General features: G+C 65.9%; 108 protein-coding genes, 2 tRNA genes, 1 pseudogene and 1 riboswitch (2 of these 112 only partly in view). Of the genes and pseudogenes, 64 read left to right on the top strand and 47 right to left on the bottom strand.

Translation table 11 applies throughout. The annotated features are described in order from the left end of the window. The 3 genes from V5F78_RS08380 to V5F78_RS08390 form a co-directional block, all read left to right on the top strand. Positions 1–28: the 3' end of a cell envelope integrity EipB family protein gene (locus V5F78_RS08380; protein ID WP_394071462.1), read on the top strand. 800 nt of this gene lie to the left of the window's left edge; only the last 28 of its 828 coding nucleotides appear in the window; its start codon lies off the left edge, out of view; its stop codon occupies positions 26–28. Positions 29–62: 34 nt separating this feature from the next. After that, a complete protein-coding gene (locus tag V5F78_RS08385) occupies positions 63–359 on the top strand; it encodes an acylphosphatase (RefSeq protein ID WP_394071461.1) in 297 nt (98 codons plus the stop codon). A gap of 110 nt (positions 360–469) precedes the next feature. Then, on the top strand, positions 470–2,029 hold the full coding sequence (locus tag V5F78_RS08390; RefSeq protein WP_394071460.1) for an ArnT family glycosyltransferase: 1,560 nt from the start codon (positions 470–472) through the stop codon (positions 2,027–2,029). Between the two features lie 221 nt (positions 2,030–2,250). Here V5F78_RS08390 and V5F78_RS08395 read toward each other — a convergent pair whose 3' ends face one another. After that, on the bottom strand, positions 2,251–3,021 hold the full coding sequence (locus V5F78_RS08395; protein ID WP_394071459.1) for an MBL fold metallo-hydrolase: 771 nt from the start codon (positions 3,019–3,021) through the stop codon (positions 2,251–2,253). Between the two features lie 106 nt (positions 3,022–3,127). Between V5F78_RS08395 and V5F78_RS08400 the strand changes: the two genes are divergently transcribed. The 4 genes from V5F78_RS08400 to V5F78_RS08415 all read left to right on the top strand — a co-directional run bounded on the left by V5F78_RS08400 (position 3,128) and on the right by V5F78_RS08415 (position 6,898). After that, a complete protein-coding gene (locus V5F78_RS08400) occupies positions 3,128–4,021 on the top strand; it encodes a LysR family transcriptional regulator (protein WP_394071458.1) in 894 nt (297 codons plus the stop codon). A 107-nt stretch (positions 4,022–4,128) separates the two neighbouring features. Further along, on the top strand, positions 4,129–4,908 hold the full coding sequence (locus V5F78_RS08405) for a TatD family hydrolase (RefSeq protein WP_394071457.1): 780 nt from the start codon (positions 4,129–4,131) through the stop codon (positions 4,906–4,908). Between the two features lie 51 nt (positions 4,909–4,959). Further along, positions 4,960–5,508 carry a CoA-binding protein gene (locus V5F78_RS08410; protein WP_394071456.1) on the top strand — a complete coding sequence of 183 codons (549 nt, stop codon included), beginning with the start codon at positions 4,960–4,962 and terminating at the stop codon, positions 5,506–5,508. A gap of 106 nt (positions 5,509–5,614) precedes the next feature. Further along, positions 5,615–6,898 carry an O-acetylhomoserine aminocarboxypropyltransferase gene (locus V5F78_RS08415; RefSeq protein WP_394071455.1) on the top strand — a complete coding sequence of 428 codons (1,284 nt, stop codon included), beginning with the start codon at positions 5,615–5,617 and terminating at the stop codon, positions 6,896–6,898. Here the strand turns inward: V5F78_RS08415 and V5F78_RS08420 are convergent. After that, positions 6,891–7,793 carry a LysR family transcriptional regulator gene (locus V5F78_RS08420; protein ID WP_394071454.1) on the bottom strand — a complete coding sequence of 301 codons (903 nt, stop codon included), beginning with the start codon at positions 7,791–7,793 and terminating at the stop codon, positions 6,891–6,893. The genes V5F78_RS08415 and V5F78_RS08420 overlap by 8 nt on opposite strands. A 114-nt stretch (positions 7,794–7,907) precedes the next feature. Here V5F78_RS08420 and V5F78_RS08425 point away from each other — a divergent pair, with 114 nt between their 5' ends. Further along, positions 7,908–8,321 (top strand): CidA/LrgA family protein, encoded by a 414-nt coding sequence (locus V5F78_RS08425; protein WP_394071453.1) that lies wholly within the window; start codon positions 7,908–7,910, stop codon positions 8,319–8,321. Continuing rightward, entirely contained in the window at positions 8,314–9,012 is a 699-nt protein-coding gene (locus tag V5F78_RS08430; protein WP_394071452.1) for an LrgB family protein, read from the top strand. The genes V5F78_RS08425 and V5F78_RS08430 overlap by 8 nt, the downstream gene beginning before the upstream one ends. A 3-nt stretch (positions 9,013–9,015) precedes the next feature. On the opposite strand, the gene V5F78_RS08435 is transcribed toward V5F78_RS08430, so the two are convergent. Next, positions 9,016–10,125 (bottom strand): COX15/CtaA family protein, encoded by a 1,110-nt coding sequence (locus tag V5F78_RS08435; RefSeq protein ID WP_394071451.1) that lies wholly within the window; start codon positions 10,123–10,125, stop codon positions 9,016–9,018. Positions 10,126–10,270: 145 nt separating this feature from the next. Between V5F78_RS08435 and V5F78_RS08440 the strand changes: the two genes are divergently transcribed. Next, complete coding sequence (locus V5F78_RS08440) at positions 10,271–10,483, top strand: DUF2842 domain-containing protein (RefSeq protein WP_394071450.1); 213 nt, start codon at positions 10,271–10,273, stop codon at positions 10,481–10,483. 111 nt (positions 10,484–10,594) lie between these two features. Here V5F78_RS08440 and V5F78_RS08445 read toward each other — a convergent pair whose 3' ends face one another. Both V5F78_RS08445 and V5F78_RS08450 read right to left on the bottom strand, forming a co-directional pair. Beyond that, positions 10,595–12,055: a hypothetical protein gene (locus tag V5F78_RS08445; RefSeq protein ID WP_394071449.1), complete on the bottom strand. Its 1,461-nt coding sequence runs from the start codon at positions 12,053–12,055 to the stop codon at positions 10,595–10,597. Positions 12,056–12,148: 93 nt separating this feature from the next. Beyond that, complete coding sequence (locus V5F78_RS08450; protein WP_394071448.1) at positions 12,149–12,985, bottom strand: enoyl-CoA hydratase; 837 nt, start codon at positions 12,983–12,985, stop codon at positions 12,149–12,151. A gap of 113 nt (positions 12,986–13,098) precedes the next feature. Here V5F78_RS08450 and V5F78_RS08455 point away from each other — a divergent pair, with 113 nt between their 5' ends. The 4 genes from V5F78_RS08455 to rpsI all read left to right on the top strand — a co-directional run bounded on the left by V5F78_RS08455 (position 13,099) and on the right by rpsI (position 15,323). Beyond that, a complete protein-coding gene (locus tag V5F78_RS08455; RefSeq protein ID WP_394071447.1) occupies positions 13,099–13,512 on the top strand; it encodes a PaaI family thioesterase in 414 nt (137 codons plus the stop codon). Between the two features lie 82 nt (positions 13,513–13,594). After that, entirely contained in the window at positions 13,595–14,179 is a 585-nt protein-coding gene (locus V5F78_RS08460) for an NAD(P)H-dependent oxidoreductase (RefSeq protein WP_394071446.1), read from the top strand. 203 nt (positions 14,180–14,382) lie between these two features. Beyond that, positions 14,383–14,844 carry a 50S ribosomal protein L13 gene (rplM, locus tag V5F78_RS08465; protein ID WP_394071445.1) on the top strand — a complete coding sequence of 154 codons (462 nt, stop codon included), beginning with the start codon at positions 14,383–14,385 and terminating at the stop codon, positions 14,842–14,844. 2 nt (positions 14,845–14,846) lie between these two features. Further along, complete coding sequence (gene rpsI / locus V5F78_RS08470; protein WP_394043436.1) at positions 14,847–15,323, top strand: 30S ribosomal protein S9; 477 nt, start codon at positions 14,847–14,849, stop codon at positions 15,321–15,323. Between the two features lie 94 nt (positions 15,324–15,417). Here the strand turns inward: rpsI and V5F78_RS08475 are convergent, their stop codons facing one another. Then, entirely contained in the window at positions 15,418–15,768 is a 351-nt protein-coding gene (locus V5F78_RS08475) for a hypothetical protein (RefSeq protein ID WP_394071444.1), read from the bottom strand. A 127-nt stretch (positions 15,769–15,895) separates the two neighbouring features. Here V5F78_RS08475 and V5F78_RS08480 point away from each other — a divergent pair, with 127 nt between their 5' ends. After that, positions 15,896–16,795 (top strand): hypothetical protein, encoded by a 900-nt coding sequence (locus V5F78_RS08480; protein ID WP_394071443.1) that lies wholly within the window; start codon positions 15,896–15,898, stop codon positions 16,793–16,795. An 18-nt stretch (positions 16,796–16,813) separates the two neighbouring features. Here V5F78_RS08480 and V5F78_RS08485 read toward each other — a convergent pair whose 3' ends face one another. Continuing rightward, positions 16,814–17,239, bottom strand: coding sequence for a cupin domain-containing protein (locus V5F78_RS08485; protein WP_394071442.1), 426 nt, complete (start codon positions 17,237–17,239; stop codon positions 16,814–16,816). Between the two features lie 9 nt (positions 17,240–17,248). On the opposite strand from V5F78_RS08485, the gene V5F78_RS08490 reads away from it, so the two are divergent. Together V5F78_RS08490 and V5F78_RS08495 are read left to right on the top strand one after the other, a co-directional pair. Next, positions 17,249–18,994 carry a methyl-accepting chemotaxis protein gene (locus tag V5F78_RS08490; RefSeq protein WP_394071441.1) on the top strand — a complete coding sequence of 582 codons (1,746 nt, stop codon included), beginning with the start codon at positions 17,249–17,251 and terminating at the stop codon, positions 18,992–18,994. A gap of 255 nt (positions 18,995–19,249) precedes the next feature. Further along, complete coding sequence (locus V5F78_RS08495) at positions 19,250–20,521, top strand: sensor domain-containing diguanylate cyclase (protein ID WP_394071440.1); 1,272 nt, start codon at positions 19,250–19,252, stop codon at positions 20,519–20,521. Positions 20,522–20,580: 59 nt separating this feature from the next. On the opposite strand, the gene V5F78_RS08500 is transcribed toward V5F78_RS08495, so the two are convergent. Next, a tRNA-Lys gene (locus V5F78_RS08500) sits at positions 20,581–20,656 on the bottom strand. A gap of 157 nt (positions 20,657–20,813) precedes the next feature. On the opposite strand from V5F78_RS08500, the gene V5F78_RS08505 reads away from it, so the two are divergent. Further along, a complete protein-coding gene (locus V5F78_RS08505; protein WP_394071439.1) occupies positions 20,814–21,980 on the top strand; it encodes a M20 aminoacylase family protein in 1,167 nt (388 codons plus the stop codon). 22 nt (positions 21,981–22,002) lie between these two features. On the opposite strand, the gene V5F78_RS08510 is transcribed toward V5F78_RS08505, so the two are convergent. Further along, positions 22,003–22,281: a sulfurtransferase TusA family protein gene (locus V5F78_RS08510; protein WP_394071438.1), complete on the bottom strand. Its 279-nt coding sequence runs from the start codon at positions 22,279–22,281 to the stop codon at positions 22,003–22,005. Then, positions 22,278–23,693: a glutamate--tRNA ligase gene (gltX, locus tag V5F78_RS08515; RefSeq protein ID WP_394071437.1), complete on the bottom strand. Its 1,416-nt coding sequence runs from the start codon at positions 23,691–23,693 to the stop codon at positions 22,278–22,280. Before gltX ends, V5F78_RS08510 begins: the two co-directional genes overlap by 4 nt. A 126-nt stretch (positions 23,694–23,819) precedes the next feature. On the opposite strand from gltX, the gene V5F78_RS08520 reads away from it, so the two are divergent. Continuing rightward, on the top strand, positions 23,820–26,102 hold the full coding sequence (locus V5F78_RS08520; protein WP_394071436.1) for a ComEC/Rec2 family competence protein: 2,283 nt from the start codon (positions 23,820–23,822) through the stop codon (positions 26,100–26,102). Between the two features lie 42 nt (positions 26,103–26,144). Here the strand turns inward: V5F78_RS08520 and lexA are convergent, their stop codons facing one another. The 9 genes from lexA to V5F78_RS08565 all read right to left on the bottom strand — a co-directional run bounded on the left by lexA (position 26,145) and on the right by V5F78_RS08565 (position 35,232). After that, on the bottom strand, positions 26,145–26,864 hold the full coding sequence (gene lexA, locus V5F78_RS08525; RefSeq protein WP_394071435.1) for a transcriptional repressor LexA: 720 nt from the start codon (positions 26,862–26,864) through the stop codon (positions 26,145–26,147). Between the two features lie 137 nt (positions 26,865–27,001). Next, complete coding sequence (locus V5F78_RS08530; protein ID WP_394071434.1) at positions 27,002–28,213, bottom strand: molybdopterin molybdotransferase MoeA; 1,212 nt, start codon at positions 28,211–28,213, stop codon at positions 27,002–27,004. A gap of 38 nt (positions 28,214–28,251) precedes the next feature. Beyond that, positions 28,252–28,734: a cyclic pyranopterin monophosphate synthase MoaC gene (moaC, locus tag V5F78_RS08535; RefSeq protein ID WP_394071433.1), complete on the bottom strand. Its 483-nt coding sequence runs from the start codon at positions 28,732–28,734 to the stop codon at positions 28,252–28,254. Between the two features lie 4 nt (positions 28,735–28,738). Next, the gene (locus tag V5F78_RS08540) at positions 28,739–29,152 is read right to left on the bottom strand and encodes a DUF2147 domain-containing protein (RefSeq protein ID WP_394071432.1); all 414 of its coding nucleotides are present in this window, start codon (positions 29,150–29,152) and stop codon (positions 28,739–28,741) included. Positions 29,153–29,240: 88 nt separating this feature from the next. After that, positions 29,241–30,032, bottom strand: a complete 792-nt coding sequence (gene trpC / locus V5F78_RS08545) for an indole-3-glycerol phosphate synthase TrpC (protein WP_394071431.1) — start codon at positions 30,030–30,032, stop codon at positions 29,241–29,243. Beyond that, positions 30,029–31,063: an anthranilate phosphoribosyltransferase gene (trpD, locus tag V5F78_RS08550; protein ID WP_394071430.1), complete on the bottom strand. Its 1,035-nt coding sequence runs from the start codon at positions 31,061–31,063 to the stop codon at positions 30,029–30,031. The genes trpC and trpD overlap by 4 nt, the downstream gene beginning before the upstream one ends. Before the next feature lie 4 nt (positions 31,064–31,067). Further along, positions 31,068–31,673 (bottom strand): anthranilate synthase component II, encoded by a 606-nt coding sequence (locus tag V5F78_RS08555; protein WP_394071429.1) that lies wholly within the window; start codon positions 31,671–31,673, stop codon positions 31,068–31,070. 140 nt (positions 31,674–31,813) lie between these two features. Beyond that, positions 31,814–33,325, bottom strand: coding sequence for an anthranilate synthase component I (gene trpE / locus V5F78_RS08560; protein WP_394071629.1), 1,512 nt, complete (start codon positions 33,323–33,325; stop codon positions 31,814–31,816). An 11-nt stretch (positions 33,326–33,336) separates the two neighbouring features. Continuing rightward, positions 33,337–35,232 (bottom strand): peptidylprolyl isomerase, encoded by a 1,896-nt coding sequence (locus V5F78_RS08565; protein ID WP_394071428.1) that lies wholly within the window; start codon positions 35,230–35,232, stop codon positions 33,337–33,339. A 169-nt stretch (positions 35,233–35,401) separates the two neighbouring features. Between V5F78_RS08565 and tpiA the strand changes: the two genes are divergently transcribed. Then, complete coding sequence (tpiA, locus tag V5F78_RS08570; RefSeq protein WP_394071427.1) at positions 35,402–36,160, top strand: triose-phosphate isomerase; 759 nt, start codon at positions 35,402–35,404, stop codon at positions 36,158–36,160. Positions 36,161–36,251: 91 nt separating this feature from the next. Here tpiA and V5F78_RS08575 read toward each other — a convergent pair whose 3' ends face one another. After that, on the bottom strand, positions 36,252–36,746 hold the full coding sequence (locus V5F78_RS08575; RefSeq protein ID WP_394071426.1) for an outer membrane protein assembly factor BamE: 495 nt from the start codon (positions 36,744–36,746) through the stop codon (positions 36,252–36,254). A 173-nt stretch (positions 36,747–36,919) separates the two neighbouring features. Here V5F78_RS08575 and V5F78_RS08580 point away from each other — a divergent pair, with 173 nt between their 5' ends. From V5F78_RS08580 to V5F78_RS08605, 6 genes and pseudogenes are all read left to right on the top strand, one after another. Continuing rightward, on the top strand, positions 36,920–37,480 hold the full coding sequence (locus V5F78_RS08580) for a ubiquinol-cytochrome C chaperone family protein (RefSeq protein ID WP_394071425.1): 561 nt from the start codon (positions 36,920–36,922) through the stop codon (positions 37,478–37,480). Next, a complete protein-coding gene (locus V5F78_RS08585) occupies positions 37,473–37,988 on the top strand; it encodes a YceD family protein (protein ID WP_394071424.1) in 516 nt (171 codons plus the stop codon). Before V5F78_RS08580 ends, V5F78_RS08585 begins: the two co-directional genes overlap by 8 nt. 100 nt (positions 37,989–38,088) lie before the next feature. Next, the gene (gene plsX / locus V5F78_RS08590) at positions 38,089–39,162 is read left to right on the top strand and encodes a phosphate acyltransferase PlsX (RefSeq protein ID WP_394071423.1); all 1,074 of its coding nucleotides are present in this window, start codon (positions 38,089–38,091) and stop codon (positions 39,160–39,162) included. Beyond that, complete coding sequence (locus V5F78_RS08595) at positions 39,159–40,133, top strand: beta-ketoacyl-ACP synthase III (protein ID WP_394071422.1); 975 nt, start codon at positions 39,159–39,161, stop codon at positions 40,131–40,133. Before plsX ends, V5F78_RS08595 begins: the two co-directional genes overlap by 4 nt. Positions 40,134–40,219: 86 nt before the next feature. Then, complete coding sequence (locus V5F78_RS08600; protein ID WP_348845236.1) at positions 40,220–40,537, top strand: integration host factor subunit alpha; 318 nt, start codon at positions 40,220–40,222, stop codon at positions 40,535–40,537. A gap of 47 nt (positions 40,538–40,584) precedes the next feature. Then, positions 40,585–40,863, top strand: a pseudogene (locus V5F78_RS08605) (MerR family transcriptional regulator); the annotation flags it as partial. Between the two features lie 1,519 nt (positions 40,864–42,382). Here the strand turns inward: V5F78_RS08605 and V5F78_RS08610 are convergent. Next, entirely contained in the window at positions 42,383–42,865 is a 483-nt protein-coding gene (locus V5F78_RS08610; protein ID WP_394071421.1) for a septal ring lytic transglycosylase RlpA family protein, read from the bottom strand. A 443-nt stretch (positions 42,866–43,308) separates the two neighbouring features. Between V5F78_RS08610 and V5F78_RS08615 the strand changes: the two genes are divergently transcribed. Then, a tRNA-Pro gene (locus tag V5F78_RS08615) sits at positions 43,309–43,386 on the top strand. Positions 43,387–43,601: 215 nt separating this feature from the next. Further along, the gene (locus V5F78_RS08620) at positions 43,602–44,324 is read left to right on the top strand and encodes a ZIP family metal transporter (RefSeq protein ID WP_394071420.1); all 723 of its coding nucleotides are present in this window, start codon (positions 43,602–43,604) and stop codon (positions 44,322–44,324) included. Here V5F78_RS08620 and V5F78_RS08625 read toward each other — a convergent pair. Continuing rightward, positions 44,321–46,357 carry an AI-2E family transporter gene (locus tag V5F78_RS08625; RefSeq protein WP_394071419.1) on the bottom strand — a complete coding sequence of 679 codons (2,037 nt, stop codon included), beginning with the start codon at positions 46,355–46,357 and terminating at the stop codon, positions 44,321–44,323. The two genes, V5F78_RS08620 and V5F78_RS08625, sit on opposite strands and share 4 nt — an antisense overlap. Then, complete coding sequence (gene glgX, locus V5F78_RS08630) at positions 46,354–48,504, bottom strand: glycogen debranching protein GlgX (protein WP_394071418.1); 2,151 nt, start codon at positions 48,502–48,504, stop codon at positions 46,354–46,356. Before glgX ends, V5F78_RS08625 begins: the two co-directional genes overlap by 4 nt. Positions 48,505–48,707: 203 nt before the next feature. Between glgX and V5F78_RS08635 the strand changes: the two genes are divergently transcribed. From V5F78_RS08635 to V5F78_RS08735, 21 genes are all read left to right on the top strand, one after another. Further along, positions 48,708–49,502 (top strand): MBL fold metallo-hydrolase, encoded by a 795-nt coding sequence (locus V5F78_RS08635; RefSeq protein WP_394071417.1) that lies wholly within the window; start codon positions 48,708–48,710, stop codon positions 49,500–49,502. A 144-nt stretch (positions 49,503–49,646) separates the two neighbouring features. Continuing rightward, entirely contained in the window at positions 49,647–51,056 is a 1,410-nt protein-coding gene (locus V5F78_RS08640; protein WP_394071416.1) for a sensor histidine kinase, read from the top strand. Continuing rightward, the gene (locus V5F78_RS08645; RefSeq protein WP_394071415.1) at positions 51,053–52,060 is read left to right on the top strand and encodes an NADH-quinone oxidoreductase subunit B family protein; all 1,008 of its coding nucleotides are present in this window, start codon (positions 51,053–51,055) and stop codon (positions 52,058–52,060) included. The genes V5F78_RS08640 and V5F78_RS08645 overlap by 4 nt, the downstream gene beginning before the upstream one ends. Beyond that, entirely contained in the window at positions 52,057–53,535 is a 1,479-nt protein-coding gene (locus V5F78_RS08650) for a nickel-dependent hydrogenase large subunit (RefSeq protein WP_394071414.1), read from the top strand. The genes V5F78_RS08645 and V5F78_RS08650 overlap by 4 nt, the downstream gene beginning before the upstream one ends. Before the next feature lie 7 nt (positions 53,536–53,542). Further along, entirely contained in the window at positions 53,543–55,906 is a 2,364-nt protein-coding gene (hypF, locus tag V5F78_RS08655; protein WP_394071413.1) for a carbamoyltransferase HypF, read from the top strand. Positions 55,907–56,052: 146 nt separating this feature from the next. Beyond that, on the top strand, positions 56,053–57,135 hold the full coding sequence (locus tag V5F78_RS08660) for a hydrogenase small subunit (protein WP_394012385.1): 1,083 nt from the start codon (positions 56,053–56,055) through the stop codon (positions 57,133–57,135). Next, positions 57,132–58,946, top strand: coding sequence for a nickel-dependent hydrogenase large subunit (locus V5F78_RS08665; RefSeq protein ID WP_394012384.1), 1,815 nt, complete (start codon positions 57,132–57,134; stop codon positions 58,944–58,946). The genes V5F78_RS08660 and V5F78_RS08665 overlap by 4 nt, the downstream gene beginning before the upstream one ends. A gap of 12 nt (positions 58,947–58,958) precedes the next feature. Continuing rightward, a complete protein-coding gene (cybH, locus tag V5F78_RS08670) occupies positions 58,959–59,711 on the top strand; it encodes a Ni/Fe-hydrogenase, b-type cytochrome subunit (protein ID WP_394071412.1) in 753 nt (250 codons plus the stop codon). Positions 59,712–59,969: 258 nt separating this feature from the next. Further along, positions 59,970–60,593 carry a HyaD/HybD family hydrogenase maturation endopeptidase gene (locus V5F78_RS08675; RefSeq protein ID WP_394071411.1) on the top strand — a complete coding sequence of 208 codons (624 nt, stop codon included), beginning with the start codon at positions 59,970–59,972 and terminating at the stop codon, positions 60,591–60,593. 2 nt (positions 60,594–60,595) lie between these two features. Further along, positions 60,596–60,925 (top strand): HypC/HybG/HupF family hydrogenase formation chaperone, encoded by a 330-nt coding sequence (locus tag V5F78_RS08680; protein ID WP_394071410.1) that lies wholly within the window; start codon positions 60,596–60,598, stop codon positions 60,923–60,925. Next, complete coding sequence (locus tag V5F78_RS08685; protein ID WP_394071409.1) at positions 60,925–61,344, top strand: thioredoxin domain-containing protein; 420 nt, start codon at positions 60,925–60,927, stop codon at positions 61,342–61,344. Before V5F78_RS08680 ends, V5F78_RS08685 begins: the two co-directional genes overlap by 1 nt. Before the next feature lie 10 nt (positions 61,345–61,354). Next, positions 61,355–62,200, top strand: coding sequence for a hydrogenase expression/formation protein (locus V5F78_RS08690; RefSeq protein ID WP_394071408.1), 846 nt, complete (start codon positions 61,355–61,357; stop codon positions 62,198–62,200). A gap of 9 nt (positions 62,201–62,209) precedes the next feature. Next, positions 62,210–63,073, top strand: a complete 864-nt coding sequence (locus V5F78_RS08695) for a [NiFe]-hydrogenase assembly chaperone HybE (protein ID WP_394071407.1) — start codon at positions 62,210–62,212, stop codon at positions 63,071–63,073. After that, entirely contained in the window at positions 63,070–64,020 is a 951-nt protein-coding gene (locus V5F78_RS08700; RefSeq protein ID WP_394071406.1) for a nickel-dependent hydrogenase large subunit, read from the top strand. The genes V5F78_RS08695 and V5F78_RS08700 overlap by 4 nt, the downstream gene beginning before the upstream one ends. A gap of 1 nt (position 64,021) precedes the next feature. Continuing rightward, entirely contained in the window at positions 64,022–64,363 is a 342-nt protein-coding gene (gene hypA / locus V5F78_RS08705; protein ID WP_394071405.1) for a hydrogenase maturation nickel metallochaperone HypA, read from the top strand. Further along, positions 64,363–65,316, top strand: a complete 954-nt coding sequence (gene hypB / locus V5F78_RS08710) for a hydrogenase nickel incorporation protein HypB (protein ID WP_394071404.1) — start codon at positions 64,363–64,365, stop codon at positions 65,314–65,316. Before hypA ends, hypB begins: the two co-directional genes overlap by 1 nt. A 4-nt stretch (positions 65,317–65,320) precedes the next feature. Next, positions 65,321–66,781, top strand: a complete 1,461-nt coding sequence (locus V5F78_RS08715; protein ID WP_394071403.1) for a sigma-54-dependent transcriptional regulator — start codon at positions 65,321–65,323, stop codon at positions 66,779–66,781. A gap of 12 nt (positions 66,782–66,793) precedes the next feature. Further along, positions 66,794–67,120, top strand: coding sequence for a HypC/HybG/HupF family hydrogenase formation chaperone (locus V5F78_RS08720; RefSeq protein WP_394071402.1), 327 nt, complete (start codon positions 66,794–66,796; stop codon positions 67,118–67,120). Continuing rightward, a complete protein-coding gene (gene hypD / locus V5F78_RS08725) occupies positions 67,104–68,225 on the top strand; it encodes a hydrogenase formation protein HypD (RefSeq protein ID WP_394071401.1) in 1,122 nt (373 codons plus the stop codon). Before V5F78_RS08720 ends, hypD begins: the two co-directional genes overlap by 17 nt. After that, the gene (gene hypE / locus V5F78_RS08730; RefSeq protein WP_394071400.1) at positions 68,222–69,289 is read left to right on the top strand and encodes a hydrogenase expression/formation protein HypE; all 1,068 of its coding nucleotides are present in this window, start codon (positions 68,222–68,224) and stop codon (positions 69,287–69,289) included. The genes hypD and hypE overlap by 4 nt, the downstream gene beginning before the upstream one ends. A gap of 66 nt (positions 69,290–69,355) precedes the next feature. Then, positions 69,356–69,958 carry a HupE/UreJ family protein gene (locus tag V5F78_RS08735; RefSeq protein ID WP_394071399.1) on the top strand — a complete coding sequence of 201 codons (603 nt, stop codon included), beginning with the start codon at positions 69,356–69,358 and terminating at the stop codon, positions 69,956–69,958. 376 nt (positions 69,959–70,334) lie between these two features. Here the strand turns inward: V5F78_RS08735 and V5F78_RS08740 are convergent, their stop codons facing one another. Both V5F78_RS08740 and kdsA read right to left on the bottom strand, forming a co-directional pair. After that, the gene (locus tag V5F78_RS08740; RefSeq protein WP_509276725.1) at positions 70,335–71,681 is read right to left on the bottom strand and encodes a nucleotide sugar dehydrogenase; all 1,347 of its coding nucleotides are present in this window, start codon (positions 71,679–71,681) and stop codon (positions 70,335–70,337) included. Positions 71,682–71,824: 143 nt separating this feature from the next. Continuing rightward, complete coding sequence (gene kdsA, locus V5F78_RS08745) at positions 71,825–72,685, bottom strand: 3-deoxy-8-phosphooctulonate synthase (RefSeq protein WP_394071831.1); 861 nt, start codon at positions 72,683–72,685, stop codon at positions 71,825–71,827. A 220-nt stretch (positions 72,686–72,905) separates the two neighbouring features. On the opposite strand from kdsA, the gene cysQ reads away from it, so the two are divergent. The 4 genes from cysQ to cbiB all read left to right on the top strand — a co-directional run bounded on the left by cysQ (position 72,906) and on the right by cbiB (position 78,009). Further along, on the top strand, positions 72,906–73,742 hold the full coding sequence (cysQ, locus tag V5F78_RS08750; RefSeq protein ID WP_394071830.1) for a 3'(2'),5'-bisphosphate nucleotidase CysQ: 837 nt from the start codon (positions 72,906–72,908) through the stop codon (positions 73,740–73,742). 35 nt (positions 73,743–73,777) lie between these two features. Further along, positions 73,778–74,695 (top strand): sulfate adenylyltransferase subunit CysD, encoded by a 918-nt coding sequence (gene cysD, locus V5F78_RS08755; RefSeq protein ID WP_394071829.1) that lies wholly within the window; start codon positions 73,778–73,780, stop codon positions 74,693–74,695. Continuing rightward, positions 74,695–76,605 carry a sulfate adenylyltransferase subunit CysN gene (gene cysN / locus V5F78_RS08760; RefSeq protein ID WP_394071828.1) on the top strand — a complete coding sequence of 637 codons (1,911 nt, stop codon included), beginning with the start codon at positions 74,695–74,697 and terminating at the stop codon, positions 76,603–76,605. Before cysD ends, cysN begins: the two co-directional genes overlap by 1 nt. Positions 76,606–77,037: 432 nt before the next feature. Next, positions 77,038–78,009 (top strand): adenosylcobinamide-phosphate synthase CbiB, encoded by a 972-nt coding sequence (gene cbiB, locus V5F78_RS08765; protein ID WP_394071839.1) that lies wholly within the window; start codon positions 77,038–77,040, stop codon positions 78,007–78,009. Here cbiB and V5F78_RS08770 read toward each other — a convergent pair. From V5F78_RS08770 to V5F78_RS08810, 9 genes are all read right to left on the bottom strand, one after another. Next, positions 77,993–79,453 carry a cobyric acid synthase gene (locus V5F78_RS08770; RefSeq protein ID WP_394071827.1) on the bottom strand — a complete coding sequence of 487 codons (1,461 nt, stop codon included), beginning with the start codon at positions 79,451–79,453 and terminating at the stop codon, positions 77,993–77,995. The genes cbiB and V5F78_RS08770 overlap by 17 nt on opposite strands. Beyond that, the gene (gene cobO, locus V5F78_RS08775; protein ID WP_394071826.1) at positions 79,453–80,085 is read right to left on the bottom strand and encodes a cob(I)yrinic acid a,c-diamide adenosyltransferase; all 633 of its coding nucleotides are present in this window, start codon (positions 80,083–80,085) and stop codon (positions 79,453–79,455) included. The genes V5F78_RS08770 and cobO overlap by 1 nt, the downstream gene beginning before the upstream one ends. After that, a complete protein-coding gene (gene cobU, locus V5F78_RS08780; RefSeq protein ID WP_394071825.1) occupies positions 80,082–80,624 on the bottom strand; it encodes a bifunctional adenosylcobinamide kinase/adenosylcobinamide-phosphate guanylyltransferase in 543 nt (180 codons plus the stop codon). The genes cobO and cobU overlap by 4 nt, the downstream gene beginning before the upstream one ends. 118 nt (positions 80,625–80,742) lie before the next feature. Then, positions 80,743–80,933, bottom strand: a riboswitch (cobalamin riboswitch). A 39-nt stretch (positions 80,934–80,972) separates the two neighbouring features. Next, the gene (gene rfaE1 / locus V5F78_RS08785) at positions 80,973–82,412 is read right to left on the bottom strand and encodes a D-glycero-beta-D-manno-heptose-7-phosphate kinase (protein ID WP_394071824.1); all 1,440 of its coding nucleotides are present in this window, start codon (positions 82,410–82,412) and stop codon (positions 80,973–80,975) included. 51 nt (positions 82,413–82,463) lie between these two features. Next, positions 82,464–83,477, bottom strand: coding sequence for an ADP-glyceromanno-heptose 6-epimerase (gene rfaD, locus V5F78_RS08790; protein ID WP_394071823.1), 1,014 nt, complete (start codon positions 83,475–83,477; stop codon positions 82,464–82,466). 12 nt (positions 83,478–83,489) lie between these two features. After that, a complete protein-coding gene (gene waaC, locus V5F78_RS08795; protein ID WP_394071822.1) occupies positions 83,490–84,569 on the bottom strand; it encodes a lipopolysaccharide heptosyltransferase I in 1,080 nt (359 codons plus the stop codon). Between the two features lie 8 nt (positions 84,570–84,577). Next, the gene (gene waaF / locus V5F78_RS08800) at positions 84,578–85,600 is read right to left on the bottom strand and encodes a lipopolysaccharide heptosyltransferase II (protein WP_394071821.1); all 1,023 of its coding nucleotides are present in this window, start codon (positions 85,598–85,600) and stop codon (positions 84,578–84,580) included. A gap of 204 nt (positions 85,601–85,804) precedes the next feature. Further along, a complete protein-coding gene (locus V5F78_RS08805) occupies positions 85,805–86,263 on the bottom strand; it encodes a phasin (protein WP_394071820.1) in 459 nt (152 codons plus the stop codon). A gap of 174 nt (positions 86,264–86,437) precedes the next feature. After that, positions 86,438–87,001, bottom strand: coding sequence for a phasin family protein (locus V5F78_RS08810; protein ID WP_394071838.1), 564 nt, complete (start codon positions 86,999–87,001; stop codon positions 86,438–86,440). 219 nt (positions 87,002–87,220) lie between these two features. Here V5F78_RS08810 and V5F78_RS08815 point away from each other — a divergent pair, with 219 nt between their 5' ends. The 5 genes from V5F78_RS08815 to V5F78_RS08835 all read left to right on the top strand — a co-directional run bounded on the left by V5F78_RS08815 (position 87,221) and on the right by V5F78_RS08835 (position 93,815). Then, the gene (locus V5F78_RS08815; RefSeq protein ID WP_394071819.1) at positions 87,221–89,779 is read left to right on the top strand and encodes a hypothetical protein; all 2,559 of its coding nucleotides are present in this window, start codon (positions 87,221–87,223) and stop codon (positions 89,777–89,779) included. 206 nt (positions 89,780–89,985) lie between these two features. Further along, positions 89,986–90,222, top strand: coding sequence for a (2Fe-2S)-binding protein (locus V5F78_RS08820; RefSeq protein ID WP_394071818.1), 237 nt, complete (start codon positions 89,986–89,988; stop codon positions 90,220–90,222). Positions 90,223–90,326: 104 nt separating this feature from the next. Beyond that, the gene (gene bfr / locus V5F78_RS08825) at positions 90,327–90,809 is read left to right on the top strand and encodes a bacterioferritin (RefSeq protein WP_348848115.1); all 483 of its coding nucleotides are present in this window, start codon (positions 90,327–90,329) and stop codon (positions 90,807–90,809) included. A 266-nt stretch (positions 90,810–91,075) separates the two neighbouring features. Beyond that, positions 91,076–92,053: an extracellular solute-binding protein gene (locus V5F78_RS08830; protein WP_394071817.1), complete on the top strand. Its 978-nt coding sequence runs from the start codon at positions 91,076–91,078 to the stop codon at positions 92,051–92,053. 13 nt (positions 92,054–92,066) lie between these two features. After that, complete coding sequence (locus tag V5F78_RS08835) at positions 92,067–93,815, top strand: ABC transporter permease (protein ID WP_394071816.1); 1,749 nt, start codon at positions 92,067–92,069, stop codon at positions 93,813–93,815. A 105-nt stretch (positions 93,816–93,920) separates the two neighbouring features. On the opposite strand, the gene V5F78_RS08840 is transcribed toward V5F78_RS08835, so the two are convergent. Beyond that, positions 93,921–95,864, bottom strand: coding sequence for an acetoacetate--CoA ligase (locus V5F78_RS08840; protein WP_394071837.1), 1,944 nt, complete (start codon positions 95,862–95,864; stop codon positions 93,921–93,923). A 236-nt stretch (positions 95,865–96,100) separates the two neighbouring features. Between V5F78_RS08840 and V5F78_RS08845 the strand changes: the two genes are divergently transcribed. After that, complete coding sequence (locus tag V5F78_RS08845; RefSeq protein ID WP_394071815.1) at positions 96,101–98,029, top strand: AsmA family protein; 1,929 nt, start codon at positions 96,101–96,103, stop codon at positions 98,027–98,029. 2 nt (positions 98,030–98,031) lie between these two features. On the opposite strand, the gene V5F78_RS08850 is transcribed toward V5F78_RS08845, so the two are convergent. From V5F78_RS08850 to thrC, 3 genes are all read right to left on the bottom strand, one after another. Next, entirely contained in the window at positions 98,032–98,676 is a 645-nt protein-coding gene (locus tag V5F78_RS08850; protein ID WP_509276726.1) for a GNAT family N-acetyltransferase, read from the bottom strand. 66 nt (positions 98,677–98,742) lie between these two features. Further along, complete coding sequence (locus tag V5F78_RS08855) at positions 98,743–100,008, bottom strand: M16 family metallopeptidase (RefSeq protein WP_394071813.1); 1,266 nt, start codon at positions 100,006–100,008, stop codon at positions 98,743–98,745. Continuing rightward, positions 100,005–101,417, bottom strand: coding sequence for a threonine synthase (thrC, locus tag V5F78_RS08860; RefSeq protein ID WP_394071812.1), 1,413 nt, complete (start codon positions 101,415–101,417; stop codon positions 100,005–100,007). Before thrC ends, V5F78_RS08855 begins: the two co-directional genes overlap by 4 nt. Before the next feature lie 247 nt (positions 101,418–101,664). On the opposite strand from thrC, the gene purB reads away from it, so the two are divergent. After that, positions 101,665–102,972, top strand: coding sequence for an adenylosuccinate lyase (purB, locus tag V5F78_RS08865; RefSeq protein WP_394071811.1), 1,308 nt, complete (start codon positions 101,665–101,667; stop codon positions 102,970–102,972). Between the two features lie 80 nt (positions 102,973–103,052). Here the strand turns inward: purB and grxD are convergent, their stop codons facing one another. The 7 genes from grxD to purC form a co-directional block, all read right to left on the bottom strand. Then, on the bottom strand, positions 103,053–103,391 hold the full coding sequence (gene grxD, locus V5F78_RS08870) for a Grx4 family monothiol glutaredoxin (protein ID WP_394071810.1): 339 nt from the start codon (positions 103,389–103,391) through the stop codon (positions 103,053–103,055). 109 nt (positions 103,392–103,500) lie between these two features. Next, entirely contained in the window at positions 103,501–103,971 is a 471-nt protein-coding gene (locus V5F78_RS08875; protein ID WP_394071809.1) for a RidA family protein, read from the bottom strand. A gap of 120 nt (positions 103,972–104,091) precedes the next feature. Further along, positions 104,092–104,325, bottom strand: a complete 234-nt coding sequence (locus tag V5F78_RS08880) for a BolA family protein (RefSeq protein WP_394071808.1) — start codon at positions 104,323–104,325, stop codon at positions 104,092–104,094. A gap of 46 nt (positions 104,326–104,371) precedes the next feature. Further along, positions 104,372–106,579: a phosphoribosylformylglycinamidine synthase subunit PurL gene (gene purL, locus V5F78_RS08885; RefSeq protein WP_394071836.1), complete on the bottom strand. Its 2,208-nt coding sequence runs from the start codon at positions 106,577–106,579 to the stop codon at positions 104,372–104,374. A gap of 37 nt (positions 106,580–106,616) precedes the next feature. Further along, a complete protein-coding gene (gene purQ / locus V5F78_RS08890) occupies positions 106,617–107,318 on the bottom strand; it encodes a phosphoribosylformylglycinamidine synthase subunit PurQ (protein WP_394071807.1) in 702 nt (233 codons plus the stop codon). Positions 107,319–107,577: 259 nt separating this feature from the next. After that, positions 107,578–107,820, bottom strand: coding sequence for a phosphoribosylformylglycinamidine synthase subunit PurS (gene purS, locus V5F78_RS08895; RefSeq protein ID WP_394043361.1), 243 nt, complete (start codon positions 107,818–107,820; stop codon positions 107,578–107,580). Between the two features lie 71 nt (positions 107,821–107,891). Further along, a complete protein-coding gene (gene purC, locus V5F78_RS08900) occupies positions 107,892–108,686 on the bottom strand; it encodes a phosphoribosylaminoimidazolesuccinocarboxamide synthase (RefSeq protein WP_348848140.1) in 795 nt (264 codons plus the stop codon). Between the two features lie 258 nt (positions 108,687–108,944). Between purC and V5F78_RS08905 the strand changes: the two genes are divergently transcribed. The 3 genes from V5F78_RS08905 to V5F78_RS08915 all read left to right on the top strand — a co-directional run bounded on the left by V5F78_RS08905 (position 108,945) and on the right by V5F78_RS08915 (position 110,641). Next, on the top strand, positions 108,945–109,268 hold the full coding sequence (locus tag V5F78_RS08905; RefSeq protein WP_394043359.1) for a DUF1476 domain-containing protein: 324 nt from the start codon (positions 108,945–108,947) through the stop codon (positions 109,266–109,268). 162 nt (positions 109,269–109,430) lie between these two features. After that, positions 109,431–109,889: an SH3 domain-containing protein gene (locus V5F78_RS08910; RefSeq protein WP_394071806.1), complete on the top strand. Its 459-nt coding sequence runs from the start codon at positions 109,431–109,433 to the stop codon at positions 109,887–109,889. A gap of 59 nt (positions 109,890–109,948) precedes the next feature. Further along, positions 109,949–110,641 carry an MgtC/SapB family protein gene (locus V5F78_RS08915; protein WP_394071805.1) on the top strand — a complete coding sequence of 231 codons (693 nt, stop codon included), beginning with the start codon at positions 109,949–109,951 and terminating at the stop codon, positions 110,639–110,641. A gap of 81 nt (positions 110,642–110,722) precedes the next feature. Here the strand turns inward: V5F78_RS08915 and rpsD are convergent, their stop codons facing one another. Beyond that, a complete protein-coding gene (rpsD, locus tag V5F78_RS08920; protein ID WP_394012340.1) occupies positions 110,723–111,340 on the bottom strand; it encodes a 30S ribosomal protein S4 in 618 nt (205 codons plus the stop codon). A 280-nt stretch (positions 111,341–111,620) separates the two neighbouring features. Here rpsD and V5F78_RS08925 point away from each other — a divergent pair, with 280 nt between their 5' ends. Next, positions 111,621–112,376 carry a type 1 glutamine amidotransferase gene (locus V5F78_RS08925; protein WP_394071804.1) on the top strand — a complete coding sequence of 252 codons (756 nt, stop codon included), beginning with the start codon at positions 111,621–111,623 and terminating at the stop codon, positions 112,374–112,376. Here the strand turns inward: V5F78_RS08925 and V5F78_RS08930 are convergent. Further along, positions 112,331–113,451, bottom strand: partial view of a lytic murein transglycosylase gene (locus tag V5F78_RS08930; RefSeq protein WP_394071803.1) — the 3' portion only. The gene runs 124 nt beyond the window's last position; only the last 1,121 of its 1,245 coding nucleotides appear in the window; its start codon lies off the right edge, out of view — the gene reads right to left on this strand; it ends in the stop codon at positions 112,331–112,333. The genes V5F78_RS08925 and V5F78_RS08930 overlap by 46 nt on opposite strands.

A 113,451-nucleotide genomic window follows, 5' to 3' on the forward strand; every position in this document is an offset into this window, starting at 1 on the left:
GAAGGCGAGTACGCCATGCGACAAGTGAGGCGCGGCCCGCCGGACGCGGCCGGGAGGGTGCCGTGAAAGTGGTGCATCTCATCGTGGAAGGCCGGGTTCAGGACGTGGGATATCGCGCCTGGTGCGCCCAAGGCGCCGAGGCGCGGGGCCTTTCGGGATGGGTGCGCAATCGCGCCAACGGCAGCGTCGAGGCCGTGCTGGCGGGCGCGGATGACGCCGCCGTCGACCAGATGGTGCAGGCCTGCGGCACCGGTCCCGCCGGGGCGCGGGTGGATGCCCTGCGTCTCTACGACGCCGCCGACACCGCGCTCGCGGCCAGCGGCGGCTGGGGTCGGTTCGCGGTGCTGGCCACTCTGTAACATTCCCGCTACAGCCGCGGGCGCAAATGCACCGGGACCGGTCGGCGCGATGGTCATGGGCCGGATCGCCGCGTATAGAAAAGGTCCTGATACGACTGCGGAGTGCCCCTGTGTCCGCGACTGTTTCGGCGGACCCGAGTGCCGGCCGCCCCGCCAACACGCCATCGCGATTTGGCCCGTACGATCCGGTTGAGTCGGCGCCCTGGTGGGCCCGGCCCGGCGGGATCGCGCTGATCGTCGGCCTGTGGGCCATTCTGCATGCCCTCATCGCCGTGGTGTTCGAGAGCGCCATCAATGTGGACGATGCGATCGAGAGCTATCTCGTTCAGTCGTTCGAGATCAGCTATGTGGCGCGCAACCCGCCGGTGTTCGACTGGCTCCTGTACGGCATTCAGAAGATCACCGGGCCGGGGGCGCTGAGCTTCGCGATCCTGCGCTATTCGCTTCTGTTCGCCTGCGCCATGCTGGTCTATCGGGTCGCCGTGCGGGCGATCGCTGATCCGCGTCTCCAGGCGCTCTCGGTGTTCTCGTTGTCGGCGCTGTGGGTGATCGGCTATCACAGCCACCGTATCCTGACCCATTCCAACGCCATGATCGTCACCATCGCCGGCACGATGGTGACGCTGATCGCGCTGCGCGCCGCGCCGTCGCGCTGGCTGTATGCGGCGCTCGGCGGCTGGATCGCGCTCGGCGTTGTGAGCAAGTTCGGCTATGTCGCCTTCTTCGGTGCGATCCTGATCTCAAGCCTGCTGGAACCGAGCTTCCGCCGGGTGTGGCTCGACCGGCGCATCGCCATCACGCTCGGCGTCGCCGCGGTGCCCATCATCCTGTTCTCCATCGTGCTCGTGGTGATGAAGCAGGACGTGTTCTTCGCCACCGCCGACGTGATCGCGCCCAATGCGAAGTCCAAATGGTCGGATGTCCTGGACGTCTTCGCCGGCGCCTGGATCGGCTATCTGTTGCCGCTGATCGGCATCGTCGCCTTGGTTTTCCTGCCGCTCAACCGGGGCGAGGGCGGGCGGGCGAGCACCCAGGAACGCGCGGCGATCCGCCATCTGCTGCGCTCCATGATCATCATCGGTACGGTGGTGACCCTGGTGGGCGTGCTGGCGATGGGATCGATCAGCCTGCGCGACCGCTATTTCCACGTCTTCTTCCTGATGGCGCCGGTCTATGTGTTCGCCGAGCTGGAGCGGCTGGGTGGATGGCAGCGGCGGGTGAAGCTTTATCTCGGCCTCCTGGCGGCACTGGCCATCGGGGTTATGGCGGTGCGCATCGCGGTGACGGTGTATCCCGATCCGCGCCTGTGCGGGCGCTGTGTCTCGGCCGAGCCGCTGGCCAAGTTGCGGCCGGTGGTACTGGCCCAATTGGGAACGGCGCCGACCCTGATCGCCGCCGACCGCATGTCCGCCGGCCGCATCCGCGCGGCGGTGCCGGAAGCACGGGTGGTGATCGTGCGGGAATTCGGCTATCGCCCGCCGCCGCGGCCCTCCACGGGCTGCGGGCAGGTGACCGGCGTCGCCAACGGCTTCGGCGTCTATGCCCCGCCGCGCATGGAAGGCACGGCCATCGACATTTTTGCCAAATGGTGGTCGCCCTGGCTGAAGCCGCGCCGCGAAAGCTTCTGGCAGATCACGCCGCTGCCGGCCGACAGCGAATTGTGCCGGTGAGCCTTTCCGGCCTTTTTCCGGAAGTTGCTTCAAGCAGGTGGGCACGATTGTCGTTCATCGGCCGGTTGTCATGGCCGGGCAGGTTATAGCCGGGCAGGTCATGGTCGGGCCGCCGGCGCGGCCTTGAAACGCCGATGCCAGCGGTGCCGCGTCGATGCACGGGACAGGCCCGCGCATGACGATGCTCCGCTGCAACGGCGTGAAGCCGATGTCCATTCGCCCTAAAGCGACAGCGCCTCGCCCTTTTGCAGCCGGGCGAGCCGGTCGCCCAGGCCGAGCGCCGTGAAGGCGTGGGCAAGCTCGTCTTCCGCCTCGCTGAAATGTCCCCAGCCCTCGTTGTGCACGGCGACGATGCGCGCGCCGGAGAAGGCATGCGCGGTTTCCAGCGCGTCATTGGCGTTCATGGTCAGGTGGAACGCGCCGCGCGGCTTGGCGGCGCCGGTGAACAGAATCGCGATGCGGGGCGAGAAGCGCCGCGCGATCTCGGCGACGCCCTCGTACCAGACCGTGTCGCCGGAGATATAGAGCGCATCCCCCGGCGCCTCGATGCCCAGCGCGAAGCCGATCACTTCGCCCGCGATGGGCTCGATGCCCGGAGGTCCATGGCGCGCCGGCACCGCGGTCACGAACAGGCGCTCCCCATTCGGTCCCTTCAGTTCGCGCGTATCCCAGGGCGCCAGGCCCTCGCCGAGGCCGAGCCGCTCTGCGCCGATGCGCGTGGTGAAGGTTGTGCCCGCCTTCGGCAGGAAAGCGCGGCCCGCGCGGTCCAGATTGTCCGAATGCTGGTCATGGCTGAGCAGCACGGCGTCGATGGCGCCGAGCACCTCCGGCGCGATCGCCGGGCCGGTGAGCTTGTGCAACATAATGGTGCCGGAGGCATAATCGCCGGGCATATCGAAGGTTGGATCGGTGAGGAGCCGGAAGCCGGCGATCTCGATCAGCAGCGTCGGGCCGCCGACGAGGGTGAGGCGGATGGGGGCGGAAGACGGCATGAGATCAGCTCTCCAAAGGCGCGCCGGGGAGGACGGAAGCGGGCGCCCGGTTCGCGGGAAGCAATAGGCGCTGGCCATCTGCGCGAAAATTCCCGAAAACTGCGCAATGGCCGCTCATTCTCGCACAGATCTCGATTGGGACCAGCTCCGCGTCTTCGCCGCGCTCGCGCGCCATGGCAGCCTTTCGGCGGCGGCGCGCGTGCTCGGCGTCAATCACAGCACCGTGTCGCGCAATGTGGCGGGGCTGGAAGCGGCCATCGGCACGCCGCTCCTCGCGCGCAACGCCACCGGCTATGATTTGACCGACGCCGGCCGGCGCGCTCTCGACATCGCAATGGCGATGGAACGCGCCGCCGAATCCCTGCTGGAGGAGACTCCGCGCGACGCCTTTGCCGGGCGGGTGCGCGTGACCGCGACCGCGAGCCTTGCGGACGTGTTCCTGCTGCCGCACCTGGCGGCGCTTCAAAGGCGGCATCCCGCGCTCGATATCGAACTGATCGCCGACCGCCGCGCGGTGAGCCTGCAACGCCACGAGGCCGACATCGCGCTGCGCCTCGCCCGGCCGCAGGACGGCGACCTGCTGGCGCGCCGCGCCTGCGGTGTGGGGCTCGCCTTCTACGGAACCGCGGAGTGGCAGGCGAGAATCACGCAAGGGGATGCGCCCCATTTCGTCGGCTTCGATGAGGCGGCGGGCTATTTGCCCGAGGCGCTCTGGCTCGCGCGCCAGTTTCCCCGCGCGCGATTTGCCTTCCGCACCAACAGTCAGGCCGGGCAGGCGCAGGCGGCGGCTGCGGGCTGCGGCATCGCCCTGCTGCCGCATTTCCTGGCCGCCGGCCATCCGGCCCTGTGCCTTCTCGATCTGCCGCACACGCCGCCGGCGCGCGAACTATGGCTGCTGACCCGCGCCGATGCCCGTGCCGATGCTCGCTTCCGCCTGGTGGCCGACGCGCTGCTGGATCTGTTCCGGCGCGAGCGGGCGCTGTTTGAGGGGGTGGGATAGGCGTTGATCCGCCAGCCCCAGCGTGGGCGGAAGCGCGACGGCAAGCGGTGGCTCGACGCGGCGGCGCCGAATGCCTATGTGAGGGGCCTCTTGTGAAGGCCTCATTCATGCTCGTCGATAGCCACTGCCACTTGGATTTCCCCGATTTCGCCGAGGAACTGCCCGCCGTCGTGGCGCGGGCGCGCGATGCCGGCGTCTCTCATCTCGTGACCATCTCCACTCGCGTGAAGCGCTTCGACCAGATCCGCGCCATCGCCGAGCGGTTCGACAATGTCTTCTGCTCGGTGGGCACCCATCCCCATCAAGCGGCGGAAGAGCCGGATGTGACGACGGCGGATCTCGTGGCGCTCTCCGCCCATCCCAAGGTAGTGGCGATCGGCGAGGTCGGGCTCGATTATCATTATGACAAGAGCCCGCGGGACGCGCAGGCCCACGGCTTCCACACCCATATCGCCGCCGCGCGCGAAACCGGCCTGCCGCTGGTGATCCATGCGCGCGAGGCGGACGACGATGTGGCCGCCATCCTGGAGGCGGAGAGCGCGAAGGGCTCGTTTCCCTTCCTTCTGCATTGCTACACCGGCGGTGCGGACCTCGCGCACCGGGCGGTGGCGCTCGGCGGCTATGTCTCCTTCTCCGGTGTCATCACCTTCAAGAACAGCGCCGCCCTGCGCGAGCTTGCCGCCGCGCTCCCGGCCGAGCGGCTGCTGGTGGAGACCGACGCGCCGTTCCTCGCGCCGACGCCCCATCGCGGTAAGCGCAACGAGCCTTCTTTCGTGCGCGAGACCGCCACGGTGCTCGCCGCCGCGCGCGGCACCACACTGGAGGAGATCGCCGCGCGCACCACGCAGAATTTCTTCACCTTGTTCTCGAAGGCGCGGCGCGCCTGAGCCATTCTGCCTTTAAGCAAGGCGCGGGACGCGCGGCAGGGGACCAGCCTCATGAATCACGATCGCTATGATGACGCCTATATCCGCGACATCCTGAGCACCTGCCGCACCATCGCCGTCGTCGGCGCGAGCCCCAATCCGGCGCGCCCGTCTTTCTTCGTGGCGAAATATCTCTCCGAACGCGGGTTCGAGGTCTATCCCATCAATCCCGGCCAGGTCGGCAAAGAGCTTGCGGGCCGCCCGTTCTATGGCCGGCTCGCGGACGTGCCGGTGCCCATAGACATGGTGGACGTGTTCCGCGCCCCTGCCTTCGTGCCCTCGGTGCTCGACGAGGCGCTGGCGCTCTCGCCGCTGCCCAAGGTGCTCTGGCTGCAACTGGGTGTGCGCCATGACGAATCCGCCGCCCGCGCCGAGGCCGCCGGGCTCAAGGTGGTGATGGATCGCTGCCCGAAGATCGAATACGGCCGGCTCTCGGGCGAGATCGGCTGGACCGGGGTCAACAGCCGCACCATTTCCTCAAAGCGTCCGCAGCGCCTGGGAAGCGGGGTTCAGCGCCTGTCGCTGTCGCGCACGCCGAAGGTGCCGGGCGACGCACAATAACCCGTTCGCCCCTGTGGTGGCGGTTAAACAACATTTTTTTGATGCACGAACTAGAATATAACATGAAGCCCTCGGCATAATGCCGGGGACTCGGAGGAGACCAGCCATGACCGACCGCGAACCGGGCTTCGCCACCCTCGCCATCCATGCGGGCGCCCAGCCCGACCCGACCACGGGCGCGCGGGCGACGCCGATCTACCAGACCACCTCATTCGTGTTCGATGATGTGGATCACGCGGCGGCGCTGTTTGGCCTCCAGACCTTCGGCAATATCTACACCCGCATCGGCAATCCCACGAACGCGGTGCTCGAAGAACGCGTCGCGGCGCTGGAAGGCGGCACGGCCGCGCTCGCGGTGGCGTCCGGCCATGCGGCGCAGCTGCTGGTGTTCCAGACCATGCTCTCGCCGGGCGATGAATTTGTCGCCTCACGTAAGCTCTACGGCGGCTCCATCAACCAATTCACCCATGCGTTCAAGAGCTTCGGCTGGAATGTTGCGTGGGCGGATCCGGACGATATTTCTTCGTTCGAGCGCGCCATCACGCCCAAGACCAAGGCCATCTTCACCGAATCCATCGCCAATCCCGGCGGCGTGGTGACCGACATTGCCGCGATTTCCCAGATCGCCAAGGCCGCCGGCCTGCCGCTGATCGTCGATAACACGCTGGCGACGCCCTATCTGTGGCGCCCCATCGAGCATGGCGCGGACATCGTCATCCATTCCGCCACCAAGTTCCTGGGCGGGCACGGCAATTCCATCGGCGGCGTGATCGTGGACGCCGGCACCTTCAATTGGTCCGCCACCGACCGCTATCCCTTCCTCTCCAAGCCGCGGCCGGAATATCAGGGCATCGTTCTGCACGAGACCTTCGGCAATTTCGCCTTCGCCATCGCCGCCCGCGTGCTTGGCCTGCGCGATCTCGGCCCGGCGCTCTCGCCGTTCAACGCCTTTCTCATCCTCACCGGCATCGAGACGCTCACCCTGCGCATGAAGCAGCACAGCGAGAATGCGCTGGCGGTTGCGAAATTCCTGGCCGCGCATCCCGCGGTGGAATGGGTGAGCTATCCCGGCCTGCCGGAGGATAAATATCACGCGCTCGCCCGCAAATACCTGCCCAAGGGTGCGGGCGCCGTGTTCACCTTCGGCCTAAAGGGCGGCTATGAGGCGGGCGTGAAGCTCGTCTCCCACGTGGAACTGTTCTCGCACTTGGCGAACATCGGCGACACGCGTTCGCTGATCATCCATCCCGCCTCCACCACCCATCGCCAGCTGTCCGACGAGGCGAAGGTGGCGGCCGGAGCGGGGCCGGAGGTGGTGCGGATTTCCGTGGGCATCGAGGACGTGGCCGACATCATCGCCGACCTGCAACAGGCCCTGGCGGTCAGCTGACCGTCGTTTCGCCCGCCTCGCCATAATATTCCCGCGCCAGCGCGAGCCAGGCGCGGGCGGCGTGGGAAAGATAGGCCCGGCGGCGCCAGATCAGCGCCATGTACCAGTCCGTGCTCGGCTCATTCAGCGGCACCAGCGCCACCGAGGGGTGGTGCCGCTGCTCGGCGATGGTGCGCGGCAGGAAGCCGATGCCGAGCCCCGCGCCCACCAGCGCCACGATGAAGTCGATCTGCCCCGAGCGGGCGATGATGGTGGGCGAGACGCCCGCGCGCTCGCAGGCATCGAGAATCACTTGGTTGAGCGCGAATCCGCTCTCAAATAGGATGAAGGGCAGGGCCGCGAGGTCGGGAAAGGTGAGGCTCGGCGCGTGCGCCAGCGGGTCTCCCTCGGGCATCAGAACCACCAGCGGCTCCAGGCGCACCGGCTGGGCCGCGAACTCCTCCTTCACTGGAAGAAGAGAGCCCGCCAGCTCCACTTCGCCCGCCAGCAGAATCTCTTCCAGCCGTTTGCTGCCCTGTTCCACGAGGCGAATCTCGATGCCGGGGTAGCGGCTGCGAAACTGCGCGAACAAAGGCGCAAAGAGCGTTGAACTGCCGAGCGGCGGCAGGCCGAGGCGCAGGATTCCGGTCTTCAACCCGCGCAATTCGTCGAGTTCGGTGGTCAGGTCCTCGCGCTCCGCCAGCATGGTGAGCGCGCGGCGATAGACGATCTCGCCGGCGGCGGTCAGTTCGCTGCGATGGCCGAGGCGGTCCAGCAGCACCACGCCCAATTCCTCCTCCAAATGCTTCACCGCCTTGCTGACCGTGGACTGGGTGGCGAACACGGTTTTCGCGGCCTGGGAGAAGCCGCCCTGGCGAACCACCTCGACGAAGGCACGCAGGGTGCGAAGCTCCATGGCGCGTCATTCCGTTTTGGACTGGATAGAATTCATTCAATTCATTTTACGAATATCGCACCGCACCCTAATGTTCAACGCACTTCCTGCCGCCTCTGTTTGTGGACCTCTCCCATGTCCGGGATCCTGACCCGCCTCCGCTTTATGCTGCGCCGCACACGCGTGCTCCAGATCCTCGTCCTGCTCGGCTTTTGGCTGGCGGGGGATACGCTGGTGCGCTGGCTGCATCTGCCGCTGCCCGGCGGCGTGGTGGGAATGGGGCTGCTGCTGGTGCTTCTCGGCACCGGCGTGCTGCGGGCGGCGAACGTGCGCCTGGGCGCCTATTGGCTGTTGGCGGAAATGCTGCTGTTCTTCGTGCCCGCCGCCATGGCGGTGATGGACCACGGCGAATTCGTCGGGACGTTGGGCCTGAAGATCGCCGCCATCATCCTCGTCGGCACCGTGGCCGTCATGGGCACGACCGCTTTGATCGTGGATTTCGCGTATCGCTTCAGCCTGCGCCATGGCGGGGAAGCCGGACATGCCTGAGTCCAGCTCCCTGTTCTGGCTGTTCTTCTGGCCCGTCGCCACAATCGCGTTCTATGTGCTCGCGCGGGTGGTGAATCGCAGGTTCGGCCGCTGGTTCACCGCGCCGCTGCTGCTGACGCCGGTGCTGATCCTGGGCCTGACGGCACTGCTGCACACCAATTATGCCGATTATCTGCGCGGCACCCATTGGCTGCTGCTGATGCTCGGGCCAGCAACGGTGGCGTTCGCAATCCCCATCTATGAGCAGCGCGCGATGATCCGCCGTCATTGGCCTGTGCTGCTGGTGGGTGTGCTCGCGGGCAGCACGATTGCCCTCGGCACGGCTTGGGGCCTCGCCAACCTGCTGGGCTTGCCGGATGTGCTCGGCCGCAGCCTCATGCCGCGCTCAACCACCACCCCATTCGCCATGAGCATGTCGGGCGAGATCGGCGGCATTCCCGATCTCACCGCCATGTTCGTGGTGGTCACCGGCATCTGCGGTGCGACGCTGGGCGAGGTCATGCTGAAATGGCTGCCGCTGCGCTCCACCTTGGCGCGCGGCGCGCTGTTCGGTATGGGCGCCCATGGCGCGGGCGTCGCAAAGGCCCATCAGATCGGGCGCGAGGAAGGCTCTATCGCCGGTCTGGTTATGATCCTGGCCGGCTTCGTGAACCTGTTGCTTGGGCCGCTGGTGGCGATCGCCCTGCGCTGATCCTCAGGCCCGCGCCGGACGGGCCGGAATACTAGCGGGTGCGAGCGCCCGCCCGCCGCGCGCGACATCGCTTGCATGCAGCGTCGCCGCGATCAGCACGACGGCGGCGCCGAACTGGTGGGTCAGGGCGATATCCATCGGCACCACGAACACCAGCGTGAGAATGCCCAGCAGCGCCTGGCAGCACACGAGAGCGAACACGCCCCAGGCCTCGCGCGCCACCCATCCGCCGATCCGGCGGGCGTTGAGCGCATGCAGCAGCGCCGCCGCGAGGATCGTATAGGCGATCATGCGGTGGACGAACTGCACCGTCAGCACATTCTCGAACAGATTGCGCCATGCCGGATCGAGCGCGCCGAGCTGCGCGGCGGCGGGAATGAAATGCCCGTCGATCAGCGGCCAGGTGTTGAAGGTGAAGCCCGCGTCCAGCCCCGCCACCAGTCCGCCGGCGAAGATCTGCAGCAGCACCAGCGCCACCAGCACGAGCGATCCGGTGCGCAGGGGCGCGGGCACCTTGTCCTCGCCCGCGACCTTGAGGCTGCGTGCCACCGCGACGATGGCGGCAAGGATGATGCAGGCGAGCGTCAGATGCACCGCCAGCCGGTACTGGCTCACCGAGGTGCGGGCGGAAAGGCCGGAGGCCACCATCCACCAGCCCACCGCGCCCTGAAGGCCGCCGAGCACGAACAGGCCGAGGCATTTGACCAGCAGCGGGCCCCGCAGCACGCCGCGCACGGCGAAATAGAGGAAGGGCAGGAGGAAGGCGAAGCCGATCAGGCGGCCCAGCAGGCGATGGCCCCATTCCCACCAGAAAATGCGCTTGAAGCCTTCCAGCCCCATGCCCTTGTTGAGGATCTCATATTGGGGAATCGCCTTGTACTTCTCGAACTCCGCCTGCCAGTCGGCCTGCGAGAGCGGGGGCAGGGCGCCGGTGACAGGCTTCCATTCGGTGATCGACAGGCCGGATTCGGTGAGGCGCGTCGCGCCGCCCACCACGATCATCAGCACGATCAGCGCGGCGACCGCATAAAGCCACAGGCGAACCGCCCGGGCGCCCGGCACGGGCGCGGGCGCGGCATCGACGGATGTGATCGCGCGGCGATCCTGCGGCATCTGAACCTGCTCCAGAATATGGCCCTCCCCACGGATCCGATATACAGCGGCTTCCACGGGTGCAAGACGGCGCGGCGTCGCTGCCGCAGGGGAGCGGGTGGCGTGCACCAGCACCGCACGCCACGGGACAACAAAGGAGGGCGCGATGCCCATGCGTTTGCGCAAGTTCATCGGCACCATTCTGATGCTGATCCTGGTGGTGGTGTGGGCGCTCGGGGCGATGGCGATCGCGCAAGGCCGCGTCACCGAGCTGCCCTGGGCTTGGCAGACGGTGTCCTATGTGCTGCTCGGATCGCTCTGGATCGTGCCCGCCGCCTTCCTCATCCGCTGGATGGAGCGGCCCGATAAGAAGGTGTGATGCCAGTTCATCAATCGCGATTCGCGTAAGGTTTTACTTCGACACATTGCGGCAAGTTATTGAATTTAAAATCAATTTGTCGCTTGTGGTAGTCCAGGTTCTTCTGGAGCTTCAGGCGGCGGGGGCAAGCCGGCGCGGGGTGCTTTCGCGCCTCTGCCGCACCGGCTCTGCTTCCAGCACCGGCAGTGCGGGCGCAGAAGCCGGCGCATCGGTGTCGGCAAGACGCAGCATCACCACGTCATTGAAACCGATGGAGGCGAGCGCCGCATAGGCTTCCACGCCCGAGCCCACGGGCGCGCCCATATCTTCGATGCAGACCAGCAGCGGCTGAAGCGCCGCAAGGCCCGCCGCCGCCACCAGATGGGGGGCCGGCGGCGCGGCGACGATCACGCAATCATAAGTCTGCCGCAGGGCGCGCAGGATCAGAGCTAGGCGGTCGGCGGTGGCGACGCTGGCGCCGCCCCGCGCGCCGCGACCGGGCGGGATGATATGGGCGCGCGACACCAGATCGCGGTGGATGGTTTCACCGAAGCCGGCAACCCCGAACAGCATCTCATCGACCCCGGCGGCCCAGGGATCGGCCACCAAGCCCCTCAATTCCGGCGCGTCGCCGTCGAGGGCGACCAGTGCGACGCGCGCATCCCCGAGGGAGAGCGCGCGCGCCAAGGCCACCGCGCACGCGGCAGAGCGGGCAAACGGCGTATCGGCGGTGAGCACCACGAGGTGCCCGGCATCGGCGGGGCGCGCGCACAGCTCCTCCAGCACCTGGAGCAGGCGCGCCAGCGCCTCGTCCTGCGTCATGCCCCGCCCGTGTCCGGCATCCATCCAGGCGACACTGCGCCCGTCGGTGAGCTGCACCGGCAGGCGCGCGCTCTCCTCGTCATCCATCATGTGCTGGGCCGGCCGGCCGAGCCGCAGCACGATGAAGCCGAGGGCAAAGGTCGCCAGCGCCAGCAGCACCAAGCGCAGCGGAGCGGGAACATCGGGCATCACCGGCGCCATTGCGGCGGCGGCGATGCGCATCTGCGGCGTCGCCGCGTGCGCGGCCGCCGGGCCGTCGGGATCGGCACGCACCTCGGCATCGAGAGACAGGAAAGCGTCGGCATAGGCCTGCACTACCCGCGCGGCGAGTTTCGGCCGCGTTGCGGTGAAGGACAGTTCCAGCACCCGCCCGCCGAAGCGCGGGGTCACGGCCAAGCCGGAGACCAGCGCCGCACCCGCGATATCCACGGGCGCGCGTGGCGCATCGGCGGAAAGCCAGCGCGCCAGCGAAAAGGCGCGACTCGGTTCGGCAAGAGCGGCCCGGTCCGCCGGATTGAGGCGCGCGAACACATCCTGCGCCATCTCGCGGGCACCCAGCACCTGCGCCACGCCGCGCACGCTGGCGGCGGGCGGCTGTGAGGCGACATCGAACGACAGGGAGGCAGTGGCGGTATAGCGCAAGGGCAGCAGCAGAAGCGCCGCCGCCAGAAGCAACGCTATCGCGGCGCACACCCGCACGCGACGCAAGCGAACCCACTGCCTTTCGGCGTGTGAATCGAAGAGCGTTTCGCGGCTTAGGCTGTCGGTCATCGCGCCTTCCTTCGCCAGCGGCATCATGCCAGCCAGGACTCTAGGAAAGCCCTTTATGGTTTAGGGAACGTAAAGGCCGCGATCAATTCGCCCTCACCGATCCTCCCAATGGGGCGGGCGCTTGTCGAGCACCGCCGAAATCCCCTCGTCGGCGTCGCGCGCGAGCATGTTGGTGGTCATCACTTGCGAGGCGAAAGCATAGGCATTGTCCAGCGTCATTTCCGACTGGGCGTAGAAGGCGGCCTTGCCCAGCTTCACCGGCACCTGCGATTTGGCGGCAATGCGCAGGGCGAGGTCGCGCGCGGCGGGCACCGCCTCGCCATCGGCCACCACCCGGTTCACCAGACCCATGCGATGGGCTTCTTCCGCCTCCACCCATTCGCCGAGCAGCAGCATTTCCAGCGCGTGCTTGCGCGAGACGGCGCGCGACAGGGCAACCATCGGGGTGTGGCAGAACAGGCCGATATTGACCCCGGGCGTGCAGAAACGCGCCTTCGCGCCGGCCACCGCGAGATCGCAGCTGGCGACCAATTGGCATCCGGCCGCCGTGGCCATGCCGTCCACCGCCGCGATCACCGGCTGGGGCAGGCGCACGATGGCGGTCATCAGTGCCGCGCAGCGCCGCAGCACCTGGTCGTAATAATGCCGGCCGCGATCCTCGTCCCTGCGATGGGCCTGGATCTCCTTCAGATCATGGCCGGCGGAAAACACCGGGCCGCGCGCCGCCAGCACGACGGCGCGGACCGCAGGATCCACCGAGATGTCGGTCAGCGTTTCCGAGAGCGCCGCCATCATGGCTTCGGAAAGGCTGTTGCGGCTCGCGGGGCGGTTGAGCGTCAGCAGCGCGACGCCGTCGGCATCGCTGCGCAGCACCGCCGGCTCGACCGGAACCTCGACGGCGGCTGCAACTGGGGATGCGGCAGAAGACATGTCATCTCCCTCGCGCGCTTGGCGCGCTTTGATCTTTTGCCAGGCTACTCTAAGCAAAGCGCAAGCGGGAAGCGAGATGCGGGGAGCACGCAATGGGGAACGGTGAAGTGCGGATGTCACCACAGGACCTGGAGGCGTTCCTGCACGCGGAATTCCCCCAGGCGTTCGGCCCTGGCAAGGCGCACACCGTGATTTCCACTGGCGTCATGACGGCGACGGTGCGGCTGGAGGCGGGCGACGATCACCTGCGGCCCGGCGGCACCGTGTCCGGCCCGGCGCTGATGGCGCTGTCCGATGTTGCGGTCTATGCCGCCCTGCTGGCACAGATCGGCCCGGTGGCGCTGGCGGTGACGACCAATCTCTCCATCAACTTCCTGCGCAAGCCGGCGCCCGGCCCGATCCTGGCGGACGCGCGCATCATCAAGCTGGGCAAGCGCCTCGCGGTGGGTGATGTCGCGCTTCACAGCCCCGGCAGCGCGGAGCTTGTCGCCCATTGCGTGGCGACCTATTCCATTCCGGCGCGATAGGTCCCTTCCGCAACGGCGCGCCCTGATCCGGATCAATGCGTTTTCCCTCCCGCCCCGCATGGTGCGAGCAAGGGGAGACGCCATGGGAAAATCCGTCCTCATCATTCAGGGGCATCCGGATCCGCACGGTGGGCATCTCTGCCACGCCTTGGCGGACGCCTATGCGCACGGCGCGCGTGCCGCCGGCCACGATGTGGCACGGGTCGAGGTGGCGGCGCTCGATTTCTCGCTGATGCGCACCCAGGCGGATTTCGAGACCGGCACCATGCCGCATGATCTGCTTCCCGCGCGCGACGCGCTGCTCGCGGCCAATCATGTGGTGCTGCTGTTTCCCCTTTGGCTCGGCACCATGCCGGCCTTGCTGAAGGCGTTCCTGGAGCAATTGATGCGCCCGGGCTTCGCCTTCATCCAGGCCGGCCCCGGCTTTCCCCACAAGCTGCTCGGCGGCCGCTCGGCGCGGGTGATCGTGACCATGGGCATGCCGGCCCTGATCTATCGCTGGTATTTCTTCGCCCATGGCGTGCTCGGGCTGGAGCGCAACATCCTGGATTTCGTCGGCATCGCCCCGGTGCGCCACAGCCTGTTCGGCCTGGTGGATGTGGCGACGCCGGACGAGCGCGCCCGCTGGCTGCGCCAGGTCGAGGCACTCGGGCGGGATGCGCGCTGAACGAAAAGGACGGCGTTTGTTGCGCCGGAAAAGCGGCTTGAAATGTGGTGTTATAACACCATTTTAATAAGCATCTGAAAAACAAAGATAAATCGGACGCATGCTGCGTTGACGCTACGCCGGCTCTGGGTTACAAGCCCGTCCATTGCCGGGGGCCTTGCGATCTTTCGTGGGGACCGGCTTTCTCATTCGGAAACCGATCCATGAAGACGTATTCGGCCAAGCCTGCCGAAATCGAAAAGAAATGGGTGGTGATCGACGCGACCGGACTCGTCGTGGGCCGTCTCGCCACCATCATCGCCATGCGCCTGAAGGGCAAGCACCTTCCGCTCTACACCCCGCACGTGGATTGCGGCGACAATGTCGTCGTGGTCAACGCCGAGAAGGCGGTACTGACCGGTCGCAAGCGCGACCAGAAGGTCTATTACCACCACACCGGCTTCCCGGGTGGCATCAAGGAGCGCACAGCCAAGTTCCTGCTGGAAGGCCGCTTCCCCGAGCGCGTCATCGAGAAGGCCGTGGAGCGCATGCTCGCTCGTGGCCCGCTCGGCCGCAAGATCATGGGCAATCTGCGCGTCTACAAGGGCGCCGCTCATCCCCATGAGGCGCAGCAGCCCGTGGCGCTGGATGTGGCCAGCCTCAACCGCAAGAATGTGAGGAACTGATCATGGCTGAGGTTCTTCAGTCCCTCGACGCGCTCGATTCCCGCCAGGGCGGAATCGAAGAGGCGCCGGTCCATGTCCAGAAGCTGGACAAGTTCGGCCGCGCCTATGCCACCGGCAAGCGCAAGGACGCGGTCGCCCGCGTCTGGATCCGCCCCGGCACCGGCAAGATCACGGTCAATGACCGCGATGTGGTGACCTATTTCGCCCGTCCCGTGCTGCGCCTGATGATCAACCAGCCCTTCCAGGCCGCGGCCCGTGAAGAGCAGTATGACGTGGTCTGCACCGTTTCCGGCGGCGGCCTCTCCGGCCAGGCCGGCGCGCTGCGCCACGGCATCTCCCGCGCGCTCACCTATTACGAGCCCGAGCTGCGCGGCCCGCTCAAGAAGGGCGGCTTCCTGACCCGCGACAGCCGCGTGGTCGAGCGCAAGAAGTACGGCCGCGCCAAGGCTCGCCGCAGCTTCCAGTTCTCGAAGCGCTGATTTTTCCCCCATTCGGGGATCAAACGAAAAAGGCGGCTGGGATTTTCCCCGCCGCCTTTTTTGTGTCTCGTGCCAGGAGCCGGGGAAGACCCCGTCAGAAGCTCGGTGTATCGCCGGGCAGGGGGCTCCACTGGCCGTTGTCGGTGGGATCGCCGGGAGGCGAGGAGCCCATGTAGCCATCGAGATCCGGCGGGAAGACATAATCCTCGTTGCGATCGTCGCCGATGCCCACGTCCGGCTTGATGGCCGCGCCGGGGCCGGGGTCCAGATAGCTGCCCTGCGGAATGACCGGCAGGTGGATCACATTGGGATTGTGCGGCTGGATGGTGATGTGCGGCGGGTTCGCGGAACTTTGTGCCGCGGCATGATCGGCCACCGCCGCGACCATCGCGACGCCGAGCGTGCAGATGGCGACGCCTCCGACCCAAGACCAGACCTTCTGCATGGAACCCCCCGACAATGGCGTCGCTTCGCATAGGCGAGGGCGGGGACATTGGCAAGCTGTGCCAGGAGCATGGCGGAGGCCGCGACATTTGGTAAGGTCCGGCGGGACCGCCACGGGGGGATGTTTCATGGCCGCGTTTTGCTTCTCGCGCCTCGCTTTTCGCAGCTTGCTGACCTTGGGCCTGGCCGGCGCGGGATTTTTCGCGACCCTGCCGGCGAGCGCTGCGCCCGCGCGCATCATCATCCTGCGCCATGGCGAAAAGCAGGATGCCTATCGGCTGTGCCGCGTCGGCAACGACCGCGCCAAGGCGCTCGCGGCGCATTATCTCGGCAAGGGCGCGAAGGACAGCCTGTTCCCGGACGGCACGGCACCGGCCGCTATCCTCGCCGTAACCTTGCATACCATGGAGCTCGCCGCGCCCGCCGCCGCCACCTGGTCCCTGCCGGTGGTGATGTATTCGGCGCTGCCAGAGGCGCATACCAGCGCGCGCAAGAAGCTGGCGAAGCCGGCGGCGGCCACGCCTTCCGCTCCCGGTCCTTCCGCCCCTGGTTCTGCCACCTCTGCCACTGACGCCGCGCCGGCCGCCGCCCCATCCGCTGAGGCCAAGCCCAAGAAGGTTGCGCGCAAGCCGGACAAGGCCGCCCGCAAAGCCGAGTTCGTCCAGCTCGTCACGACCCGCACCCAGCAGGCCGTGAATGACGTGATGAACGATCCGCGCTTCGCGGGCCGGACGGTGGTGATGGTGTGGGAACACGATCACATCGCCGATGCGGATCTCGAAGCCGCCAACCCAGGCCAGAAGGTGACGCTGCGGCAATTGCTGCACCTTGGCACGCTGCCGGATGTTCCGGCGAGCTGGCCGTGGGCGACCTATGATTATTTCTGGATCGTGGACTTTGCACCCGACGGCAAGCCGGTGCGCTTCACCATGCAGCGGCAGGTGTTCGACGGTGCCTTCGCCAGCTTGCCGTCCAACGAATGGGGGGCGCCCAATGGCCTGACGGCGCAGACCCGCTGCGCTCTCTGACCACCGCCCGCATGGCGGCTATTTCCGGATGATCGTGCTCGCGGCGCCGTCCGGCAAGGTGTCCACCACCAGCAGGCGGACCGCCTCCGGCCCGTCGTTGACCGCGAAATGCCATTGGTCGATCACCTCGAAAATGGCGTCGCCGGGCTTGTACGTGAAGGTCTGCGCCGTGGCTTCCACGGTCACCGACAATGTGCCCGCCAAGACATAGGCGAAGCGCGGATAAGGGTGCTTGTGCGCCGGCAGGCGTGCACCCGGCGCGATCACATATTCCGAGAAGGTGACTCGCGCGTCGCCGGGCGGAAAATGAATCGGCTGGCCCGACGCGGTCGTGGTCGCGGATGCGATCGGCTTCACCACGACTGGCGACTCGCCCTGCGCGAACGCTGCGACCGAAGTTAGCGCGGCAATGCCGAGAGATATGGCGAATGGCCGATATGACATGCCCGTTCCTTGCCGTTCCGATTTGAGCGCACGCTTGATTTTAGCGTCAAAAACTTGAGCAGGATCAATAAAATCGGCTCTGCCATGGGGTTGGTGCGCCGCATATTCAGCCGGATCGCCGGTTTTCCACGCACGCCTCGGCCAAGTCAGCCAGACACAAGCTTTCAAGGAGATTTTGCGGCTGCGCCATCTCACAGCGCCCAGCATGGCAGATGTGTCATCGCTTGTGCACAAGGGACCAGGGCAGAAGGAAACGTAATGTCCAAAGCTCAAGTTATCGCCATGCCCCGCACGACAGGCCCCAGCTTTGCCGGCATGGAATTCCTCGACCACCTGCCCTTCGCCATCATGCTGTGCGACCCGGCCAGTTGCATCATCCAATATGCCAACCATCAGTCCCGGCAATTGCTGCGGGACATTGAGCACGTCCTGCATATTTCGCCCGACGCCGTGGTGGGATCCTCGTTGGATCTGTTTCACCACCATCCCGCACAGGCCCGTCGAATCGTCCAGGACCCGAGCAAGCTGCCGTATCAGACCGTGATCCGCGCCGGCAACGAGACGCTCGATCTCAACATCAACGCGATCCTGGATGCCCGCGGAAAGTATCGTTTCGCCCAACTCACCTGGAACCGCGTGACGCAGGTTCTGGAGCAAAAACAGAAGACCGAGCATCTGCTCAATATGATCGACGAACTGCCGATCAATGTGATGACGTGCGAGAAGGAAGACCTGAAGATCAATTACGCCAACCGGGCAAGCATCGAGACGCTGCGGCGCATCGAGAAGCATCTGCCGATCAAGGCGGATGACCTGGTGGGCACCTCGATCGACATTTTCCACAAGCATCCCGAACATCAGCGCGCGATGCTCGCGGACCCCAAGAACCTGCCCCATTCGGCGAAGATTCGCGTCGGACCCGAGACGCTGCAATTGCGGGTGTCGGCGGCGCACGATTCGCAGGGCGTCTACCTCGGCCCGATCCTGACCTGGTCGGTCATCACCAAGAGCATCGAGGTCGCGGCGGGCGTGACCGAAGTGGTCGACGGTCTGCGGCACACCGCCACCAACATGAGCACGGAAAGCGACACTCTGCTGGAACTGAGCGAAGGCTCTGAGAGTGCGGCGTCCTCGGTGAGCGCCGCCGCCGTCGAAATGGCGGCCTCGTTCGATGAAATTTCGAAGCAGATCCAGCACGCGGCAACCATGGCGCAGGACGCCGCCGACCGTTCCACATCGGCCGACAGCCTGGTGCGGGGACTGGCCGACAGCGTGGGCCGCATCGGCGCGGTGACCGCGCTGATCGAGAAAATCGCCGCCCAGACCAACCTGCTCGCCCTCAACGCGACCATCGAGGCGGCGCGCGTGGGCGAGGCCGGGCGGGGATTTGCGATCGTGGCGCAGGAGGTCAAGGCGCTTGCCGTGCAGACCGCCAACGCCACGAAGGAGATCCGCACGCAGGTCGAGGCGGTCCAGGCGACGAGCACAGAAGCCGCGACCGCCGTCAGCGATATTTCCGGCAATGTGGGACAGGTCAGCCAAGTGTTTGTCGCCCTGTCCGCCGGGGTTCAGCAGCAGGTGGCGACGACACATTCCGTCAGCCAGATGATCACCCAGGTGTCGGGCAAGACGAAAGAGATTCGCGCGGGTGCAATGCAGGCGCGCAGCGTCGCAACGGAAGTGTCCCATTTTGCCGAACGGCTGAACGGAGAAATGGCCGCCCTCTTGGAAGACACCTCGGATTCCTCGCGCTAATACGTTGTATTTGATCAGGTCTACTTCGGAAAATCAGGCAATTTTAACGCCCTTAAGGTGCTTTCTTGCCTGAGTTTCCGGGGAGATTTGTCCAAAAGAATCGAGCGTCTTGCACCAAAAGCCACGAAGCACTGCCCAATAATCGTTTAAAACAACACCGCATCAACACCATTTTACCATGAAAAAGGAAACGCTTGTTACCGGCTTGTGGTATGAATTAATATTCAACGTGGCGAAAACCGTTAGAGTACACCCGTGTCTGAACAAGGTATTTACTTCTTTATATCAACATTACTTGACACTATAGATATAGCTGTATGCCTTTTTGATTCAGAAGATCGGACTATCTCCTGGAATCCCGCGTTTACGCGGTTTTTTCCGGAACATGACGGTCACGTCTATTCTGGCGAACCCTATCGCGAAAACCTGCGTCGATTCTATTCGAACAGATTGCCAGAAGAAGAGATGTCTAACATCGAGCGCTATATTGATGAAGGCGTCGATCGTCATCGCAATCAAACACGACCCTTTGTTTTTACGCATAATGGCCGTCGCTTGCGGGTTGCCTCTCTTCAGACCCCCGACGGTGGGCGCATCCGAATCTGGCACGAGCTTTCCGAAGAGAACTCCCACGCCCCGGATCCCGCCCTCTGGAACGAATTTCCCATTGATCTGCTCGATTATATCGCCGACGGCGCGATGGTGCTGGACCAGAACGACAAGATCATCGCCGTCAATGGCGAGTTCCGCGCGCTCTACGACATCGCCCCCGGCGAACCGATCATCGGCCTGACGCTGATTGATATTGTCAGGCGGGCCTGGGTGAAATCGGGGGCGCCGGGTCGGGCGCTTGATGTTTCCATGCTCGACAATCTCCGTTTCGCCGGCGCGCCGTTCGAGGTGGAATTGCCGGGCGGGCGCTGGCGCCGGGTGATCGCGCGCCGCACCGCCAGCGGCATCGGCTATTTCACCCATTCCGACATCTCACTGCTGAAACGCGCCCTGGCCGATCTCGCCGCCATGGCCGCCACCGACGGGCTGACAGGCCTACCCAACCGCCGCAGGTTCGACGCCGGGCTGGATGAAGCCTGGCAACGCTGCCGCCGCGAGGGCGCCGCGATTTCGCTGCTGCTCGTCGACATTGATCATTTCAAATCGGTCAACGATCGTTTCGGCCATGTGGTCGGCGACCAATGTCTGCGACGGACAGCGCAGATCGTCCAGGAGGCGGTCCGCCAGTCAATCGACCTTGCGGCGCGCGTCGGCGGGGAGGAATTCGCGGTGGTGCTACCGGATGCAACCGCCGAGGGCGCCGTCGCGGTCAGCCAGCGCATCCGCGCCGCCATGGCCCGCGAGCCCTGGATCGAGATCCATCCCTATCTGGCCTCGGTGACCGTGAGCATCGGCATCTGCGCGGTGAAGATCCCGGCCGATCTCACTGTCGCGGACTTCATGCGCCATGCCGACGAGGCGCTCTATCGGGCCAAGAACAGCGGCCGGGACAGGCTAGAGCTGCACATCGCCTAGGCACGCATCACGTCACGCGCGCGGCAAGCACCCGGGCAGAACCATGCGGCTGGTGTGAATGGTGAGCCCGTCGGGATTCGAACCCGAGACCCCATGATTAAAAGTCACGTGCTCTACCGGCTGAGCTACGGGCTCACTGGGCATGGGTGTTAGGCTGCGCGGGCCGCAGGGTCAAGGTGGCTAAGGGAAACTGCCTGTGCGCAGCCGGCCGTATGCGCCCGATTACCGCCCCGCGCGGTATTGACCGCATCCCGCACGCGCGCGCACCATCCGGCGCAGAAGGAGGCCCTTCATGCCCGTCATCAACCGTCTCGCCGATGCGGCGGACGAAATCACCGCCTGGCGCCAGCAACTCCACCAAACCCCGGAGCTGCAATATGATCTGCCTGTGACCTCGGGCTTTGTCGCCGAGCAATTGCAGGCGTTCGGCTGCGATGAGGTGGTCACCGGCATTGGGCGCACCGGCGTCGTGGGCGTGATCCGGGGCAATGGCGGGGCAGGGCGCACCATCGCCCTGCGGGCGGATATGGACGCTTTGCCGATTCTGGAACGCACCGGCGCCGTCTATGCGTCCAAGACGCCGGGAAAGATGCACGCCTGCGGCCATGACGGGCACACCGCCATGCTGCTGGGCGCCGCGCGCCACCTGGCTGAAACGCGCAACTTCGCCGGCACTGCCATCATGGTGTTTCAGCCGGCCGAAGAAGGCGGCGCGGGCGGCCGCGCCATGGTTCAGGACGGGCTGATGGAGCGGTTCGGCATCGACGAAGTCTATGGCATGCACAATCTGCCGGGTCTGCCGGTGGGCTTCTTCGGCATCCGCGAAGGGGCCATCATGGCTTCCGCCGACCATGTGGAGATCACCATCGAGGGCAAGGGCTCCCACGCCGCCAAGCCCCATGAGGGCGTGGACGTCGTGCTGACCGGCGCCTCCATCGTCACCGCATTGCAGCAGGTGGTGGCGCGCAACGTGGACCCGCTGGAGTCCGGCGTGGTGTCTATCGCCATGTTCCATGCCGGCGATGCCGACAATGTGCTGCCGCCGAGCGCGAAACTCACCGGCACGCTGCGCAGCCTCTCGCCCGCCGTGCGCATGCAGTTGCGCGAACGGGTGAAGCAGATCGCGGAAGGCGTGGCTGGCGCATTCGGCGCGCGTGCCGACGTGCAGTTTGTCGAGGGCTATCCCGTCACCATGAACCACCCCGCCCAGGCTGCCTTCGCGCAGCGCGTGGCGGAGGATGTGGCCGGCGCGCCGCAGGTGAACGGGGCCGCCCCGCCGCTCATGGCGGCCGAGGATTTCGCTTATATGCTGGAAGCGCGCCCCGGCGCCTATATCTTCGTGGGCAATGGACCGAGCGCCGGCCTGCACCATCCCGCCTATGATTTCGCCGATGCAGCGATCCCGTTCGGCGCGTCCTATTGGGTGCGCCTGGTGGAAACAGCCCTGGCGCCGGCCTGAGCTTAGGCGGCGTCCTGCGCGGTCACTTCGCCTTGCGCAGACGGAATTCGAGCACCCCGGCTTCCACCGTGCGCCCCTCGAAGGCATCGCCTGTCTGCTGGGCGATGTGGGGGATGTCGATGACCGCCATCGGATCGGTGCAGGTCACCACCAGGAGCGTTCCCGGCGCGAGGGTCGCGAGCGCCTTGCGGGTGCGCAGGGCGGGCAGGGGGCATTTCAGGCCCTTCAGGTCCAAATGCACCTCGCTCGGGCCGGCCTGCGGCCCATCCGGCAGCGGCCGACGCGGGAACGGGCCGATCACGCCGCCTGCTCCTTGAGCCGGGCGAGGCTCTCCTCGCGGCCCAGCACCGACAGAACGTCGAAGATCGGCGGCGAAGTGGTGCGCCCGGTGAGGGCGGCGCGCAGCGGCTGGGCGACGGCGCCGAGCTTGATGCCAGCGGTCTCCGCATAGGCCCGGACCGCCGCTTCGGTGGCCGGCACGGTCCATTCGACCGCGGCGAGCGCCGGCAGGAGGGCGCCGAGATGGGCGCGGGCCTCCCCGGTAAGCAACGCGCTCGCCTTCTCTTCCAGCGGCAGGGGGCGTTCGGCGAAGATGAAGCCGGCATTGTCCAGCAATTCCACCAGCGTCTTCGCCCGCTCCTTCAGGCCGGGCATGGCGGCGCGCAGTTGCGCCTTGTGCTCCGGCGTCATCTTGGCAAGCCGCTCCGCGCCATCCGGCAGATGGGGGATGAGGGCCATGACCGCATCGAACAAGTCATCGTCCGTGCTCGCGCGGATGTAATGCCCGTTGATGTTTTCCAGTTTCTGGAAATCGAACCGCGCGGCCGAGCGGCCCACATGGTCGAGATCGAACAAAGCGATCATTTCCTCGGTGGAGAACATCTCCTGGTCGCCGTGGCTCCAGCCGAGGCGCACCAGATAATTGCGCAGAGCCGCCGGCAGATACCCCATGGCGCGGTAGGCATCGACCCCGAGCGCCCCATGACGCTTGGAGAGCTTGGCGCCGTCCGGCCCGTGGATCAGCGGGATGTGGGCCATTTCCGGCACCGGCCAGCCAAGCGCGCGATAGATCTGGGTCTGACGGGCGGCATTGGTGAGATGGTCGTCGCCGCGGATGATGTGCGTGACGCCCATGTCATGGTCGTCCACCACCACCGCCAGCATATAGGTGGGCGTGCCGTCGGAGCGCAGCAGGACGAGGTCGTCCAGATCCTTGTTGGGGAAGGTGACGGTGCCCTGCACGAGGTCGTGGATCACGGTCTCGCCCTCCTGCGGCGCGCGCAGGCGGATCACCGGCTTGCGGTCCTTCGGCGCCTCGGCTGGATCGCGATCACGCCAGCGGCCGTCATAGCGTGGGGGGCGGCCTTCCTTGCGGGCGGTCTCGCGCATCTCCTCCAGCTCTTCCGCGCTGGCATAGCAGGGATAGGCATTGCCCAGCGCCACCATCTGCGCCACCGCTTCCTGGTGCCGCGCGACACGGGCAAACTGATAGACCGTGTCGCCATCCCATTCGATGCCGAGCCATTTCAGGCCATCGAGGATCGCGTCGATGGCTTCCTTGGTCGAGCGCTGGCGGTCCGTGTCCTCGATGCGCAGCAGCATCTTGCCGCCCTTCGCCCTGGCATAGAGCCAGTTGAACAAGGCGGTGCGGGCGCCGCCGATGTGCAGGAAGCCCGTGGGAGAAGGAGCAAAGCGCGTAACGATCTCTGACATGAAGTCCGCCGAAAAGGGGTCTGGAGCGGGGCGGGCGCGTCGCCGGGATGCTTGGTGCATCGCCGGCATGTGGCGCGCGGGCGGCGCCCGTGTAGCATAGGCGCGCGCGTTGGGGAACGCGGGGGCATGGCAGGGACATCAAACACCGGCGAGGACGGCCCGTCGTGCGCACGGATGCGCGGCGCGCGCGCCGCTGTCTGGGGCACGGGACAGGCCGCGCCGCGCCCGCTCAGTATCCTCGGCGATCTGCGGGCGCGCCTGTTCGCCGCCCTTGCCGCTGACATCCGCGCCGAGGCGGAGGCGGGGCGGCTGGTGCTGTGGCTGCCGGTGCTGTTTGCCGTCGGCATCCTGCTCTATTTCGGCGCCGACCAGGAGCCCTCGCTGGTCGCGTGCCTTCTGCTGACGGCGGCGCTGCTGGCCGCGACGCTCGCGGCGCGGGCGCGCGTCTATTCCTTCGCAGTGCTGGCGGGCGTGACGGCGCTCGCCTGCGGCTTTACCCTGGCCTGCCTCCAGACCGCCCGCATCACGCGGCCGATCCTTATCCCACCAGCGGGGACGGTGCGGCTGACGGGATTCGTGGAGCATCTGGAGAAACGCGCCACCGCCGACCGAATCCTGCTGCGGGTCGAGACCGCCCAAGCACGGGGACTGGCTTTCAAGCCGGAACGGGTGCGCCTGTCGTTGCCGCGTGGCTCGGCGCCCACCGTCGGCGCCGGGATCAGCGTTTCCGCGCGGCTACTGCCGCCACTCGGGCCGGCCATGGCGGGAGAGCATGATTTCGGCCGGGCACCGTGGTTCGCCGGCATCGACGCGGTGGGCTTCGCCCTCGGCGCGCCGAAAGCGGCCCCCCTGGCGCAGGCGCCACCGCTCTCGGTGCGCATCGCCGCTTTGGTCCACACGGTGCGGGTCGCGCTCGCCGCCCGCATCCGCCTGGTGCTGAGCGGCGCTGCCGCCGATATCGCCGTGGCGCTCGTGACCGGCGACCGCTCCTCCATCGCGCCGGCCGTGGAAGAGAGCATGCGCCTCTCCGGCCTGACCCATGTGCTCTCGATTTCCGGGCTGCACATGGCGCTGGTGGCGGGCACGCTGTTCGCCCTGGTGCGCGGGTTGTTAGCGCTGTTCCCACCTCTGGCGCTCGGCGCGCCGGTCAAGTCTCTCGCGGCGCTCTGCGCATTGCTGGGAAGCGCGCTCTATCTCGTCCTGTCGGGCAATGACGTGGCCGCGCAGCGCTCGTTCCTGATGCTGGGCCTGGTGCTATTGGGCGTGATCGTCGGACGCGCCGCGCTGACCCTTCGAAGCGTCGCGGTTGCGGCGGTGCTGGTGCTCGCGGCGGCGCCGGTCTCGGTGCTCGATCCCGGGATGCAGATGTCGTTTGCCGCGACGCTCGCGCTGGTGGCGGCGTTCGAGCGGTTGCGTCCGTTGCGGCCGGGATGGACCGCAGAGGGATGGGTCGCGCGCGCCGCGCTGAAGCTTGGCGTGTTCGTGGGCGGCCTCGCGCTGACCTCCCTGGTCGCGGGCCTTGCGACGGCGCCGTACGGCGCCCTGCATTTCCAGCGAATCGGCGCCTATGGCCTGCTCTCGAATCTCGCCGCCATGCCGGCCGTGAGCTTCCTGGTGATGCCGTTCGGCCTACTCGGCGTGCTGCTGCTGCCGTTCGGCCTGGATTCGCTGGCGTGGCCCATCATGGGGCTCGGCATCGACATCATGGTGGGCGTATCGAACAAGGTCGCGGCGCTGCCGGGCGCCGGCCTGCGGACCGACTGGTTCAATGCGCCCTCGGTCCTTGCCGCGAGCCTTGCCTTGTTGTGCCTGTGCCTCCTGCGCGGACGGCTCGCGGCGATCGCGGTGGTTCCGGCGCTGGCAGCACTCGCGCTCGGCGGAGCGCCGCAGCGTCCGGACATATTGATCGCGCCGAACGGGCGGACAGTCGCGGTGCGCGCGGCGGACGGACGGCTCTCCATCCTCGGGGCGACGTCCAACCGGATGGTGGCGGACCAATGGCTCAGCCGGGAAAGTGATGGCCGCACCTCCCGGTCCGAGGGATTGGCCGACGCCTTTCGCTGCGACAAGCTGGGGTGCACGGCCTCCACCTCGGGCGGGGTCCTCGCCGTCTCGCGCCGGCCGGAGGGGCTGGAGGCGGACTGCCTGAACGCGGCGCTCATCGTCACACCGTACCCTGCCCCCAAGAGGTGCCCGGCCCAGGTGATCACGCCCGCCAACATGGTGAATACCGGCACGCTTGCCTTGTTTCGTGCACCTGAAGGGACCGTGCCGCCCGAACGATGGCGGATCGTTCCGGCCCGCTCCACCAGCCAGCAGCGCCCTTGGATGCCGCCCTTACCTCCGGTCGCCGAGGGGGAAAGGGAAGCGGGGGCCGTCGAACAGATCGAGGCTGACGCCGCCCGTTAAGTCCCGCCGGTACGGACACAGATCAGCCGGAACCCGGACAGCTCAATAGCGGCGCATCAGGCCGACGAGCCGTCCCTGAACCCGGATCCGGTCCGGACCAAAGATCCGGGTCTCATAGGCCGGGTTGGCGGCCTCCAGCGCGATGGAAGCGCCCTTCTTGCGCAGGCGCTTCAAGGTGGCTTCCTCGTCGTCCACGAGGGCGACGATGATGTCGCCTGTCTCGGCGCTGTCGCATTTGCGGATCAGCACGGTGTCGCCATCCAGGATGCCGGCTTCGATCATGCTGTCGCCGCGCACTTCCAGAGCGAAGTGCTCGCCCGTGCCCAGCATTTCCGGCGGCACGTTCAAGGTGTGGCTGCGGGTTTGGATCGCAGAAATGGGAGAGCCGGCGGCGATGCGGCCCATGACCGGCACGGTCACGGTGGGCGAACTCTCCTCGTCCTCCACCGGCGGGCGTACCCGGCCGAGGCTGCCTTCGATGACGCTCGGCGAGAAGCCACGCCCGCCGGCGGACGCCGCACGGCTCGCAGCAAGGCCAGGGGCGGCGCTGTCCGGCAGGCGGACCACTTCCAACGCCCGGGCGCGATTGGGAAGGCGGCGAATGAAGCCGCGCTCTTCCAGGGCCGTGATCAACCGATGAATGCCGGACTTGGAGCGAAGGTCGAGGGCTTCCTTCATCTCGTCGAAGGAGGGCGGGACGCCGGTTTCCTTCAGGCGTTCATGGATGAAACGCAACAGATCATATTGCTTGCGCGTCAGCATGGTCTCACCCGTCCCCATCCCGCTTCCGGTTCGGCAGCGATGACCCAAAGGACATCATCAAAACCGAAACAAATCATGAACAAGCATTAGCTGTTCCTTTTGTGTTCCGCAAGGGTGAACATCGCGTTAACGGTATTTCAGGAGGGCAGTTGAAGCACCGAGCAAGGATCGCCGGTCGCGCCGGCGGGTGCGAAAGCCGGCCGGATCAACAGGCAATCGGCCATGGCAAGGGTGGTCAGCATGGAGCTGTCCTGGATCGGCAGCGGTGTTGCGACCAAGGCCCCGTCTGCGGCGAACGACAGGGTCGCGCGCATGTAATCGACCCGGGAATCATTGGCCTTCACCGGGCAGCCGAGGCGCGCCGCGCGCAGTGGTTGGCCCTGGGCGGCGCGCTGAAGCGCATTCAGCAGCGGAACGAGAAACAGCACGGCACCGACATAGGCCGACACCGGGTTGCCCGGCAGGCCGAGCACGCGCATGCCGCCGCGCGCGCCGAACATCAGCGGTTTTCCTGGCCGCAGGGCGATCCTGTGAACGGTCAGCGCCACGCCTTCGGCCCGCAAAGCCGGGGCGATCAGGTCGTGCTCACCCACCGAGGCCCCGCCGGAGGTGATCAGCACGTCTAGTCCCGATTCGCTTGCAGCGCGGATCGCGGCGCGGGTGGCATCGAGGGAATCGCCTACGAGGCCGAGATCCACCGCTTCGGCACCATAAGCACGGGCGAGCGCCGCCAGGCCGTAGACATTCGACACCACGACGTCGGAGAGCGCGCCGCCGCCGTCGCCCGGGCGAACCAGCTCGTCGCCGGTTTGCAAAATCCCCACCTTCGGCCGCGCGACGACGTCGAGCCTGGAATGATCGGCCGCCGCCGCCAGCATCACGTCGCGGTCCGTCAGGCGCCGTCCGGCGGGCAGGATCAGGCTGCCCGCGGGAAAATCAAACCCCGCCTTGCGCACGTTGCGCAGCGGTGCGGTGGCGGCGGTGGTGGTGATGAGATCGCCGTCGCGCGCGATATTCTCCTGAATCACCACCGTGTCCGCGCCCGTGGGCAGGAGCGCGCCGGTGAAGATGCGCACTGCTTCCCCCCGCGCGAGTGCACCCGCAAACGGACGCCCGGCGGCGGATTCGCCGATGACGCGCAAGGTCGCGGGAACCTGCGCGATGTCGGCGGCGGCCACCGCATATCCGTCCATGGCTGACATGTCGGCCGCCGGTTGGCTGCGCCGCGCCCAAAGATCGGCGGCGAGCACGCGGCCCGTAGCCTCGTCCACGGGCACGGATTGCACGGACAAGGGCGCGACGCCGGCCACCACGAGCGCGAGGGCCTCTTCCACCGGCATCAATGCCATGTCGCCTGCTCCAAATTCCTGTTTCTGGCTCGGGCGCCTTAGGCGTCGTCGGCGCGCCACTCGCCGGAGCGACCGCCGGCTTTCTCCAGCAGGCGAATCCCCTCGATGCGCATGCCGCGGTCAGCGGCCTTGGCCATGTCATAGATGGTCAGGCAGGCGAGGGAAACCGCCGTCAGCGCCTCCATCTCGACGCCGGTCTGTCCGCTCACCTTCACCCGCGCGCGCACCACGAGACCGGGCAGGGCCGCATCAGGCTCGATCTCCACTTCCACCTTCGAAATCATCAAGGGATGGCACAGGGGGATGAGCTCATGGGTGCGCTTTGAAGCCATGATCCCGGCGATCCGGGCGACGCCGAGCACGTCGCCCTTCTTCGCATTGCCCGACAGGATCAGCTCCAGGGTCGCCGCCGCCATCACGACCCGCCCTTCCGCCAGCGCCTCGCGCGTGGTGACCGCCTTTTGCGAGACGTCGACCATGCGCGCGGCGCCCTGGGCATCCAGATGGGTCAGTTCGGTCATGGCGTCAGCGGCTCCTCGTCCAGGTCTGGGTCTGGCACAGCGGCACGATCACGCAACCGCGTACCTTGAGCGTGTTGTCGCCGTCCAGGGTCAATGTGGCGCTATAGGTCTTGCCGTCCTCGGCATTGTAGATTTCGCCGCCGGTCCAGGTGGTCGGCCCACCCGAGAAGCCCTGGAGAATCTGCAGTCCCTTGAGCGGGCGGCTGCGCAGCGATGCGTTGGAATTGTTGAGATCCTTCAGCGCCGGATCGGCCTTGATGCCGTCGGAAGAGACCAGCCGGCCGCAAACGGAATTCCCGCATTTCGTGATTTCTACGATGCCGTTCTTCGTCGGTGTCGCCCAACTGCCGGTCACGTCGGCGGCGAAGGCGGGTACGCAGGCGACCGACAGCACAGCCGCCACAAGCAGCGTCCTCATGAGCATTCTCCTGAGATCGTTTCCTCGCACCGCCTCGTTGCGGACGGTTGCGCCGCCATTAGACGCTAAGGTGACGTATACGGCAAGATCACGCCGCAAGAAGCGTGCGTGTCGCGGAAGCGACATCGCTTTGCCGCATCAGGCTTTCGCCCACGAGGATCGTGCCGATGCCGACGCCAGCGAGGCGCGTCACGTCCTGCGGAGTGAAGATGCCGCTTTCGCCGATGCAGATGCGGTCCTTCGGTACCCGTGGGGCGAGGAGCGCGCTGGTGTCCAGCGTGGTCTCGAAGGTCCGCAGATTGCGGTTGTTGATGCCGACCAGCGTGCAGGGCAGGGCAAGCGCGCGATCCAGCTCTTCTGCGTCATGGACTTCCACGATGGCGTCCATGCCATAGGCGGTCGCCGCGTCCAGCAGGTCGCGGGCCAACGCGTCATCGACGCCGGCCATGATGATCAGGATGCAGTCGGCGCCCCAGGCCCGCGCTTCCGCCACCTGATAAGTGTCGTACATGAAATCCTTCCGCAGCACCGGCAGGGAAACCGCCGCGCGCGCCTGGATCAGGAATTGCGGCGCGCCCTGGAACGAGGGCGTGTCGGTGAGGACGGAGAGGCACGCGGCCCCGCCCGCCTCATAGGCGCGGGCGAGCGCGGGAGGATCAAAGTCAGGGCGGATCAGGCCCTTGGAGGGGCTGGCCTTCTTGATCTCGGCGATCAAAGCGGTGCGTCCGGCATCCAGAGCCGCGCGCAGGGCGCCGGCGAACGGGCGAACCGGGCTGGCCGCGCGGGCGGCCGCTTCCACCTCGGAAAGCGGGCGCGCGGCCTTGGCGGCGGCGATCTCCTCGCGCTTATAGGCTTCGATGCGGGTGAGGATATCGCTCATGACTTCACCGGGGGCGCGACTTTTTCAGAAACCATCACCAGCTGTTCCAGCCGGGCGCGCGCCGAGCCGGTGTCGAGGGAGGTCTGCGCCATGGCTACCCCGTCGGTAAGATCGGCAGCGCGGCCGGCAATGAGCAGCGCCGCCGCAGCATTCATCACCGCCACGTCGCGATAGGCGCCGGGTTCGCCATCCAGCACCGCGCGCAGGGCGATGGCATTGTGAGCGGCATCGCCGCCCTTCAAGGCCTCGGGCGCGACGCAGCGCAGACCCACATCCTCCGGCGCAATCTCGAACGTGTGGATGCGGTCGTCTTCCAGCGAGGCGACATGGGTGACGCCGGACAAGGTGATCTCGTCCAAGCCGTCGGAGCCGTTGACCACCCAGGCCCGCTGCGATCCGAGCGTGCGCAGCACTTCGGCCAGCGGCACGATCCAGGATTTGGCATAGACGCCCACCATCTGGCGCTTCACGCCGGCCGGATTGGAGAGCGGTCCGAGCAGGTTGAAGATGGTGCGGGTGCCCATTTCCACCCGCGTCGGCCCCACATGCTTCATGGCCGGATGATGAGAGGGCGCGAACATGAAGCCGATGCCGGCCTCCGCGATACAGCGCGAGATGCCCTCAGGCATAAGGTCCAGCCGCACGCCCAGCGCGGCCAGCACGTCGGCGGCGCCGGACTTGGAGGAGAGCGCGCGGTTGCCGTGCTTGGCCACCGGAACGCCCGCGCCCGCCACAATGAAGGCGGCGCAGGTGGAGATATTGTAGGAGCCGGAGGCATCGCCCCCGGTACCCACCACATCCACCGCCTCGTCCGGCGCTTCCACCGGCAACATCTTGGCGCGCATGACGCTGACCGCGCCGGCGATTTCCTCCACGGTCTCGCCGCGCACGCGCAGGCCCATGAGCAGCGCGCCCATCTGCGAGGGCGTGGCATCGCCCGACATCATCTTGTCGAAGACGTAGGCGGATTCCTCGCGCGTCAGCGCCGCGCCGGTCGCGACCTTGCCGAGCAGGGGACGGAACTGTTCCATGGCGTCAGCTCCGCGCCTGCCGGCCTTCGTTGAAGGCGCGAGCGATCTCAAGGAAATTGCGCAGCAAAGCGTGACCATTTTCCGAGGCGATGCTCTCGGGATGGAATTGCACGCCGTGCACGGGCAGCGTGCGGTGGGCAAGGCCCATGATCAGCCCATCCTCGGTGCGCGCGGTCACTTCCAGCGCGTCGGGCAGGGTGTTCTGCTCGACGATCAGGGAGTGATAGCGCGTGGCGAGGAAGGAATGGTTCAGGCCGCGGAACACCGAGCGGCCTTCGTGGTGGATCTGCGACATCTTCCCGTGCATGGGAATCGGCGCGCGTACCACGTCACCGCCGAACACCTGGCCGATCGCCTGATGGCCGAGGCACACGCCGAACAGCGGCACTTGCGTGCTGGCCCGCGCGATGAGATCGCAGCAGATGCCGGCTTCCGTGGGCGTGCACGGGCCGGGTGATATGACGATGGCGTCCGGCTTTTCGGCCAGCACATCCTCGACGCTCAGCGCATCGTTGCGGTGAACGGTGACGTTTGCGCCCAGCTCGCCGAGATAATGGACGAGGTTGTAGGTGAAGCTGTCGTAATTATCGATCAGCGTAACGGCGGTCATCGTGGCTCCAGGCCCGGCGGATCCGGGCAGGCGCGCTCCTCGCGGAAGATGTGGGAGCTGCCCCTGAGTTAAAGCGCGGGGGTGACGGAAGGGTCAAGCCTCACGCCATCGCTCGTGGATGCACACGGGACGCGCCATGTTCACTGGCCCCTCTTGGCATGGGCGGCGAAGCGCACCGCTTCCTCGCCGGCGCGGAACAGGGCCTTGGCCTTGTTGATGCACTCCTGATGCTCGCTCAGCGGCACGGAATCATACACCAGCCCGGCGCCGGCCTGCACATACATGCGCCCGTCCTTCACCACGGCTGTGCGCAGCACGATGCAGGTGTCCATCTCGCCATTGGCGCTGAAATAGCCGATGGCGCCGGCATAGATGCCGCGCTTGTCCTTCTCCAGCTCGTCGATGATTTCCATGGCCCGCACCTTGGGCGCACCGGAGACCGTGCCGGCGGGAAAGCCCGCCGCGAGCGCGTCGAGCGCGTCGAAGCGCGGGTCCACCTTCCCCTCGACGTTGGAGACGATGTGCATCACCTGGCTGTAGCGCTCGATGAAGAAGCTGTCGGTGACCTCCACCGTGCCGATCTGCGAGACCCGGCCCGCATCGTTGCGGCCGAGGTCCAGTAGCATCAGATGCTCGGCCCGCTCCTTGGGATCGGCGAGCAATTCCTGGGCGAGTGCCTCGTCCTCGACATGGGTCGCACCCCGCTTGCGGGTGCCGGCGATGGGGCGGATGGTGACCTTGCCGTCGCGCAGCCGCACCAGGATTTCCGGGCTGGAGCAGACGACGGAAAAGCCCTCGAAGTTCAGATACACCAGGAACGGTGCAGGATTGACCCGCCGCAACGCTCGGTAGAGCGCGAACGGGGGCAGGGCGAACGGGCTTTCGAACCGCTGGGAGAGCACCACCTGGAAGATGTCGCCGGCGCGGATGTAATCCTTCGCCTTCTCCACCATGGCGCAGAATTCCGCCTCGGTGGTGTTGGAAACGGGCTCCACATGGGTGTGAAACGGCTCCGGCGCCGGGTGGGCCATGGGCCGGTCGAGCCCTGCCACCACGCTGTCGAGCCGGGCGAGCGCCGCCTCGAACGCCGCGCGGGCGGACACGCCCTCCTGCGGGCGCACCGGCGTCACGGCGGTGAGTTCGTCCTTCACCGCATCGAACACCACCATCAGCGTCGGCCGGATGAGCAAAGCTTCCGGCACGCCGATGGGATCGGGCTTGGCCGGCGCGAGGCGCTCCATCTGGCGCACCATGTCGTAGCCGAGATAGCCGAAAACGCCCGCCGCCATGGGCGGGGCCCCGGCCGGCAGATCGATGGCCGATTCGGCGAGCAGGCGGCGCAGGGCCACCAGCGGCGGCTCGGCACAGGGCTCGAAGGCGCGGGTGTCACTCAAAGCGGAACGGTTGATTTCCGCCTTGTCGCCATTGGCCCGCCAGATCACGTCGGGATCGAGGCCGATCATGGAATAGCGGCCGCGCGTCTGGCCGCCCTCCACCGATTCCAGCAGGAACGCATTGGGCTTTTCGCCCGCGATCTTGAGGAAGGCGGAAACCGGCGTCTCGAGGTCCGCGATCAGGGTGGTGGTCACCACCTGCGCCTCGCCGCGCGCATAGCGCTGGGCGAAGGCATCGAAATCCGTGGGAGCGTTCATCATGGTCGCGATCAATTCGTGCCGCCGCCGATCGCCTGCTGAAGCAGGCGTTCGTTGACCGAGACGCCAATCTGGCTGCGCAACTGGGCGAGATATTGCAGCAGCAGGTCGGTTTCGATCTGCTGGCCGATGCGCGTCGCGGCCTGCTGTTCGGCCGGCGTCACCTCCGGCACCGTGATGCCGGTCACCTGGAACACGATGCGCTCGGCGGGCACTGTGCCCGACGCGAGACCATAGCCGTTCAGCGGCACGTCGAAGATCTTGGCCACCGCGTCGGGGGAGAAATCCGAGGCGGCACGGCCTCTTTGCAGATTCTGTGCGGTTTTTACTTCAAGACCGGCACCGGTGGCGACCTGCACCAGTGGCTGGCCGCCCTGAAGCTCCGCCAGCAATTGCTTCGCCTTGGCGTCCACCGCCTTGACGGTTTCATCCTCGGTCCAGCGGGCGAGCACCTGGTCGCGCACTTCGTCGAACGGGCGTTCGCGGGCGGGCGTCACTTCGTTGAGGTCGTACCAGACATAACCGCCGTTCTGCGGCAGCTGCACCGGCTCGGTCTCGACGCCGGGCCGGGAAGCGAAGGCGCCCGCCACCACGTCGGCGGCGCCGGGAAGATCGCGGATCTCCGCTCCCGAGGGATCGCGGCCGGATCGGTCCACCGCATCAATGGTCTCCGTCTGGAGTCCCAGCTTCTGCGCGATTTCGGCGAGGGTCGCTCCAGAGCCGCGCTCATCCTCGATGGAATCATGCTTGTCGAGCAGTTCGCGCCGCGCACGATCCAGGGCGAGTTCCTTGCGCAGCACGTCTTGCACCTGCTCGAACGGCTGCACCTTGGCGGGTTCGATCTTGGTGACATGCACCAAGGCCGAACCGAACGCGCCGGGAATAGGTGCGCTGGTCCCATCGAGCGGCAGGGAGAAGGCGGCCTCCGCGATCTTCGGGTCGATAAGGTCGGAGCGCACGACGGTGCCGAGGTCGATATCCTTCGGGCTGAGGCCGCGCGCAGCGGCAATCTGGTCGAAGGTTTCTCCGGCCTTGATCTTGTCCGCCGCCTGTTGTGCCTCGTCCGCATTGGAGAACACGATCTGCTGGACCTCGCGTCGCTCAGGTGAGCCGAACCGGCCGGTATTGCGGTCATAGGCCGCCTTCACGTCCGCGTCCGCCACCTGCACCCAGGGCGCAAGGGCCGCAGGGGTGAGGGCGAGGGCCGTGATCTTGCGATACTCGGGCGCCCGGAAGGTGATCTTGTGGGCGTTGAAGAACGCCTGGAGTTGCTCGTCGATCGGCGTCGGCACGGGCCCGGCGGCAGTCGGGCCGACCGACATATAAGCCACCGCGCGCTGCTCGCTCTCATAGCGATGCGCCGCATCCAGAAGCACCGCCGGGGGGGCAAGGTCGCCGCCGAGCGCGGAAGCAATCTGCTGGCGCAGCATGCGCTGCTTCTCGGCCGCGAGGAACCGCGGCTCGGTGAGATTGTTGGCGCGCAGGAGCTGCTGGAAATAGGCGGGATCGAACTCGGTCGCACCGGGCCGGCGCAGGGCCGGATTGGCGCGCACCGCGCGCGCGACCTCCTCATCGGAAATCGCAAGGCCGAGCGCCTTGGCGGTGTCGTCGAGTGTGGCTTCGGCCACCATCTGGTTCAGGATCTGCCGGTCGAGGCCGAACGCGCGCGCCTGCTCGGGCGTGAACGGGCGCCCGGTGCGACGGCCGATCTGCTGCACCTGGTCCAGATACTGCTGACGGAACGCGTCGGCCGAAATCTCGGTGTCCCCGACTTTCGCGACAGCGCGGGCGCTTTGGCCCCGAAACACGTCTGCGATGCCCCAAACGAGAAAGCTGACGGTGAGCAGAAGAAGGAAAGCCTTGGCGATGAAGCCGGAGGCGCCTTTACGGAGAGTCTGAAGTACCATTGCTCAGTCTGGTTTGAGGAGGGGCGCGGCCCCGACGCAGAAGGCGCGCATCATAGGGAGGGGCACCCCGCGCCGCAACGGCGCAGGCGGTGCTGTTTGCCGTGTTGCGCGCCCTCTGATAACCGGTCGGAAACTTCCCTGTCCATCCGTGTCTGTCCTGGAGGATTTCATGCCCGTTGCCCGCCGCCCGCTCGTTGCCGGAAACTGGAAAATGAACGGGCTGCGGCACTCGGGGGCGGAATTGCTCGCCATGGTCGATGGCTATGACGCTGCCCTGCAGGCCCACGTCGACCTTCTGATCTGCCCGCCGGCCACCTTGATCGCCGGATTGGCCGGCGAGATCGCCGGCGCGGCCATCGCGATCGGCGGGCAGGATTGCCATGCCAAGCCCTGCGGCGCCCATACGGGGGATATCTCCGCCGAAATGATCGCCGATGCGGGCGGCACCTTCGTTATCGTCGGCCACAGCGAGCGGCGCACGGACCACGCGGAAAGCGACGACATGGTCCGCGCCAAGGGCGCCGCCGCGCTGCGGGCGGGGCTTATTCCGGTGGTCTGCGTCGGCGAGACGCAGGCGGAACGCGACGCGGGCGCGTGCCTGCACGTTGTCGCGCGGCAGGTGCGCGCCTCGGTGCCGGAAGAGGCTGCGGCCGACCGGCTCGTGATCGCCTATGAGCCGGTCTGGGCGATCGGATCGGGCAGGGTTCCGACCGTCGAGGAGGTCGAGGAGGTGCATACGGAGATTCGCAGCGTGCTGCGCGAGCGGTTCGGCGCGGAAGCTGAAAAGGTGCGCATCCTGTACGGCGGCTCGGTGAAGCCGGAGAATGCTGCTGTTTTGCTCCACGCCGCGAATGTGGACGGCGCCCTGGTGGGCGGGGCGAGCCTGAAAGCCGCCGATTTCCTGGCGATCGCCCGCGCCTATCTTTAAGGCGGCGCCGCGCCGTTCCCTGGCGCGGAAGCCCGACGCACGGCTTTAAGAGCAGGCTCAGGGACATGGCCCTGAGCCTGTGACGATTAAATTACAGCGAGAAGTTCGTCGCGCTCAGCAATTGCTTGATCACGCTCAGCTCTTCGCCGCTGGTCGGGGTCTTCTGCGAGACGAAATCGAACACCTTGCCGTCCTGCAAGCCGTAATTCGCGATGCGGGTGACGCGGCGATTCTTATCGAAATAGATCGCCAGCACCTTCTGCTCGGTGATCTCCGGCTTCAGGAAGGCAACCCGCTTTTCCACCTGGGAGATGTAATAGAAGACGTCGCCGTTCACGGTGGATACGGTGGAGGGCGTGCCGAGCACCAACAGAACCTGCTCCTGGCTCGAGCCCACCGGCACCTGTTCCAGGGCGCCCTCGCTCAGAACATAGCCGCGCTGGTAGGTACGCACCACGCCGCTGATCGACGTTCCCGTCCCGCCGACAAAATTCGAACAGCCGGACAAGGTGCCGGCGATCGCCACCAGTGCGAGCGCTGCACAGACCGGCCTGCGGGCGTAGCTGCGCGAAACGGAACTTCTCACTTGCGATGACGCCACGCCGATTCCCTCAATTTCAGCCCGTGCGGCACATGCCGCCTGATCCCTGTGCGATGCCCCTGCAGATGCCACTGCCCTTGCCACGACGCCTCCAGCGCGCTACGCCCCATGCTCATCCGCGTCTTGCCAACGAGCGACGCACAGACCCGCAAAAAGTGATGCTGAATCTGTTTCGTCGACCCGAGCGCCGAGCGACCATCCAGCGCCTCTATGGCGTGATCGTGGCGCAGGCGCGGCAGCCCGCCTTCTATACCGACTTTGCCGTGCCCGATACCATAGAGGGGCGGTTCGAATTGGTGTTGCTGCATACATTTCTGGTTTGCCATCGCCTCAAGAGCGGGGACGAGGCCAGCCGGGACATGTCGCAAATGGTGTTCGACGCGTTTCTCGACGACATGGACCGCACCTTGCGTGAGATGGGGGTCGGCGATCTTTCCGTGCCCAAGCGGATGAAGAAGATCGGCCAGGCCTTCTACGGCCGCGCCGGCGTGTTCGATGCCGCCTTGCAGGCCGACGCCGCGCCCGGTGCGCTGGATGAGGCGGTAGCCCGGAATGTGTATGAAGTCGAGCCGGCCGCGCTCGGTACGCCGGGCAAGGCGCTCGCCACCTATGTGCGACAGGCCGTCGCGGTGCTGGCCGCGACACCGGCCGAGGTGTTCGCGCGCGGCGAGGTCCATTTTCCCGCCCCGAATGCAGGCGAGGGTGCCGTTCATGACTGATCTGCCTTACATCCATCGCGTATCCCTGGACGACGTGCCGGCCCATGGGCTCGCCGTGACCCTCGTGCCCGACGAGGCCCAGAGGGCGGCGCTGGCGCGGTTCCTGGACATTCCCGCCGTCCACAGCCTGACCGCGGACCTGCGCGTCATCCAGGAGGGTGCGGGCGCCCATGTGGCCGGACGCATGAAAGCGCAGGTGCGCCAGGTTTCCGTGGTCTCCCTGGAGCCGTTCGACACCGATCTCGACGAGGAGATCGACGTCCATTTCGCGCCCGAGGAAGCCATCGCGGCGCGCGCGGTCGATGCCGATGACCCGGAAGCCGAATTGGATCAGCCCGACGCCATCGTCGACGGCGGCATGGACCTGGGACATCTCGTAACGGAATTCCTTTCGCTCGCTCTGGATCCTTACCCGCGCATGCCGGGTGAGACATTCGAAACCGTCGCGGAGGCGCCGGAAGCGCTCTCGCCCTTTGCCGAACTCGCCCGTCTGAAGGACAAATCTTGATTGCCTGCGTCAAATATTGCGGTGTGCGCCCGAGTGGTTATTGTCCGGCCGCTCTGAAGCGGGTGCCTCGTCCGCGGAACAAACTGGAACGTTTGCCTCGATGACCGTGCCCGTTCGCATCGCCGTTGACGCCATGGGCGGAGACCATGGCCCAGACACCGTTCTCGCCGGTGCCGCGATCGCGCTTGAGCGGCACCCGGACCTTCACTTCATCCTGTTCGGGAATGAAGAGCGCGTGCGCGCCGTGCTCACCGAGCATCCGCGCCTCGCGGCCGCTTCGCGGGTGGTCCATACCGAGATTGTCGTCGGCATGGACGACAAGCCCAGCCAGGCGCTGCGCAACGGCCGATACAAATCCTCCATGTGGCGCGCGATCGACGCGGTGAAGACGCAGGACGCCGATGCGGCCGTCTCCGCCGGCAATACCGGCGCGCTCATGGCTATGGCCAAGTTTAACCTGCGCACCATGCCGGGCATCGGCCGGCCGGCGATCGCCGCCATCTGGCCGACCCTGCGCGGCGAAAGCATCGTGCTTGATGTCGGCGCCTCGATCGGCGCCACCGCGCAAAGCCTCGTCGAAATGGCGATCATGGGATCCGCCATGGCGCGGTCCGTGCTAGCCATCGAGCGCCCCACAATCGGCCTGCTGAACGTGGGCGTGGAAGAAATCAAGGGCGTCGAGGAAGTCAAGGAAGCCGGCCGTCTGCTGCGCGAGGACACCGCCACCGACCTGCTCTATCACGGCTTCGTGGAAGGCAATGATATCGGCGCGGGAACGGTGGATGTGGTTGTGACGGAAGGATTTTCCGGCAACATCGCGCTGAAGACCGCCGAAGGCACCGCCAAGCAGCTGGCGAGCTATCTGCGCTCCGCCATGGGGCGGACCTGGCGCACCAAGCTCGGCTATTTGCTGGCACGCGACGCGTTTCGCGTCCTGCGGGAAAAAATGGATCCGCGGCGCTCGAACGGCGGAGTCTTTCTCGGCCTCAATGGCGTTGTGATCAAAAGCCACGGCGGCGCGGATGCGGAGGGCTTCGCCGCGGCCGTGGATCTTGGCTACGACATGGTGCGGCATCAATTGCTGTCGCGCATCAAAACCAGTCTCCTCGCACGCGTGCCTTCGTCCGATGCGACGGCCGCGACGCTACCGGCAGAAGCGGAAGGTCAATCGTGAGCTTACTCAAGTCCGTGGTCCGGGGTGTGGGGTCCTATCTTCCGGAACGGGTCCTCACCAATAGCGAACTTGCCCGCTCGGTTGACACTTCGGACGAATGGATCGTGCAGCGGACCGGGATCCGCGAGCGTCATATCGCCGCGACCGGCGAGCTGACGTCGGATCTCGCGCGCCAGGCGGCGACCCGCGCGCTGGCGGATGCCGGGCTCGCTTCCGACGACATCGACCTGATTATCCTCGCGACTTCGACCCCGGACCAGACCTTTCCGGCCACCGCCGCAACAGTCCAGGCACAACTCGGAATCACGCGCGGCGCAGCGTTCGATTTGCAGGCGGTGTGCTCGGGGTTCGTGTTCGCCCTGGCCACGGCCGATGCCCATTTGCGCACCGGCAGCTTCACGCGTGCGCTGGTGATCGGCGCCGAGACCTTCTCCCGCATCCTTGATTGGGAGGATCGCGGCACCTGCGTCCTGTTCGGCGACGGCGCCGGCGCCGTGGTGCTTGAGGCGCTCGATGCGGACGAAGCGGGCGAGCGGGGCATTCTGACCACACATCTGCGCTCCGATGGACGCCACCGTAGCAAATTGTTTGTGGATGGCGGGCCGTCCTCCACCCAGACCGTCGGACATTTGCGCATGGAAGGCCGCGAGGTTTTCAAGCATGCGGTGGGCATGATCACCGACGTGATCGAGGACGCGTTCGCGGCAACAGGTGCCACGGCGGAGACGATCGACTGGTTCGTCCCGCACCAGGCCAACCGCCGAATCATCGACGCGAGCGCGCAGAAGCTTGGGATTTCACCCGCCAAGGTTGTGACCACCGTCGACCTCCATGGGAATACCTCTGCCGCTTCGATCCCTCTCGCGCTGGACACGGCGCACAAGGATGGCCGCATCAAATCCGGCGACCTGGTTTTGCTGGAAGCGATGGGCGGCGGCTTTACCTGGGGTTCCGCTTTAATCCGATGGTAGGTAAATCATTAATGACGTTGACCAGCCTCGCCCTGAGTGGATAGGGTCACGACGGCTGACCCTCTCTGTTGGGGCCGGGGAGACATATGGCTGGTAAGACCATAACGCGTGCCGATCTCTGCGAGGCGGTCTACCAACAGGTAGGCTTGTCGCGAACGGAATCCGCAGCGCTTGTTGAGCTCGTGCTGAGCGAAATCGCCGACTGCCTCGCCAAAGGCGAGACGGTGAAGCTTTCCTCTTTCGGTTCTTTCGTGGTGCGCTCGAAAGGGCAGCGCATCGGCCGTAACCCGAAGACCGGCGAAGAGGTGCCCATCGAGCCTCGCCGCGTCATGGTCTTCAAGCCGTCCAGCATCTTGAAGAATCGCATAAACGGGCGCACAGAAAACGGCCTGGATCGCGACTGATCCGCTGGTGCGGGCGGAATGCCCGCAGTGCATGGAGGCGAGCGCACGTGTCCGGAGCGAGGCAAACGGACAAATCACCGGACGCCTTTCGCACCATCAGCGAGGTGGCCGAGGATCTCGAGCTCCCCCAGCACGTCCTGCGCTTCTGGGAAACCCGCTTCACGCAGATCAGGCCCATCAAGCGGGCCGGGGGCCGCAGGTTCTATCGGCCAGAGGACGTGGATCTGCTGCGGGGCGTGCGCCATCTGCTTTATGGCGAAGGCTATACCATCAAAGGCGTGCAGCGAATCCTGAAAGAGCAGGGGATTCACTACGTCCAGGATCTCGCCATAGAGGAAGAGGCGGCCGGCTTCCAGCCGCTGCCGCAGCCTGTCCAGTCGCGCGCGGAAGCGCCGCGCCGGCAAGCGGCTCAGCCGGACCCCTATGACGAAGCGCCTTACGAAAGCGACATGGACCCGGAACCGCGCCGGCGGTCTGGCGCACGGGGGCAGGGCGAAGGCGCCCAGGGGGGCTTTGGTGGCTTCCTCGGCCTGCTGCCACGCCGGGGCAAGGCGCGCGTCGAGCCGCCTGTCGAGGAACCGCCCGTCATCGCGGAACTGCCGTTCCCCGAATTTTCCCAGCACACCCGCCGTCACGAAGTCCCGGTAGAGCCGCGCCTTGATTCGCCGCCGGCATCCGCCCGGCCGGTATCTGCGCCTGTCGCATCAGCACGCGCACCTGCGCAGCGCCGCGCCGGCGCGCCGGCGGCACCGGTTGAGCCGCGGCTCGACCGGGACGACGAGAGCTTTTACCGCCGGATGCCTGAGCCCACTTATGAGGACCAGGACGAAGAGGACGACGACACGGTGGAGCGCTATGCCCCGCCCCGCGCCGCACCCTCGTTTGCGCCCGAGCCCCGGCGGGAAGCCGAAGCTGTCCATCGGCCCGCCGTGCCGCAACGGCGGCCGACGCGCGGGCCGGCCTCCCGGCTACCCGAGCCACCGCCGGTGCCCGAGCTTGAAGATCCGCTGCTGCCGTTCTTCGACGATGATGCCTTCGGTCCGGACAGCACGCAGATTTCCGAGCCATTGGACGCGCGCATCCGGCGCCTGAGGGAGCATGCGCCCGGACCGCCGGAAGACTATATCCCGGCGCGCGCACGGCGCACCGAGGGGCCGCGCGCCGAGCCCCCGGGCGAGGATGACCGCGAGGTGACCTTTCGTGCGGACATGCGCGATGGCGAGCGTCGCCCGCCGCCTGGCCCAGCGCGTGGGACCGCGCCGCCGCCGGACGACTGGCCGAGGGAATGGCGTGAGGAAGAGCCCCGATTCGCGGTGGATCCCGGCGCCGCGCCGCGCCATCCCCCGCTCGGCCCCCCGCCTCTGCGTGCGGATGATCGTCGCGACGAGCGCCGGGCCGAGGCATACGCGCCACCGCGGCCCTCTGCGGCGCCCGCCGCTGAGCCCCTCGGCAAATTGCGACTTGGGCCTTTGACCGGGCCAGTGGAGGAATTCGAGTTGGAGGATCCGGAACCGTTGCGGTGGGATCATCATCAGGGCTTCCGGCCGGACGCCGTGCCGCGCGAGCCGCACCGTCCGGGTCCGCCTGAACAATACCTGCCGCCGCATCTGCGGTCCGACCCGCGCGTGACAGGCGCGCCGCCGGCGCCGATCCCGGTTCTGTCGCGCGATGACGTGCATCGCCTTCAGTCGACGCTCTATGAATTGGGCGAATGCCGCCGCCTGCTGGGCGGAGCGGTGGAGCGGCCGGACGAATAATCCCGACACCCCCGTCTCGTGGCTTGGGGCGACGGCCCACAAAAGCAGGAAGTGGGTGCCGTGCGAATGGCGAACGGCACCCGAATGCTCAGTTTGCGGGTTCTTCCGCCTGAGACTGCTGGAGCCACGCGAACAGATTGATCGGTGCGGGCGCGGCCGGGGTCGGGGCAGGCGCCTTGTCCTGATCTGGGGTGGCCTCGGCCACCTGCTCGCGTCCCAGCACGGCGACCGAGACGCGGGTCACGCCGTGGCTGGTGAATCCGAGTTCTGACGCCGCGGCTCGCGAGACGTCGATGATGCGGCCGCGGACGAACGGTCCACGGTCGTTGATGCGGACCACCACTGTGCGGCCATTGCGCAGGTTGGTCACGCGAACCTTCGTTCCGAAGGGGAGCGAGCGATGGGCCGCAGTCAGGGCATTGGGATTGAAACGTTCGCCGCTTGCGGTATCCCGTCCCTGCCAATAATAAGAAGCAACACCGGTCTGTCCGGCATCGGCTTTGGCTGGTGTACAGAACGCGCCGAGCGTTAGCGCAAACGTTCCAAGCAGAAACCCCTTCTGGATCTCCATTCCCTCGACCTCCATGTTGTTGATGGGAGATCGGCGAATGACGTTCTATTCAGGCGACAATGTCACTGTTCCGCGGCGAAATCATGATATCTCACCGCTAAGCTTGAAAAATGTACCAATCTGGAACAGTATATATCAAAGTTAACGACAAGTTTCTTTCAAGAAATCAGCGCTATTCGAAGACACTTGTTGTTTGCGGCAACCTTTTACTGATCAATAAAAATGTCATATTCCAAAGTCGCGAAACCGTGTTCGGCGCCGCGCCCGATTTCCGCCCCATAGCACTGACGTACCGTCCTCTGTCATTTTGGAACGGCGGCAGGGTCCGGCGGCATGCACCACCCGCATCGGGGTTTTCATCGCGCGGCGGCGAAGGGCGGTGGATAGTGCCGCATTTCACTCTTGTAGCCGCCAACGCGATGGTCTAAGCCTCCCCTCCACGTCGGAGCGTAGCGCAGCCCGGTTAGCGCACTAGTCTGGGGGACTAGGGGTCGGAGGTTCAAATCCTCTCGCTCCGACCATTCAATCCCTGAAAGCAATCCCCATGGTTCGACCCGCCTTGAGCGGGTAGAAAACCCATGGGCGCACGGGCGCCGGAAGCGGCGCATCCGCGCCGCGAGTCGGTCGCGGAGCCGGCCGCCGACCCGAAAGGCAGCCCGGATTTCGGACACTGCGCGCTTCGTCGTTGTGTCACGCTGAAGCCCTAGACGAGGGTTGTCTGAGCGGGGCGCCGATCATGCTGAACGCGGTTCTTTTGACCTTGATTCCGGCTGGCGCGGTCATCGCCGGCGCTTTGTTGGGTTTTGTCTGGCGTCCCGGCGCGACCATCCGCAGCGCCGTGCAGCATTTCACCGCCGGCGTCGTGATGGCCGCCGTCGGGGCGGAATTGCTGCCGGAACTCGGAAGCGCCCATCCCCTCGGCATCGCCATCGGCTTCACGCTCGGCGGCGCCCTCATGCTGGCCATCAAGCGGTGGATCGGCGAAGAAGGGCCACAGGAAGCCCCTGACGATCAGCCGGGCGGGAAGAACACCGGCCTGCTCGTCACGGTGGGCGTCGATCTGTTCATCGACGGTCTGTTGTGTGCGGTCGCGCTCGCGGCGGCCCCGGACAGCGGGCTGGTGATCGTGGCCGCGCTGACGCTGGAGGTCTTCTTCCTCGGCCTCGCCACGAGCGTCTCCTTGAGCCGACCGGGCTCTGGGGCGGGCGGTGTCATGAAGGCGGGCGCGCTTGCCGTGCTGGTGCCGATCGGCGGCGCGAGCGGCGCACTGGCTTTCCTCTCCCTCCCAGCCCTCTGGCAGGTCGGCATCCTCGCATTTGCGACTGCCGCCCTGATTTATCTGGTCACCGAGGAATTGCTGGCGGAAGCCCACGCCGACGGGGAGGACACGACATTCGTCGCGGCCACCTTTTTTCTCGGCTTCCTTGCGGTGCTGATGCTGAAGGCGCTGAGTGGCTAGGCGCTTTCCGGAACCGGCTTGGCCTGGGTGCGAACCACGGCGCTTTCCGTTGTGGCAAGCGCGATATCCGCGGTATCGGTGTCGGCGGATTCAAGGTGCCCCGCCGCGATCAGGCACGCTGTTAGCGCCTCTTCGAGGCTTGTCGCCACGGCATTGCTGGAGGACTGCGTTTCCAGCGCCGCACGCATTGCGCCATCGTCATGGGCACCAAACGCCGCAAGCAGGATGGCGCTTTCCGGCAAGCGCCGACGCAGCCGTCGGCTGGAATAGCGCATGTGCGCCGTCCCCGTATTTTCAAGCGACGACAGGATGGTCAGCGCCAGATCGGACCCGCTGAGATTCGCGAGATTGGCGATGGTCAGGGTTTCCGGCCCGCAGACGCGTGCCCCAAGCCCGTGTCGCTTCAACAAATGCGCAAGCAGGTCCGCCGCCGCCAGATCGAGGCCCGACCGCGCGGCGATGCAGAGAATCGGGGTATCGCCGCGCCACCGCTGCGGGAGCGTATCGGCATCGACGACAGGGTAGGCACCTCCCGCCGGGCTTGCCAGAACTGCCGCCTCGGCTTCGCGTTCCTCGGTCTCGCCCTTGGGAATACCGTCTGGAATATCGGAGAGGTTTTCCAGCAATTCCCCGAGACTGAGGCGCAGACGCGCGATCCGCGCATCGTCGAGGGTGCCGCGGGCAAGGTCCTGCTGCGCGAGCCGCAGCCCCGGCAGGGCGACATTGTCGAGATAGGACAGGAAGCTACGTTCCTTCAGGAATTCCTCGGCCTTGCTGGTCGCCTCGGTGGGATCGCCGGCCAGCATGCGCTGGTAGAACAATTCCGGCGCGCTGAGCGGCGGGCGGTCGCCGAGCATCACGTCGAGAAATTCCAGCTGGTCCACATGACGGCCAAGCACCACGGCGCAGAGCGTCAGGGGGGTTGCGAGGACGAGCCCGATCGGTCCCCACAGCCAGGTCCAGAAGGTCGCCGAGGCAACCACCGCCACAGGGGAAAGCCCCGTGCTCCGCCCATAGACCAGCGGCTCGATGATGTGCCCGACGAGCGGCTCCACGAGCGCGAACAAGGCGATGGTGGAGAGCACGATGCTCCAGCCGGGATCGACGGCGAGCGCGAGCGCGATCGGCAGCAGGGCGGCGATGACCGCGCCGATATAGGGCACGAAGCGCAGCACCGCCGCCATCAGGCCCCACAAAAGGGGGCTGGGCACGCCGATCACCCACAGGCCGAGGCCGATCACGGTGCCAAAGCCGGCGTTGAGCATCACTTGCATGAGAAAAAAGCGGGACAAGCGGCGCGCGGCATCGTCGAGCGCGGCGGTGGTGCGCTGGATATCGCTCGCACCCGCAAGGCGGATGAAGCGATTGCGCAGATCCTCCCGCTGCAAAAGGATGAAGATGAGGAAAATGAAGATGATGCCGGTGGTGGCGAGCGGGTGGATCAGCGGCGTCATCACCGCGCCGAGCATGCCCAACGTGCCGGGATTGGGTTGGCGGATTTCCACTGGCAGGGGCGGTCGCTCGGCATTATCCGCATTCGGGCTTCCCACCCGGCTGTCCGGCGCAGGCCGGTCCAGCTCGTTGCCGAGGTCCTGAAGCATCTGCGCCGCGCGCTCCAGCGTGCCGGACCCCTCGGTTGCGCCCCGCAGGGAGCGGATCTTGTCGCGGATGTTCACCTGATATTGCGGCAGATCGCCCGCCAGCTCCGCCACTTGGCTCGCCACCACCGCCCCTAGCGAGATGAGGCCGAGGAAAGTGAGCACGACGACGCTGGTAACGGACAGGGTGCGCGGTATTTTCAACCGCCGCAGCACCAGGATCACTGGTGCCAGTACAAAACTCAGCAGCATGGCGAGCGCCACCGGCACCAACACCTCGCGCGCGAAATACAGCATCGCGATGATGGCGCTGGTCGCCAGCAACGTTCCAACGGCGCCCGAACCAAGCGGAACGGCGGCACGCGCCGACGTCACTTGCGGCTGAAGAATGGGGCGGGCCGTGCGGTCCGGCCCGCTGCCCTCCGCCTCGTTCATGATGCCACTTCGAGAAGCAGGAGCGAACGACCGGTGACCTCATAGACATGGCCGAACGGAAAGGTGGGTTGCGGCTCGGGCTCGGGCGCATTGGTATCCACGACGAGACGCCACCCCTTGCCGCCCACGATCTCGGGAAGGGTGAAATTCACGACGTCGAAGTGCGCATTCACGATGAGCAGCAAAGTGGTGTCCGTGCCCTTGCGGCGGATGCCTGTGGGCTGCGCGCGCCCGTCCATCAGCACGCCCATGCACCGGCTCAGGCTATCCTGCCATTGCTCGTCGCCCATTTCGCTCCCGTCCGGGGCGAGCCAGCACACGTCCTTGACGTCCAGTTCCTTATTATAGGCGCCGGTGAGGAAACGGCTTCGACGCAGCAGAGGGTGAGACTGGCGCACCGAGATCAATTTCCGCACGAAGGCGTGAAGCTCGCACCCAGCTGGCGAGAAATCCCAGTCGATCCAGCCGATTTCATTGTCCTGACAATACGCATTGTTATTGCCGCCCTGGGTGCGGGCGAATTCATCACCGCCGAGGATCATCGGCGTCCCTTGGGAAAACAGAAGCGTCGCGAGCATGTTGCGCATCTGGCGGGCGCGCAGGGCGCAGATTTCCGGATCCTCGCTGGGCCCCTCAACACCATGATTCCAGGACAGGTTGTGCGAATGCCCGTCGCGATTGTCCTCGCCGTTCGCCTCATTGTGCTTGTCGTTGTAGGAGACGAGATCCGCGAGCGTGAAACCGTCATGGGCGGAGATGAAGTTCACCGACGACCAAGGCTTGCGGCCGCGCCGGTTGAAGAAATCGCCAGAAGCCGTCAAGCGGGTCGCGAGCTCCGCGATCTGGCCGTCATCGCCCTTCCAATAGGCGCGAACCGTGTCGCGATAGCGGTCGTTCCATTCCGCCCAGCCGGGCGAGAAGCCGCCGACCTGGTATCCGCCCGGACCGCAATCCCAAGGTTCCGCGATCAGCTTCACCTGCGAGAGAATAGGGTCCTGGCGGCAGGAATCGAGGAACCCGCCGCCCTCGTCGAAGCCATGGGCCTCGCGGCCGAGGATGGTGGCGAGATCGAAGCGGAACCCGTCGACCTGCATCTCGGTGGCCCAATAGCGCAGGCTGTCCGTCACCATCTGCAAAACGCGCGGATGCGAGAGGTTCACCGTGTTTCCGGTGCCGGTATCGTTGATATAAAAGCGCTTGTCCTCGGGCAGACGGTAATATGAGGCGTTGTCGATGCCCTTGAACGAAAGCGTCGGGCCAAGCTCGTTGCCCTCGGCCGTATGGTTATAGACCACGTCCTGGATGATCTCGATGCCGGCCGCATGGTAGCGCGCGACCATCTCCTTGAACTCATTGACGTTCGGGCTCGCGAGGTAGAGCGGATGCGGGGCGAAGAAGGAGATTGTGTTGTAGCCCCAGTAATTTCGCAGGCCCTTTTCCACCAGGTAGCTGTCGTCGACGAAGCCGTGCACCGGCAACAGCTCCAGCGCCGTGATGCCGAGATCCTTCAGATAGTCGATCACCTCTGGCGCCATAAGGCCGGCGAATGTGCCGCGCAGATCCTCCCGCACCTGGGGATGGCGCATGGTGTAGCCGCGGGCATGGGCCTCATAAAGCACGGTGCGGTCCCACGGCACCATGGGGCGGCGCGTCATGCCCCAGGTGAAGGCGGGATCAATCACCCGGCATTTCGGCATGAACGCGGCGCTATCGCGGGTGTCGAACGTGAGATCCTTGTTCTTTTCCTTGCTCTCGAGCTGATAGCCGAACAGGGCGGGATTCCAGGTCAGTTCCCCGACCATCTGTTTGCCGTACGGATCCAGAAGCAGCTTGTTGGGATTAAAGCGATGGCCAGCCTGCGGCTCGTAGGCGCCGTGAACGCGATAGGCATAGACGAGGCCGGGACGGGCATCCGGCAGATAGCCGTGCCACACCTCGTCGGTATATTCGGGCAGCTCGATGCGCTCGACTTCGTGCTCGCCATCCGGATCAAAGAGGCACAGCTCCACCTTGGTGGCATTGGCCGAGAACAGGGCGAAATTCACGCCGAGCCCATCCCAGGTCGCGCCAAGAGGAAACGGATTTCCCTCCCGGACCCGCGACGCCTTCATGACCTGAGGAGCCGCGTCCGATGCCAGCATGTCCATGTCCCTTGCCCCCATTGATGCGCCCGACCCACCGGCCGACCTGTGAGTGCACAACGCCGCAGGGCAATCTTGGTTGCGTCACACGAGACGGTACGGCGACCAGCCTCTCCCTGGGGAGAATCTGCCCCGGCTCGGCGCGAGAGCCTTGGTGATCCGCGCCGGCGGCGGTAAGGCTCCTGGGTGACAGCGTGCGGAAGCTATCCATGGGCCTGACCTTCACCATACTCGGCTGCGGTTCCTCGGGCGGCGTCCCTCGCGTGGCGCAAGGATGGGGCGCCTGCGATCCCGCCAATCCGCGCAACCGCAGGCGACGCTGCTCGCTGCTGGTGCGCCGGCTTGGGCCGGAGGGCGTGACCACCGTGCTGGTGGACACCTCGCCGGACCTGCGCGAACAATTGCTGGATGCCGAGGTCGACCGGCTCGACGCGGTTTTGTTCACCCACTCCCACGCCGACCACACCCATGGAATCGACGATGTCCGTCCGCTGGCGATCCAGCAGCGTCAACGCATTGACGCTTATATCGACGCGGACACGTCGGCGGCGCTGCACGCGCGGTTCGGCTATTGCTTCCGCACGCCACCCGGAGGCGTCTATCCGCCGATTCTGACAGAACATCGGTTCCACGAGGGCCGGGCGGTGCAGGTCGACGGACCGGGCGGGCCCATTGTCGCGCTGCCGTTTCGCCAGCATCATGGCGAAATCGACTCGTTCGGCTTCCGGTTCGAGGGCGTCGCCTATTCAAGTGATGTCAGCGCATTTCCAGATAACTCCCTGCAATATCTAGAAGATCTTGACGTATGGATTCTTGATGCATTGCGTGAAGCGCCGCATCCGTCCCACCTCAGCCTGAGCGAAGCGCTCTCGCACATCGAACGGATGAAGCCGGGCCGCAGCATTTTGACCAATCTCCACACGGATCTGGATTACGGGCGCCTTGTGGACATCCTGCCGGAAGGCATCATCCCGGCATTCGACGGCATGACGTTCGAGGGATGAGGTGCGTGGTCTGATCTCAAAGATCAATGTCGTCGGTCAAGCATCTGTTTTTATGTTGTTATTTTGTGAATTAAACGCGTTTCTCCTTGATGTCGGTGGGCGCGGGAGATCCTGTGTTGTGAACCGGGGCGCGGCGGGCTTAGCATGCCCGTTCCTTCGTCGACGCTGGTTTCCGCTTCCATGCCCGCATCCGGTAGCAAAGGCCGTGCGCTCGATCCGCCCTCCGGCGGGTTGGGGATTGATGCGGCCGCGGCGTTGAGTGCCGATGCCGAGCAGGCGTGGATTGCCGTCATCCGCAAGATGGACGAGACCTACGCCGAGCTGGTGACCCAGCAGGTGGAGCTGGAAAACAAGAATGCGGCCCTGGAGGAGGCGCACGCCTTCATCGCCGGGGTGATGGCCTCCATGACCGACGCCCTGATCGCCTGCGACCTTACCGGCCGCATCGAACAGGTAAACGTGGCCGCCGAGCGCCTGCTCGGCCGGTCGGGATCGGACCTGCTGGACCTGAAACTCGCCGACCTGTTGGCGCCGGAAACACCGACCGGCTTCGCCGACGTGCTGGCCATCGTCGCCAAGCGCCAACGCATTGTGGATCGCGATTTTGCTTTCTCGACACCTGAAGGCCCGCTTCCGGTTTCGGTGAACGGAGCGATCCGGTTCGACTCGCGTGGCCGCGCGGTGGGCATCGTCCTCATGGGACGCCCGATTGGCGAATTGCGCAAAGCCTATAGCGACCTGGCCGCCGCCCACGAGCGGCTGAAGCAGGCGCAGCAGCAGCTGGTACATGCGGAAAAAATGGCTTCGCTCGGTCGCCTTGTTGCCGGCGTCGCGCACGAGCTGAACAATCCCATCTCCTTCGTTTACGGCAACGCCCACGCCTTGAAGCGCTATGGCGAACGGCTCGTGACCTATGTGGATGCCCTTCACAGCCCGACGCCGGCACCTGCGGACCTGCGGGCACAGCTGAAGATCGACCGCACCTTGCAGGAGATGGCCCCAACCATTGCCGGGATGCTGGAGGGAGCCGAGCGGGTGCGCGACATCGTCGCCGACCTGCGGCGCTTCTCCTCGGACCGGCGCCAAGCCTCCGAACCGGTCGACATGGCGGCCCTGGTGCGCTCGTCCCTCGACTGGGTGGCAAAAGCCCAGAGCCCCGCCGTGGAGACCATTTTTCAGTTGGTTGGGCCGCTCGACGTGATCGGTCATCCCGGCCAGTTGCACCAGATGATGATGAACCTCATTCAGAACGCGGTCGACGCCATGGAAGGCGCCGAAGAGCGCCGGCTGCTGATTGCCGGCGAACGGCGCGGCGACCGCGTCGTCATCAGCGTTCAGGACAGCGGGCCCGGCATCTCGGCGGAAATCGCCTCGCGGATCTTCGATCCGTTTTTCACGACCAAACCGGTCGGCAAGGGCACGGGGCTCGGTCTTTCCATCAGCTACCGCATCGTGCAGGAGCATGACGGCATGCTCGAAGCAGGCAATCATCCCGGAGGCGGCGCCATCATGCGTGTGACCTTGCCCGCAGCACCGTTGGAGAAACAGCCTTGAGCGCGCCCTTCAACATTCTCTGGCTGCAATCGGGCGGCTGCGGCGGCTGCACCATGTCCTTGCTGTGCGCCGAAGGGCCGGACCTGATAACCACCTTCGACAGCGCGGGCATTCGGGTGCTCTGGCATCCTGGCCTGTCCGAGGAGACGGGAAGCGAGGCCCTGGCGGTATTCGAGCGCGTGCGGTCCGGCGCCCTGCGCCTCGACGCCCTGTGTGTGGAGGGGTCGCTGCTGCGCGGGCCGAACGGGACCGGCCGTTTTCATCTGCTCGCCGGCACGGGGCGCCCCACCATTGAATGGGTGCGCGAGCTGTCGGGCCTGGCAGAGCATGTGGTCGCTGTGGGCACTTGCGCCGCCTATGGCGGGGTGACCGCCGCCGGCATCAATCCTGCCGATGCCTGCGGCCTGCAATATGATGGGCGCCGTGAGGGCGGGGCGCTCGGCGCTGGGTTTCGCTCTCGCTCCGGGCTGCCGGTCATCAATGTCTCCGGCTGCCCCACGCATCCCAATTGGGTGACCGAAACCTTGATGCTGCTCGCCGCCGGCTTGCTCGGCGCGCAGGATCTCGATGCCTATCGCCGGCCGCGCTTCTATGCCGACCATCTCGTGCACCACGGGTGCCCGCGCAACGAATATTACGAGTTCAAGGCCAGCGCGGAGAAGCTCTCCGACCTTGGCTGCATGATGGAGCATCTCGGCTGCCTCGGCACCCAGGCCCATGCGGATTGCAACACGCGCTCCTGGAATGGCGAAGGCTCGTGCACCCGTGGCGGCTATGCCTGCATCAATTGCACGGCCCCCGAATTCGAGGAGCCGGGCCACGCCTTCCTGGAGACCCCGAAGGTCGCCGGCATCCCCGTGGGCCTGCCGACCGACATGCCGAAGGCCTGGTTCATCGCCTTGTCCTCGCTGGCGAAAGCAGCGACGCCGGAGCGGCTGCGGCGCAATGCGGTGAGCGACCATCTGGTGGTGCCGCCCACGGTGCGGGACATCAAGCGGCGATGAGCGAAGCGCAAGGTTCAGCGGGCGAAGGCGTCACGCGGCTCATCGTCGGGCCGTTCAATCGCGTGGAGGGAGACCTCGAGGTGCGGCTGGACATCGCCAATGGCGCGGTGGCGCAGGCGCATGTGTCTTCGCCCCTGTTTCGCGGCTTCGAGCGCATTCTGGAGGGAAGGGACCCGATGGATGCGCTGGTGATCGCGCCGCGCATCTGCGGCATCTGCTCGGTGTCCCAGTCCCAGGCCGCGGCCCTGGCGCTGGCCGGATTGCAGGGGCTGGCACCGACCCGCAACGGGCAGATCGCCACAAACCTCATCGTCGCCACCGAGAATGTGGCCGACCATCTCACTCATTTCCATTTGTTCTTCATGCCGGATTTCGCCCGCGCCGCTTATGCGGAACGCCCGTGGTTCGCCACTGCGGAGGGCCGCTTCAAGGCCGGGCGCGGCACCAGTGCGCGGCGCTTGCTGGAGGCACGGGCGACTTTGCTTCATGTCCTGGGCCTGCTCGCCGGACGTTGGCCGCATACCTTGGCGATCCAGCCGGGCGGCGTGACGAAGCGCGCGGAATCCCGCGACAAGGTCCGCCTGCTTGCGACGCTGGGTGCGGTGCGCGCAGCGCTGGAGGATCAGCTTTTCGGCACGAAGCTGGAGCAGGTGGCCGCGCTTGCCGGCCGCGCCGAGCTGGAGGCTTGGCGCGCCAGGGGCCCGGATGGCGATTTCCGCCTGTTTCTGGAGATCGCGGCTGATCTGGAATTGGCGCATCAGGGCCGTGCCTACGACCGGTTCCTTTCCTATGGCGCCTATCCCTCGCAGGAGGGCGCGCTTTATCCCGCCGGGGTTCATGTTGGGGGAGAAACGGGTGTTTTCGATCCGGCGGACATCGCGGAGGATCACACCTTCTCCCGCATGGAGGAGCGCGCGCACCCGCATCACCCGTTCCAGGGATCGACCGTGCCCGACGGCGCGGACGAGACCGGATACACATGGTGCAAGGCGCCGCGCCTGAAAGGCCTACCGTTCGAAACCGGCGCTTTGGCGCGGCAAATCATCGACGGCCAGCCCCTCATCCGCGATCTCGTGGCATGGGCTGGGGGGAATGTGTTTTCCCGGGTGATCGCGCGCCTGGTGGAAAGCGCGCGCACCCTCATTGCCATGGAAACCTGGGTCCGGTCGCTGGAGCCGGAGGGTTCCTGGTGCGCCCAGGGAAAAATGCCCGCGCAGGGGCGCTTCGCTGGGCTCACGGAAGCCGCGCGCGGCGCGCTCGGCCATTGGGTGGAAGTGGAAGGCGGCAAGATCTCGCGGTATCAGATCATCGCGCCGACCACCTGGAACTTCTCGCCGCGCGACGCGGCCGGTATGCCCGGCCCGCTGGAAGCCGCCCTTGTGGGTGCCGTCGTGCATCGCGACGAGCCGACGCCGTTGAGCGTGCAGCATATCGTGCGCTCGTTCGATCCCTGCATGGTGTGCACGGTGCACTGAGGGGCCCATGTCCGACATCCGGGGCGCCGAAATCACCGTGCGCGGCATCGTGCAGGGAGTGGGATTTCGCCCGTTCGTTTGGCGCCTCGCGCAGCGACTCGCCCTTACCGGCGAAGTCCGCAACACCGGCGATGCAGTCTTCATCCATGCGGGCGGATCGTTGGAGGCCTTGGCGTGCTTCGTGTCGGCGCTGCGCGAGGAGGCGCCCGTTCTCGCCCATGTGGAGGCGATCACCTCGCATCCCGCCGTGCCACCGGATGGGAGGGAGTTCCGCATCGTCGAGAGCGGGGCAGGGGCGGTCTCCGTCGGAATTGTGCCGGATATCGCGACCTGCCCGGCCTGCCGGGCGGAAATCGCCGATCCTGCCGCGCGCCGCTTCGGCTATGCCTTCACCAATTGCACCGAGTGCGGTCCACGCTTTTCCATCGTCCGGGGCCTGCCCTACGATCGCGCCCGCACCACCATGCAGGGTTTTCCCCTGTGCGACGCCTGCCGCGCCGAGTACGAGACTCCACAAGACCGGCGCTTCCACGCCCAGCCCATCGCCTGCCCCACCTGCGGGCCACGGCTGAGTTGGACCTCCCTGGCGACCACGGCGGACACGGTACCCGGCGATGAGGGTGACGATGCCCTGACCCAGGCCGTGGCTGTCCTGAGCACCGGCGGCATCATCACGGTGAAGGGAATCGGCGGCTTCCACATCGCATGCGACGCCACGAACGGCGCGGCAGTGAGCGAATTGCGGCGGCGAAAGCACCGGCCGTCCAAGCCTCTGGCTGTCATGGTGGCGGATCTCACCGCTGCCGCTGCGCTCTGCCCTCTCGCCCCCGGCGAGGCGGAAGCTCTCTGCGACCCGGCGGCCCCCATCGTGCTGCTGGCGCGGCGGCGGGGCGGTCCGCTGGCGGCGGGGCTTGCCCCGGAGCCGGGCCGGATCGGCCTCATGCTCGCTTATTCGCCCTTGCATCATCTGCTTCTGAACCGCGTGGGGCGGCCGCTGGTGATGACCAGCGCCAATCGCGCGAATGCGCCCCAGGTGTTTCGCGACGACGAGGCCGCGCGCGCGCTTGCCGGCATCGTCGACGGCATTCTCGGCCACGACCGGCCGATCGCCCGCCGCCTGGAGGATGGGGTCGTCCGCGTCGTTCAGGAACGGACGCGGGTGCTGCGGCGCGGACGCGGGCAGGCGCCGCGCCCGCTCGATCTGCCGGAGGATTTCTCCGACGCGCCGCCCGTGCTCGCCATGGGCGGCGATCTGAAAAGCGCAGCCTGCCTCACCCATGGCCGCAAGGCGCTGCTGACCCACCATCTCGGCGAGTTGGACACGCCGGCGGTCGAGGATGAGTTCGCGGGCGCGATCGCCGATTATGAGAGCATCTTTTCACACACGCCGTCGGCCGTCGCGCTGGACCCTCATCCCGATTATCGCGCGACCCGGTTCGGGACCCGATACGCCGAGGCCCGCAGCCTGCAAGTGGTCGAGGTGCAGCATCACCATGCCCATATCGCGGCCGCCATGGCGGAAAACGGCTGGCGCCGCGATGCCGGCCCCGTGGTCGGGATCGCCCTGGACGGTCTCGGGCTCGGGAGCGACGGCACCGCCTGGGGTGCCGAAATTCTCGTGTGCGATTATCTCACCTGCCGAAGGCACGGCCGGCTGCGACCAATCCCGCTTGCGGGTGGCGACGCGGCGAGCCGAGAGCCGTGGCGGGTCCTGCTCGCCCATCTCGACGCGGCCGTGGGCGCGGATGCCGTTCCGGCCGAGCTATTTGCGGACAAGCCCATCGCCACCGTGCGGGCAATGATCGCGAAGCAGGTGAACGCACCGCTTGCGAGTTCAGCCGGCCGCTTATTCGACGCCATGGCCGCGCTATTGGGTCTGGCGCCGGATCGCCTCAGCTTCGAGGGCGAAGCCGCCATGGCATTGGAAGCGCACGCCGAAGGGCGGGAGGCGCCTGCACCCTATCCCTTCTCCAAGTCGAATAAAGGGGACCTGCTTGAGCTCGATCCCGCCCCGCTCTGGCGCGCCGCCCTGGCGGATCGCCTCGCGCAGGTGGACGTGGAGATCTGCGCGGCAAAGTTCCATGCAGGGGTCGCGATCGCCTTCGCCGATGCGGCGACGCATGTGGCCCGGGCCGAGGGCCTCACCCATGTGGCCCTCTCCGGCGGGGTATTTCAGAATAGCCTGCTATTGGAAGCGGTCACGAAACGGCTCAGTGCTTCCGGCTATCGCGTCATGGAGCCCGCGCAGGTTCCGGCCAATGACGGCGGGCTGGCCTTTGGCCAGGCGGCGGTCGCGGCGGCGCGCCTTCTGGCTGAGGCTGAAGTCGGGGACGAAACCGGTCACGCGCTTTCCGCCCCGCTTGGAAAGTGAGGTGCCACTTTCCGCCCCGCCCATGGGTCTACTCATCCAACCCTTTGATATTCTTAAAAATAAAAACTGGCACGCGGGTTGCTGAGGGAGCTTGAGCGCATCGCCTCGACGCGAAGGCGTGAGAGCACCACCAGGAGGGACGCCGCATGGTCGGCCTCGAAACCTTTTATGATGTCATGCGGCGGCAGGGCATCACCCGCCGCTCGTTTTTGAAATATTGCTCGCTCACCGCCGCCGCGCTCGGCCTCGGCCCGGAACTCGCGCCGCAGATCGCCCATGCGATGGAAACCAAGCCCCGCCTTCCGGTGCTGTGGCTGCACGGCCTGGAATGCACCTGCTGCTCGGAGAGCTTCATCCGCTCCGCACATCCGCTCGTGAAGGATGTGGTGCTCTCCATGATCTCGCTGGACTATGACGACACGCTCATGGCGTCGGCCGGCCACCAGGCGGAAGCCATCCTCGACGAGGTGATGACCAAATATAAGGGCAATTACATCCTCGCCGTGGAGGGCAATCCGCCGCTCAATGAAGACGGCATGTATTGCATCATCGGCGGCAAGCCGTTTGTGGACCAGTTGAAGAAGGTGGCCAAGGACGCGAAGGCCATCATCTCCTGGGGCTCATGCGCCTCCTATGGCTGCGTGCAGGCGGCGCGGCCGAACCCCACCCGCGCAACGCCGGTGCACGAGGTGATCTTCGACAAGCCCATCATCAAGGTGCCGGGCTGCCCGCCCATCGCCGAGGTGATGACCGGCGTCATCACCTACATGCTCACCTTCGATCGCATCCCGGAACTGGACCGCCAGGGCCGGCCCAAGATGTTTTATTCCCAGCGCATCCACGACAAATGCTATCGGCGCCCGCATTTCGACGCCGGCCAATATGTCGAGAAGTTCGACGATGAGGGCGCCCGCAAAGGCTATTGCCTCTACAAAATGGGCTGCAAGGGCCCGACCACCTACAACGCATGCTCGACCGTGCGCTGGAACGACGGCGTCTCCTTCCCGATCCAGGCGGGGCACGGCTGCATCGGCTGCTCCGAGGACGGCTTCTGGGACAAGGGTTCCTGGTACGCGCGCCTCGCGGACATCAATGGCAAGGGCTTCGGTGTGGAAGCCAATGCGGATCAGATCGGGCTCGCGGCTGCGGGCGTCGTGGGCGGCGCCGTGGCGGTGCACGCAGCGGTCAGCGCCCTGAAGCGCGCCCAGCATAAGGGAGACGCCAAGTGACCATTCAGACCCCCAACGGCTTTTCGCTCGACACCGCCGGGCGTCGCATCGTCGTCGATCCGGTCACCCGCATCGAAGGACACATGCGCTGCGAAGTGAATGTGGACGCCAACAACGTGATCCGCAACGCGGTCTCCACCGGTACCATGTGGCGCGGGCTGGAGGTCATTCTCAAGGGCCGCGATCCGCGCGACGCCTGGGCGTTCGTGGAGCGCATCTGCGGCGTTTGCACGGGCTGCCATGCGCTCACCTCGGTGCGCGCTGTGGAAGATGCGTTACAGATCAAAATCCCCAACAACGCCTTCCTGATCCGCGAGATCATGGCCAAGGTGCTGCAATGGCATGATCACGTCGTGCATTTCTACCATTTGCATGCGCTCGACTGGGTGAACCCGGTCAATGCCCTAAAAGCCGACCCGAAGGCGACGTCGGCGCTTCAGCAGGCGATTTCCGACCATTCCAAATCCTCGCCCGGCTATTTCCGGGACGTGCAGAACCGGCTAAAGAAATTCGTCGAGAGCGGCCAGCTCGGCATCTTCAAGAACGGCTATTGGGACAATCCAGCCTATCTCCTGCCGCCCGAGGCGGATCTCCTGGCGGTGACGCATTATCTCGAGGCGCTCGATTTCCAGCGCGAGATCGTCAAGGTCCACACCATCTTCGGCGGCAAGAACCCGCATCCGAACTACATGGTGGGCGGCGTGCCCTGCGCCATCAACATGGAAGGCGACATGTCGGCCGGTGCGCCGCTGAACATGGAGCGGTTGAACTTCGTGAAGCTGAAGCTTCAGGAAGCCTATGAATTCTCCAAGAACGTCTATGTCCCGGACGTGATCGCCATCGCCAGCTATTACAAGGGCTGGCTCTATGGCGGCGGACTTTCGGCCACCAACGTGATGGATTATGGCGATTACGAAGCCATCCAGGGCAAGAAATCCACGGACCGTCTGCCGGGCGGCGTGATCCTGAACGGAAATTGGAACGAGATTCACCCCATCGACCCGCGCGACCCCGAGCAGGTGCAGGAGTTCGTCACCCATTCCTGGTACACCTACGGCGCGGGCAACAACGACAAGGGCCTGCACCCCTGGGACGGCGTCACGGAGCCGAACTACCAGCTCGGCCCTGCCGCCAAGGGCACCAAAACCAACATCGAAGCCGTGGACGAAGCGGCGAAATATTCCTGGATCAAAGCGCCGCGCTGGAAGGGCAATGCGTGCGAGGTCGGCCCGCTCGCCCGCTACACCCTCGCCTATGCCCATGGGGTGGATTACGTGAAGGGGCAGGTGGACGAGGCGCTCGGCCGCTTCAACACGCTGGCCGGCACGAACCTCACGCCGAAGCAGGCGCTTCCCACCACCATTGGCCGGACGCTCGCTCGCGCACTCGAGGCGCATTATTGCGCCGAGATGATGCTGACCGATTTCGACAATCTGATCGCCAACATCAAGGCCGGCGACAGCACCACCGCCAATGTGGAGAAATGGGACCCGGCCACCTGGCCGAAGGAAGCCAAGGGCGTGGGGACCGTTGCCGCGCCGCGCGGTGGTCTTGGGCACTGGATCAAGATCAAGGACGGCCGTATCGAGAACTACCAGTGCGTCGTCCCAACCACATGGAATGGCGGCCCGCGCGATCCGAAGGGCAATATCGGCGCGTTCGAGGCCTCGCTTCTGAACACGCCCATGGAACGGCCGGACGAGCCCGTGGAGATCCTGCGGACGCTCCATTCGTTCGACCCGTGCCTCGCCTGCTCCACCCATGTGCTGGCGCCGGGCGGCGAGGAACTTGCCCGCGTCACCGTCCGCTAAGGGGAGGGGACAATGACCGATCTGTCCCTCGGCGGCGGAGCGCCCCCTAACGCTGCCTCGGCGGGCGCTCCGCCGCCGGCCGGCGAAGTGCGGAAACTGACCACCGTCTATGTCTATGAGGCGCCGGTACGCCTATGGCATTGGGTCAATGCGCTTTCGATACTGGTGCTGTGCGTCACCGGCTATCTCATCGGCTCACCGCTGCCCACGCTGTCGGGCGAGGCGAGCGCCCATTACATGATGGGTACCATCCGCTTCCTGCATTTCTCGGCCGCCTATATCTTCGCCGTCGGTTTCATCGGCCGGGCTTTGTGGGCGCTGGTGGGCAATCAATATGCGCGTGAGCTTTTCACCTTTCCGTTCTGGAAGGCGAGCTTCTGGCGCGGCTTGTTCATCGAGGTGAAATGGTATGCCTTCCTCAAGCCGCGCCCGCTGAAGTTCGTCGGGCATAATCCGCTTGCCCAATTGTTCATGTTCTGGGTGATGGTGGTGGGCGGCCTGTTCATGATCGGAACCGGGTTCGCCCTTTATTCCGAGGGGGAGGGGCTGGGCAGCTGGCAGGATCGGCTGTTCGGCTGGATCATCCCCGCTCTGGGTGGAAGCATGAACGTGCACACCCTTCACCACCTCGGCATGTGGGTGTTCATCGTGTTCGTGATCATCCACGTCTATTCCGTGATCCGGGAGGACATCATGTCCCGCCAGAGCATGGTCTCGGCCATCACCAATGGCTACCGCTCGTTCCGTGACGACGACCCCGAATAGTGCGTCCGTTACGGCCCTCCTGAAGGCGCGGCTTTTGCCGCGCCTTTTTGTATTTGGAAGCTATCTTTCCAAATCGAGACACAAGTGGAAGCATAACATACAGACCGCCGAAAACGGCGAAGCCATAAGCGGGGGCCGGGCCTTGCCGCCGCTCGATTTGCGATCCGGCAAAGCGATGGCACGGGTCTTGTATTAGACCAACTCGAAAAACCGCGGCGGCAGACCGCATCGGGAGCGTTCCAGGGAGAAAGGCGTCGCATGGCCGACGATCGCATCCTCGTGCTTGGAATTGGCAACATCCTGTGGGCGGATGAAGGGTTCGGCGTACGGGTCGTCGAGGCCATCGACCGCGACTTCGTGATGCCCGACGCCGTCACGCTGCTGGATGGTGGCACCCAGGGTCTCTATCTGCTTCCATATCTGGAAGACGCCGACATCGTGGTGATCGTCGATGCGGTCGATTACGGCCTTCCTCCGGGCACCTTGCATCTGCTCAGCGATGAGGAGGTTCCCGCGGTGCTCGGCGCGCGCAAGGTGAGCCTGCACCAGACCGGCTTCCAGGAAGTCCTAGCCTTGCTTCAATTGCGCGGTTGCGCGCCCCGCATCCTGCGTCTGGTGGGGGTGCAGCCCCACACGCTGGATGATTACGGCGGCGGCCTGACCGATGTGGTCGCGGCGCAGGTGGCGCCCGCAGCCGCGCACGTGGTGACGTTGCTGCACGACGCATTCGGCGTCACGCTCACGCCGCGCACCCAGGCCGACGATGCGGTGCTCGCCCCGCCAGTCGCCCGCTACGCCTATGAATCCGGTCGCCCCAGCGCGGAGGACGCCTGCCGCATCGGCGATGAACGCGTCCTCGTCCTCAGAAGCGAGGGGGCCTGAAAATGTGCGTCGGCATTCCCATGCGCATTCTTGAACGCTCCGGTGACTTCGCCCGATGCGAAAGCGAGGCAGGCCTGGAGCGGGTCGACCTGTCCCTGGTGCCGCAAGCTGGTGTCGGCGACCACGTCCTTGTCTTCCTGGGCGCGGCCCGGCGCGTCTTGGATGGGCGCGAGGCGCGCCTGATCGCCGATGCGCTCGCCGCCCTTTCCGCTGTCATCACAGGTAGCGGTCCGGCCGCGCTGCTGGATGCGGCATTCGCCGATCTCGATCGGGAACCGCAATTGCCGCCGCATCTTGCCGCCGCCCTTGCCGCCGGCCGAAAGGAAGCCTGATGCCCGAAATCGCATTCCCTCTCCCTGCCGCGGTGACGGCGCTCCATCCCCTGGTCGAGCGGCTCATCACCAGCCACGGCTATGCCTATGTGGACGCGCCGGAGGATCTCGGCACCGATCCGCGCGACCGGCTGCTGTTCCTGCCGGCGCACGGAAAATCGCACATGGAGACGCCCGACATCGCGGCGGTGCTCCCCGAATTGGTGCGGGCACTGGATTGTGGGCACCGCCCCCTTACCGGCGCGGTGGCGGGACCCGCCATCGAACGTATCTTGCGCGAAGCCATGGCCCTGGCCTTGCCGGCCATCGTGGTGCTGCGCGACGGGGAGCCGATCGGGTCGATCGCCCGCATGCGCGACTGGGACGAATATCTCACCCGCCTCGGCACGGTGCTAGCCGATGCCTGCGTGACCCATTGAGGATCGAGGAATGGCTTCGCTTCCCATCGCTGCCCACCCGCCCATCGGCTTTGGCCCCGGCAGCCAGACCGAGGGCGCAGACGGCCTCGCCTATCTACCGATGCCTTCGGGGATGCGGGTCTATGAACCCCATCTCCCCGAGGTCGACGATAAGGACCGCCACGCGCCAGCCTTCGCCGCACTGGAGGAGGTTCAGCGGGCTTTGGAGACCTGGGAGCCAGGCGGGCATGCGAGCGTCTCGCTGGCGGGCTTCGATGCGGCGAACCGGCGGCTGATCGACGAGGCGCTGGGCGAGGGGGAGGTTGCCGTCCGGGTCAGCGGCGGCGGTGCGCCCCTGGAAATCCAGGAGGCGACCTTCGCCGGCGTCTGGCGGGTGCGCGGCGCGGAAGGGGTGGACCGGATCGAGGTCGGGGCGTTTCCGCGCGGCGCCCTTCTGCGTGCCTTTCCCACGCGGTGGGAGATTGATCTCGCCGACACCGCCCGGCCGCGTTCCGGCGTCGTCAACGCGCCGCCGATCATCGCCGAGATTGCCCATCGCACCGAAGGCCGCGCGCCGGGCACTCCGGCCCATGTCATCAATTTTTCCCTGCTGCCGCACACGCCCGAGGATCTCGCGCTTATCGACGCCGCGGTCGGCATCGGCGGCCTCACCATTCTGTCCCGTGGCTACGGCAATTGCCGGATCGAGGCGGCAGCACGGCGCGATGTCTGGCGTGTGCGGTATTACAATTCCACCGACATGCTCATCCTCGACACGCTCGAGATCACCGATCTGCCGGAGGTGGCCTGCGCTGCCCCGGAAGACATCGCCGATTCCGCCGAACGGCTGAGCGAAGTGCTCGGGGCCATGCGATGAGGACCGATCATGCGGTTTGAAGGTTCGTTTCGCGGGGCGAATGGCGGGCTAGATCCGAAGACCCGCCTGGAGTGCAAGGTGTGCTGGCACGTCTATGACCCCGCTGAGGGGTGCGAGACGTGGCAGGTCCCCGCCGGTACTCCTTTCGTGGACTTGCCGGATCACTGGCGCTGCCCGGTGTGCGATGGCGACCGCGAACAATTCATGGTGCTCGACCAGGGCGAGGGGATCGCCGCCGCGCCCGCGCCGGCTGTCGATCCGCGCCTGGAGGAGATCGTCCGCACCGTGCCGCCGCGCCTGGAAGCCGCGTTCCGCGAGATTCACGCGGGGCAGATGCGGGGCGTGCCGATCGTCAATGAGACGCTCTCGGTGAAGGCCGTCGGGTTCCGCGTCTACGAAGGGCGGGTGCTCGGCATGCTGGTCACGCCTTGGTTCATGAACCTTGTCCTGCTGCCCGGCCCGGAAGAGGACTGGAGCCGCCTTGCCACCGGAACGAAGGAACTGATCGCGTTTCCCTCGGGCTGGTACGAGTTTCTCGGCGCAAACCGGCCGGAAACCGGCCCCTACAAGGCCTGCTCGCTGTTTTCGCCCATGTTCGACTTCACCTCGATGCTCCAGGCCACGGAAACCGCCACGGCGGCGTTGATCGCATTGCTTGATCCCGCGCACCGCGAAGAAGGTGCGCCCACGGCCGAAATTCGCCGTCGCCGTACCGAGGAATTGGCGGCTCTCGAGGCTGCGGAAGCTTCGGGCGGTGAAGGCGCTCCGGGGGACGCTGCGGAGCAACGGCGCGCCCTCTCGCCCCAACCGACGCGCCGCGAGCTGATCTTCGGCGGCGCCGCCGGCGCGCGCCCGGCATCGGAGCCGGCATGACCGAAACCTTGACCATCACGCGGCCCGGTGTCGCGGCGGGCTGGCACTTTACCAGCGCGCCGATGCTCGATCCCGAGCCGCTGCTGGTCGGCCGGCGCGTGGACGACGCGCTGGAGCTGTTGCCGCGCCTGTTCAATCTCTGCGCGGCCGCCCATCGCGCGGCCGCAAGCCATGCGCTTGGCATGTCAGACGCCGGCAACGCCTCGGCGATGCAAGCCGAAACCGTGCGCGACCATGGGGTGGCGCTGTTTCACCTATGGCCAAGCGTGCTCGGTGCCGCGACGGACCGCGACGGCCTTGCATTGCTCGGGCACGGCGCGCCGAACGAGATCGTCCGCCATGTGTGCGGCGGGGACAACCTGCCGGAATTCTCCAGTGCCCATCTGGCATCCTGGCTGGCCCGCGGCGCAACGCCGGCCGCATGCCTGCTGCGTGACCTGCGTGAGCGCCTGGACCCGGCATGGGGGCGGGTCGCCCTTCGGGACCTGGAGACGGAAGCCCTCGATACCGACCTGCTCGAACAGGCACCCTCGCCCCGATGGGAGGCCACAGCCCTCGGGCGCGTGCGTGCCGCGCCCGTCATTCGTGCGCTGCTGCGGGAGGAAGGGGCAAGCCTGTTCGTCCGCCTGCTCGCGCGAATCGTGGATCTGTCTTGGATGGCGATGGGCGGCGGCACCGCGCAACTTCATGGGAAAGCCGGGGCAGGGATCGGCTATGCGCAGGCGTCGCGAGGGATCCTCGTTCACCAGGCGAAGGTGAAGGACGGCCGTGTGCTCGCCTATAGGGTCCGCACGCCCAGCGCGTGGAATCTGGCGCCGGGAGGCCTGTTCGCCCAGATGCTCGCGGCCTTGCCGGCGCGGCGCGAGGCGCAGATGCTGGCGCGGATTGCCGAATGCGCGGTCAATCCCTGTGTTCCGCTGGCCCTCCATTTTGCTCCGGAGGCATGACATGCATGAGATGGCGTTATGCGAGAGCCTGCGGAGCGCGATGGAAGACGCAGCGCGGACGCAGAATTTTTCGCGCGTCACGAGGGTGCGCCTTGCGATCGGTGCGTTTGCGGGCGTTGAGCCCGAGGCTTTGCGCTTCGGCTTCGACGTTGTGATGCGCGGGTCGCTCGCCGAAGGCGCCGAACTGGTGATGATCACCGAGAGCGGAACCGCCTGGTGCTTCGCCTGCGGAACCACGGTGCCACTCGCCGGCCGGCTCGATCCCTGCCCGGTTTGCGGCGGTGAACGGCTGCTGCCCAACGGCGGCACCGAGATGAAAATCAAAGACCTGGAGGTCGTGTGATGTGCGTCGCCTGCGGTTGTGGCTCCGATGCCGTCACCCTGTCCGGTCCCGATGCCGTGCAGGCGGGGCAGGGCGCCCATTCCCATTCTCATGAGTCTGCTTCCCATGACGGGGCGCACCATCACGGGCACACACACGGGCACTCCCATGCCCATTCCCACGGGCATTCACCCGATGCCGGCGCACCCGAGCAACCGCAGCACAGCCACGCGCCCGGCCTTGATGCGCGCCGCATGGTGGAGATCGAGCAGAACATCCTGGCCAAGAACGACGGGTTCGCGGCACAGAACCGCGTTCGGCTCGCCGCGGACGGGGTTTTCGCCCTGAACCTGCTCGCGGGTCCTGGCGCCGGCAAGACGACGCTGCTGGTCGAGACCCTGAAAGCGCTCGCCGGCCGCGTTCCCGCTGCCGTCATCGAGGGCGACCAGCAGACCGCGAACGATGCCGAGCGGATCCGTGCAGTCGGATTCCCCGCGGTCCAGATCAACACCGGGAAGGGCTGTCACCTGGACGCGCACATGGTCGGCCATGCGCTGGACCGGCTGCCGCTTCCCGCGGGCGGAATTCTCTTCATCGAGAACGTTGGCAATCTGGTCTGCCCGGCGGCCTTCGATCTCGGCGAGGACAAGCGCATCACCCTCCTCTCGGTGACCGAGGGCGAGGATAAGCCACTGAAATATCCGGATATCTTCGAGGGTGCAGATCTGGTTCTGCTGACCAAGGCCGACCTGCTGCCGCATCTGGACGTGGATTTCGCCGCCATCGCCGGAAATGTCGCGCGCATCAATCCCACGGCACGGGTGATCACCCTTTCCTCGCGCTCCGGCGCTGGATTTGCGGAATGGCTGGCTTGGCTTGAGGACGGGCGGCGGGCGCGGCTGGAGGAGCTGGCGCGGGCCGCCGATCAGCGGGCACAGGCGCTGCGCGGTGCCGTCCATACGGCGGCGGAGTAGGGGGGTGAGCACCCGCCCCGCCCTTCTTCTGGTGGACGATGAGCCACGCTCGGTGGAGGTGATGGCGCGCGTGCTCGGCGAGGAATTCGAGGTCTTCACCGCCCTCGGCGCGGCGGAGGCGCGGCGCATCCTGGAAAGCGAGTGGATCCAGGCGGTCTTCTGCGATCAGCGCATGCCGGAGGTGTCGGGCGTCACGTTCTTGACCGAGGTTCGGGAGCGCTGGCCGGAAATTGTCCGCGTCATCGTCACCGGCTATACTGAGCCGGAAGACATGATCGGGGCGATCAACGGCGCCGGCATCTATCAATATATCACCAAGCCCTGGCATCCCGACCAATTGTTGCTGGTGGCCCGCAATGCCGCCCATCTGTTCGCTCTGCAGCGCGACCATCATCGCCTCTCGCTGGAACTGAAGCTCGCCGCCCCGGCGGCGCAGGCCCGTCTTGCGGCCCAGCACGAGCGCGTGGCGCGGAACTTCCATTTCGACACCTTGATCCGCAGCCCCGACAGCCCGTTAAACGAGACCTGCCGGCGCGCGGCCCAGGTGGCCGTGTTCGACGTGCCGGTGCTGATCCAGGGCGAGACCGGAACCGGCAAGGAACTGCTCGCGCGGGCGATCCATTATTCCAGCCTACGGTCGGAGCGCCCGTTCTTTGCGGTCAATTGCGGAGCTATTCCGGACGAATTGCTCGAATCCGAATTGTTCGGGCACAAGAAGGGCGCTTTCACCGGCGCTCACACCACGCGTATCGGATTGCTGGACGAAGCGGACGGCGGCACCATTCTTCTGGACGAGATCGGCGATGTTTCGCCTGCATTTCAGGTGAAGCTCCTGCGTTTTCTGCAGGAGGGAGAGATCCGGCCTGTCGGCTCCAACGACTCCAAGCTCGTGAATGTCCGGGTGCTGGCGGCGACCCATCGCGACCTCACGCAGGAGATCGCCGGCGGCCGGTTCCGTGAGGATCTTTACTACCGCCTCTCGGCGATGGCGTTGATGATGCCGACCCTGCGCGCGCGACGCAATGATCTGCGGGTGCTGGCCACGGCCATTCTCGACGGCCTCTGCAATCTCCACAGCAAGAGCGTGAAGGGCTTTACCGACGAAGCGCTCGCCTGCATCGAGGCCTATGACTGGCCCGGAAATGTGCGCGAGATGCAGAATGAGGTGCTGCGCATGCTGGTTCTGTCCACCGGACCAGAGCTCGGTGCCGATCTGCTCTCGCCCCATGTGGTGCGCGCCGCCGCTGCGCCCGAAGGCGCGTCCCAGCAGATCGCGCTGCCCGACGGCGGCCTGCTGAAAGACCGCATCGAGCGCATCGAAGCCTCCATCCTCATGGAAACGCTCGTGCGCTGTCGCTGGAACAAGAGCCGGGCGGCCGAGGAACTCGGCCTGTCCCGCGTTGGCCTGAGGGCGAAGATCGACCGCTACGGGATCGCCCGCGGTCGCACCTTCGCACGCCATTAAGGAGACGAACCCATGTGCCTCGGGATTCCCGGTCGGATCGTCGCCATTGCCGACGCGGACGCAATGTTGGCGATCGTGGATGTTTCCGGCGTCCGCCGCAGCGTCGACGTCGTCTGCGTTGCAGAACCGGGCGCGCCGCTGGACGCGCTGATTGGCGTCTGGGTGCTGGTGCATGTGGGCTTCGCCATGAGCCGGATCGACGAGGCGGAAGCCGCAGCCACGCTGAAGGTGCTCGCCGAGATCGGCGAGATGGACGCGGAGATGGACGCGATGCGCACCGGCAGCGTCGAACCCGCAGGCACGGGCAGGGCAGGGGGCGATCATGCGTTTCGTCAGTGAATTCCGCGATCCGGCCCTCGCAACCGGACTGATACGGGAGATCGGCACGCTTGCGGCGCGCCTGGAGCGGGGACGTACCAATCCGGTCGCCGTCATGGAGGTGTGCGGGGGGCACACCCACGCCATTTTCCGCTACGGGCTGGAAGGACTGCTGCCCGATATCATCGAATTCGTGCACGGACCGGGATGTCCGGTCTGCGTCCTGCCCATGGGGCGGGTAGATGATTGCGTCGCCATCGCGGAGCGGCCGGAGGTGATCTTCGCCACCTTCGGCGATGCCATGCGCGTGCCGGGCTCGCGCAAGAGCCTGCTCCAGGCAAAGGCGGACGGCGCCGACGTGCGCATGGTCTATTCGCCGCTTGATGCGCTGGAGCTGGCGCGGCGCAATCCAGGCCGCGAGGTGGTGTTCTTCGGCCTTGGGTTTGAAACCACCATGCCTTCAACGGCTCTGACCGTGCTGCGCGCCGCGCGCGAGAACATCTCCAATTTTTTCTTGTTCTGCAATCACATCACCATCATCCCGACCTTGCGGGCCTTGCTGGAGCAGCCGGACTTCGGCATCGACGGCTTCATCGGGCCGGGCCATGTCTCCATGGTCATCGGCACGGAGCCCTATCGCTTCATCGCCGAGGAATTTCACCGGCCGCTGGTGGTGGCGGGGTTCGAGCCGATCGACCTGCTGCAATCTCTCCTGATGGTGCTGCGGCAGCTCGCGGCGGGCGAGGCGCGGATCGAGAATCAATATGCCCGCGTGGTTCCGGACCGGGGCAATCCCGCCGCCCTCGCCGCCGTCACGGAAGTATATGAGACCCGCCCCACGTTCGAATGGCGCGGGCTCGGTTCCATCGCCGAATCGGGGGTGCGGCTGCGTGAACCCTATGCCCGGTTCGATGCCGAACGCCGTTTCGCCGTGCCGGATGTGAAGGTCGCCGATCCCGCCGCCTGCCGCTGCGGAGAGGTACTCACCGGGGCCGTGAAGCCCTGGGCCTGCCCCGTCTTCGGTACCGGTTGCACGCCTGAAATGCCGCTCGGCGCGCTGATGGTTTCCTCCGAAGGCGCATGCGCGGCCTATTATCAATATGGCGGCATGAAGGGGGCGGCATGAACATTCCTTTTGACCGGCCCGTGCGCCGGCCCCGCCGCGTGACGCAGGCCACCGTGACGCTGGCCCATGGCGGCGGCGGCACGGCCATGCGCGATCTCATCGAGGATGTGTTTCTGGAGACCTTCGCCGGGGCAGGGCACCCCGCCCCGGAGGATCAGGCGCGGTTCGACCTGACGGCGCTGGCCGCGCTGGGCGACCGGCTGGCTTTCACCACTGATTCCTTCGTCGTCGATCCCCTGTTCTTCCCTGGCGGCGACATCGGCACCCTCGCCGTCTGCGGCACGGTGAACGATCTCGCCGTGGGCGGAGCGCGCCCGGTGGCGCTGTCGTGTGCTGTCATCATCGAGGAAGGATTGCCGGTCGAGACCCTGCGTGCCGTTGTGGCCTCCATGGCACGCACGGCGGCGGCGGCCGGTGTCTCCATCGTCACCGGAGACACGAAGGTGGTCGCGCGCGGGGCATGCGATAAGCTTTTCATCACCACCACCGGCATCGGCGTGGTGCGGACCGGCCTCCATGTGGGCATCGACCGTGCGCGGCCCGGTGACGTGGTACTGGTAAACGGCCTGCTCGGCGACCACGGGGCGGCCATCTTGAATGCCCGCGGCGATCTTGCACTTGAGACCACGATCGCTAGCGATTGCGCGCCGTTGCACGAGCTTGTGGATGTTCTGATCACAGCGGCGCCGGGCGTTCGGATGATGCGGGACGCCACGCGCGGCGGCGCGGCGGCCGTGCTCAATGAGTTGGCCGAGGCGAGCGCGGTGGGCGTGCGGGTGCGTGAAACGGATCTACCGATCCGCCCCGAGGTGAATGGCTTCTGCGAGATTCTTGGCCTCGACCCGCTCTACCTCGCCAATGAAGGCAAGCTGATTGCGGTGGTGCCAGCCGAGGAGGCCGCGGCTGCGCTTTCGGCATGGCGTGTGCATCCGCTGGGGCAGGGGGCTGTCGCCATCGGCACAATTGTGGCGGAACGACCCGGCCGCGTCGTGATGGAAACGCGCTTCGGCGGCGAGCGCATCGTGGACATGCTGGTGGGCGATCAATTGCCCCGGATCTGTTGAGCTTGATGACTTGTGCGTTGCGACCCATCCACCAAAGATGAACCCGTCCTTCAGGAGAGTGGCTTTATGACTCGTCCCGCCTTTCGTGTCCTCGCAATCGCCAGCGCCATGGCGCTGGCGCCTTCTCTAGCCTTCGCCCATACCGGCGTCGGCGCCACGCACGGCTTCGTGCACGGCTTCATGCATCCCGTGACCGGCCTCGACCATGTGCTGGCCATGGTCACCGTCGGCATTCTGGCCTGGCAGATGGGCGGGCGCGCCATCTGGTTGCTGCCTCTCAGCTTCGTGAGCTTGATGGCGGTCGGCGGCGCCCTGGGCATGAGCGGCTTCGACCTGCCTTACGTAGAGACGGGCATCGCCTTGTCGGTGGTGGTTCTCGGAGCCGCAGTCGCGATGGGCGTCAAGGCACCGCTGGCTTTCGCCATGGGTCTTGTCGGCATGTTTGCCGTGTTCCATGGCCACGCCCACGGCGCCGAAATGCCCGAGAATGCCGGCGGCCTGTCCTATGGATTCGGTTTCATGCTGGGCACCGCATTGCTGCATGTCTCCGGACTCGGCCTTGGCTTTGCCATTGGCCGGCTCGGCGAGACCTCGGGTCGCGCCTTCGTACGTGGTGCGGGTGCCGCCATTTCACTGGCGGGCGTAGCGCTCCTGACCGGCGCGCTTTGAACGAAGACGCTCCGACGGGAGCAAGGCCGGCGTCGCCATGCGTGCGTCGCCGGCTTTTCCTTCGGAGCGAATGCCCCCGTGGGTGCAAGTTGGTCTGGCTGGCGGAGCTAAAGCAGGCCCAGGTGCGCGGTTCATGCCCGGGCAGGATGGAAAATAGTTCCATAATATCTCTTCTGCGATTTTTCTATCAAGGCGTTTCGCCCAATGTACGCGGGTCAGGTGCCTGACGACGGCGTTCCACGTGCCATGTCGAAGAGGTCCGCGCAGCAGCCCTGCCCCGGCGTCTATTCTGAATGTTCGAAAGACGGAGCGTTGTCGTCCGCCCGCTTATGTTGCAGGCGGACGACGCGCTATTTGCGTAACCGGCAGGCGCGGTTCACTCGGCGGCCTTGGTGACCCCAGAGCCCGCCTGCCATGCTGGCCGGCCTACGCTGTCGTAGGTGAAGCCGAGCTCGGCCATCTCGTCGGGACGGTAGATGTTGCGCAGATCCACCAGCACCGGCTGCGTCATGAGCGTCTTCAGCTTTGCAAAATCAAGCGCCCGGAACGCATCCCATTCCGTCACGATCACAATCGCGTCCGCCCCTTCCGCAATCTCATAGGGGCCGGTGCCGTAGGCCACGCCCGCGGGAAGCACCTTCTTGGCTTCCTCCATCCCTTCCGGGTCATAGGCCCGCACCTTCACGCCCCGGTCCAGAAGCGTGTTCACGATCGCGATCGCAGGGCTGTCGCGCATGTCGTCCGTGTTCGGCTTGAACGTCAGACCAAGCACCGCCACCGTCTTCCCGCGCGGATCGGACCCCAGCGCCCGGATCACCTTCTTGCCAACCGCAAGCTTGCGCACGTCATTCACCGCAACCACCGTCTCGATGATCCGCAGCGGCGTGCCCGCCTGCTGCGCCGTGCGCGTCAGCGCCAGCGTATCCTTCGGAAAGCACGATCCGCCATAGCCCGGACCCGCATGCAGGAACTTGCCCCCGATGCGGTTGTCGAGCCCGATCCCGCGCGCCACTTCCTGAACGTTCGCCCCGACCTCCTCGCACAGGTCCGCGATCTCGTTGATGAAGGTGATCTTCATCGCCAAAAACGCGTTCCCGGCATATTTGATCAGTTCCGACGTGCGCCGGCTGGTGAACAGAAGCGGCAGGTTGTTCAGCGACAAAGGACGATACACCTGCGCCATCACCTCGCGCGCGCGCGGCTCCTCGCTGCCCACCACGACCCGGTCCGGACGCTTGAAATCCTCGATCGCCGCCCCCTCGCGCAAAAACTCCGGGTTCGACACGACCGAGATATCCGCATCCGGGCGCGTCTCCCGGATCACCCGCTCCACCTCGTCGCCCGTGCCCACCGGAACCGTCGACTTGGTCACCACAACCGTATAGCCGTCCGCGGCCGCCGCGATCTCGCGCGCCGCCGCATACACATAGGACAGGTCCGCATGCCCGTCGCCGCGCCGCGAAGGCGTGCCCACCGCGATGAACACCGCGTGCGCCTCCTTCACCGCCTCCGTCAGGTCGGTCGCGAAATCCAGCCGGCCCGCCGCAACATTGCGGTGCACAAGCTCGTCCAGCCCAGGCTCGAAAATCGGGATCTCGCCCTTTTCAAGCATCGCGATCTTCTTGGCATCCTTGTCGATGCACGTCACACGATGGCCAAAGTCCGCAAAACAGGCCCCAGACACAAGCCCAACGTACCCCGTCCCAATCATCGCAATGCGCATGTCTGCCAATGTCCCAGTTTTACCGAATAGAGCCGAGAGCTTACGGCATCGCGCCTGTTTGCGCTGCAATGCGGTAGGTTAACAGTGTTTTTCCTTAAACGATTCCGGCGCTCAGGCAATCGCGCCCGTGTGCACCGCAGCGCTCAGGCCAGGGCGGACACGAGCGAGCCCTTGGCGAGAGCGTCGAACGCCTGAAGGGCGCGCAGCAATGGCTCCATATCCCGCAGTGCGATCATATTCGGCCCGTCCGAGGGCGCGTGATCGGGGTCGGGATGGGTTTCGATGAACACCGCCGCCACACCCACCGCGACGGCCGCACGCGCAAGAACGGGAACGAATTCGCGCTGTCCGCCGGAGGAGCCGCCCTGCCCTCCGGGCTGCTGCACCGAATGGGTGGCATCGAATACCACTGGAGCGCCGGTTGCCGCCAGTTCGGGCAAGGCGCGCATGTCCGACACCAGTGTGTTGTAGCCGAACGAAACACCACGTTCCGTCACCAGCACATTGGGATTGCCGCTCTGAGTCAGCTTGGCCACCACATTCTTCATGTCCCAGGGCGCCAGGAACTGGCCCTTCTTGACGTTCACCACCCGTCCGGTCTGCGCGGCGGCGATCAGAAGGTCCGTCTGGCGGCAGAGAAAGGCGGGAATCTGAAGAATATCAACCACCTCGGCGAGTGGGGCGCATTGGTCGATTTCATGCACGTCGGTCAAAACCGGGGCGCCGATGGTTTCGCGAATCTCCGCAAAAATCGGCAGAGCCGCCTTCAGCCCGATCCCGCGCGCGCCTGAAATCGAGGTCCGGTTGGCTTTGTCGAATGAGGATTTGAACACCAGTCCCATGCCGAGACGCTTGGTGATCGCCGACAGCTCCTTCGCCACGTCCAGCACGTGGTTCCGGCTTTCGATCTGGCAGGGCCCCGCGATCAGCGTGAGCGGCGCCCGGTTCGAAATCTTGAGGCCGCCAACCTCAACCACCGCGTTCGGCACAATGTCATTGCTCACGCACGTGTCTCCTGCACCTTATCTCGGTCCGCCAAGTCCCGCGGCGGCGTTATGGCATGGTCTGGTGCGCAGAACGAGACCCAGGCCGCTGCGACCCCGCGGTTTGCATTTCACAATAAACAATTAAATAATGTGATATATTTAATTTCCCACGCGCACATTGCAAACGGGAAAAGAGGCGATTAGTTTCGTGTCATCAGGATTGGCTTCAGCGCGCAGCATGTCTCAGGTATCTCCCGTTCCCGAACTGGTCTTGGAGCTTGTTTCGCTGGCCCTGCGCGCCGGCCGCGTCATCCTCGATATCTATGCTACCGATTTCACAGTGAGCCAAAAGGCCGACTCCTCGCAGGTAACGCAGGCGGACCGCGATGCAGAGGCCTTGATTCTCAAGGGGCTGGCGGATCTCCATCCCGATATTCCGGTGGTCGCCGAGGAAGAAGCGGCAGCAGGGCGTATTCCGCATGCGGGAAAGCGGTTCTTCCTCGTCGATCCCCTCGATGGAACGAGAGAATTCGTTTCGCGCAACGGCGAATTCACAGTCAATATCGCGCTGATCGAAGAGGGCGCGCCAAGCGCGGGGGTCGTCTATGCCCCTGCTCTCGGCGTGGTGTATGCCGGCGCGGTCGGCTTCGGCGCCTGGAAGGGCGCCGTGCGTGACGACCATCTGTCCTCGCTCGCGCCGATCAAGGTCCGCGAGGCCCCTGCCCGGCTCTGTGCCATCGGCAGCCGCTCCCACGGAAGCGCGCAAACCACCGACTGGCTTGGTCAATTCCCGGTGGAGACCTTCCGCGCGGCGGGCTCCTCGCTGAAATTCTGCCTTGTCGCGGAAGGCGAAGCCGATCTCTATCCCCGCCTCGGGCGCACGATGGAATGGGACACCGCCGCCGGTGATGCTGTGTTGCGCGCGGCGGGGGGCGTGGTCACTACCATGGAGGGGCGCCCGCTGACCTATGGGCGGTGCATTCAGAATGGAGATGCCCCCTTCGCCAACCCCCATTTCGTCGCCTACGGCGACCAGAACCTGGTGCGGCTTCCGTCCGCCCCTGCCCGCGGCTGAGTCTCTCTTGAGACCGATCGCCGCGACAAAAAGGAATGCCGAACGTGTCGCCCAATCGACTGACGCATCTCCAGCGTCTTGAATCCGAATCGATCTTCATCCTGCGCGAGGTCGCGGCCGAATTCCGCAATCCGGTGATGCTGTATTCGATCGGCAAGGATTCTGCGGTGATGCTTCATCTTGCGATGAAGGCTTTCTATCCGTCCAAACCGCCCTTTCCTCTGCTCCACGTCGATACCACCTGGAAATTTCGCGAGATGATCGCCTTCCGGGATGCGATGGCCAAGACTCTCGGCTTCGATCTTCTGGTTCATACCAACCAGGAAGGCCTCGCGCAGGGAATCAATCCTTTCGATCACGGTTCCTCCCTATATACAAACGTCATGAAGACCGACGCGCTGAAGGAAGCGCTGACCCGGCACGGCTTCGACGCGGCCTTCGGCGGCGCGCGGCGCGATGAGGAGAAGAGCCGCGCGAAGGAGCGCGTATTCTCGTTCCGCACCGCCAGTCACGGCTGGGACCCAAAGAACCAACGGCCGGAGTTATGGAACCTCTACAACGCCCGCGTAAAGCCGGGCGAATCCATTCGGGTATTTCCGCTCTCCAACTGGACCGAGCTGGATATCTGGCAATATATTCTTGCTGAACGCATTCCCATTGTGCCGCTCTATTTTGCCGCCAAGCGCCCGATAGTGTGGCGTGATGGGCAAATGATCATGGTTGACGATGCGCGCATGCCGCTTTTGCCGGGCGAGACGCCGGAACACCGCATGATCCGCTTCCGCACGCTCGGCTGCTATCCACTCACCGCCGCCATCGACAGCACGGCGGCGACGCTGGAAGACATCGTGCAGGAAATGCTGGTGGCGCGGACATCCGAACGGTCTGGCCGGCTGATTGACCACGATGACGCCGCCTCGATGGAAAAGAAGAAGCGCGAGGGCTATTTCTGATGAACGTCGCTCCGCTTACGGAACTCTTCGCAAGCGAAGGCAAGAGCTTGTTGCGCTTCCTCACCTGCGGCAGCGTGGATGACGGGAAGTCGACGCTTATCGGCCGTCTGCTCTACGATACCAAGCTGTTGTTCGACGACCAGATCGCAACCCTTGCCAAGGATTCACGTAAGCATGGCACCGCAGGCGACGAACTGGACTTCGCATTGCTTGTGGACGGCTTGGCGGCGGAGCGCGAACAAGGCATAACTATTGATGTTGCCTATCGCTTCTTCAATACTGAACGGCGCAAGTTTATCGTCGCCGATACGCCCGGTCATGAACAATATACTCGCAACATGGCCACCGGCGCCTCCAATTCGGATCTCGCCGTGATCCTGGTGGATGCGCGGCAAGGTCTGCTCACTCAGACGCGCCGCCATTCCTTCATCGTCTCGCTTCTCGGTATCCGTCACGTGGTTTTGGCGGTGAATAAGATTGATCTGGTCGGGTTTTCACAGAACCGATTCGATGAGATCGTCGCTGAATATGTGAGGCTCATCGAACCGCTGGGATTCGAGACCTTTCAGGCGGTGCCGCTTTCAGCGCGCTATGGCGACAATATCATGGCCCGCAGCGCCAATACGCCCTGGTATCACGGCCCCGCCTTGGTCGAATACCTGGAAAATGTCGACGTCGCGGAAAAGGCGGTGGCCCGTCCATTCCGCCTTCCTGTGCAATGGGTTAACCGGCCCAACCTGGATTTTCGCGGCTTTTCCGGCACCATCGTAAGCGGCACCGTGCGGCCGGGGGATAGCGTGGTGGTGGCAGGTTCGGGCCGCACCACGCAGGTCAAATCCATCGTCACCCGCGATGGCGATTTAGCGGAAGCCGTTGCGGGACAAGCGGTTACAGTGACATTGGCGGATGAAGTCGATGTATCGCGCGGGGATATACTTGCCGATGCGGTCCAGAGGCCGGAGCGGGCGGATCAGTTTGCGGCACAGATCATCTGGATGCATGACGAGCCGCTGCTGCCGGGCCGGCCCTATCTGATCAAGATCGGCACCCGCACGCTCGGCGCCACCTTCACGGAAATAAAGCATAAGGTCGATGTCAACACATTCCAGAAGTTGGCAGCTAAAACGCTCACCTTGAATGAGGTTGGCGTTGTTAATGTTGCATGTCGCGATGCGGTGTCTTTCGATGCCTTCTCGGATGTTCCAGAGACCGGCGCTTTCATCGTCATCGACCGGCTTAGCAACCAGACGGTCGGCGCCGGGATGGTGCAATTTGCCTTGCGGCGGGCGACCAATGTGCATTGGCAGGCGCTCGACGTATCGAAGGAAGCAAGGGCAACCCTGAAGCATCAAAGGCCCGCTGTCTTATGGTTCACGGGCTTGTCCGGCTCGGGTAAATCCACCATCGCGTCCCTGGTTGAAAAGAAGCTTTATGCCGCGGGGCGCCACACTTACATGCTCGATGGAGACAACGTCCGCCACGGGCTCAACAAAGATCTTGGGTTTACAGATGCCGACCGCGTTGAAAACATCCGCCGCGTTGCGGAGGTGGCCCGTTTGTTCGTAGATGCTGGCATGGTCGTTCTGGTTTCCTTCATTTCTCCGTTCAGGGCGGACCGGCAGATGGCCCGCGAACTTTTGAGTGAGGGCGAGTTCATCGAAGTCTTCGTAGACACTCCCTTGGAAGTGGCCGAAAAGCGCGATCCAAAGGGCTTGTATAAAAAGGCAAGACAAGGGTTGATCGCCAATTTCACCGGCATCGACAGCCCATATGAGGCACCAGAAAGCCCGGAACTTCTGCTCGCGGGTGGAGAAAAGTCGGCTGAAGAGTTGGCGGAACAAGTGTTCAATTATCTTTCCGATCGTGATTATTTGCACAGCGACGAGGATGCCGGCGACTGGACCATTTAGCTCCGGCGTTGCGCCCCTTCGGATCGCGGGAGGGATTAAAAGGCCGGCGGAAAATCCCCGTCTCTTCAAATGGTTAAATGGCGTTTTCGGCTCTGCGGCAGGCTCTGCGGCAAATAATACCGTCGCATGCCGCCCGCCCCACGATCAGCCTCGCCGCGATAAGAATCGCGCAGACGAACATCGGATTCCTGCATCTTGTCCGTGCCTCTCGCCAGATGACCGCGTCATTTCGGCCAGATGTCGGCATCATCTCCGAACCGCGGGCAATTTCGCTTCAATTCGGCACTGTTCGGCGACCTCATCTGCGTCCCCCGCTCCGACGTCCCTGCGCCGGCGAGGGGCTTTCCTCGCCCGCCGGCCATGGTCTAAACCTGAGGTCCAAACCTGACCTGGGCGGCGCGCATGCGGCCCGCTACCAACGGGCTCGATCGCTTGACCTTCCTGCTGACTTTCCTGGCCCTCGCCATCGAGGCGTGGTTCGGCTATCCGGTCCGCCTGCTGAACCTGATCGGTCATCCGGTGATCTGGATCGGCCGGCTGATTTCAGCACTCGATCTTGCCTGGAACCGGGCCGAGCTGAGCTTCGCCAGAAGGCGCATGCGGGGCGTGATGGCGCTGCTGGTGCTGATCGCCAGCGCCGCCATTCCGGCCGCTCTCCTCGCGGATGTGCTCGACCTGTTTCCCGGTGGCATCATCCTCACGGCGATCGTCGGCTCGGCGCTGCTCGCCCGCCGTTCCCTGCATGAGCATGTGGCGGCGGTGGCGGAGGCGCTCGAGGTTCACGGGCTGGAAGCGGGGCGCGCCACGGTCTCGCGCATCGTCGGCCGCGATCCGGCGGAGCTCGATGAAGCAGGCGTGACCCGGGCGGCCATCGAAAGCCTGGCCGAGAATTTTTCCGACGGGGTGGTGGCGCCCGCCTTCTGGATGGCGATGGCCGGCCTGCCCGGCATCGCCGCCTACAAGGCGATCAATACCGCCGACAGCATGATCGGCCATCGCACGCCGCGCCACGAGGCGTTCGGCTGGGCCTCGGCACGGCTCGATGATCTCGTAAACCTGCCCGCCTCGCGGCTCTCCGGTCTGCTGATCATCGCCGCCGCGGTCTTCATGCAGGGGGCATCGCCCCTGGGCGCCTGGCGCGCGATGCGGCGCGATTCGGGCAAGCATCGCTCGCCCAATGCCGGATGGCCGGAAGCGGCCATGGCAGGCGCCCTCGGCATCGCCATCGCGGGGCCGCGCACCTATGCCGGCGTGCCCGCCGACCTGCCCTTCATGGGCGATGGCCGGCGCGAGATCGACGCCGCCGACATTCGCTCCGCCCTCCATCTTTACCGGATCGCGAACCGCCTCCTCATGGGCCTCGCCCTGTTCTGCGCGGTGCTGGTGGTCATCGCGCGAGGCTGAGCAGACGGTCGAGATCGAGATGGGCTTCCAGATGCGCGGCAAGCGCATCCAGGGTTTCGTCCACCTGCGCTTCGTATGAGACTTGCGGCGCGCCGGCGCCAAGGGCAGCGAGCCAGGCGGCGCGCTGGGCATCGTCGGCGAACAGCCCATGCACATAGCTGCCCATGATGCGCCCGTCGGGCGATGTGGCGCCATCCGCATCGCCGGTGGCGAGGCGCGAGAAGGGTCGGGCCGTGTCCGCGCCTTTGGTCTCGCCCATATGCATCTCATAGCCTGCGAAGGGCGCCTGGAGGCAGGAGTGGCCCGCAACGGCAACCAGACGCTTATCGCCAGAGAGAATGGTTTCCACATCCAGCAGGCCGAGCCCCTCCGCCCGGCCCGGCGGGCCTTCGACGCCGTCAGGATCGTCCACCCACCGTCCCAGCATCTGATAGCCGCCGCATAGCCCCAGCACCCGCCCGCCGCGCCGGGCATGGGCGATGATGTCGTGATGCAGCCCGTCGGATTTCAGCGCGGCGAGGTCGGAAATCGTGGCCTTGGAGCCGATCAGCAGCACGAGGTCGGTGTCCACCGGCACGCTCTCGGCAGGCCGCAGGCGCACCACCTCCACCGCCGGCTCCGCATCCAGCGGGTCGAGATCGTCGAAATTGGAGACATGGGGCAGGATCGGCACCGCGATCCGCACCTTGGCGTGGGGCTTTGCCGGCGGCGGTCCCTGGAGCGCCAGCGCATCTTCCGCCGGCAGGCGCGCGGCGGCGGGAAAATGTGGGATGAGGCCGAGCGCGGCCCAGCCGGTATGCCCCGCCACCAGCGCCATGCCGTCGGCGAACAAGGCGGGATCGCCCCGGAACTTATTCACCACGAAGCCGGCGATCAGCGCGGCATCCTCGATATCCAGCACCGTTTTGGTGCCGACGAGGCTGGCGATGACGCCGCCCCGGTCGATATCGCCGATCAGCACCACCGGCACGTCGGCGGCGCGGGCGAAGCCCATGTTGGCGATGTCGTTGCGCCGCAGATTGACTTCCGAGGCGCTGCCCGCCCCTTCCACCAGCACGAGGTCGGCCTCGCCCTTCAGCCGCGCGAAACTCTCCAGCACGGCGGGCATGAGGCTCTGCTTCAGGCCCTGGTAGGCGCTGGCCTTGGCGGTGGTGAGCACCCGGCCCTGCACCACCACCTGCGCACCCACCTCGCTCTGCGGCTTCAGCAGCACCGGGTTCATATGCACGCTCAAGGGCACCCGCGCGGCCCGAGCCTGAAGCGCCTGCGCGCGGCCGATCTCGCCGCCGTCGGCGGTGACGGCGGCATTGTTCGACATGTTCTGCGGCTTGAAGGGCCGCACCCGCAGGCCTCGATTGGCAAAGGCGCGGGCAAGACCGGCCACCAGCAGGCTCTTGCCCACGTCGGAGCCGGTGCCCTGGAACATCAGCGCGCGGGCGGCCATCAGAATTCGATACCGGCCTGCGCCTTCACGCCGGCGGAGAAATGATGCTTCACCAATCCCATCTCGGTCACGAGGTCCGCCGCCTCCAGAAGCTCCGACTTCGCGTTTCGGCCGGTGACGACCACATGCAGGTCGCCCCGGCGCGCCTTCAGCGTCGCGACCACGTCGGCGAGGTCGAGATAGCCGTAGCGCAGGGCGATGTTCAGCTCGTCCAGCACGATCAGGGAGAGGGTCTCGTCGGCCAGCAGCTCGCGGGCCTTGTCGAAGGCGCGGGCGGCGGCGGCGGTGTCGCGGGCGAGATCCTGCGTCTCCCAGGTGAAGCCCTCGCCCATGGTGTGCCAGCGCACGCGATCGCCGAACGCGGCGAAGGCGTCCTTCTCGCCGGTGTGCCAGGCGCCCTTGATGAATTGCACCACCCCCACCTTGCGGCCATAGCCGAGCATGCGCAGCGCCAGCCCGAAGGCGGCCGTGCTCTTGCCCTTGCCGGGGCCGGTGTGGACGATCAGCAGCCCCTTCTCCAGGGTCTTCTCCGCCACCTCGGCATCCTGCACCGCCTTGCGCTTGGCCATCTTCTCGCGATGGCGAGCGGCCTGGGCGTCGTCGCCGGCGGCATTTTCGGTTTCATCGCTCATCGGGGCGTGTCCTTCACAATCATGGGCAAGCCGGCCACCATGAAGATCACTTCATGGGCCATGGCCGCCATGCGCTGGTTGAGCCGGCCGGCGGCGTCTCGAAACCGGCGGGCGAGGGCGTTGTCCGGCACGATGCCGAGCCCCACCTCATTCGCCACCAGCACGCTGAGTCCCGTGCGGGCGGTGATGGCGTCCACAAGGCGATCCTCTTCCGCCGCGAGATCGTGCTCCGCCAGCATGTGGTTGGTGAGCCACAAGGTGAGGCAATCCAGCAGCAGCGGCATGTCGGACGGCAGGGCCCGGACGAGATCGGCAGCATCGAACGGCGCGTCGTGGGAGACCCAGCGCGCATCGCGCCGCGCCTGGTGCAGGCGGATGCGCTCGGTCATCTCGGCGTCGAAGGCCTGGGCCGTCGCCACATAGGCAAAGGGCGGGACGGCAGCTTCCACCCGCTGCTCGGCATGGCGGCTCTTGCCGGAGCGCGCGCCGCCGAGCACCAGCACGATCCGGCCGCCCGCCTCGGCCGCGATGGCGCTCAAGCCGGCACCTGGAAGTGCGGGCGGCAGGAGCTGTGGCCGGAGGCGGCCGCTAGGCGCGGACCCAACATGAGACTCTCCCTGGCCCTCCCGCCGAGAGCCGGCCTGTGGCGCCCGCGAAACGGGCTCTGCGTCCTCGGCAGGTCTCCTGGCTTGCGGATCGACGCGCCCCCACCCTTCCCGAGGCTGGCCTCAGTGGTTCGTGGGTTTGCTCTCCGCCGACAGTTGCGGGGGCAGCCGCGGCATAGGGAAAAAGCCTCCCGCACCGCGTTCCCTTTTGATCCCGAAGGAACCGACGACGCGCCGACTATAAGGCCGCCGCCCCGCGCCGCAACCGCCCGCCCCGCGATCTCAGCTTCTGGCTTTCGCAACCAGCGTCGAGGTGGACTGGCCCGGCGTCAGTTCGGCGAGCACAAGCTTTCCGCCATTGGCGATGACGATATCGGCGCCAACCACATCCTCGGGCTTATAATCCGCCCCCTTCACCAGCACGTCCGGCAGCAGGGCCGTAATGATTTCCAGCGGCGTGTCCTCCTCGAACAGCACCACCAGATCCACGCAGCGCATGGCGCCGATCACCCGCGCGCGGGCGGTCTCGTCCTGGAGCGGGCGCGTCGGGCCCTTCAGACGGCGCACCGAGGCGTCGGTGTTGAGCCCCACGACGAGGCGGTCGCCCTGGGCTGCCGCCGCTTCCAGCATGCCCACATGGCCGGGATGCAGCAGATCGAAACAGCCGTTGGTGAAGACGATGCGCGCACCGCTCGCCCGCCAGCGGTCCATGATATCGCGCGCCTTGTCGCGCGAGACGAGCGCGCCCGCCGGCTCCAGCTGCGGTACCGAGCGCTGCAGCGCGGCGGTGAGTTCGGCGCGCGTTACCACCGCCGTGCCGAGCTTGGCGACCGCAATCGCGGCAGCGGCATTAGCGACCGGAACGCTCGCTTCCAGGCTGAGCCCGCAGGCGAGCGACAAAGCGAGCGCGGCCAGCGCCGTATCGCCGGCGCCGGACACATCGAACACCTCGCGCGCCTCGGCCGGCACATGGAGCACGGTGCCGTTGCGGCGCCAGAGCGTCATGCCCTTTTCCGCCCGCGTCACCAGCACATCGCCGCCGAACTGGGCGCTCGCCGCCTGCGCCGCGCGCTCGGCGTCGGCGTCGGTCTCGTCCGGCAGGCCGGTGGCCTCGCTCAGCTCGCGCCGGTTGGGCGTCACCAAAGTCGCGCCGCGATAGACCTCGAAGGTGCGGCGCTTGGGATCGACGATCACCGGCACCCCGAGCGTCCGGGCCTCGGCCAGCACGGCGGCGACGACACGGTCGCCGAGCACGCCCTTGGCATAATCGGAAAGCACCACCACCGAGCAGCCCGCCATGGCGCGGCTGGCGGCCGCGATCAACGCGTCCTCGATAGCGGGGGATGGCGGGGCGGACATCTCGGCATCGATGCGGACGATCTGCTGGCGCCCGCTCATCACCCGCGTCTTGGTGACGGTGGGGCGGGTGGCGTCCACCACCAGGCCGGAGAGATCAATCAGCGCATAAGGAGCGAGCGCGGCGCGCAACTGGTCGGCCTCCCCATCGGCCCCGACGAGGCCCACGAGGCGGATCGGCGCGCCCATTGCGGCGGCATTGGCGGCCACGTTCGCCGCCCCGCCCGGCACGATGCGTTCCGCGCCATGCAGCAGCACCGGCACCGGCGCCTCGGGCGAGATGCGCGAAACCGAGCCGAGGATGTAGCGATCCACCATGACATCGCCGATGACGGCGACGGGACCGGGCTTGGTATCAGGAAGCATGGTGCCGGTATCCTGGGGCAAGATCAGCCCTTGCGAAGTGTGGCGTCCCGCTCATGACGCGGAATTGCGGCCGCGCAGATGCTCGGTGACATAGATCCGCACGCCGTCCTCCAGCGAGGTGAACGGGCGGGTAAAGCCTGCGGCGCGCAGTTTCGAGACGTCCGCCTGGGTGAAATATTGATACGCGTTGCGAATGGAAACCGGCATATCGACATAGGTGATGCGCGGATCCTTGCCGGCCGCCGCGAACACGGCTTTTGCGAGATCCGCGAAGCTGCGCGCCTGCCCGGTGCCGACATTGAAGATGCCGCTCGCCGCCGGCGTCTCCACCAGCCAGCGCACCACCGCGACGCAATCGCCCACATAGACGAAATCCCGCAGCTGCCCGCCGTCCTCATATCCCGGATCGTGCGACTTAAAGAGCGTCACCGCCTCGCCGGCGGCGGCGGTCGGATAGATCTTGTGGACCACCGAGCGCATGTCGTCCTTATGGGCTTCGCCCGGACCATAGACATTGAAGAAGCGCAGGCCCGCCCATTGCGGCGGCACCGGCCGCCCGGCGGCGACATCGGCCGCGAAGCGGCGGTCCGCCATCAGCTTGCTCCAGCCATAGGCATTCAGCGGCGAGAGGCGATCGAGCGCGGCGGCGCCCTCCTCGTCCCGGAAGCCGTCGGTGCCATCGCCATAGGTGGCGGCGGAGGAGGCATAGATGAAGCGGATGCCCTTGCGCGCACACTGGTCCCACAGATCCAGCGTCGGGCGGATGTTGCGGGCGACGATCTTGTCGCCATCCCGCTCCGTGGTCGCGGATATCGCGCCCATGTGGACGATCGCGCCCAGCCGTCCGCCCTCGCGTTCCACGAAGGTGGAAACCGCCTCCGGGCGGATCACGTCATCCAGCAGGATGTCGCGCAGGTTGAGCCATTTCGGGCCGTCTTCCAGCCAATCGGCAACCACCACCCGCCAGCCGTCGGCGGCAAACGCACGGGCGATGTTCGAGCCGATGAAGCCGGCGCCCCCGGTGACAAGGATCGTATCGCGGGCGGAACGGGCGGTGCGGATCATTCAGGCTACCATTCAGGACGCAGGCGGTGATGCGCTCCCGTGTGCCACGCTGCTTCCGGTCTTGTCCATCGCATCGGCATGTCCGAAGCGCAGGACATTGAGCGCGCGCCACACGTCCCGCGCGCTGAAATCGGTCAGGCAGGGTGGTCCCTCGACGAGATCGGGGGCAATCCGGCAATGGGCGCGCTCGCACGGCGCACACGGGCGCAGCGATTTCAATTCCAGAGCCTTGGGGCCGAAAAGGCCCGTCAGGCGCGGATTTGTCGGGCCATAAAGCCCGACGGTGGGCACCGCGAGCGCGGCCGCAAGATGGCCGAGGCCGGAATCGACGCTCACCACCGCCTGGGCCCGCGCAATCACCGGCGCGAGCGTGGTGATGGGGCCGGGCGGCACGATCCGCACCGAGGGGATCCGGTCTGCGATGGCGCTGGCGCGCGCGGTCTCCTCCGGGCCCTGGGCGAAGATGCGGGTTTCATAGCCCCGCTCGGCCGCCATCTGGGCGAGATCGCGCCAGTGCTTCACCGGCCAGGTCTTGGTGCGCCAGGTGGTGCCGTGCAGCATCACGATATAAGGCGGCTCGTCCCCCTGCCCTTCCGCATCGGCGGGAACAGCGAGCCCGGCGTCGGCGGTGAGCCCTTCCAGGGCATAGCCGAGGCTGGCGGCGAACAGCTTGCGCAGCCGCACCGCCATATGCTCGGTTTCCGGCACCACGTGGGTCGCGTGATAGGTGAAGGTCGCAAGGCCCTCGCGGGCGCTGCCCCGGGCAAAGCCGTGGCGCCGCCCGCGCGCGAACAGGCCGACGGCCGCGCTCTTCATCAGGCCCTGCGCGTCGATCACCACATCATAGGTTTCCGCGCGCAAGGCGGCGCGGATCGCCGCGACCGCCCCGCTGCGCAGCGCCGCCCCCGGCGCCTTGCGCAAGCGGCGCAGGGGCACCGCGATGGCGCGCCGCACGGCGGGGTGGGTCTCCACCAGGGGAACGAATGCCTCCTCCACCGCCCAATCCAGCGTGAGGCCGGGCACCGAACGCATGGCGTCGGTCACCGCCGGGAACGTGTGCACCACGTCTCCGAGCGAAGACAGCTTGACCACCAGAACCTTCATGCCCGCACGGCCCGCGCCGCCGCAAGAACCTCCTCGGGTGCGATCACTTCCAGGCAAGCCAGGGTGCCGAGCGGACATTCGCGCTTATGGCACGGGCGGCACGGCAGCTCGCGCGCGACGACACGGGCTCTTGGGCCGGTCGGCGGCGTCATCTTTTCCGAGCTGGAGCCGTAGATCACCACCAAAGGCCGGTCGAGCGCACCGGCGACGTGCATCAGGCCGGAATCGTTCGAGATCACCACATCCGCAAGGCCCAGCAGGGCGGCCGCGTCCATCAGCGTGGTCTTGCCGGCGATATTGTCCACCGGCACGCCGCTCAGCTTCACGATCTGCGCCGCGATGGAGACATCCTTCGGCCCGCCGAGGATGCGCACGCGATAGCCCGCTTCCACCGCGCGAGTGGCGAGCCGGGCGAACTTGGTGGCCGGCCATTGCTTGGCCGGTCCATATTCCGCGCCCGGGCAGAGCGCCATCACCGGCCCCTCACCGGTGAGCGGAAAACGCCCCGCGGCCGCCTCGCGCGCGCCGTCTGGCAGGAACAGGGTCGGACGCGGCGCGGCCAGCTGATCGCCGCGCGGGGCGCCCAGCGCCACGAAACGGTCGATGGTGCGCGCCGTCTTGCGATCCCGATCGGGGCGCGAATCCGTCAGCAGCAGGCTGCGGCCCTCGGCGGCATAGCCGATGCGTTCGGGAATACCGGCCGCGAAGGGCACGATGGCGGCCTTGAAGGCGCGGGGCAGGATGATGGCCTTACCATAGCCTTCCTTGCGCAGCGCGCGCCCGGCTTTCCAGCGCTCCATGAGGCCGAACTCGCCATGGCCGAGGCCGAGGGGAATGGTTCGGCGCACGCCCCGTATCAGCCGGGCGATCGGCAGCGAGGCCGGCGGCGCGATGACGTCGATGGGGCGACCGGGATCGCGGATGCGCAGGCTTTCGATCAGGCTCGCCGCCATCACCATGTCTCCGACCCAGGACGGACCGACAAGCAGGATGGGCGAATAGGAACCGATGGCGCGCATTTTGTGCTCACTTGGACCCGCGCGTCTTGGCAAGACGCGCGGTGCCCGTCAAGGCGCGATCCCGTGACGACATGCAAAGCCGCCGGAGATGGCGGGAGGGGACGGGGGATCCGACCGCCCCAGACAGGCATCACTGAACCCGGCCGCAATAAAAAAGGCGCCGGCAATGCGGCGCCTTTTCAAGAAAACAACGAAGAGACCCGATCAGGCCGCCTTGTTGAGGGTCTTTTCCACGCCGGCCTTGATGGGCTCGGAGGATTCGGTCGCGATCTTCTGCGCGAGGGCCGACAATTCCTTCGCCTGGCCGGAAAGCGCATCGAACTGGTGGCGCAGGTGAGCGGTGGACAGTTCCACGGCTTCCGCTGCCGACTTCGCCGAAACCACCGACGCGAAGAAATCGAACGCGGCATTCACGTTCGAGCGCAGGATTTCGAGCGACTTGAGATTGTATTCGGAGACACCCTTGCTCGCGGTCGAATAGCTGTCTTCAAGGATATCGCTGGTCTGCGTCGCAGCGGCCTTGAGCTTTTCGTAATTGTCGCGATAGCTCTCGACGCTCTTTTCCGCCATTTCGCGGAAAGCGGCCGGAACTTCCATCTTGGCGAACGCGCCGTTGGCAGCGCTCATCTGGTCCTGGAAGGCTTTGGCAAAGGTGTCGTTCATTGGTTTCCTCGGCGGTGGCTTGGCTTCAATTCAGGCCCGCGCAGGCCAAAAAGCGCGCTCGAACATTGCCGAAGCGACTTTTCTGCCCTCAGCCTCGACCCCGCGACACTATAGCCTAAAAAGTGTGCGGCACAAAAATAATTTTTGCGCCGCACAACAAACACGCCCGTCTAATCAGTAAGTCCGGTTCGGATCTTGGGTCTGATCGAACTGATTGGCGGCCTGCTGGGTCGCGTTCTGCGCGTCATGCGCGGCGGCGGTGCCGGCCGCCTGGGCGGACTCGGCGGTGGACTTGGCATGCTGCGCCGCGGCAGCGCCAAGGGCCTGGACGCGCTCCGCGAGCGCGCGGGCATGCTCGTCCAGCGAGCGCACCGTGGATTCACCGAGGTTGCGCGCGTCCGAACCGAGCGCGGCCGCCTGGCTGGCCACCGCCTGAACCTGCGCGGTGACGAATTCCGCCTGCAAGGACAGAACTTCCTGGGGGCTCTTGGCGCGCACCAGCTTGTTCAGAAAGTCAAAGCTGGCATTCACGTTGGACTCGACCAGCCCGAGGGTTTTCTGACGCAGTTCACGGATACCGGAGCGCACTTCTTCGATCCGACCTTCCGACTCGTTCACGGCGCTGCGGGCCGTATCGAACAAGGTATCGAAGGCCTGGCGCGCCTGCGTGACGTTCTTTTCGGCAATGGCCCTCAATTCCGCGGGCAGCTCAAGATCGGGACCCAATTTCGTGGTCATCGTCGTCACTCCTCGGACTTTTGGGGAGATCAGCCAACGGCGCCGGCCGCTCCAACCGCATCTTAATCTATCTCAGCCCATGCGCCGCAATATGAAACATTAATGCGACGGCTACGGGTTTGCGGTACTGTTAAGGTTTATCTGCCAGCATAGAATGCAGGTTGCTGGGATGAAGGTCGAGATGGGCCGGCCTAAAAACAAGGGGTGTCATTCGCGGTGATGAGCGAACACACGTCGCGCCTCTTGGCATTGAACGAACCGGCGCTCGCTCCTCTGCGACGCGACGACCTTCCCTCGTTCCTGGTATCCGTCCGGGACAGCAAGATTATTGCCGCCACCGCCGCGTGCGCAAAGCTTGGACTGCGCGAAGATCAGCCGGCGCCGAAATCTGTGCTGGACATCATGCGTCAGGTCGCCGCCGACGCAAACGGCGTGCGACATCTGGAACGGGTCCGCCTGCCGGCGCAATTGAGCGCGCGTATGTTCTCCTGCGCGTGCCTGTCCTCGCCGCTCGGACGCCTGGTGGTGTTTGTCGACCCCGAAGCCCTCGCGCCGCAGACCAACCCGCCCGTGCGCGAGACGCCCGCAGCGAAGGCTATGGACATGACGCAGGAGCCGCGCCCGGTGCGCTTCACATGGGAAGCGGACGGCGCCGGGGTGATCCGTTTTCTCTCGGAATCCGCTGTCGACGGCCTGGGCCTGCGGCTCGGCGGATGGCTTGGGCGCAGCTTCCGGCAATTGGCGGACGCCGGCCTGCTGCGCGATAGCACAGCCATCGACGCGGCGATCGAGGCGGGAACAAGCTTCGCCGACGTGCTCGTCCATACGCAGGAGCCGCACCCGCGCCGGATCGTGCTCGGCGGCATGCCGCTGCTGGATGGAATGCGCCGCCGGATCGGCGTTCGCGGCTTTGGAATCCTGTGGCCGCGCTCCGCCTTCGATGATACGCCGGCGGGCATGGCCAAGGGTGGTGAGCGCGACGATGCGCCGGTGAATGTCGTGCCGCTGCGGGGCGGTCCGCTCACGCAGCGGGAGCGCTCTGCGTTTCACGAGATCGCCCGCACGCTTCACGAGGCGGTGAACGGCTGGAATGCACCGCAGCCGACGCGCGAGGCCGGAGCGATGCCGCTCCCGTCGGACGATGATGACGGCGAGGGCCCGAACTTCGACCGCCCGGAGCGCGCCAGCGCACCCGACAGCGCCCACGCAAGCGATGCGGATGCCGCCGGGGACACCGGGGACGCTCTCTCTCGGAGGGTGGATACCGATCGGCAGGACGCGCCATTCCCGGCACCCGACCATATCCTTGCCCGCCCTCCCCTTTCCCCGGACGTCCTCGGCCCGGATGAGGCCGCCCCCACGGCCACCGGCCGGGCTGGGATTGAATCCGCCGACAGCTTGCTGGATCGGCTGCCGCTCGGCATCGCCGTTCAGCAGCAGGGGCGCTTCGTGCGCGTCAATCGCACCATTCTCGGTTGGGCGGGCGTGGAGGATGTGCAGGAATTCCAGAGCACCGGCGGCGTCGCGGCGCGCCTGTGGCGCGTCGGCACCGATGGCCAGTTGCATTTCGCCCGTGCCGAGGGCGAAGCCCTGCCGGTGGAGGTGCGCCTGGTCTCCGCGCCCTGGAACGGGGAGACCGCCCTGGTGCACCTCGTGCGGGCCATCGAGGCCCCCGCGCCGGACGACACCGCAGCCCATGCGCGGGTGCGCCATCGGGTGCGTCATGAGGCGCTGGACCTCATTCCCGTGCCGGTTGCCTTGCTCGATGCCTCGGGCACGGTGGATTATCTGAACCGCGCCGCACTCCGCATCGGCGGCCGCGACCGCGACACGCGGGTCGGCACCGCCTTCGCCACGCTATTCCACACGGACGACCGGCATTTGGTGGAGGCCCTGTTCGCCTCGGCCGCGGGCGCACCGGATGGCCGGGTCGCCCTCTCCGGCGTTCGGCTTGAGGGTGACGACGGCCACCCGTTGCTCGACGTAACGATTGCGCGGACCGAGCGGTCCCCTGACCTGCCGGTGTATTGCGCCGTGTTCCGCGAAAGCGGGACCGACCAGGACACCACCGCGTCGCGGCCCGAACGGGATACCGATGCGCTGCTACGCCGGCTCTCCCACGGCGTGCGAGAGCCCCTGAACGTGATGTTCGGCTTCGTGGAAGCGGTTCGCTCGGGTGCGTTCGGCGCCATCGGCACGCGCCGCTACAGCAAGCTTGCGGAAGGCGCCGTGCTCGCCGGACGGCAGCTGATGGCGACGCTTGAGGATATCGAGGGCCTGATCGCGCCTCCCGGCGAGCCGGTTCGCACGGTGCTGGACATCAACGCGCTGGTGGATGAGGCCGTCTCCCATCTGACCGGAATGGCGCAACGCCGGCGCATTCTCATCCGGCGTGATTTTCACCCGCACGCCACCATCCGCTGCGACGGCGCCCGCACCGCGCTGATGCTGCGCCTGCTGCTGGAAGAAGCCCTGCGCGGTACGCCGGAAGGGCAATATGTGCTGATTTCGACCCTCGGGGAGCCGAGCGAGGCGGACGGAGCGACGACCTCCGTGGCAGTTCTCATCCGCGATGAGGGCGCCAGTCTCTCGGAGGAGGAAATCGCACAGGCGCTCGACGTCACCCGCCATGCCATGGTCGCCGACCGCTTCGGAACCGCCGGCCTGCCGTTCCGTATGGCGCGGATCGCCGCACTGGCGCGCAGCGTCGGCGGCGCGCTGAACTTGCGGCGCGGTATCGAGGGCGGGATGCTCAGCGAGCTGCGCCTGCCGAAGTGAACGCCGGCGGCTATTTCCGCTGCGTAGTGCTCGTGCCCCTAAAATAGAACAATTCGAAGGTTTAGTTTTAAAGCCTTCCAATGTCGCCTGCCGGTCCCACATTGAGGGGGTAATGGCATTGACGAGGCGCGCAGGCGTCTGCCAGAAATAACACAGTTACGGTGTTGTTTAGAGTTTCTCTAAGCAACGGAGATCTTGGTCGAGCCATGATCGTTTGTTCGTGCAACGTGTTTTCTGATCATCAGGTCCGCGACGCCCTGGCGTCATCGGGCGGCGTCCGCTCGCCGGGCGAGGTGTATCGGTGTCTCGGCTGTTCGCCTCAGTGCGGACGGTGCGCGCGTACTATTCGCGCCATCATGGATCAGGTACAAAGCTCCTGCTCGTCCTGCCCCGCCGAATGCCCGGCTGCCGCGCTCACCGGCCGGCTTATCGCAGCGGAATGAGGGAAATCCCGGAGTAGCCGCGGACTTGCTCTTAGTTTAGAACTTCTCTAACTATATTTCCAGTGAGACGGTCCCATGCGGCGCCGCTTTAAGGAGTTGTGGACATGAAGGGTGATGCCAAGGTCATCGAGTATCTGAACCGGGGCCTTCGTTCGGAGCTCACCGCGATCAACCAGTACTGGTTGCATTACCGCATGCTCGACAATTGGGGCTACAAGGCCCTGGCCAAGAAGTGGCGCGCCGAGTCCATCGAAGAGATGGTGCACGCCGACAAGTTCGTGGACCGCATCCTGTTCCTCGACGGCTTCCCGAACCTGCAGGTGCTCGACCCGCTGCGCATCGGCCAGGACGTGAAGGAAATTCTCGACGCGGATCTCGCCGCCGAGCAGGAAGCCCGCGCCCTGTATCAGGAAGCTGCGGCTTACTGCCATTCCGTAAAGGATTTCCCGAGCCGCGACCTGTTCGAAGAGCTGATGACGGATGAGGAAGGCCACATCGACTTCCTCGAAACCCAGCTCGACCTCGTCGCCAAGCTCGGCCTGCCGCTCTATGCGCAGCATCACATCGGCGAGCTCGACGAGCACTGAGCTTTTTGCTTCCCAAAGTGTCAAAGCCCGGCGATCGCGCCGGGCTTTTTCTTTTTCGGACCGCCGACATCTTGTTTAGATATCCTCTAACCTTTTGTCTTCACACGCTCTTTCGTTGACGCTGCGTAGCCGGGCGCGTTAGCGATCAAGCTGAGATTGGCAGCGCGTGCCGCTGCCGCATCGCTTGATGAGGCGTGTCGATGTCCAGGAAAACTTGGTCCGGGAAAGCTTGCTCCCCTCTTCTTCTCGCCGCCTGTGGCTGGGCCATGCTGTCCGCCGCGCCCGCGACGGCGGAAGAGGTGGTGAATGTCTATACCACCCGTGAGCCCGGCCTTTCGGCCCCGTTGTTCGACGCTTTCACCAAGGCCACTGGCATCACGGTCAACAGCGTGTTCGTGAAGGACGGGCTGGCCGAGCGCGTGAAGGCTGAAGGCGCCGCCTCACCCGCCGATGTGCTGATGACCGTCGACGTGGGCAATTTGCTGGACGTGGTGGACGCCGGCGTAACCCAGCCGGTGGAAACCGCGACCCTCACCGCCGCCGTGCCCGCCAATCTGCGCGATCCGGCGGGAAACTGGTACGCCCTCTCCATGCGCGCCCGCCTGGTCTATGAGGCGAAGGACGTGAAGCTGGCCAACTTCCATTATGAGGATCTGGCCGATCCCAAATGGAAGGGCAAGGTCTGCATCCGCTCGGGCCAGCACCCATATAATGTCGCCCTGACCGCCGCTTATATCGTGCATCACGGCGAGGCGAAGACCGAAGAATGGCTGCGCGGCCTCAAGGCCAATCTCGCCCGCAAGGCCACCGGCGGCGACCGCGAGGGCGCGCGCGACATCCTCGGCGGCATCTGCGACATCGCTGTCGGTAATTCCTATTACGTCGGGCTCATGCGCTCAGGCAAGGGCGGGCCGGACCAGAAGAAGTGGGGCGATGGCATCGACGTGGTGCTGCCCACCTTCGAGGGCGGCGGCACACATGTGAACGTCTCTGGCGCGGCGGTGGCGAAGAACGCGCCCAACAAGGCCAACGCCATCAAGCTGCTGGAATTCGCCGTCTCGCCTGACACGCAGCACATCTATGCCCAGCAGAACATGGAATATCCGATCCTGGCCGATGCCAAGGTCGACCCCATCATCGGCGCGCTCGGGCCGCTGAAGGTCGATTCCATCTCGCTTGTCGACATCGCCAAGGCGCGCAAGAAGGCCAGCGAGCTGATCGACAAGGTCGGCTTCGACAATTGATCGCCGCACGATCGTGAGCGACGCGACCTTCGAGCAGAAACCAGGGACCCTGCCCGGCCGTAAATCCCTTCAGCTGTCGGGCACCGCCAAGGTGTCCCGGCTTCTGATCGGGGCTGGGGCGGTGGCCGGCTTCGTGCTGCTGCCGGTGGTCGCGCTGGTCGAAATCGCGTTGCAGGGGTCCGGCGATCTATGGCCGCACCTCGTGGAATCGGTGCTCCCTTTTGCCCTCGGGCAGACGCTGGCTCTTCTGGTGGGAGTGGGCATCGCCACCGTTCTCCTGGCGGTGCCATGCGCCTGGCTGGTGGCGACCTGCGATTTTCCCGGCCGCAAGGTGCTGGACTGGGCCCTGCTGCTGCCGCTGGCCGTGCCGAGCTATATCGTCGCCTATTCCTATCTCGACGTGTTGCACCCGCTCGGCCCGGTGCAGAGCGCGATTCGCTGGGCGCTCGGCATTTCCAGCCCGCGCGGCCTGCATCTGCCGGATGTGCGCTCGGTGGGCGGCTGCATCTTCGTGCTGAGCTGCGTGCTGTACCCCTATGTGTATTTTTCCGCCCGCGCGAGTTTCATCGTGCAATCGGCGGCCGCGCTGGAAGTGGCGCGCACCCTCGGGGCAAGCCGCATGCGCACGATCCTGCGCATCGCCCTGCCGCTGGCACGCCCGGCCATCGTCGCCGGCGTCACGCTGGTTCTGCTTGAGACGCTGGGCGATATCGGCGCTTCCGAATTCCTCGGCATGCGCACCCTGACGGTTTCGATCTACACCACCTGGGTGAACCGGGCGAACCTGCCCGGCGCGGCGCAGATCGCTTTGGTGATGCTGGTGCTCGTGCTCGCGGTCATCCTTACCGAGCGCTGGGCACGCCGGGGGGCGCGCTATGTCGCCACCGGATCCACGCGTCCCCAATCGCCGCTGCGGCTGAACGGGGGCGCCGGGTTGGCCGCCACCGCATTCTGCTGCGTGCCGATCCTGCTGGGCTTCGTGGTGCCGGTGCTGCATCTGGCGACGGCCGCCGCGCAGCGCATCGAGTTCAGCGGATTTTCCGGCAGCATCCTGGTCGAAACACGCAACAGCGCGCTGCTCGCCCTTTCGGGCACGCTGGTCGCGCTCGCGCTCGGATCCGTGGTCGCCATGGCCCAGCGGCTGACGCGTTCGCGGCTGGCGGTGTGGTTCGCGCGCATCGGCGGCCTCGGTTATGCGGTGCCGGGAACGGTGCTCGCCATCGGCCTGCTGACGCCGCTCGCCGGGTTCGACAATGCGGTGAACCGGGCGATGACATCCCTGTTCGGCGTGTCCACCGGATTGCTGCTCTCGGGCTCCGGCGCAGCGCTGGTGATTGCCTATGCCATCCGCTTCCTCACCATCCCCATCGGCGGGCTGGAGGCAGGCTATTCCAAGCTTTCGCTGCATCTCGACATGGCCGCGCGCAGCCTTGGCTGCTCGCAGCGGGCAACCGTGCGGCGCATCCATCTGCCGCTGCTGCGCCCGGCGCTGGCCACCGCCGCCCTCATGGTGTTCGTGGACGGCATGAAGGAACTGCCCGCGACGCTGCTGCTGCGCCCGCTCGGGGTCGAGACGCTGGCGACCCACATCTATGCGGAAGCCGCCCGCAGTACCTACGAGGACGGAGCACTGGCGGCCTTGCTGATCGTGCTGGTGGGACTGGCGCCCGTGATCCTGCTGGCGCGGGTTTCGCGGGCCGGCGTCCCGACCTCCACCAGCCGCAGCCCCGCGAGCCCGAGCCCGGCGGCCGATCCACGCTGAGGAGGGCCGAAGCGGCTCGGCGATCTCAAACACAGAGGCGTGCCATGGGGATCACCCACGACACGCCTCTCTTTCAACTTGCGCTGCCTTTCAGCCGACAGGCGCTCAGCTGCGCAGGCTTTGCAGGTCCTGATACTGGAACAGGGCCTCGGGGTTCGCGAGCGCGTCGGTGTTCTTCACCGGACGCCCGTGGACGATCTCGCGCACCGCAAGCTCGGTGATCTTGCCCGAGCGCGTGCGGGGAATATCGTCCACCTGCACCACCTTGGCGGGCACATGGCGCGGGCTGGCGCCGGTGCGGATCTGGCCCTTGATGCGGGCGATCAGGGCATCGTCCAGCTTGATGCCCTCGCGCAGCCGCACGAACAGCACCACGCGCACGTCATTGTCCCAGTCCTGGCCGATGGCGACCGATTCCATCACCTCGGGGATCTGCTCCACCTGGGCATAGATTTCCGCCGTGCCGATGCGCACGCCCTGCGGGTTCAGCGTGGCGTCCGAGCGGCCGAGGATGATGATGCCGCCGTGCTCTGTCCACATGGCGAAATCGCCATGGCACCAGATGTTCGGAAAGCGCTCGAAATAGGCGGCGTGATACTTCGCGCCCTCCGGGTCGTTCCAGAACTTCACGGGCATGGAGGGGAAGGGCTTGGTGCAGACCAGCTCGCCACGCTCCTGGCGCACCGGAACGCCCTCTTCCGACCACACGTCCACCGCCATGCCGAGGCCCGCCGCCTGGATCTCGCCGGCCCACACGGGCGCAGTGGGATCGCCCAGCACGAAGCAAGAGATGATGTCCGTGCCGCCGGAGATGGAGGCGAGATGCACGTCCTTCTTGATGGCCTCATAGACGTATTCGAAGCCCTCGGGCGCCAGCGGCGAGCCCGTGGAGGTGATCAGCTTCACCGACGAGAGGTCGTGGGTGTCGCAGGGGCGGATCCCCTCCTTGTGCAGCGAATCGATATATTTGGCCGAGGTGCCGAACAGCGTGAACTTCTCGTCCTGGGCATAATCGAACAGCACCTGGGGCGTCGGGGCGAAGGGAGAACCATCGAACAGGCACAGGGTCGCGCCGATGCCGAGTCCGGATACGAGCCAGTTCCACATCATCCAGCCGCAGGTGCTGAAATAGAACAGCCGGTCACCGGCGTTCGAATCGCACTGATAGCGGTGCTCCTTGAGGTGCTGGAGCAAGGTCCCGCCGACCCCGTGGACGATGCACTTTGGCACGCCCGTCGTGCCGGAGGAGAAGGCAATGTACACGGGGTGGTTGAACGGCACCCGCTCGAACGTGACCGCAGCCGCCGTGAACGGCGCGATGAAGGCGGGGAAGCTGGTGGCGCGCGGCAGCTTGGCGGCCACCTCGTCGGCGCAGTCCAGATAGGGCACGATGACGACCTTCTGGGCGGTGGGCAGCCCGGCCGCCACCTGCACCAGCTTGTCGCCGATATCGACCCGCTTGCCGTTGTACCAATAACCGTCGCAGGCGAAGAACACCTTGGGCTCGATCTGGCCGAACCGATCCAAGACGCCACGCTCGCCGAAATCGGGAGAACAGGAGGAGAAGATCGCGCCGAGCGAGGTGACGGCGAGCATGATGGCCACCGTTTCCGGCATGTTGGGCATCATCGCCGCGACCCGGTCGCCCACGCCGACGCCTTCCGCCTTCAGCGCCTGCTGGATGCGCGAGGTCAGGGCGTGCAATTCATCAAAGGACAGGCGCTTCTTCACCTTGTCCTCGCCGCGGAATACAATCGCGGTCTCGCCACCATGCTTGCGCAGCAGGTTTTCGGCGAAATTCAGCTTGGCATCGGGGAAGAATTGCGCGCCCGGCATCTTGTCGCCGTCGACAAGGCGCTGGACACCCTTTTCGCCGATCACGGCGCAGTCGTCCCACACCATGTCCCAGAAATCGGCCGGGTTGGCGATGGTCCAGGCGTGGAGGTCGGCATAGGACGCAAGAGACTGGCCGTGCTTGCTGTTGACCGCGCCGATCAGCGCCGTGACATGGGTGCGAGCGATGCGCTCGGCATCCGGTTTCCACAGCATGTGTTCCCGTTGAGTCACGATGCCCTCCCTGAATGTGCCGCCGCGTGCCACGGCAGTTGGATGCTGCCTAGACATAGCCCCTGGATAAGCCATCTGCTAGCGGGTGCATCGGGCTGTGCAGCCATCAAACCGACACAGACCCCGAAGAATGTCCCAGCTCCCTGGGAGAAGTGATAGAAGCTTTTCGGCTCGGTGCGGCACGAGCCCAGACCCAAACCCGAAGACCGGATGAATACGTGGTGATTTTCGGTGCAACGGCCCGGCGGTTGATGTTGATTCTGGCCGCGACCGCATGTGTGCTCGCAGCCGTCTGCGTCGCCGCAATGGTCCTCGTTCCCGCCCTGGTGCCGGCCCATGAAGTGCGGCGCCTGGCGGATGAAGCCCTGTTGCGCGCAACTGGAGGGGTGGCTCGGATCGCGGATGCCGACGCCGACGCGGACCCGAATGCGGAGGCGCCGGGAGTTGCCCTCCTGCCGTCGCCGCGCCTGATCCTCGGCAAGTTCGCGGTGGCCCTCGGCGACGGCGCGGTGTTCGATGCCGAAGGCGCGGTGGCGCGTCTGCGCCTGCTGCCGCTGCTGCTCGGGCAGATGGAAGTGGCGGACATCACGCTGCTGCGCCCCACCCTGCTCATGACCGGCAAGCACCTGCCCCGCGCGCTGCGCCTCGGCCCGCTGGTGGGAGACGTCGACGTTCCCGAACTGCGCCTGCGTGGCGGCACGATCGCGATGCGCAGCCCCGAGGGCCTCACGCAGGAATTGATCAGCGACATAGATGCCTCGCTCGACCGCTCCTCCGGCACGGCGCTCGCGCTGACGCTGGGCTTCACCTGGCGGGACCGGCAGGTCGAAGGCCGCATCGCGATCGCCGACGCTGCGGCCTTTCTCGCCGGTCGTGCAAGCGAAAGCCGGGTGGATCTCTCCACCGGAACCTCCTGGCTGCGCTTCCGCGGCCTGGCCTCCGGCGGGGACACCCCGAGCCTGCTGGGCGACGCCTCCGGCGAGACGAGCGCCCTGCGCGGCCTGCTCGACTGGGTCGAGCTGCCGACGCCCACCTCCGGCGGGTTCGGGCGCTTTTCCTTTTCCGGCAAGGTGTCCGCCAATCCGCGCGAAATCTCCCTGACGCCCGCCAATGCGGAACTGGACGGCAATCGCAGCGAAGGAGCGCTCTCCGTCAAGCTCGACGGGCCCCGTCCCTCGGTGCAGGGCACATTCGCCGCCGACAGCCTGAACGTGACCCCTTACGGACGGCTGGTCCTGACGGATGAGAGCGGCACGGGCTGGGATCGCGGCACGCTCTCCACAAACGGCCTGAAAGCGGTGGATGTGGACCTGCGGCTCTCCGCCGGGACCGTGCGCGCCGACGACCGGACATTCGAGCGCGTCGCCACCAGCGCCACCTTGCGCGCGGGCCGTCTGGTTCTCGCGCTGGGCAATGTCCAGGCCTGGGGCGGTGCGGTGCGCGCCTCCCTGACCCTCGCCCCCCGTCCTGATGGCGCCGAGGGCATCCTGGTCCATCTCGAGGGCGATGCCATGGATGTCGCGCTGGACCAGGCGCTCGACGATCTCGCCGGCCTGCGCAAGCTGGAAGGCAAGGGCGATCTTCAGCTGCTGCTGGAAGGATCCGGGGAGAGCGTGTTCAAGATCGCCCAGAGCCTGCATGGCCGCGTCGCCCTCTCGGGCAAGGCGGGCGCCGTGGTCGGGCTGGATGTGGCGCAGGCGCTCAAGCGCATCGAGCAGCGCCCACTTTCGGCCGGCGGCGACCTGCGCGGCGGCCGCACCGCCTATGACGCGCTTTCAGCGAAGCTGACGATCGCCAATGGCATGGCCAATGTGGATGAAGGGCGCCTCGAGGCCAAGCAGGTGCGGGTCAATGTCAGCGGGACCGTCTCGATCATCCTGCGTGACCTGGATCTGCATGGGAAGGCCGGGCTGATGCCCGCGGCCGGCGGCAGCGGCGACAAGCTCGCGTTCGATCTGCCGTTCCTGGTCCAAGGCCCCTGGACCAGCCCCAATGTGATGATCGACCCGCAGAGCCTCATCCGCCGGTCAGGGGCGGCCCAGCCCTTGCTCGATGCGGTGCGCGCGCGCGGTTCGGGCGAAGCGGCCGTGCGCTCGGTCATCGAGCAATTGGCGAAGCCTTCGTCCGCCACCCTCCCGGCGAACTGACCTTATCCTTCCACCGGCATGTCGGAGGCCGGGGATCGGCTCGCGGGGGCGGGTTCATGGCGCGGTGCGAACGGCGCCTCCTGGGCCGGCCTGGGCTCCGCGCCATCGCTTCGCAGGCGCGCGAACAGGAAATGATCTTCCCAGGTGCCGTTGATGCAGAGATATTCGCGCGCGAACCCCTCGGAGACGAACCCGAGTTTCCGCAGCAGCTTGATCGAGGCGACATTATTGGTCATGCACGCAGCCTCGATGCGGCGCAGGTGCAGCACGTCGTATGCGACCGGGATCAGGGCGGCGACGGCCGCCGTCATATAGCCCTGCCCCGCATGGCGCACGCCCATCCAATAGCCGAGGCTGGCGGCCTGGCACACGCCGCGCCGCACGTTCGACAAGGTGAGCCCGCCGACGAGACAATGGTCGGTCGCCCGGAAGATGAACAGCGGATAGGCTTCGTCGCGCTGCATATCGCGCGCGTAATGCCGCAGACGGCGGCGAAAGGCCCCCTTGGTGAGATCGTCCACGGGCCAGAGCGGCTCCCACGGGGTGAGGAAATCACGGCTTTCCTCCCGCAGGGCCTGCCAGCTCGCAAAGTCCTTCATCTGGGGCACACGCAGATAGACGCCTTCGCCCATGATGGCATGCAACACGCTTTGCTCGAAGACTGAACTGAACAACCACATGCGCCGGTCCGCCACCGCGAGGACAGATGTGCGTCACCGCGACATCAAACGTTCCACAACCCGCGCCGCTGGTTCAAGCCCCTTTCCCGGCCCGATCGCCGACAAGGTGGGGCGCGCGTGGGCCAGCAGATCCCGCGCGCTGGCGCGCACGCTCTCCACCGTGACGGCTTCGACCTTGGCGACGATTTCCTCCACCGGAATGATCCGGTCGAACCCGAGGATCTGCCGCGCCGCCTGATCGGCCCGCGCGCCGGAGCTTTCCTGCGCGGTCAGGACGCCCACTTTCATCTGCGCCTTGGCGCGGTTCACTTCCACTTCGCTGGCGCCCTCGGCGAGGGCAAGCAACTGGTCGATGACCACATCGGTCAATTCGCCGACATCGCCCTGGTCCGTGCCCGCATAAATGCCGAACAGGCCGGTGTCCGCATAGGCCCAGTGAAAGGCGTAGATCGAATAGCACAGGCCCCGCGTCTCGCGCACTTCCTGGAACAGGCGCGAGGACATGCCGCCGCCGAGCACGTTCGTCAGCACTTGCAGCGCGTGATAGCCGGGGTCGGTGTAGGACCGTCCCTCGAGCCCCAGCACGATGTGGACCTGCTCCAGATCGCGCGGCGTGAGCACCGTTCCCCCGCCATAAGCGGCAAGCGGCGTCGCCGGCTTCTGCCCCGGGCCGATGGCGCGCAGCCGCGTGCTGGCCTCGCGCACCAGATGATCGTGATCCACGGCACCGGCAGCGGACACCACCATGCGCGGGCCGCGATAGCTGCGCTCCAGATAGGCGCCAAGCCCGGCGGGATTGAAGCCGCGCACCGTTTCCGGCGTACCGAGAATGGACCGCCCGATCGCCTGCTCCGGGAACGCCCGCTCCTGGAACAGGTCGAACACCAGGTCGTCGGGGGTGTCCTGCACCGCGCCGATTTCCTGCACGATCACATTCTGCTCGCGCACCAGCTCGTCCGGGGCAAAGGCCGGCTCGGTGAGAATATCGGAGAGGATGTCGAGCCCGAGCCCGAGATCCTCGCCCAGCACGCGCACGTTGTAAGAGGTGTGCTCGACCGAGGTGGCGGCATTGATGTCGCCGCCCACCTGCTCGATTTCCTCGGCGATGCGGCGGGCGGAGCGCCGCCGCGTGCCCTTGAACGCCATGTGCTCGAGCAAATGGGAGATGCCGTGCTCGTTCTCCTGCTCGTCCCGCGCGCCCGCCCCGACCCAGATGCCGAGCGAGACCGTGCCGAGATGCGGCATGGGATCGGAAAGAACGGTGATTCCGTTGTCGAGGGTGGTGCGCAGGACGCTCATGCCGCGGCGCCCGACGTGATGCGGGAATGGCTGGAGATGAAGCTTTCGATGGCCGCAAGATCATTGGGCAAGATGGTGGTCTTCTCCTTGCGGGTCATCAGGTCCGCCATGTGGGCGGGCAGCGCGGGGCGCTTGCCGGTGGCGGCTTCCACCACATCGGGGAACTTGGCCGGATGGGCGGTGGACAGGATCACCTGCGGAATGCGGGAATTGTGCTCCACCTTGCCGGCCACCGCGAGCGCGACGGCGGTGTGCGGGTCGATCACATAGTCGGCCTCGCGATAGGTGCGCGTGATCGTGGCGAGCGTTTCCGGCTCGTCCGCCCGGCCGGCGGAGAAGTCCCCACAGATCGTGGCCTGGGCCTCGCGCGGCAAGGTGAAGGCGCCGGACTGGGTCAGCGATGCCATCAATTGGCGCAAGGCGGCGGAATCGCGATTGAGCGCCTCGAACAGGACGCGCTCGAAATTCGACGAGACCTGGATATCCATGGAGGGCGAGGACGAGGGCTGCACACCACGCACCTCGTAGCGCCCGCTCTCCAGCGTGCGGGCGAGGATGTCGTTCACATTGGTGGCGATGGTGAGGTCGTGGATCGGCAATCCCATGCGCTTGGCGACCCAGCCGGCCAGGATGTCGCCAAAATTGCCGGTGGGCACGACGAACGAGACTTCCCGCGCCGGGGCGCCCAGCGCCGTGGCGGCATAGAAATAATAGACCACCTGGGCGACGATGCGCGCCCAATTGATGGAATTCACCCCCGCGAGCGCCATGCGGTCGCGGAAGCCGTGGTGGTTGAACATGCCCTTCACCAGGGCCTGGCAATCGTCGAACGTGCCTTCCACCGCGATGGCATGGACGTTGTGCGCGCCCACTCCGGTCATCTGCCGGCGCTGCACCTCCGACACGCGGCCATGGGGATAGAGGATGAACACATCCACCGCATCGGAATGGCGGAACGCCTCAATGGCGGCGCTGCCGGTATCGCCCGAAGTGGCGCCGACGATGGTCGCCCGCGCGCCGCGGGCGGAGAGCACATGGTCCATCAGCCGCGACAGCAGCTGCATGGCCACGTCCTTGAACGCAAGCGTCGGGCCGTGGAACAGCTCCAGCACGAAGCGGTTGGGACCGAGCTGAACCAGGGGCGTGGTCGCTGGGTGGCGGAAATTGCGATAGGCGTCCTCGATCATCAAATCGAGCGCGGCCTGGGGAATAGCGCCGGCCACGAACGGCGAAATGATCTTGCGGGCCACCTCGGCATAGGGCCGGCCCGCCAGCGCCGCGATTTCTTCAGCCGTGAGGGTTGGCCAGCTTTCCGGCACATAAAGGCCGCCGTCACGGGCAAGGCCCGCCAGCAAGGCATCGGCGAAGGACAAAGGCGGCGCCTCGCCGCGCGTGGACACGTACAGCACTCATGTTCTCCGGGCATCGGCGTCCTCGGACGCCCCCAACCTAACCCCGCGAAGCCGTTGCGGGAAGGCGCGGCCGACATGATGCCGCGCCTGTGCGCCGCGTCTTATCCGGCATTGCGTCTTGAAGCCAGCCCGCTGCACCCGCCGTCATGCAAATGCGCACATGGACTGAGCGCGCGCGGCGCTACCGAAAGCGGCCTCGATCTGATACAGGGCTCGCCTTGCCGATAATGAAAAGAGCGCCGCGATGATCCCCCGCTATAGCCGCCCGGAAATGGCCAGCCTCTGGTCCCCTGAAGCGCGTTTCCGCATCTGGTTCGAGATCGAGGCCCATGCCGCCGATGCCATGGCCGAGCTTGGCATCGTGCCGAAGGAAGCCGCCGCCAAGATCTGGGAACTGGGCCGGGACGCCGAATTCGACGTGGACCGCATCGACGCCATCGAGCGGGACGTGAAGCATGACGTCATCGCCTTCCTCACCCATCTGTCCGAGATCGTCGGGCCCGAAGCGCGGTTCGTGCACCAGGGCATGACCTCGTCCGACGTGCTCGACACCTGCCTCGCGGTGCAACTGGCGCGCGCCTCGGACCTGCTCCTTGCCGATATCGACCATTTGCTGGCGGTGCTGGAGCGGCGCGCGTTCGAGCACAAGCTGACCCCGACCGTCGGCCGCTCGCACGGCATCCATGCCGAGCCCACCACGTTCGGCATCAAGCTCGCCATCGCCCATGCCGAATTCCAGCGTGCCCGGACCCGCCTCGTGGCGGCGCGCGCGGAAATCGCGACCTGCGCCATTTCCGGGGCCGTGGGCACCTTCGCCCATGTGGATCCCCGCGTGGAGGAGCATGTCGCCGCCAAGATGGGGCTGAGCGTGGAGACCGTCTCCACCCAGGTGATCCCGCGCGACCGGCATGCCATGTTCTTCGCGACCCTCGGCGTGATCGCCTCTTCGGTCGAGCGGCTGGCCACCGAAATCCGTCATCTCCAGCGCACCGAGGTGCTGGAGGCGGAGGAATATTTCTCCGAGGCGCAGAAGGGCTCCTCGGCCATGCCCCACAAGCGCAACCCGGTGCTCACCGAAAACCTCACCGGCCTTGCCCGCATGGTGCGCGCCTATGCGCTGCCGGCCATGGAGAATGTGGCGCTCTGGCACGAGCGCGATATCTCGCACTCCTCGGTGGAGCGCATGATCGGCCCGGACGCGACCGTAACGCTGGACTTCGCCCTCGCCCGTCTTGCCGGCGTGGTCGACAAGCTGGTGGTGCATGCCGACAACATGCAGAAGAACATGGATAAGCTCGGCGGCCTCATCCATTCCCAGCGCGTTCTGCTGGCGCTGACCCAGAAGGGAGCGAGCCGCGAGGACAGCTATCGGCTCGTCCAGCGCAACGCGATGCGCGTATGGCGCGGCGAAGGCGATTTCCGCACCTTCCTGCTGAATGACGCGGACGTGCGCGCCTATCTGAGCGAGGACGACATCAACGAGAAGTTCGATCTCGGCTATCACCTCAAGCATGCCGATACGATCTTCAAGCGCGTATTCGGGCGCGCGTGATCTCTCGACCGGCAGGCTGAAAACAAAAATGCCCGGGCTTGCCCGGGCATTTTCATTTCAAGATTGGGAAGAACGCGAAATCAGCCGATCGCGCGGTCGCGCACCGGCACGCCCTTTTCCTCGAACAGCGGAATCAGCTCGCCAGCCTGGAACATCTCGCGCACGATGTCACAGCCGCCGAGGAATTCTCCCTTCACATAGATCTGGGGGATGGTCGGCCAGCTGGCATATTCCTTGATGCCCTGGCGCAGCTCGTCGGATTCCAGGACATTGATACCCTTATAGGCGACGCCCACATGGTCCAGGATCTGCACGACCTGGCCGGAAAAGCCGCACATGGGAAACTGCGGCGTGCCCTTCATGAACACGACCACGTCGTTGTCCTTGACCTCACGGTCGATGAATTCGCGAATGCTCATATCTCTAGTCCAGATTGGTCCGAAGACACCGGTTCATGCCGAGAACATCGGGCTTGAGAGCACAAAGTGCAAGGGCGGGACACGGCGGGTCCCCCTGCCCTCGCGCGACTTATTTTTTCGCGGGCGCGTAGAAGGTCCCCTCAACTTCGAGGATGTCGTCCTGGTTCAGACGATCGACCTCGATGATGGTTCGGGGCGGATAGGGACCCTTGCCCCACAACTCTTCCTGGATCTTGTTGGCGATCGGCCGGAAGCGGTACATGTCGGTGACATAGACCACGAGGCGCACCGCATCCTGAAGCGTCGCCCCTTCCGATTCCGCAATCTGCTTCATGTTGAGGAACGCCTGCCGCACCCGGGCTTCGTCACCGGCGACCAGGGTATTGGTTGCGGGGTCGATGCCGCGCATGCCGGCAATAAAGACGAAATCACCCGCGCGCGTGCCAAGGTTCCAGGTGCCGGTCGGCTTGATGGCGCCGGGGGGCGACAAGGTCTTCACCCCATTCGGCGAATCCGCCAATGCCGTCATCGGGGTCAGGGCAACAGCGGTCGCAACAAGCAGGGAATCAATGCGGGTCATGGGCAAAACCTCGGCGCGAGAGATTGCCGAATGGTTTGCAATGACCCCCATTAAGTCAATGATATTGTTTGACTAATTTAAATGCAACTGATGCCGAAACGGGCGCGGCGCGCAATTGTTTCAGGCAGGAACCGACGTCTTCAGCGCCAGGGCATGGAGCACGCCGCCCATGTTGCCCTGGAGCGCGGCATAGACCATCTGGTGCTGCTGCACGCGGCTCTTGCCGCGAAACGCCTCCGACACGATGGTCGCCGCATAATGATCGCCGTCGCCGGCGAGATCCTCGATCGAGATCTGGGCATCGGGCAGCGCGCTCTTGATGAGCTGCTCGATATCGCGAGAATCCATGGCCATGGGTTTATTCCTTCGCTGGAAGCGCCGCTGTCGATGCCATCGGCCTTCAGGACATGGAGCTCATGTAAATGGGCAGCCAGCTCTCGTGACGATCCCGCAAGGCTTCCACGAATATTGAGCGATCGCCGGGCAGGATCAAGCGGTCGCCGCCGGTCTTGCCGATCTTGGTGACGGGCACACCCGCCGCCTCCGCCCGCCGCACGATCTCGCTGCCCTGGCCGTGGGCGGCCGTGACCACGTAGCGCGCCTGATCCTCGCCGAACCAGAAGGCATGGGGCGCCATGTTGCAATGGCTGTCCACGGCGGCACCGATATTGCCCGCCATGGCCATTTCCGCGACCGCCACCAGCAGGCCGCCGTCGGAGACATCATGGGCCGCGCTGACGAGACCGTCGAGAATCAGAGCGCGCACGAAATCGCCGTTGCGCTTCTCGGCGACGAGATCGACCGGGGGCGGCGCCCCCTCCTCGCGCTCGCAGATCAGGCCGAGATAGATCGAGGCGCCGAGCCAGCCCTCGGTCTTGCCAATCACATAGATCGGCTCGCCGGCATTCTTGAAGGCAAGGCTCATGGTCTTCGACAGATCGTCGATCAGACCGACACCACCAATGGTGGGGGTCGGCAGGATGCCCTTGCCGTTGGTCTCGTTGTAGAGGCTGACATTGCCCGAGACGACCGGGAAATCCAGCGCCTCGCACGCCGCGCCAATGCCCTTCACGCAGCCGACGAACTGGCCCATCGTGTCGGGCTTCTCGGGATTGCCGAAATTGAGATTGTCGGTGACGGCGATGGGGGTCGCGCCCACGGCGGTGAGATTGCGCCACGCCTCGGCCACCGCCTGCTTGCCGCCCTCGAAGGGATCGGCCTCGCAATAGCGCGGCGTCACGTCGGTGGTAAGGGCAAGCGCCTTCGGCCCCTCTTCCACGCGCACGACGGCCGCATCGCCGCCCGGCTTTTGCACCGTGTTGCCGAGGATGAGATGGTCATATTGCTCCCAGACCCAGCGCTTCGAGCACAGATCGGGCGAGGAGAGCATCTGCTCCAGCGCGTCGGCGAGCGTCACGCTGGTCGGTACGTCCGCTGGAGTCAGCACCGGCCGCGCGGGCGTCTCATTGAAGGGGCGATAATATTCGGGGGCCTCGTCGCCGAGTTCCTTGATGGGAAGATCGGCTTCCACAACGCCCTTATGCTTCACCACGAAGCGCAGGGTATCGGTGGTCTTGCCCACCACGGCGAAGTCCAGGCCCCATTTCTTGAAGATGGCCTCGGCCTCGGCCTCCTTGCCGTCCGCAATCACCATGAGCATGCGCTCCTGGCTCTCGGACAGCATCATTTCATACGCGCTCATGCCGGTTTCGCGGCAGGGCACGGCATCGAGGTTCAGTTCCACGCCGAGGTCGCCCTTGGCGCCCATCTCGACGGCGGAACAGGTGAGCCCGGCCGCACCCATGTCCTGGATCGCGACCACGCAGCCCGCCTTCATGATCTCCAGGCAGGCTTCCAGCAGCAGCTTTTCCGCGAACGGGTCGCCGACCTGCACGGTCGGGCGCTTCTCCTCGGCATCGGCGCCGAACTCGGCCGAGGCCATGGTCGCGCCGTGGATGCCGTCGCGCCCGGTCTTCGAGCCCAGATAGACGATGGAGCGGCCCACGCCGGCCGCGGCCGCGTAGAAAATCTCATCGGTCTTGGCCAGGCCCACCGCCATGGCATTGACCAGGATGTTACCGTTGTAGCGCCCGTGGAAGCCAATGGAGCCGCCCACGGTCGGCACGCCGAACGAATTGCCGTAGCCGCCGATGCCCGCGACAACGCCCGCCAGCAATTGGCGGGTGCGCGGATGGTGGCAATTGCCGAAGCGCAGGGCATTCAGCGCGGCGATCGGCCGGGCGCCCATGGTGAAGACGTCGCGCAGGATGCCGCCGACACCCGTTCCCGCGCCCTGATAGGGCTCGATGAAGGAGGGGTGGTTGTGGCTCTCCATCTTGAACACCACGGCGAGCCCGCCGCCGATGTCCACCACGCCGGCATTCTCGCCGGGCCCCTGGATCACGCGCGGCCCGCTTGTCGGCAAGGTGCGCAGCCACACTTTCGAGGATTTATAGGAGCAATGCTCGTTCCACATGGCGGAAACGATGCCCAGCTCCGTGATCGTGGGTTCGCGCCCGATCAATTCGAGGAAGCGCTGATACTCGTCCGGCTTCAGGCCATGCTCGGCCACCAGTTCGGGCGTGATGCGCGGGGTATTCGGGATCATGTTCACGGGTGCGATCCAATCCGAGGGCGCGGGGCGGCTATGCCGCCGCCTTCAGCGCAGCGGCGAGGCTTTCAAACAGGCCGCGACCGTCGGTCCGCCCGATCTGAGCCTCGATGTTGTTTTCCGGGTGCGGCATCATGCCGAGAACATTCAGCTTCTCGGAATAGATGCCGGCGATGCCATTGATCGCGCCATTCGGGCCATCGGCCTGATCAATCTGACCGTCGGCGCGGGCATAGCGGAAGGCGATGCGCCCTTCTGCTTCCAATTGCTTGATGGTGGTCTCGTCGGCGGTATAATTGCCTTCCCCATGGGCGATGGGGATGTGCAGCAATTCATTCTTGCGATAGGCGCGGGTGAAGGCCGTATCGGCCCGCTCCACCCGCAGGAACACTTCGCGGCACACGAAGCGCAGCTTGGCGTTGCGCACCAGAACGCCCGGCAGGAGGCCTGCTTCGCACAGGATCTGGAAGCCGTTGCAGATGCCGAGCACCAGCCCGCCCTTTTCGGCATGGGCGCGCACCGCCCCCATGATATTGGCGCGCGCGGCGATCGCGCCGCAGCGCAAATAATCGCCGTAGGAAAAGCCGCCGGGCAGGACCACAAGGTCCGTATGCTTGGGCAGCTCGCTTTCCCCATGCCAGACGACGTTGACATTGGAGCCGGCGACCAGCTTCAGCGCGCGGGCGGCGTCGTGCTCGCGGTTCGATCCAGGGAAGAGAATGACGGCTGATTTCATGGGATCAGTGCATATCCGCGCGTTCACACCGGCAGGGGGCACAATTGGCCGTGCTGGCTGAAATGGGGCCGGAGACTATAGTGATTTCAATATGGGGACACGACACTGGGCGCGCCAGGGCCGCCCCCGCCGGGCCGGCGGGCACGCGCTGCGATCCGCTGCGGCGGGCGATGCACAGATCGGCCATAAGTCCCCCGTTGCGTCCCCTGTCGAGTCCCTCGCTCGCGGCCTGCGCGAGCGACGACGGCAACAAACGCTCTCACTCTGCGAACTCGACCTTATAGGTCTCGATCACCGTGTTGGCGAGCAGGCGGTCGCACGCCTCCTTCAAGGCCCCTTCGGCGGATGTCCGGTCGTTGCCGGCCAGTTCCACGTCGAAAACCTTGCCCTGCCGCACGCTCTGCACACCCGAGACGCCGAGCGAACGCAACGCGCCCTCGATGGCCTTTCCCTGGGGATCGAGCACTGCGGATTTCAGCGTGACGATAACGCGCGCCTTCATTGAACATCACTCACAACAGAAGCGGGGGCCTTTCGGCCCCCGCGTAGCAGCTAGGGTCGAAGGTCACAAGCTCACTTGACGAGGACCGGTCCAGTTCCCTGGATCGGCTCGTTCTCGGCGATGATGCCGAGCCGGCGCGCGACCTCAGTATAGGCTTCCACCAGCCCGCCCATGTCGCGGCGGAACCGGTCCTTGTCGAGCTTGTCGCTCGACTTCACGTCCCAGAGGCGGCACGAATCGGGGCTGATCTCGTCAGCAACGACGATGCGCATCATGTCGTTTTCCCAGAGCCGGCCGCATTCCATCTTGAAATCGACCAGGCGAATCCCGACCCCGAGGAAGAGGCCGGAGAGGAAATCGTTCACGCGGATCGCGAGGGCGATGATGTCGTCGATTTCCTGGGTGGTCGCCCACCCGAAAGCCGTGACATGCTCCTCGGAAACCAGCGGATCGTTCAGCGCGTCGTTCTTGTAGTAGAATTCGATGATCGAACGCGGCAGCGCGGTGCCTTCCTCGATGCCCAGGCGGGTGGACAGCGAGCCGGCGGCGACGTTGCGCACAACGATCTCCAGCGGGATGATCTCCACCTCGCGGATGAGCTGCTCGCGCATGTTCAAACGGCGAATGAAGTGCGTGGGCACGCCGATGTCGTTCAACCGCGAGAAAATATACTCGGAGATGCGGTTGTTCAGCACACCCTTGCCGTCAATCACTTCGTGCTTCTTGGCGTTGAAGGCGGTGGCATCATCCTTAAAGTGCTGGATGAGTGTTCCAGGCTCGGGGCCTTCATAGAGGACCTTCGCCTTGCCTTCGTAAATGCGGCGGCGGCGGCTCATGGGTGTATACCGTCGATTGAGGAAATCCATGGGTTTGCCAAGGCTCCGTTTTCGGTGACGCTCCTTGGCGGGGCGCGCTGGGGCTGTTTCGCAGCACAGAACGCGCCTGATCGAACACTAGCCGATTGGCGCGCCAGATACAACGTATTGGGTCCGCAAGCTCAATGAGCCCTCCGGTCCGTTGCGTCACATTGATCTGGGAAGGCCGCGCCTATATTCAAGGGCCGCGACGGTGACGTTCGGACATGAGCGATCCCCGGTCACGGAAACGTCAAGATGAGGGCTGCCATGACGACGTTCGACAAGCGCGAGGAGGGGTTCGAAAAGCGATTCGCGCTCGACGAAGAGATCCGCTTCAAGGCGGTGGCGCGGCGCAACAAGCTGCTGGGCCTGTGGGCTGCGGAAAAGCTCGGCCTGTCCGAGGAAGACGCGCAGGCCTACGCTAAGGAAGTGGTCGTCGCCGATCTCGAAGAGCATGGCGACGATGACGTCTATCGCAAGCTGCGGACCGATTTCGACGCCAAGGGCGTCGAGGTCTCGGAGCATCAGATTCGCCGGAACATGGACGAGTTCCTTGCCCAGGCCGTTCTGGAAGTGCGTTCGGAAGGCTGATCCTTCCCTTTCTGCGCTTCCTCCTGGAGTGCAAGCTTCACGCAGTGTTCCCGATGCACATGGGGAGCAGCCCGTCCAAGGGACCGGATGCTCCCCGCCTGTCGGCCAACCGCCGTCACGGCGGAGCAAGGTGCCGCGGCGCGCAATGTTGGAGCGTGACTCATGAAGGCGTGGATTCCAATCCTGGTCGCCGGGCTCGGTGTGGCAGCGCCGGCCTCTCTCGCGCGTGCCGATTCCGCGATGGTGCTGGGCGACCTGAACGTCCGCTCCGGTCCCGGCACCAATTATCCGGTCATCGGCAGCCTCGTGCGCGGCATGAACGTGCAGGTGATGAGCTGCACGCCGGCCTGGTGCAGCATCAGCTGGCGCGGCCCGGCCTATGTGTCGGCCGCCTATCTCGGTTTCGACGCTCCCCCGCCCTATGTCCAGCCCGGTCCCGTGGTGGTTGTGCCCGGTCCCGCGCCGGTGCCGGTCGCGCCACCCATCGTGATCGCGCCGCCCACGGCCCCGCTCGTCTATGCCGCGCCGCCGCCGGTGCTGTTCTACCCTCCTCCGCCCCGTTTCTACGGGCCTCCCCCCGCACCCGGACCCTATATCGGCTTCGGCGTCTGGTCCTGGTAGGCAGCGCATTTCCGCTCCGGACGTGCTTATGCTTGGCGGGCATCTAGCCGGAGCCCGTCATGCCGCTTCACCCCGATTGGGCCGATATCGCCCTGCGCCTCGCCTGCGCCTTCATCGCTTGTGGGTTGATCGGGCTTGATCGCGGCACCCAGCAGCGCGCCGCCGGCCTACGCACCAACATCATCGTCGGCATCGCAGCCTGCGTCGCGATGATCAGTGCGAATCTGCTGCTGACGCTGAGTGGCAAGGGTCCGGACTCCTTCGTGCAGACCGATGTGATGCGATTGCCGCTCGGCATCCTCACCGGCGTCGGCTTCATCGGCGCCGGCGCGGTGCTCCATCGCGAAGGGTTGACGCTGGGCGTCACCACCGCAGCCAGCCTCTGGTACGTCACGGTGATGGGCCTGTGCTTCGGTGCCGGCCAATTCGCATTGGGCGGAATGGCACTCGGGCTCGGGCTTCTTACCCTGTGGGGGCTGAAGCGGGTCGAAGAGAAGATGGCGCACAAGAGGCCGGTCAAGCTCAGCCTGGTCCTCGGGCGCGACGGACCCTCGGAAGCCGTGATCCGCAAGCTCCTGGGAGAGGCGGCCATGAAGGTGCGCCACTATTCGCTGCGGGTGGAGCCGGTCACGGGACAGCGCGAACTGCATTTCGACCTGTGGTGGTCGGTCCGCAGCGTAGCGGAAGCGCCCGCGCTCCTGGAGCTGCTCGCTTCCAAGCCCGGCGTGCTGCAATTGGACTGGGAAGTCTAAGCACCGACCCCACGTCGTTCGCCCAGAAACAGAAAAGGCCGCCCGAGGGCGGCCTTTTCCAAAATCTCGCGATCGGTTGGATCAGCGCGAATAGAATTCGACGACCAGATTGGGCTCCATCTGCACCGGATACGGCACTTCATTGAGCTCCGGGATGCGCACGAAGGTGGCAGCCATCTTGTTGTGGTCGACTTCCAGGAAGTCCGGCACGTCACGCTCGGCGAGCTGGGAGGCTTCCAGCACCAGAGCGAGCTGCTTGGAGGAATCCTTGACCTCGATCACGTCGCCGACCTTCACCAGGTAGGACGGGATGTTGACGCGGCGGCCGTTCACCTTGACGTGGCCGTGGCTCACGAACTGGCGGGCGGCGAACACGGTGGGAACGAACTTGGCGCGATAGACCACCGCATCGAGGCGACGCTCGAGCAGGCCGATCAGGTTGGCGCCGGTGTCGCCCTTGAGGCGGGAGGCTTCCACATAAACGGCGTAGAACTGCTTCTCGCCGATGGAGCCATAATAGCCCTTCAGCTTCTGCTTGGCGCGCAGCTGCACGCCGAAGTCCGAAAGCTTGCCCTTGCGGCGCTGGCCGTGCTGGCCGGGGCCGTATTCGCGGCGATTGACGGGGCTCTTCGGGCGGCCCCAAATGTTTTCACCCATACGGCGATCGATTTTATGCTTCGCCGCAATGCGCTTGCTCATGTAACGCGGATCCTTAGTTTCGTTTTCATTGGGTTTGGATCGCGACCCCTCCTCTGCGGCTTCCGAACACGTTCGAAATCCACTGACAGGTCCTGCGGCGCGCTGCCGAAGGTCCACGGGTGCGTGAAACGCCAAATAGCCTTCCCGCCGGGGGATTGCTCACCCAGCGAGAACGGGGCTTCTAGTCGCAGATGAGCGCCCTGTCAACGCAGGGTGCTTTGCCGACGCCACCACGTGGCATATTTTGCAACGCAGCACTATCGCCGGGGAGCGCGTCGACATGAAGGTCCTGGTCTTTCAGCACGCGGCCGCTGAGCATCCCGGCAGCTTCCGGGAGTTCATGGAAGCGGATGGCGTCCAATGGGACGCGGTCGAGCTGGACGAAGGGGAGGCCATTCCCGATCTTGCGCCCTATGACGCGCTCATGGCGTTCGGCGGCCCCATGGATGTGTGGCAGGAAGAAGCGCATCCCTGGCTCGTCGCCGAGAAACGGGCGATCCGCGATTGGGTGCGTGCAGGCCGCCCCTATCTCGGCATCTGCTTCGGCCATCAATTGCTGGCGGATGCCTTGGGCGGCACCGTGGGTCTTATGCCGACGCCGGAAGTCGGGGTTCGCGATGTCGCGCTCACTTCGGACGGCGCGGCCTCGCCCTTGTTTGCGGGCACTGCGGCCAGCTTTCCAACGCTGCAATGGCATGGCGCGGCCGTGACCGCGCCGCCCGAGGGCGCCGTGGTGCTCGCGGCAAACGCCCATTGCCCCATCCAGGCGCTGCAGGTTGGGGCGAGCGCCTTCGGCATTCAGTATCATGTGGAGCTGACCGAAGAGACGGTCCCCGAATGGGGCGTCATCGACGAATATCGCTGCGCGCTCGAAAGCATCACCGGCGAAGGTGGTCAGGCGCTTCTGGAGCAGGATGTCGCCGACCTCCTGCCGGTCTTCCGAACGCAAGCCGAGCGGCTGTATCGCAATTTCCGCGCAGTGGTCGACGCTCACCGCGCCCTGCGCAATGCCTCCAGCACGGCGATGCCCGGATAGCCGTCCGCCGGCGAAAGACCGACCTTCTGTTGGAAACCGCGCACCGCGCGCATGGTGTCCTGCCCTACCCGGCCGTCGGTACCGCCCGTGTTGAAGCCGATCGCGGTCAGCCGTTGCTGGATTTCCTGTATCTCCGGCAAGGTCAAAGCACGCTCGCCACCAGGCCAGGGCGTTTCGAAAGGCCCCTCCCCCATCACGCGGTCGCCGAGATGCGCGACCGCGAGCGCATAGTTGGAGGATGGGTTATAGGAGCGGATCGCATAGAAATTGTGGAGCAGAAGCAGCGCCGGCCCGCCGGGCCCGCCGGGAAGCCAGAGCCGGGCGTTGTCGTCATAGCCAGCGAGCGACTGGCCATCAATCGTGGTAACGCCGAGCCCGCCCCAGTCGGCGAGGGTCCGCGTGGTCTTGCCGTCGGCTTGCGACATGTTGAAGCCGGGCGGCAAGCGTGCCTCTAAGCCCCATGGCTCCCCGCGCCGGTATTTGCCCCGCTTCAGAATGAAATTGGCGGTCCCGGCCAAGGCATCGTCGGGCTTTCCGAACGGCGAGATGCGGCCATTGCCGTCATAATCCACGCCCATGTTGAGCCAGACTTCCGGCATCCACTGGGTATGACCCATGGCACCGGCCCAGGAGCCCACCATCTCGCTTGGCGTGCCCCACCCGCGCTGGACAATCACCAGCGCATTCAGAAGCTCCGTCTCCCAATATTTGCGCCGGCGCGGTTCCCCCCACGCCAAGGCCGAGAGCGAATTGAACACCGGCTTCATGTGCTTGGGATTTTCGACCACGTCGCCGAAGGCCGATTCCATGCCCCAATAGCCGAGCATGATGCGGCGATCGACGCCGAAATCGGATTCGATCCGGCCGAGCAGCGCGGCATATTCCGCCGCCCGCTTCTTTCCGGTGGCGATGCGCCAGTCGGACACACGACGGTTCAGATATTGCCAGGTCTGCTCCTGAAATTCCGGCTGCGAGCGATCTTGGGCGTAGACGCTCTTGTCCGGTACCACCTCTGCGAACACGCGATCGTAGACCTGGTCGGAAATGCCGCGCGCCTGGGCACGGGCGCGGAATT

The sequence above is a fragment of the Roseixanthobacter glucoisosaccharinicivorans genome, from assembly GCF_043195095.2.
GTDB lineage: Bacteria > Pseudomonadota > Alphaproteobacteria > Rhizobiales > Xanthobacteraceae > NCEH01.

Coding starts and splice junctions, on each gene's coding strand:
- waaF (WP_394071821.1), bottom strand. CDS start 85,600: ATGCGCGCCATCGGTTCCTATTCGCCCATCCTGCTTGTCGGTCCGTCC.
- V5F78_RS08425 (WP_394071453.1), top strand. CDS start 7,908: ATGTCCGGGATCCTGACCCGCCTCCGCTTTATGCTGCGCCGCACACGC.
- V5F78_RS08695 (WP_394071407.1), top strand. CDS start 62,210: ATGCGGTTTGAAGGTTCGTTTCGCGGGGCGAATGGCGGGCTAGATCCG.
- V5F78_RS08660 (WP_394012385.1), top strand. CDS start 56,053: ATGGTCGGCCTCGAAACCTTTTATGATGTCATGCGGCGGCAGGGCATC.
- cysD (WP_394071829.1), top strand. CDS start 73,778: ATGCCGAACGTGTCGCCCAATCGACTGACGCATCTCCAGCGTCTTGAA.
- V5F78_RS08555 (WP_394071429.1), bottom strand. CDS start 31,673: ATGACCGCCGTTACGCTGATCGATAATTACGACAGCTTCACCTACAAC.
- V5F78_RS08395 (WP_394071459.1), bottom strand. CDS start 3,021: ATGCCGTCTTCCGCCCCCATCCGCCTCACCCTCGTCGGCGGCCCGACG.
- V5F78_RS08700 (WP_394071406.1), top strand. CDS start 63,070: ATGACCGAAACCTTGACCATCACGCGGCCCGGTGTCGCGGCGGGCTGG.
- V5F78_RS08505 (WP_394071439.1), top strand. CDS start 20,814: ATGCCCGTCATCAACCGTCTCGCCGATGCGGCGGACGAAATCACCGCC.
- trpD (WP_394071430.1), bottom strand. CDS start 31,063: ATGGAACAGTTCCGTCCCCTGCTCGGCAAGGTCGCGACCGGCGCGGCG.
- V5F78_RS08600 (WP_348845236.1), top strand. CDS start 40,220: ATGGCTGGTAAGACCATAACGCGTGCCGATCTCTGCGAGGCGGTCTAC.
- V5F78_RS08460 (WP_394071446.1), top strand. CDS start 13,595: ATGGGAAAATCCGTCCTCATCATTCAGGGGCATCCGGATCCGCACGGT.
- V5F78_RS08620 (WP_394071420.1), top strand. CDS start 43,602: ATGCTGAACGCGGTTCTTTTGACCTTGATTCCGGCTGGCGCGGTCATC.
- trpC (WP_394071431.1), bottom strand. CDS start 30,032: ATGAGCGATATCCTCACCCGCATCGAAGCCTATAAGCGCGAGGAGATC.
- tpiA (WP_394071427.1), top strand. CDS start 35,402: ATGCCCGTTGCCCGCCGCCCGCTCGTTGCCGGAAACTGGAAAATGAAC.
- cobO (WP_394071826.1), bottom strand. CDS start 80,085: ATGAGCGATGAAACCGAAAATGCCGCCGGCGACGACGCCCAGGCCGCT.
- V5F78_RS08720 (WP_394071402.1), top strand. CDS start 66,794: ATGTGCCTCGGGATTCCCGGTCGGATCGTCGCCATTGCCGACGCGGAC.
- V5F78_RS08405 (WP_394071457.1), top strand. CDS start 4,129: ATGCTCGTCGATAGCCACTGCCACTTGGATTTCCCCGATTTCGCCGAG.
- V5F78_RS08475 (WP_394071444.1), bottom strand. CDS start 15,768: ATGCAGAAGGTCTGGTCTTGGGTCGGAGGCGTCGCCATCTGCACGCTC.
- moaC (WP_394071433.1), bottom strand. CDS start 28,734: ATGACCGAACTGACCCATCTGGATGCCCAGGGCGCCGCGCGCATGGTC.
- V5F78_RS08420 (WP_394071454.1), bottom strand. CDS start 7,793: ATGGAGCTTCGCACCCTGCGTGCCTTCGTCGAGGTGGTTCGCCAGGGC.
- V5F78_RS08855 (WP_394071813.1), bottom strand. CDS start 100,008: ATGAGCGTCCTGCGCACCACCCTCGACAACGGAATCACCGTTCTTTCC.
- rpsI (WP_394043436.1), top strand. CDS start 14,847: ATGGCTGAGGTTCTTCAGTCCCTCGACGCGCTCGATTCCCGCCAGGGC.
- hypF (WP_394071413.1), top strand. CDS start 53,543: ATGTCCGACATCCGGGGCGCCGAAATCACCGTGCGCGGCATCGTGCAG.
- V5F78_RS08455 (WP_394071447.1), top strand. CDS start 13,099: ATGTCACCACAGGACCTGGAGGCGTTCCTGCACGCGGAATTCCCCCAG.
- V5F78_RS08565 (WP_394071428.1), bottom strand. CDS start 35,232: ATGGTACTTCAGACTCTCCGTAAAGGCGCCTCCGGCTTCATCGCCAAG.
- plsX (WP_394071423.1), top strand. CDS start 38,089: ATGACCGTGCCCGTTCGCATCGCCGTTGACGCCATGGGCGGAGACCAT.
- cysQ (WP_394071830.1), top strand. CDS start 72,906: ATGTCTCAGGTATCTCCCGTTCCCGAACTGGTCTTGGAGCTTGTTTCG.
- grxD (WP_394071810.1), bottom strand. CDS start 103,391: ATGAGCATTCGCGAATTCATCGACCGTGAGGTCAAGGACAACGACGTG.
- V5F78_RS08610 (WP_394071421.1), bottom strand. CDS start 42,865: ATGGAGATCCAGAAGGGGTTTCTGCTTGGAACGTTTGCGCTAACGCTC.
- V5F78_RS08820 (WP_394071818.1), top strand. CDS start 89,986: ATGATCGTTTGTTCGTGCAACGTGTTTTCTGATCATCAGGTCCGCGAC.
- V5F78_RS08740 (WP_509276725.1), bottom strand. CDS start 71,681: ATGCGCATTGCGATGATTGGGACGGGGTACGTTGGGCTTGTGTCTGGG.
- V5F78_RS08815 (WP_394071819.1), top strand. CDS start 87,221: ATGAGCGAACACACGTCGCGCCTCTTGGCATTGAACGAACCGGCGCTC.
- cybH (WP_394071412.1), top strand. CDS start 58,959: ATGACCGATCTGTCCCTCGGCGGCGGAGCGCCCCCTAACGCTGCCTCG.
- cysN (WP_394071828.1), top strand. CDS start 74,695: ATGAACGTCGCTCCGCTTACGGAACTCTTCGCAAGCGAAGGCAAGAGC.
- rfaE1 (WP_394071824.1), bottom strand. CDS start 82,412: ATGCTTCCTGATACCAAGCCCGGTCCCGTCGCCGTCATCGGCGATGTC.
- V5F78_RS08435 (WP_394071451.1), bottom strand. CDS start 10,125: ATGCCGCAGGATCGCCGCGCGATCACATCCGTCGATGCCGCGCCCGCG.
- V5F78_RS08540 (WP_394071432.1), bottom strand. CDS start 29,152: ATGAGGACGCTGCTTGTGGCGGCTGTGCTGTCGGTCGCCTGCGTACCC.
- V5F78_RS08415 (WP_394071455.1), top strand. CDS start 5,615: ATGACCGACCGCGAACCGGGCTTCGCCACCCTCGCCATCCATGCGGGC.
- hypA (WP_394071405.1), top strand. CDS start 64,022: ATGCATGAGATGGCGTTATGCGAGAGCCTGCGGAGCGCGATGGAAGAC.
- glgX (WP_394071418.1), bottom strand. CDS start 48,504: ATGGACATGCTGGCATCGGACGCGGCTCCTCAGGTCATGAAGGCGTCG.
- V5F78_RS08585 (WP_394071424.1), top strand. CDS start 37,473: ATGACTGATCTGCCTTACATCCATCGCGTATCCCTGGACGACGTGCCG.
- V5F78_RS08640 (WP_394071416.1), top strand. CDS start 49,647: ATGCCCGTTCCTTCGTCGACGCTGGTTTCCGCTTCCATGCCCGCATCC.
- V5F78_RS08905 (WP_394043359.1), top strand. CDS start 108,945: ATGACGACGTTCGACAAGCGCGAGGAGGGGTTCGAAAAGCGATTCGCG.
- rplM (WP_394071445.1), top strand. CDS start 14,383: ATGAAGACGTATTCGGCCAAGCCTGCCGAAATCGAAAAGAAATGGGTG.
- gltX (WP_394071437.1), bottom strand. CDS start 23,693: ATGTCAGAGATCGTTACGCGCTTTGCTCCTTCTCCCACGGGCTTCCTG.
- bfr (WP_348848115.1), top strand. CDS start 90,327: ATGAAGGGTGATGCCAAGGTCATCGAGTATCTGAACCGGGGCCTTCGT.
- V5F78_RS08520 (WP_394071436.1), top strand. CDS start 23,820: ATGGCAGGGACATCAAACACCGGCGAGGACGGCCCGTCGTGCGCACGG.
- V5F78_RS08925 (WP_394071804.1), top strand. CDS start 111,621: ATGAAGGTCCTGGTCTTTCAGCACGCGGCCGCTGAGCATCCCGGCAGC.
- V5F78_RS08880 (WP_394071808.1), bottom strand. CDS start 104,325: ATGGCCATGGATTCTCGCGATATCGAGCAGCTCATCAAGAGCGCGCTG.
- V5F78_RS08440 (WP_394071450.1), top strand. CDS start 10,271: ATGCCCATGCGTTTGCGCAAGTTCATCGGCACCATTCTGATGCTGATC.
- purC (WP_348848140.1), bottom strand. CDS start 108,686: ATGGATTTCCTCAATCGACGGTATACACCCATGAGCCGCCGCCGCCGC.
- V5F78_RS08580 (WP_394071425.1), top strand. CDS start 36,920: ATGCTGAATCTGTTTCGTCGACCCGAGCGCCGAGCGACCATCCAGCGC.
- purB (WP_394071811.1), top strand. CDS start 101,665: ATGATCCCCCGCTATAGCCGCCCGGAAATGGCCAGCCTCTGGTCCCCT.
- V5F78_RS08450 (WP_394071448.1), bottom strand. CDS start 12,985: ATGTCTTCTGCCGCATCCCCAGTTGCAGCCGCCGTCGAGGTTCCGGTC.
- hypB (WP_394071404.1), top strand. CDS start 64,363: ATGTGCGTCGCCTGCGGTTGTGGCTCCGATGCCGTCACCCTGTCCGGT.
- V5F78_RS08650 (WP_394071414.1), top strand. CDS start 52,057: ATGAGCGAAGCGCAAGGTTCAGCGGGCGAAGGCGTCACGCGGCTCATC.
- V5F78_RS08530 (WP_394071434.1), bottom strand. CDS start 28,213: ATGGCATTGATGCCGGTGGAAGAGGCCCTCGCGCTCGTGGTGGCCGGC.
- V5F78_RS08840 (WP_394071837.1), bottom strand. CDS start 95,864: ATGCTGTGGAAACCGGATGCCGAGCGCATCGCTCGCACCCATGTCACG.
- V5F78_RS08875 (WP_394071809.1), bottom strand. CDS start 103,971: ATGACCCGCATTGATTCCCTGCTTGTTGCGACCGCTGTTGCCCTGACC.
- lexA (WP_394071435.1), bottom strand. CDS start 26,864: ATGCTGACGCGCAAGCAATATGATCTGTTGCGTTTCATCCATGAACGC.
- purS (WP_394043361.1), bottom strand. CDS start 107,820: ATGAAGGCGCGCGTTATCGTCACGCTGAAATCCGCAGTGCTCGATCCC.
- hypE (WP_394071400.1), top strand. CDS start 68,222: ATGAACATTCCTTTTGACCGGCCCGTGCGCCGGCCCCGCCGCGTGACG.
- rfaD (WP_394071823.1), bottom strand. CDS start 83,477: ATGATCCGCACCGCCCGTTCCGCCCGCGATACGATCCTTGTCACCGGG.
- V5F78_RS08480 (WP_394071443.1), top strand. CDS start 15,896: ATGGCCGCGTTTTGCTTCTCGCGCCTCGCTTTTCGCAGCTTGCTGACC.
- trpE (WP_394071629.1), bottom strand. CDS start 33,325: ATGAACGCTCCCACGGATTTCGATGCCTTCGCCCAGCGCTATGCGCGC.
- V5F78_RS08830 (WP_394071817.1), top strand. CDS start 91,076: ATGCTGTCCGCCGCGCCCGCGACGGCGGAAGAGGTGGTGAATGTCTAT.
- rpsD (WP_394012340.1), bottom strand. CDS start 111,340: ATGAGCAAGCGCATTGCGGCGAAGCATAAAATCGATCGCCGTATGGGT.
- V5F78_RS08735 (WP_394071399.1), top strand. CDS start 69,356: ATGACTCGTCCCGCCTTTCGTGTCCTCGCAATCGCCAGCGCCATGGCG.
- V5F78_RS08685 (WP_394071409.1), top strand. CDS start 60,925: ATGCCCGAAATCGCATTCCCTCTCCCTGCCGCGGTGACGGCGCTCCAT.
- V5F78_RS08680 (WP_394071410.1), top strand. CDS start 60,596: ATGTGCGTCGGCATTCCCATGCGCATTCTTGAACGCTCCGGTGACTTC.
- V5F78_RS08910 (WP_394071806.1), top strand. CDS start 109,431: ATGAAGGCGTGGATTCCAATCCTGGTCGCCGGGCTCGGTGTGGCAGCG.
- V5F78_RS08430 (WP_394071452.1), top strand. CDS start 8,314: ATGCCTGAGTCCAGCTCCCTGTTCTGGCTGTTCTTCTGGCCCGTCGCC.
- hypD (WP_394071401.1), top strand. CDS start 67,104: ATGCGTTTCGTCAGTGAATTCCGCGATCCGGCCCTCGCAACCGGACTG.
- V5F78_RS08485 (WP_394071442.1), bottom strand. CDS start 17,239: ATGTCATATCGGCCATTCGCCATATCTCTCGGCATTGCCGCGCTAACT.
- V5F78_RS08770 (WP_394071827.1), bottom strand. CDS start 79,453: ATGGCCGCCCGCGCGCTGATGTTCCAGGGCACCGGCTCCGACGTGGGC.
- V5F78_RS08675 (WP_394071411.1), top strand. CDS start 59,970: ATGGCCGACGATCGCATCCTCGTGCTTGGAATTGGCAACATCCTGTGG.
- V5F78_RS08625 (WP_394071419.1), bottom strand. CDS start 46,357: ATGAACGAGGCGGAGGGCAGCGGGCCGGACCGCACGGCCCGCCCCATT.
- V5F78_RS08915 (WP_394071805.1), top strand. CDS start 109,949: ATGCCGCTTCACCCCGATTGGGCCGATATCGCCCTGCGCCTCGCCTGC.
- V5F78_RS08690 (WP_394071408.1), top strand. CDS start 61,355: ATGGCTTCGCTTCCCATCGCTGCCCACCCGCCCATCGGCTTTGGCCCC.
- V5F78_RS08635 (WP_394071417.1), top strand. CDS start 48,708: ATGGGCCTGACCTTCACCATACTCGGCTGCGGTTCCTCGGGCGGCGTC.
- purL (WP_394071836.1), bottom strand. CDS start 106,579: ATGATCCCGAATACCCCGCGCATCACGCCCGAACTGGTGGCCGAGCAT.
- V5F78_RS08445 (WP_394071449.1), bottom strand. CDS start 12,055: ATGACCGACAGCCTAAGCCGCGAAACGCTCTTCGATTCACACGCCGAA.
- V5F78_RS08810 (WP_394071838.1), bottom strand. CDS start 87,001: ATGACCACGAAATTGGGTCCCGATCTTGAGCTGCCCGCGGAATTGAGG.
- V5F78_RS08400 (WP_394071458.1), top strand. CDS start 3,128: ATGGCCGCTCATTCTCGCACAGATCTCGATTGGGACCAGCTCCGCGTC.
- V5F78_RS08805 (WP_394071820.1), bottom strand. CDS start 86,263: ATGAACGACACCTTTGCCAAAGCCTTCCAGGACCAGATGAGCGCTGCC.
- purQ (WP_394071807.1), bottom strand. CDS start 107,318: ATGAAATCAGCCGTCATTCTCTTCCCTGGATCGAACCGCGAGCACGAC.
- V5F78_RS08410 (WP_394071456.1), top strand. CDS start 4,960: ATGAATCACGATCGCTATGATGACGCCTATATCCGCGACATCCTGAGC.